The sequence below is a fragment of the Halomonas sp. JS92-SW72 genome (assembly GCF_003547075.1).
Taxonomy (GTDB): Bacteria; Pseudomonadota; Gammaproteobacteria; order Pseudomonadales; family Halomonadaceae; genus Halomonas; species Halomonas alkalicola.
In genome coordinates this window covers 3815113-3930455 of record NZ_CP032147.1, presented here as the reverse complement: position 1 = coordinate 3930455, position 115343 = coordinate 3815113, and the positions used below count along the sequence as shown (strand labels likewise).

General features: G+C 61.5%; 103 protein-coding genes, 1 rRNA gene and 8 pseudogenes (3 of these 112 cut by a window edge). 51 read left to right on the top strand and 61 right to left on the bottom strand.

Annotated elements, in window-relative coordinates:
- A protein-coding gene (gene chrA, locus D1793_RS18565) for a chromate efflux transporter (RefSeq protein WP_119023430.1) crosses the window boundary here: on the bottom strand, positions 1–599 show its 5' end (the start). Its footprint begins 775 nt before the window's first position; only the first 599 of its 1374 coding nucleotides appear in the window; its start codon is at positions 597–599; the stop codon falls past the left edge of the window.
- 82 nt (positions 600–681) lie between these two features.
- On the opposite strand from chrA, the gene D1793_RS18560 reads away from it, so the two are divergent.
- From D1793_RS18560 to D1793_RS18535, 6 genes are all read left to right on the top strand, one after another.
- Complete coding sequence (locus tag D1793_RS18560) at positions 682–1650, top strand: chromate resistance protein ChrB domain-containing protein (RefSeq protein ID WP_240407721.1); 969 nt, start codon at positions 682–684, stop codon at positions 1648–1650.
- A gap of 358 nt (positions 1651–2008) precedes the next feature.
- Positions 2009–3232 (top strand): alkane 1-monooxygenase, encoded by a 1224-nt coding sequence (locus D1793_RS18555; protein WP_119023429.1) that lies wholly within the window; start codon positions 2009–2011, stop codon positions 3230–3232.
- Positions 3233–3369: 137 nt separating this feature from the next.
- The gene (locus D1793_RS20130; protein ID WP_011783984.1) at positions 3370–3888 is read left to right on the top strand and encodes a rubredoxin; all 519 of its coding nucleotides are present in this window, start codon (positions 3370–3372) and stop codon (positions 3886–3888) included.
- Positions 3889–3939: 51 nt separating this feature from the next.
- Entirely contained in the window at positions 3940–5394 is a 1455-nt protein-coding gene (locus D1793_RS18545) for an aldehyde dehydrogenase family protein (protein WP_103970577.1), read from the top strand.
- A 27-nt stretch (positions 5395–5421) separates the two neighbouring features.
- Positions 5422–7020, top strand: a complete 1599-nt coding sequence (locus tag D1793_RS18540; RefSeq protein WP_103970576.1) for a choline dehydrogenase — start codon at positions 5422–5424, stop codon at positions 7018–7020.
- A 37-nt stretch (positions 7021–7057) separates the two neighbouring features.
- Positions 7058–8743 (top strand): long-chain-fatty-acid--CoA ligase, encoded by a 1686-nt coding sequence (locus D1793_RS18535; RefSeq protein ID WP_276111018.1) that lies wholly within the window; start codon positions 7058–7060, stop codon positions 8741–8743.
- A 265-nt stretch (positions 8744–9008) separates the two neighbouring features.
- Here D1793_RS18535 and D1793_RS18530 read toward each other — a convergent pair whose 3' ends face one another.
- The 6 genes and pseudogenes from D1793_RS18530 to D1793_RS19735 all read right to left on the bottom strand — a co-directional run bounded on the left by D1793_RS18530 (position 9009) and on the right by D1793_RS19735 (position 14116).
- Positions 9009–9461: a hypothetical protein gene (locus tag D1793_RS18530; RefSeq protein ID WP_119023427.1), complete on the bottom strand. Its 453-nt coding sequence runs from the start codon at positions 9459–9461 to the stop codon at positions 9009–9011.
- Entirely contained in the window at positions 9458–11035 is a 1578-nt protein-coding gene (locus tag D1793_RS18525) for an ATP-binding protein (RefSeq protein ID WP_205527578.1), read from the bottom strand. The genes D1793_RS18530 and D1793_RS18525 overlap by 4 nt, the downstream gene beginning before the upstream one ends.
- Before the next feature lie 479 nt (positions 11036–11514).
- Positions 11515–11706, bottom strand: a pseudogene (locus D1793_RS18515) (IS21 family transposase); the annotation flags it as partial.
- Between the two features lie 409 nt (positions 11707–12115).
- On the bottom strand, positions 12116–13387 hold the full coding sequence (locus D1793_RS18505; protein WP_119023424.1) for a type II toxin-antitoxin system HipA family toxin: 1272 nt from the start codon (positions 13385–13387) through the stop codon (positions 12116–12118).
- A complete protein-coding gene (locus D1793_RS18500) occupies positions 13384–13620 on the bottom strand; it encodes a helix-turn-helix domain-containing protein (protein ID WP_119023749.1) in 237 nt (78 codons plus the stop codon). Before D1793_RS18500 ends, D1793_RS18505 begins: the two co-directional genes overlap by 4 nt.
- A 220-nt stretch (positions 13621–13840) precedes the next feature.
- On the bottom strand, positions 13841–14116 hold the full coding sequence (locus D1793_RS19735; protein ID WP_205527577.1) for a hypothetical protein: 276 nt from the start codon (positions 14114–14116) through the stop codon (positions 13841–13843).
- A gap of 58 nt (positions 14117–14174) precedes the next feature.
- On the opposite strand from D1793_RS19735, the gene D1793_RS18490 reads away from it, so the two are divergent.
- Together D1793_RS18490 and D1793_RS18485 are read left to right on the top strand one after the other, a co-directional pair.
- Complete coding sequence (locus D1793_RS18490) at positions 14175–14414, top strand: helix-turn-helix domain-containing protein (protein ID WP_240407720.1); 240 nt, start codon at positions 14175–14177, stop codon at positions 14412–14414.
- Between the two features lie 2 nt (positions 14415–14416).
- Complete coding sequence (locus D1793_RS18485; RefSeq protein ID WP_119023422.1) at positions 14417–15721, top strand: type II toxin-antitoxin system HipA family toxin; 1305 nt, start codon at positions 14417–14419, stop codon at positions 15719–15721.
- A 635-nt stretch (positions 15722–16356) separates the two neighbouring features.
- On the opposite strand, the gene D1793_RS19595 is transcribed toward D1793_RS18485, so the two are convergent.
- The 3 genes from D1793_RS19595 to D1793_RS18470 form a co-directional block, all read right to left on the bottom strand.
- On the bottom strand, positions 16357–17259 hold the full coding sequence (locus tag D1793_RS19595) for a hypothetical protein (RefSeq protein ID WP_162900028.1): 903 nt from the start codon (positions 17257–17259) through the stop codon (positions 16357–16359).
- Positions 17260–17437: 178 nt separating this feature from the next.
- Positions 17438–20560, bottom strand: a complete 3123-nt coding sequence (locus D1793_RS18475) for a DEAD/DEAH box helicase (RefSeq protein ID WP_119023420.1) — start codon at positions 20558–20560, stop codon at positions 17438–17440.
- Positions 20550–21398 carry a Hachiman antiphage defense system protein HamA gene (locus D1793_RS18470; RefSeq protein WP_119023419.1) on the bottom strand — a complete coding sequence of 283 codons (849 nt, stop codon included), beginning with the start codon at positions 21396–21398 and terminating at the stop codon, positions 20550–20552. Before D1793_RS18470 ends, D1793_RS18475 begins: the two co-directional genes overlap by 11 nt.
- 310 nt (positions 21399–21708) lie before the next feature.
- Here D1793_RS18470 and umuD point away from each other — a divergent pair, with 310 nt between their 5' ends.
- Positions 21709–22149, top strand: a complete 441-nt coding sequence (gene umuD, locus D1793_RS18465; RefSeq protein ID WP_119023418.1) for a translesion error-prone DNA polymerase V autoproteolytic subunit — start codon at positions 21709–21711, stop codon at positions 22147–22149.
- 14 nt (positions 22150–22163) lie between these two features.
- A complete protein-coding gene (locus D1793_RS18460) occupies positions 22164–22664 on the top strand; it encodes a hypothetical protein (protein ID WP_119023417.1) in 501 nt (166 codons plus the stop codon).
- Positions 22665–22808: 144 nt separating this feature from the next.
- On the opposite strand, the gene D1793_RS18455 is transcribed toward D1793_RS18460, so the two are convergent.
- A complete protein-coding gene (locus tag D1793_RS18455) occupies positions 22809–23042 on the bottom strand; it encodes a S1C family serine protease (protein ID WP_086509375.1) in 234 nt (77 codons plus the stop codon).
- Positions 23043–23212: 170 nt separating this feature from the next.
- Here D1793_RS18455 and D1793_RS18450 point away from each other — a divergent pair.
- The 6 genes and pseudogenes from D1793_RS18450 (at position 23213) to D1793_RS18425 (ending at position 29633) form a co-directional block, all read left to right on the top strand.
- Positions 23213–24114: pseudogene (locus tag D1793_RS18450) on the top strand (cation diffusion facilitator family transporter).
- Between the two features lie 225 nt (positions 24115–24339).
- Positions 24340–24942, top strand: coding sequence for a TRAP transporter small permease (locus D1793_RS18445; RefSeq protein ID WP_119023416.1), 603 nt, complete (start codon positions 24340–24342; stop codon positions 24940–24942).
- The gene (locus D1793_RS18440) at positions 24939–26213 is read left to right on the top strand and encodes a TRAP transporter large permease (protein WP_119023415.1); all 1275 of its coding nucleotides are present in this window, start codon (positions 24939–24941) and stop codon (positions 26211–26213) included. Before D1793_RS18445 ends, D1793_RS18440 begins: the two co-directional genes overlap by 4 nt.
- 32 nt (positions 26214–26245) lie before the next feature.
- Positions 26246–27706 (top strand): aldehyde dehydrogenase family protein, encoded by a 1461-nt coding sequence (locus D1793_RS18435; RefSeq protein WP_119023414.1) that lies wholly within the window; start codon positions 26246–26248, stop codon positions 27704–27706.
- An 82-nt stretch (positions 27707–27788) separates the two neighbouring features.
- Complete coding sequence (locus tag D1793_RS18430; protein WP_119023413.1) at positions 27789–28682, top strand: NAD(P)-dependent oxidoreductase; 894 nt, start codon at positions 27789–27791, stop codon at positions 28680–28682.
- A gap of 39 nt (positions 28683–28721) precedes the next feature.
- Positions 28722–29633 carry a DMT family transporter gene (locus D1793_RS18425; RefSeq protein WP_119023412.1) on the top strand — a complete coding sequence of 304 codons (912 nt, stop codon included), beginning with the start codon at positions 28722–28724 and terminating at the stop codon, positions 29631–29633.
- 16 nt (positions 29634–29649) lie between these two features.
- On the opposite strand, the gene D1793_RS18420 is transcribed toward D1793_RS18425, so the two are convergent.
- The 7 genes and pseudogenes from D1793_RS18420 to D1793_RS18390 all read right to left on the bottom strand — a co-directional run bounded on the left by D1793_RS18420 (position 29650) and on the right by D1793_RS18390 (position 37251).
- Entirely contained in the window at positions 29650–30405 is a 756-nt protein-coding gene (locus D1793_RS18420) for an FCD domain-containing protein (protein ID WP_119023411.1), read from the bottom strand.
- A gap of 51 nt (positions 30406–30456) precedes the next feature.
- Positions 30457–31335: an NAD(P)-dependent oxidoreductase gene (locus D1793_RS18415; RefSeq protein ID WP_119023410.1), complete on the bottom strand. Its 879-nt coding sequence runs from the start codon at positions 31333–31335 to the stop codon at positions 30457–30459.
- 29 nt (positions 31336–31364) lie between these two features.
- Complete coding sequence (araD1, locus tag D1793_RS18410) at positions 31365–32351, bottom strand: AraD1 family protein (protein ID WP_119023409.1); 987 nt, start codon at positions 32349–32351, stop codon at positions 31365–31367.
- 140 nt (positions 32352–32491) lie between these two features.
- Positions 32492–33019 (bottom strand): annotated as a pseudogene (locus D1793_RS18405) (hypothetical protein); the annotation flags it as partial.
- Positions 33020–33048: 29 nt separating this feature from the next.
- Positions 33049–34551, bottom strand: a complete 1503-nt coding sequence (gene lnt, locus D1793_RS18400; RefSeq protein ID WP_086509369.1) for an apolipoprotein N-acyltransferase — start codon at positions 34549–34551, stop codon at positions 33049–33051.
- 4 nt (positions 34552–34555) lie between these two features.
- A complete protein-coding gene (lspA, locus tag D1793_RS18395; RefSeq protein WP_086509370.1) occupies positions 34556–35059 on the bottom strand; it encodes a signal peptidase II in 504 nt (167 codons plus the stop codon).
- Positions 35056–37251, bottom strand: coding sequence for a heavy metal translocating P-type ATPase (locus D1793_RS18390; RefSeq protein ID WP_086509371.1), 2196 nt, complete (start codon positions 37249–37251; stop codon positions 35056–35058). The genes lspA and D1793_RS18390 overlap by 4 nt, the downstream gene beginning before the upstream one ends.
- 85 nt (positions 37252–37336) lie before the next feature.
- Between D1793_RS18390 and D1793_RS18385 the strand changes: the two genes are divergently transcribed.
- Positions 37337–37795, top strand: a complete 459-nt coding sequence (locus D1793_RS18385; RefSeq protein ID WP_086509372.1) for a helix-turn-helix domain-containing protein — start codon at positions 37337–37339, stop codon at positions 37793–37795.
- A gap of 21 nt (positions 37796–37816) precedes the next feature.
- Here the strand turns inward: D1793_RS18385 and D1793_RS18380 are convergent, their stop codons facing one another.
- The 4 genes from D1793_RS18380 to D1793_RS18365 form a co-directional block, all read right to left on the bottom strand.
- Positions 37817–38599 carry a ZIP family metal transporter gene (locus D1793_RS18380; protein ID WP_086509373.1) on the bottom strand — a complete coding sequence of 261 codons (783 nt, stop codon included), beginning with the start codon at positions 38597–38599 and terminating at the stop codon, positions 37817–37819.
- Positions 38600–38706: 107 nt separating this feature from the next.
- Positions 38707–39966: a M23 family metallopeptidase gene (locus D1793_RS19730; RefSeq protein WP_200825301.1), complete on the bottom strand. Its 1260-nt coding sequence runs from the start codon at positions 39964–39966 to the stop codon at positions 38707–38709.
- Entirely contained in the window at positions 39963–40640 is a 678-nt protein-coding gene (locus D1793_RS18370) for a thioredoxin domain-containing protein (RefSeq protein WP_086509374.1), read from the bottom strand. The genes D1793_RS19730 and D1793_RS18370 overlap by 4 nt, the downstream gene beginning before the upstream one ends.
- 216 nt (positions 40641–40856) lie before the next feature.
- Entirely contained in the window at positions 40857–43031 is a 2175-nt protein-coding gene (locus D1793_RS18365; protein WP_119023408.1) for a malate synthase G, read from the bottom strand.
- A 235-nt stretch (positions 43032–43266) separates the two neighbouring features.
- Here D1793_RS18365 and D1793_RS18360 point away from each other — a divergent pair, with 235 nt between their 5' ends.
- On the top strand, positions 43267–44253 hold the full coding sequence (locus D1793_RS18360) for an alpha/beta hydrolase (protein WP_119023407.1): 987 nt from the start codon (positions 43267–43269) through the stop codon (positions 44251–44253).
- Complete coding sequence (locus D1793_RS18355; RefSeq protein ID WP_119023406.1) at positions 44250–44747, top strand: hypothetical protein; 498 nt, start codon at positions 44250–44252, stop codon at positions 44745–44747. Before D1793_RS18360 ends, D1793_RS18355 begins: the two co-directional genes overlap by 4 nt.
- 12 nt (positions 44748–44759) lie before the next feature.
- Here the strand turns inward: D1793_RS18355 and D1793_RS18350 are convergent, their stop codons facing one another.
- Both D1793_RS18350 and D1793_RS18345 read right to left on the bottom strand, forming a co-directional pair.
- Positions 44760–46262, bottom strand: coding sequence for a YifB family Mg chelatase-like AAA ATPase (locus D1793_RS18350; RefSeq protein ID WP_119023405.1), 1503 nt, complete (start codon positions 46260–46262; stop codon positions 44760–44762).
- Between the two features lie 66 nt (positions 46263–46328).
- Positions 46329–46655, bottom strand: a complete 327-nt coding sequence (locus D1793_RS18345) for an accessory factor UbiK family protein (protein ID WP_119023404.1) — start codon at positions 46653–46655, stop codon at positions 46329–46331.
- 279 nt (positions 46656–46934) lie between these two features.
- Between D1793_RS18345 and D1793_RS18340 the strand changes: the two genes are divergently transcribed.
- The 3 genes from D1793_RS18340 (at position 46935) to glnK (ending at position 49037) form a co-directional block, all read left to right on the top strand.
- Positions 46935–47273 carry a P-II family nitrogen regulator gene (locus tag D1793_RS18340; protein WP_119023403.1) on the top strand — a complete coding sequence of 113 codons (339 nt, stop codon included), beginning with the start codon at positions 46935–46937 and terminating at the stop codon, positions 47271–47273.
- A 27-nt stretch (positions 47274–47300) separates the two neighbouring features.
- A complete protein-coding gene (locus D1793_RS18335; protein WP_119023402.1) occupies positions 47301–48551 on the top strand; it encodes an ammonium transporter in 1251 nt (416 codons plus the stop codon).
- A gap of 147 nt (positions 48552–48698) precedes the next feature.
- Positions 48699–49037, top strand: coding sequence for a P-II family nitrogen regulator (gene glnK / locus D1793_RS18330; protein ID WP_023004277.1), 339 nt, complete (start codon positions 48699–48701; stop codon positions 49035–49037).
- A gap of 122 nt (positions 49038–49159) precedes the next feature.
- Here the strand turns inward: glnK and D1793_RS18325 are convergent, their stop codons facing one another.
- The 15 genes and pseudogenes from D1793_RS18325 to puuE form a co-directional block, all read right to left on the bottom strand.
- On the bottom strand, positions 49160–49834 hold the full coding sequence (locus tag D1793_RS18325) for a sugar transferase (protein WP_119023401.1): 675 nt from the start codon (positions 49832–49834) through the stop codon (positions 49160–49162).
- A 1-nt stretch (position 49835) separates the two neighbouring features.
- Positions 49836–51044 (bottom strand): ATP-grasp domain-containing protein, encoded by a 1209-nt coding sequence (locus tag D1793_RS18320; protein WP_119023400.1) that lies wholly within the window; start codon positions 51042–51044, stop codon positions 49836–49838.
- Between the two features lie 8 nt (positions 51045–51052).
- Entirely contained in the window at positions 51053–52234 is a 1182-nt protein-coding gene (locus D1793_RS18315; protein WP_119023748.1) for a glycosyltransferase family 4 protein, read from the bottom strand.
- A 54-nt stretch (positions 52235–52288) separates the two neighbouring features.
- On the bottom strand, positions 52289–53503 hold the full coding sequence (locus D1793_RS18310; protein WP_162900027.1) for a CDP-glycerol glycerophosphotransferase family protein: 1215 nt from the start codon (positions 53501–53503) through the stop codon (positions 52289–52291).
- Between the two features lie 80 nt (positions 53504–53583).
- Positions 53584–54600, bottom strand: coding sequence for a UDP-glucose 4-epimerase GalE (gene galE / locus D1793_RS18305; RefSeq protein ID WP_119023399.1), 1017 nt, complete (start codon positions 54598–54600; stop codon positions 53584–53586).
- 78 nt (positions 54601–54678) lie between these two features.
- Entirely contained in the window at positions 54679–55107 is a 429-nt protein-coding gene (locus D1793_RS19590; RefSeq protein ID WP_162900026.1) for a hypothetical protein, read from the bottom strand.
- A gap of 547 nt (positions 55108–55654) precedes the next feature.
- On the bottom strand, positions 55655–56116 hold the full coding sequence (tagD, locus tag D1793_RS18295; protein WP_119023397.1) for a glycerol-3-phosphate cytidylyltransferase: 462 nt from the start codon (positions 56114–56116) through the stop codon (positions 55655–55657).
- A 130-nt stretch (positions 56117–56246) separates the two neighbouring features.
- A complete protein-coding gene (locus tag D1793_RS19585) occupies positions 56247–57521 on the bottom strand; it encodes a hypothetical protein (RefSeq protein WP_162900025.1) in 1275 nt (424 codons plus the stop codon).
- A gap of 180 nt (positions 57522–57701) precedes the next feature.
- A complete protein-coding gene (locus D1793_RS18285) occupies positions 57702–59021 on the bottom strand; it encodes a glycerate kinase (RefSeq protein WP_119023395.1) in 1320 nt (439 codons plus the stop codon).
- A 222-nt stretch (positions 59022–59243) separates the two neighbouring features.
- Positions 59244–60149, bottom strand: a pseudogene (locus D1793_RS18280) (2-hydroxy-3-oxopropionate reductase); the annotation flags it as partial.
- A gap of 71 nt (positions 60150–60220) precedes the next feature.
- Positions 60221–61000 carry a hydroxypyruvate isomerase gene (hyi, locus tag D1793_RS18275; protein ID WP_119023393.1) on the bottom strand — a complete coding sequence of 260 codons (780 nt, stop codon included), beginning with the start codon at positions 60998–61000 and terminating at the stop codon, positions 60221–60223.
- A gap of 156 nt (positions 61001–61156) precedes the next feature.
- The gene (gcl, locus tag D1793_RS18270; protein WP_119023392.1) at positions 61157–62932 is read right to left on the bottom strand and encodes a glyoxylate carboligase; all 1776 of its coding nucleotides are present in this window, start codon (positions 62930–62932) and stop codon (positions 61157–61159) included.
- A 179-nt stretch (positions 62933–63111) separates the two neighbouring features.
- Complete coding sequence (locus D1793_RS18265; RefSeq protein ID WP_119023391.1) at positions 63112–63597, bottom strand: ureidoglycolate lyase; 486 nt, start codon at positions 63595–63597, stop codon at positions 63112–63114.
- Between the two features lie 184 nt (positions 63598–63781).
- Positions 63782–64615, bottom strand: a complete 834-nt coding sequence (locus tag D1793_RS18260) for a bifunctional allantoicase/(S)-ureidoglycine aminohydrolase (protein ID WP_119023390.1) — start codon at positions 64613–64615, stop codon at positions 63782–63784.
- A 194-nt stretch (positions 64616–64809) separates the two neighbouring features.
- Positions 64810–65748 (bottom strand): allantoinase PuuE, encoded by a 939-nt coding sequence (gene puuE / locus D1793_RS18255; protein WP_119023389.1) that lies wholly within the window; start codon positions 65746–65748, stop codon positions 64810–64812.
- A 424-nt stretch (positions 65749–66172) separates the two neighbouring features.
- Between puuE and D1793_RS18250 the strand changes: the two genes are divergently transcribed.
- Positions 66173–66919, top strand: a complete 747-nt coding sequence (locus D1793_RS18250) for an aspartate/glutamate racemase family protein (protein WP_119023388.1) — start codon at positions 66173–66175, stop codon at positions 66917–66919.
- A 139-nt stretch (positions 66920–67058) separates the two neighbouring features.
- Positions 67059–68435 carry an NCS1 family transporter gene (locus D1793_RS18245; RefSeq protein WP_119023387.1) on the top strand — a complete coding sequence of 459 codons (1377 nt, stop codon included), beginning with the start codon at positions 67059–67061 and terminating at the stop codon, positions 68433–68435.
- A 94-nt stretch (positions 68436–68529) separates the two neighbouring features.
- Here D1793_RS18245 and D1793_RS18240 read toward each other — a convergent pair.
- From D1793_RS18240 to D1793_RS18215, 6 genes and pseudogenes are all read right to left on the bottom strand, one after another.
- A pseudogene (locus D1793_RS18240) lies at positions 68530–69342 on the bottom strand (NAD(P)/FAD-dependent oxidoreductase); the annotation flags it as partial.
- A gap of 114 nt (positions 69343–69456) precedes the next feature.
- Entirely contained in the window at positions 69457–70473 is a 1017-nt protein-coding gene (locus tag D1793_RS18235) for an FAD-binding protein (RefSeq protein WP_119023386.1), read from the bottom strand.
- Between the two features lie 28 nt (positions 70474–70501).
- Positions 70502–71251: an electron transfer flavoprotein subunit beta/FixA family protein gene (locus tag D1793_RS18230; RefSeq protein WP_119023385.1), complete on the bottom strand. Its 750-nt coding sequence runs from the start codon at positions 71249–71251 to the stop codon at positions 70502–70504.
- A gap of 37 nt (positions 71252–71288) precedes the next feature.
- Positions 71289–72512 carry a CaiB/BaiF CoA-transferase family protein gene (locus D1793_RS18225; RefSeq protein ID WP_119023384.1) on the bottom strand — a complete coding sequence of 408 codons (1224 nt, stop codon included), beginning with the start codon at positions 72510–72512 and terminating at the stop codon, positions 71289–71291.
- A gap of 41 nt (positions 72513–72553) precedes the next feature.
- A complete protein-coding gene (locus D1793_RS18220) occupies positions 72554–74083 on the bottom strand; it encodes a 3-hydroxyacyl-CoA dehydrogenase (RefSeq protein WP_119023383.1) in 1530 nt (509 codons plus the stop codon).
- Positions 74083–74874 carry an enoyl-CoA hydratase gene (locus D1793_RS18215; RefSeq protein ID WP_119023382.1) on the bottom strand — a complete coding sequence of 264 codons (792 nt, stop codon included), beginning with the start codon at positions 74872–74874 and terminating at the stop codon, positions 74083–74085. The genes D1793_RS18220 and D1793_RS18215 overlap by 1 nt, the downstream gene beginning before the upstream one ends.
- A gap of 248 nt (positions 74875–75122) precedes the next feature.
- Here D1793_RS18215 and D1793_RS18210 point away from each other — a divergent pair, with 248 nt between their 5' ends.
- Positions 75123–75977 carry an IclR family transcriptional regulator gene (locus D1793_RS18210; protein ID WP_119023381.1) on the top strand — a complete coding sequence of 285 codons (855 nt, stop codon included), beginning with the start codon at positions 75123–75125 and terminating at the stop codon, positions 75975–75977.
- Positions 75978–76027: 50 nt separating this feature from the next.
- A complete protein-coding gene (locus D1793_RS18205; protein ID WP_119023380.1) occupies positions 76028–77182 on the top strand; it encodes an acyl-CoA dehydrogenase family protein in 1155 nt (384 codons plus the stop codon).
- 118 nt (positions 77183–77300) lie between these two features.
- Here the strand turns inward: D1793_RS18205 and D1793_RS18200 are convergent, their stop codons facing one another.
- Positions 77301–78194 (bottom strand): 3-hydroxyacyl-CoA dehydrogenase NAD-binding domain-containing protein, encoded by an 894-nt coding sequence (locus tag D1793_RS18200; protein ID WP_119023379.1) that lies wholly within the window; start codon positions 78192–78194, stop codon positions 77301–77303.
- 164 nt (positions 78195–78358) lie between these two features.
- On the opposite strand from D1793_RS18200, the gene D1793_RS18195 reads away from it, so the two are divergent.
- Positions 78359–79072, top strand: coding sequence for an SDR family oxidoreductase (locus D1793_RS18195; protein WP_119023378.1), 714 nt, complete (start codon positions 78359–78361; stop codon positions 79070–79072).
- A 171-nt stretch (positions 79073–79243) separates the two neighbouring features.
- Here D1793_RS18195 and D1793_RS18190 read toward each other — a convergent pair whose 3' ends face one another.
- Positions 79244–80032 carry a tripartite tricarboxylate transporter permease gene (locus D1793_RS18190; protein ID WP_240407719.1) on the bottom strand — a complete coding sequence of 263 codons (789 nt, stop codon included), beginning with the start codon at positions 80030–80032 and terminating at the stop codon, positions 79244–79246.
- A gap of 189 nt (positions 80033–80221) precedes the next feature.
- On the opposite strand from D1793_RS18190, the gene D1793_RS18185 reads away from it, so the two are divergent.
- Both D1793_RS18185 and D1793_RS18180 read left to right on the top strand, forming a co-directional pair.
- A complete protein-coding gene (locus tag D1793_RS18185) occupies positions 80222–81094 on the top strand; it encodes a TatD family hydrolase (protein WP_119023377.1) in 873 nt (290 codons plus the stop codon).
- 25 nt (positions 81095–81119) lie between these two features.
- A complete protein-coding gene (locus D1793_RS18180; protein WP_240407718.1) occupies positions 81120–81668 on the top strand; it encodes a hypothetical protein in 549 nt (182 codons plus the stop codon).
- Positions 81669–81675: 7 nt separating this feature from the next.
- Here D1793_RS18180 and D1793_RS18175 read toward each other — a convergent pair whose 3' ends face one another.
- Together D1793_RS18175 and D1793_RS18170 are read right to left on the bottom strand one after the other, a co-directional pair.
- Positions 81676–83868 carry a thiamine pyrophosphate-dependent enzyme gene (locus tag D1793_RS18175; protein ID WP_240407717.1) on the bottom strand — a complete coding sequence of 731 codons (2193 nt, stop codon included), beginning with the start codon at positions 83866–83868 and terminating at the stop codon, positions 81676–81678.
- A gap of 68 nt (positions 83869–83936) precedes the next feature.
- Positions 83937–84503, bottom strand: coding sequence for an elongation factor P hydroxylase (locus D1793_RS18170; RefSeq protein ID WP_119023376.1), 567 nt, complete (start codon positions 84501–84503; stop codon positions 83937–83939).
- Between the two features lie 129 nt (positions 84504–84632).
- On the opposite strand from D1793_RS18170, the gene D1793_RS18165 reads away from it, so the two are divergent.
- The 3 genes from D1793_RS18165 to D1793_RS18155 all read left to right on the top strand — a co-directional run bounded on the left by D1793_RS18165 (position 84633) and on the right by D1793_RS18155 (position 87972).
- A complete protein-coding gene (locus D1793_RS18165) occupies positions 84633–86084 on the top strand; it encodes an MATE family efflux transporter (protein WP_240407716.1) in 1452 nt (483 codons plus the stop codon).
- The gene (locus D1793_RS18160; RefSeq protein ID WP_119023374.1) at positions 86065–87114 is read left to right on the top strand and encodes a DUF3080 family protein; all 1050 of its coding nucleotides are present in this window, start codon (positions 86065–86067) and stop codon (positions 87112–87114) included. Before D1793_RS18165 ends, D1793_RS18160 begins: the two co-directional genes overlap by 20 nt.
- A 144-nt stretch (positions 87115–87258) precedes the next feature.
- Positions 87259–87972: a hypothetical protein gene (locus tag D1793_RS18155; protein ID WP_119023373.1), complete on the top strand. Its 714-nt coding sequence runs from the start codon at positions 87259–87261 to the stop codon at positions 87970–87972.
- A gap of 14 nt (positions 87973–87986) precedes the next feature.
- On the opposite strand, the gene tusA is transcribed toward D1793_RS18155, so the two are convergent.
- The gene (gene tusA / locus D1793_RS18150; RefSeq protein WP_110070447.1) at positions 87987–88250 is read right to left on the bottom strand and encodes a sulfurtransferase TusA; all 264 of its coding nucleotides are present in this window, start codon (positions 88248–88250) and stop codon (positions 87987–87989) included.
- 44 nt (positions 88251–88294) lie between these two features.
- Between tusA and D1793_RS18145 the strand changes: the two genes are divergently transcribed.
- Positions 88295–88585 (top strand): antibiotic biosynthesis monooxygenase, encoded by a 291-nt coding sequence (locus tag D1793_RS18145; RefSeq protein ID WP_110070446.1) that lies wholly within the window; start codon positions 88295–88297, stop codon positions 88583–88585.
- A 50-nt stretch (positions 88586–88635) separates the two neighbouring features.
- On the opposite strand, the gene rlmM is transcribed toward D1793_RS18145, so the two are convergent.
- The gene (gene rlmM, locus D1793_RS18140) at positions 88636–89706 is read right to left on the bottom strand and encodes a 23S rRNA (cytidine(2498)-2'-O)-methyltransferase RlmM (protein ID WP_119023372.1); all 1071 of its coding nucleotides are present in this window, start codon (positions 89704–89706) and stop codon (positions 88636–88638) included.
- Positions 89703–90134: a DUF2721 domain-containing protein gene (locus tag D1793_RS18135; protein WP_119023371.1), complete on the bottom strand. Its 432-nt coding sequence runs from the start codon at positions 90132–90134 to the stop codon at positions 89703–89705. The genes rlmM and D1793_RS18135 overlap by 4 nt, the downstream gene beginning before the upstream one ends.
- Positions 90135–90431: 297 nt before the next feature.
- Here D1793_RS18135 and gdhA point away from each other — a divergent pair, with 297 nt between their 5' ends.
- Positions 90432–91784 (top strand): NADP-specific glutamate dehydrogenase, encoded by a 1353-nt coding sequence (gene gdhA, locus D1793_RS18130; protein ID WP_110070443.1) that lies wholly within the window; start codon positions 90432–90434, stop codon positions 91782–91784.
- Between the two features lie 111 nt (positions 91785–91895).
- On the opposite strand, the gene D1793_RS19580 is transcribed toward gdhA, so the two are convergent.
- From D1793_RS19580 to D1793_RS19725, 4 genes are all read right to left on the bottom strand, one after another.
- Complete coding sequence (locus tag D1793_RS19580) at positions 91896–92057, bottom strand: hypothetical protein (RefSeq protein ID WP_162900024.1); 162 nt, start codon at positions 92055–92057, stop codon at positions 91896–91898.
- A 306-nt stretch (positions 92058–92363) separates the two neighbouring features.
- Positions 92364–92479, bottom strand: a 5S ribosomal RNA gene (gene rrf, locus D1793_RS18125).
- A gap of 206 nt (positions 92480–92685) precedes the next feature.
- Positions 92686–92904, bottom strand: a complete 219-nt coding sequence (locus D1793_RS20125) for a BPSL0761 family protein (RefSeq protein ID WP_346426397.1) — start codon at positions 92902–92904, stop codon at positions 92686–92688.
- Between the two features lie 77 nt (positions 92905–92981).
- Positions 92982–93713 (bottom strand): DUF4143 domain-containing protein, encoded by a 732-nt coding sequence (locus D1793_RS19725; protein WP_240407715.1) that lies wholly within the window; start codon positions 93711–93713, stop codon positions 92982–92984.
- Positions 93714–93918: 205 nt separating this feature from the next.
- On the opposite strand from D1793_RS19725, the gene D1793_RS19905 reads away from it, so the two are divergent.
- Positions 93919–94335 carry a hypothetical protein gene (locus tag D1793_RS19905; RefSeq protein ID WP_240407714.1) on the top strand — a complete coding sequence of 139 codons (417 nt, stop codon included), beginning with the start codon at positions 93919–93921 and terminating at the stop codon, positions 94333–94335.
- Positions 94336–94475: 140 nt separating this feature from the next.
- Here D1793_RS19905 and D1793_RS18110 read toward each other — a convergent pair.
- Both D1793_RS18110 and D1793_RS18105 read right to left on the bottom strand, forming a co-directional pair.
- Positions 94476–94775: pseudogene (locus tag D1793_RS18110) on the bottom strand (transposase domain-containing protein); the annotation flags it as partial.
- A gap of 33 nt (positions 94776–94808) precedes the next feature.
- Positions 94809–95033 (bottom strand): annotated as a pseudogene (locus tag D1793_RS18105) (DDE-type integrase/transposase/recombinase); the annotation flags it as partial.
- On the opposite strand from D1793_RS18105, the pseudogene D1793_RS18100 reads away from it, so the two are divergent.
- From D1793_RS18100 to D1793_RS18085, 4 genes and pseudogenes are all read left to right on the top strand, one after another.
- Positions 95019–95396, top strand: a pseudogene (locus tag D1793_RS18100) (transposase); the annotation flags it as partial. The pseudogenes D1793_RS18105 and D1793_RS18100 overlap by 15 nt on opposite strands.
- A 1501-nt stretch (positions 95397–96897) precedes the next feature.
- Entirely contained in the window at positions 96898–97716 is an 819-nt protein-coding gene (locus tag D1793_RS18095; protein ID WP_119023369.1) for a hypothetical protein, read from the top strand.
- A gap of 110 nt (positions 97717–97826) precedes the next feature.
- On the top strand, positions 97827–100184 hold the full coding sequence (locus D1793_RS18090; RefSeq protein ID WP_119023368.1) for a hypothetical protein: 2358 nt from the start codon (positions 97827–97829) through the stop codon (positions 100182–100184).
- Positions 100175–102517: a hypothetical protein gene (locus D1793_RS18085; protein ID WP_119023367.1), complete on the top strand. Its 2343-nt coding sequence runs from the start codon at positions 100175–100177 to the stop codon at positions 102515–102517. Before D1793_RS18090 ends, D1793_RS18085 begins: the two co-directional genes overlap by 10 nt.
- 224 nt (positions 102518–102741) lie before the next feature.
- Here the strand turns inward: D1793_RS18085 and D1793_RS19715 are convergent, their stop codons facing one another.
- The 3 genes from D1793_RS19715 to D1793_RS18070 form a co-directional block, all read right to left on the bottom strand.
- Positions 102742–102924, bottom strand: coding sequence for a hypothetical protein (locus D1793_RS19715; protein WP_205527573.1), 183 nt, complete (start codon positions 102922–102924; stop codon positions 102742–102744).
- A 578-nt stretch (positions 102925–103502) separates the two neighbouring features.
- Positions 103503–104909, bottom strand: a complete 1407-nt coding sequence (locus tag D1793_RS18075) for a hypothetical protein (RefSeq protein WP_240407851.1) — start codon at positions 104907–104909, stop codon at positions 103503–103505.
- A gap of 120 nt (positions 104910–105029) precedes the next feature.
- Entirely contained in the window at positions 105030–105467 is a 438-nt protein-coding gene (locus D1793_RS18070; RefSeq protein ID WP_276111016.1) for a tripartite tricarboxylate transporter permease, read from the bottom strand.
- Positions 105468–105588: 121 nt separating this feature from the next.
- Here D1793_RS18070 and D1793_RS18065 point away from each other — a divergent pair, with 121 nt between their 5' ends.
- Entirely contained in the window at positions 105589–106539 is a 951-nt protein-coding gene (locus D1793_RS18065; protein ID WP_205527572.1) for a phosphate/phosphite/phosphonate ABC transporter substrate-binding protein, read from the top strand.
- A gap of 82 nt (positions 106540–106621) precedes the next feature.
- Entirely contained in the window at positions 106622–107422 is an 801-nt protein-coding gene (locus D1793_RS18060) for a phosphonate ABC transporter ATP-binding protein (protein ID WP_011785750.1), read from the top strand.
- A complete protein-coding gene (phnE, locus tag D1793_RS18055) occupies positions 107415–108239 on the top strand; it encodes a phosphonate ABC transporter, permease protein PhnE (RefSeq protein ID WP_011785751.1) in 825 nt (274 codons plus the stop codon). Before D1793_RS18060 ends, phnE begins: the two co-directional genes overlap by 8 nt.
- 12 nt (positions 108240–108251) lie before the next feature.
- Positions 108252–109484: an alpha-D-ribose 1-methylphosphonate 5-triphosphate diphosphatase gene (locus D1793_RS18050; protein WP_011785752.1), complete on the top strand. Its 1233-nt coding sequence runs from the start codon at positions 108252–108254 to the stop codon at positions 109482–109484.
- A complete protein-coding gene (phnG, locus tag D1793_RS18045) occupies positions 109484–109978 on the top strand; it encodes a phosphonate C-P lyase system protein PhnG (RefSeq protein WP_011785753.1) in 495 nt (164 codons plus the stop codon). The genes D1793_RS18050 and phnG overlap by 1 nt, the downstream gene beginning before the upstream one ends.
- Complete coding sequence (gene phnH, locus D1793_RS18040; RefSeq protein WP_011785754.1) at positions 109971–110564, top strand: phosphonate C-P lyase system protein PhnH; 594 nt, start codon at positions 109971–109973, stop codon at positions 110562–110564. The genes phnG and phnH overlap by 8 nt, the downstream gene beginning before the upstream one ends.
- On the top strand, positions 110564–111688 hold the full coding sequence (locus tag D1793_RS18035; RefSeq protein WP_119023365.1) for a carbon-phosphorus lyase complex subunit PhnI: 1125 nt from the start codon (positions 110564–110566) through the stop codon (positions 111686–111688). The genes phnH and D1793_RS18035 overlap by 1 nt, the downstream gene beginning before the upstream one ends.
- The gene (locus tag D1793_RS18030; protein WP_011785756.1) at positions 111685–112593 is read left to right on the top strand and encodes an alpha-D-ribose 1-methylphosphonate 5-phosphate C-P-lyase PhnJ; all 909 of its coding nucleotides are present in this window, start codon (positions 111685–111687) and stop codon (positions 112591–112593) included. Before D1793_RS18035 ends, D1793_RS18030 begins: the two co-directional genes overlap by 4 nt.
- On the top strand, positions 112590–113420 hold the full coding sequence (locus D1793_RS18025; RefSeq protein ID WP_119023364.1) for an ATP-binding cassette domain-containing protein: 831 nt from the start codon (positions 112590–112592) through the stop codon (positions 113418–113420). Before D1793_RS18030 ends, D1793_RS18025 begins: the two co-directional genes overlap by 4 nt.
- Positions 113421–113433: 13 nt before the next feature.
- Positions 113434–114144 (top strand): phosphonate C-P lyase system protein PhnL, encoded by a 711-nt coding sequence (gene phnL / locus D1793_RS18020; RefSeq protein WP_119023363.1) that lies wholly within the window; start codon positions 113434–113436, stop codon positions 114142–114144.
- Positions 114138–115343, top strand: partial view of an MFS transporter gene (locus D1793_RS18015; RefSeq protein WP_119023362.1) — the 5' portion only. It continues 3 nt past the right edge of the window; 1206 of the gene's 1209 nt are visible here — the first part of the coding sequence; it begins with the start codon at positions 114138–114140; its stop codon lies beyond the right edge, outside the window. The genes phnL and D1793_RS18015 overlap by 7 nt, the downstream gene beginning before the upstream one ends.
- On the top strand, position 115343 holds a 1-nt sliver of the coding sequence (gene phnN, locus D1793_RS18010) for a phosphonate metabolism protein/1,5-bisphosphokinase (PRPP-forming) PhnN (protein ID WP_119023361.1). 569 nt of this gene lie beyond the right edge of the window; just 1 of its 570 coding nucleotides falls inside the window; only part of the start codon is in view: it crosses the right edge, with 1 base visible at position 115343; its stop codon lies beyond the right edge, outside the window. The genes D1793_RS18015 and phnN overlap by 4 nt, the downstream gene beginning before the upstream one ends.

Sequence of the window (115343 nt, the reverse complement as noted above, 5' to 3'; positions counted from 1 at the left end):
CCGCCGCTCTGCCCGTGACCGCCACCCGCCTCGAAGACCTTCATACCGCGCCGGCCGCCCCAGAAACCGATCAAGGCCGCCCCCAGGATGATCAGCGGGAAGGCGAGTTCGAGAAAGAAGATCGCCACGAAGGCCGCCGCCGCCAAGCCGATCATCACCCGATTGCGCAGCGCCCGCTTGCCGATCCGGACCACGGCGTTGAGCACCACCGCGAGCACCGCCGCCTTGAGGCCGAAGAAGAGCCCCTCTACCAGGCCTACATTGCCCAACGCGGCATAGAGGTAGCTCAGCGCCAGGATGGCGATGAAGCCGGGCAGTACGAAGAGACTGCCCGCCACCAGGCCACCCCGAGTGCGGTGCATCAGCCAGCCGATGTAGATGGCCAGCTGCTGGGCCTCCGGCCCGGGCAGCATCATGCAGTAGTTGAGGGCGTGCAGGAAACGCTTCTCGCCGATCCACTTCTTTTCTTCGACGAGGATGCGATGCATCACCGCTATCTGGCCGGCTGGGCCGCCGAAGCTCAGCATTGCCACTCGCAGCCAGACCATCACGGCCTCGCGAAAGGGAACCTGATGGGGCGTTTCATTGACAGGGGGCATGTACACTCTCACAAAGACGATGGCGCCATAGTTATGTAGAGCGTATAACACGCATGTTACGTGAACAACAAAGATGGATGACATGGTAGACGACGAAAGACGCTGGCTGATACTGGTCATGAGCCTGAGCGGGCGGGCCGGCAGCACGCGCATGCGGATCTGGCGAGCCTTGCGCAGCATGGGCGCGGCCGTCCTGCGTGACGGCGTCTATCTATTGCCGGCAAGCCCGGCACGACATCAGGCGCTGCAACACCAGGCCGATGCTATCCAGGCCTTGGAAGGGAAGACCCTGCTGCTCGAGGTAGGTGACACGAGCATGGAGACAAGGGAGGTGTTGCCATCCCTCTTCGACAGGGATTCGAACTATCAGGAGTTACTCGAGGCAGTCGCCCATTGGCAGCAGGAGTGCCCCAGCCTGGAGGAGCGTGAGGCGCAGCGCAGGCTTCTTCAGCTGCAGCGGCGCTTTCAAGCGATCGTCGAGATCGATTTCTTTCCAGGGGCAGCAAAAGAGCAAGCCGTCATGGCCCTGGCAGACGCCGAGGCGACCTACAACCGCAGCTTCGTCCCCGATGAGCCCAAGGCCACCCGGGGCGAGATTCCCCGTCTAGAGTGCAGCGAATTTCGCGGCCGACTATGGGCTACCCGTCGTCACCTCTGGGTGGATCGCGTGGCCTCGGCCTGGTTGATCCAGCGCTTCATCGACCCCGAGGCGCGTTTCCTGTGGATGGAAAGCCCCGAGCAGTGTCCGGCGGAGGCATTGGGGTTCGATTTCGACGGTGCCGCCTTCACCCACGTCGACGACAAGGTCACCTTCGAGGTATTGCTGGCGAGTTTCGGACTGGTGGCGGATGGTGCGCTGGTCAGACTCGGAGAACTGGTGCACTACTTGGACGTCGGAGGAGCGCCAGTGCCCGAGGCAGCTGGGCTGAAGCTGATGCTGAGCGGCGCCCGAGAGCGCTGCCCGGATGATGACGCCCTGCTTGCTCATATGAATGTTGTGTTGGACGACGTATATCTGGCCTTTAGCGGTGTAGCAGCCACCGCCCGGTGACCGTGGTGAACTCCGCCACCAGGCTCTCTCCTGCCCACGGCTCATTCGCGGCTGATCACAGAAAGCTCCCCTGAAGTTCCATCAGAAGAAGGTCAGGCCGACCTGGAACAGCCGCTCCACGTCGCGGATGCGGCGCTTGTCGATTCAATCAGCAGGATACGTCACCCTCTCGACTTCCCTCCATACACAAGACTTGAGCTTAACTCATGTCTAGTGCGAAAACTACCTATTCGAGTAGTTGCTCGATTTCCAGTTCTAGCAAATCCTGTAGGTGTGCACAACTAGCCCGTTCACCTGAGGAACTCGGTGTTCGCACATGTAGAAAAATGATGAATCTGATAACAATAAGGTGATCCTAATGTCAATTTCAGAAAATGTCTTAACAACAGAGTCTCTTCAGAAAGAGCCTGATGCCGAAAACTATGTGGACAGAAAACGCCACCTGTGGGTCCTTTCTGTGCTGTGGCCAGCGACGCCTCTTATTGGCCTTTATTTGGTATCCCAAACTGGATGGAGCATTTGGTACGGATTGGTGTTGATCCTTTGGTATGGCGCAGTTCCCTTGATTGATGCCATGTTTGGAGAGGATTTTTCCAACCCCCCCGAGTCGGCCGTGCCTCGGCTTGAACAGGATCGTTACTACCGGGTACTGACCTACTTGACGGTTCCTATTCACTATGCCGCCTTGGTTGTCAGTGCCTGGTGGGTATCCACGCAACCAATGAATGTTTTCGAGTTTCTGGCATTGGCCCTTTCCCTGGGAATCGTGAATGGTCTGGCCCTGAACACAGGCCACGAACTTGGCCATAAAAAAGAAACGTTTGACCGTTGGATGGCGAAGCTTGTCCTCGCCGTGGTCGGATATGGTCATTTCTTCATTGAGCACAATAAGGGGCATCACCGTGATGTGGCTACGCCGATGGACCCGGCGACATCCCGCATGGGTGAGTCCATTTACGCATTCTCACTGCGTGAAATTCCCGGTGCTTTCAAGCGGGCATGGGATTTAGAGGAACAGCGCCTCAGTCGTTGTGGAAAAAGTGTCTGGAGCCTGGAGAACGAAGTTCTTCAGCCTATGATTTTGACCGCTGTGCTTTATGCGGGATTGCTGGCGTTTTTTGGTCCCTTAATGCTGATCTTTTTGCCCATTCAAATGGCCTTTGGCTGGTGGCAGCTGACCAGCGCCAACTACATTGAGCATTACGGATTGCTGCGCGAGAAGATGTCGGATGGACGTTATGAGCGTCAACAACCGCACCACTCATGGAACTCAAACCATATTATGTCGAACCTGATTCTGTTTCATTTGCAACGACATTCCGACCATCACGCCCATCCTACAAGGTCCTATCAATCGCTTCGCGACTTCAAAGACCTGCCTTCCTTACCATCGGGATATCCCGGGATGTTCCTGGCCGCAATGTTTCCCTCATGGTTCCGCTCGATAATGGACCACCGGGTGCTGGATTGGGCTAAAGGAGATCTCGATAAGATTCAGATTCAACCCGGCAAGCGTGAATTCTATGAGCGTAAATTTGGTGGGACTGATTCTGAATCAGTCGATACCGCCGCGGCTAAATGATCGGCTAATCGGAACTTATATACCTCGTTTACTTTATTTACGTTGCAGAAAAAGAGCCTCTGACGTGCACCTGAAAGAGGGTGCGCGTCGGGCGCTACCAAAACAAAGACAATAATATCGTTTGAAAGGTGCTCTAAATGGCTAAATATCAATGCCCTGATTGTGGTTATGTATACGACGAAGTGGTTGGTGATCCGCACGAAGGCTTTCCTGCAGGAACGACCTGGGAAAAAATTCCTGAAGACTGGTCCTGTCCAGACTGTGCCGTCAGGGATAAGGTTGACTTCGTTGCGCTTCAAGAAGCGAACCCGGAACTTTCGGTGTCCGCAACCAATACAGCGGTCCGCCCTGCCAGCCAAGCTAAGACCGAGGGAGCATCGCAGAAAGCAACGGGCGCATCTACTCCTTCAGCTAAAAATAAAACAAAGCCCAAAGCGAAACCCAAGCCTAACTCTTCAAAATCGCCGAAAGACTCGACTCAAAAAGATACCTATCGGAAGTGGGTCTGCATCACTTGCGGCCATATCTACGATGAAGCTCTCGGAGATGAAGCCGAAGGCTTCCCTGCCGGCACTCGTTTTGAAGATATTCCAGACGATTGGTGCTGTCCGGACTGTGGTGCCACAAAAGAGGACTATGTCCTCTATGAAGACTAGTAATCCGATGGAAAATAACAACAGTCTCGTTCGGCAAGAGGTGATTTTATAATGCAGATTGCTAGTCTGGCGAAGGTTGGGCTGCCCAATGTGTCAACCAGCGATACGATTGATTCAACGTTCGCGGCCCTACAGCGGGCACAACTTGCGCGTCGAGGAAGTTTTACCTTGGAGGCTCGAATAGCGCAGCTCGACCAGCTGCGGGATTCAATTAAACGCTACGAATCAAACATCATTGCGGCTTGCGCGGCGGACTTTCGAAAACCCGCTCCAGAAGTCAAATTAACTGAACTCCTGCCGGTGCTTCAGGAAATTCGACACACTAAAAAACACTTGCGTAAATGGATGCGTCCGAAGCGAGTGGCTGCATCCGTTGGTGTTCTGGGCACGAAATCTTATGTTCGGCCAGAACCAAAGGGAGTGTGCCTGATTATTGCACCGTGGAATTATCCGCTCAATCTTGCGCTCGGACCTCTCGTCTCAGCGTTGGCTGCAGGGAACGGAGCCATCATTAAACCCTCGGAAATGACACCACATACCTCAAAGGTGATTGCCAACATTGTCGCCGAAACCTTCCCTCCCGATCTGGTTTCCGTGATTGAGGGTGATGCCAAGGTGGCACAGAAACTCTTGGCCTTACCCTTCGACCACATATTCTTCACTGGCAGCCCCGCGGTCGGCAAGCTGGTCATGGAGGCTGCCGCCAGGAACCTTACCTCGGTGACACTGGAGCTGGGGGGGAAATCCCCGACCATTGTAGGTCCAGATGCCAACATCAAAAAGGCTGCCAGATACATTGTCTGGGGGAAGTTTGCCAATAACGGCCAGACCTGCATCGCTCCGGACCATGTTTTTGTACACAGAAGTATCGCGAACCAATTCAATGACGCGCTTAAACAGCAAATCGGACGCACCTACGGAAAAACACCTGAAGCCCGGAAATTGACGGCTGACTATTGCCGGATTGTAAATGCCCGTCATTTTCAGCGCGTGTCAAACCTGATAGATGATGCCAAAAGCAAAGGCGCAAACGTCTTCGAAGGTGGTATTACAGATGCTGAAGAGAATTTTATTGCTCCGACGTTGATTTCAAATGTATCGAGCGACATGGATATTTCACGTGAGGAGTTATTCGGCCCGATCTTACCCGTTATTGAATTCGACGATATTGATCTGGTTATCAAGAAAATCAACGATAACCCTAAACCGCTTGCGCTTTACATATTCGACAAAAACGAGGCTTTTGCCACGGATATTATCGAGCGAACGAGCTCCGGCGCTGTAGGAGTCAACCTTACAGTGGTGCATTTTCTACATCCGGGCCTGCCGTTTGGTGGAGTTAATAATTCCGGGATAGGGGCGGCACACGGTGAATACGGTTTCCGCGCTTTTTCGCATGAAAAGGCGTTGATGGAGGATAAACATTCTCTTATGCATCTTCTTTTTCCACCCTATACAGCCTGGGTCCGGCGTCTTATAGAGGCTGCTGTTCGTATTCTGGGCTGAGTATAATCAAATAATAAGAGAGTTATTATGTACGATTACATTATTGTCGGTGCGGGATCGGCGGGCTGTGTATTGGCCAATCGGCTTACGGCGGACTCTTCAAAGCGAGTAGCGTTGCTAGAAGCGGGCCCAAAGGATAAAAATCCACTCATACATATGCCTATAGGTATAGCACTCCTTTCCAATAGTAAAAAGCTGAATTGGGCTCTTGAAACCGAACCTCAAGAACATCTGAAGGAGCGCCGCCTGTTTTGGCCTCGTGGGAAAACACTTGGCGGGTCCTCTTCTATCAACGCCATGGTCTATATCAGAGGTCACAAAGCCGATTATGACCACTGGGGTCAAGTTGCCGGGACAGACCTCTGGGGATGGGATCGCGCTTTAAAATTGTTTCGTCGACTGGAAGATAATAAACGTTTTGGCGCAGATTCTTACCATGGGGAGGGCGGTGAGCTCACCGTAAGTGAACTCAAATCAGTCAATCCGTTGAGTCGAGATTTTGTTCGAGCGGCACCTCATGTAGAGCTCCCGATAAACACGGACTTTAATGGAGAGACGCAAGAGGGATTGGGACTCTACCAGGTGACACAAAAAAATGGTCGCCGTTGGAGTTCAGCGCAGGCATTTCTGCGTGTCGCGGAGAACCGGCCTAATCTTGATGTGCTAACGGACGCGCGGGTAACCCGGGTGGTAATGGACGGTAAGCGGGCAGTCGGCGTGACACTGAACCAGGGGGGCGAATATCGCCAGCTCAGACTCAATAACGGCGGTGAAATCATATTGTCTGGTGGTGCGGTTCATTCACCACAACTACTTATGCTTTCGGGAATCGGTGATAGCGAAGAGCTCGGAAAACACGGGATCCCCCTTGTGCATCATCTTCCTGAAGTCGGCCAGAATCTGGTTGATCATTTGGATATTACGCTGATGCACGCGGCGAACTCACGTTTGCCTATTGGTGTTGCCCCCAGTTTCCTGTTTCGGGGGGTGGGTGCATTCTTCTCATATATCTTTGCGCGACGTGGATTTCTTACCAGTAATGTTGCCGAGTCCGGAGGCTTTGTTAAATCCGAACCCTCGCGCGAACGGCCCAATGTGCAATTCCACTTTTTGCCAACTTACCTGAAGGATCATGGGCGAAAAGTGATGGCCGGGTATGGGTACACCTTGCATATTTGCGATCTAATGCCCAGAAGCCGCGGTTTTATTGGGCTCAAAAGCCCTGACCCATTGGCCGACCCATTGATTCAGCCCAATTATCTCAGTAACCCCGAAGACATCAATACAATGATTTCGGCCGTTAAATTTGGACGGCGGATACTCGGGGCGCCGACGATGGCTTTACATAGTAAACGAGAAATTAAGCCCGGAAGCTCGGTGTCTTCGGACAGCCAGATTGCAGACTTTATCCGCGAAAATGCAGAGACAATCTACCATCCCGTAGGAACCTGTCGCATGGGCGCGGACCCGGATTCAGTCGTTGATCCGGAATTAAAAGTCAGAGGGATTGAAGGGCTAAGAGTTGTCGATGCCTCGATAATGCCCAGTTTGGTTGCCGGTAACACCAACGCACCCACCATGATGATTGCCGAAAATGCAGCCGACATCCTCTTGGGAAATGTTTAGGTTCAAACCCGGATTATGCCTTCTACATTGGACCTTAATGACGCCAGATACTCGCGTCAACCAACTACAAAAACGACAGGAGATAAACGTGCTTGGCCAAATGATGAACATGGAGCTCACCGTGAATTCCTTGATCGACCATGCTGCTCGCTACCATGGAGACGCTGAGATTGTGTCGATAGGAACGGATGGAAATCCCAGTCGATCTGACTGGGCAACTGTTTCGGAGCGGTCGCGACAACTTGCGTCAGCGCTTCGAACGGCAGGCTATGTCCAGGGGGATCGGTGCGCGACCATTTGTTGGAATAACGTGGGGCACCTGGAATGTTACTTTGGCATCTCTGGTGGCGGGATGGTGTGTCACACCATTAACCCGCGACTGTTTCCAGAACAACTCGTTTACGTTATCAACAATGCTCAAGACAAAGTCATATTCTTTGACAAAACGTTCCTTACCATTGTTTCAAATATCCGAGACCGACTGGAGACGGTTGAGAAATTTGTATTGATGTCCGAACCGGACGAAGAAATTGCAGCGCAATTTCCAGGCTTGTTGTTTTATGAAGAGTTTCTCCAGCGAGGAACGCCTAACGCGAATTGGCCTGAAATCGCCGAAAACCAGGCCTCAAGCCTCTGCTATACATCGGGCACCACCGGAAATCCCAAAGGGGTGCTCTATTCACACCGCTCCACCGTTCTGCACGCGCTGGTAGCTGCTCAACCCGACGCACTGAATTTATCGGCACGGGACGTGGTGATGCCGGTTGTTCCTATGTTTCACGTAAATGCGTGGGGGGTACCCTACATTACGGCGATGGTTGGAGCCAAACTGGTGTTGCCTGGTCCTGGCCTGGATGGGCAAAGTTTGGTCAAGCTGATCGATTCAGAAAGCGTAACGATTGCGCTGGGTGTGCCTACGATTTGGCAGGGACTTCTCTCGGCTTTGGACGAGCTTGGCTCCTCGGCACAGTCGCTTAAACGGACGGTGATAGGGGGTAGCGCTTGTCCGCCCTCAATGATGTCGGAGTTTCGTGGTAAGTATGGCGTAGAAGTTGTCCATGCATGGGGAATGACAGAAACATCACCGATCGGAACCGTCAACGCACTGCTGTCGAAACACAATACTCTTTCGGAGGAAGGAAGAAACAAAATCCGTGAAAGCCAGGGACGGCCTCCCTACGGGGTGCAGCTCAAAATTGTAGGAGAAGACGGTCATCAACTGCCCGAAGATGGCGTTGCTCAGGGAAATCTCCGCATCCGTGGTCATTGGGTGGTAGCCGATTACTTCGGTGTTGAACCAAATCAGACTCTTGAGGAAGACGGTTGGTTCGAGACAGGTGATGTTGCTTCGATCAATGATGATGGATTTATGACAATACGTGACCGCTCAAAAGATATTATTAAATCTGGTGGTGAATGGATATCTACAGTCGAATTGGAGGGAATCGCAATGGGCCATTCTGCCATCAATGAAGCTGCCGTGGTGGCGGCCTCCCATGATAAGTGGGATGAACGCCCAATCCTGTTGGCAGTAAAAATGCCCGACGCAAATATTACTGAGGAGGAACTTCTTACTCATTACCAGGGGAAAGTTGCCAAGTGGCAGATCCCGGATCGCGTGATTTTTGTGGAAGCATTGCCACGCAATGCCACTGGGAAAGTATTAAAAAACAAGCTGCGTTCTGAATATGGGAAAGTGTTAGTCAATCAACCGGCAAGCTAACTAGTATCAAATACTTGGCATTTGTATTACGCAAAATCATAGTTTTACTTAAAGCCAATTTGCATTAATACCTAAAAGGATAACAAAAAGATGAAACATAAAATAAATAGTAAAGTCTCGTGTAACTATTCAGCACCGGTTGGCTGAGTCGGGGCTTCTTGCTGCATGAAGGCTGGCACCTCCTGACCGATCAGTCAGACAGGACTGCCGCCTGACTTGCCGTACACAGGATTTGACAATAACTCGCTCATCCCGCATTGCTCGCTCACCACTCTTCTCGTCCCACATCTGGCATGGCCCGCCACTGCCGGAGTTCTTCAGAGTCGGCGGCATTTGGATCACACTGGGTCAGCAATTCATCCAGGGTATATGGGCGCTTCGAGACAGGCAGCGGTTTGTCTAGATGCGCCGCTTGCTCTGACACGGCCTTGCGCAGCCAAGCTATGACCTCTGCCTCTATCCGCTCGTTTTCTTCAGGGCTCGCCAAGACGACCTGATTACCCTGTCGCCGTAAAAAGAAGGCGGCAGGGATCGTGATGGCGTAGCCGCCACGTAGATAGGCCACGATATCGCCGCTGAGCTCCGGCAGATAAGCGCGGTCGCTTTGCAGGCACTCCAGAGCCTCGCGAAACGTTTCTACCGGCTCGGGGAAACGGTCGCGGAGATCGAAAACACGGTAGGCAAATATCATCCCAAGCGGATCGTGTGTCGTTGTCATGGCGGGCTCTCCGTCTCGGTATCAAACGCCACGATCTGCCGCTTCTCCCGGGAGAACTCCACCCCGATCAGGTGAATCGGCTTGCCGGTGGTGCGGTACTTGTCGGCATAACCGCGGGCCTGGATCTGTTCCAGCGCCTTGCCCTCGGGTAACTGCTCTACCACCTTGAATTCGAACAGGTAGAGGTGGCCGAAGGCTTCTACGGTCATGTCCACCCGACCGTGATGGCTGGCGTCTTCTACGGTGATGTCGAGTCCCAGTGCGGCGAAGTGGCTGTAAAAAACGCTGGCATAGTGGCCCTCGTACCTGGCGATCGGGTTGTTGCGGTACCAGTCGTGGGGCAGGCCAGCATAGAGGGCCTTGAGGTGGGCCTCTAGGCCTGCCAAGTCGTGTCGCTGAAGGATATCCAGTAGACTCAGTTGGTGGGTCTGGGCTTCGCTTTGGCTGATGCCAAGTACAGGCAGAAGTAGGTCGTTGAGACTGCTCTCGACCTCCCGGTTCGGGAAGCCCAGCGTGTAAAGCTTGAATCCCAGCATGGGCTCCAGAACGTCTTTGATGGTGATATATCCGGTCTGGAACAGCAATCCCTCGGTAGTGATGTCGTCGACGTCAAAGCGCCCAAGCAGCTGAGCCTTGGCCTGCAGTCTATCCAACTGAGGCGTGAAGACCCCTCGACGCTGGAGGATATCCACCAGAAACGTTGGCGTGGCGCTCTCGAACCAGTAAGGCCCGAATTCACGTTTCTGAAGCAGCAACAGCACGTCGAAGGGGTTGTAGACGGAGGTCATTTCCGGTCCACCCCAGCGATAGCCATTGTACCAGCGGCGGATCTCGTCTCGATCCAGCCCCGGTAACTCCGGAGCGAAGACCCTATCGATATCGTCGTCGGTATATCCGCAGATCGTGTTGAAAGGGGTGTCCAGGGTGATATCGTTAAGGTTGTTGAGCCCCGAAAACAGACTGACCTTGCTGAACTTGGAGACACCGGTGATCAGCACCAGGTGCAGGTGCGGGTCAGCGTCCTTGATGACGCTGTAGAGATTCTTCAGCCCCTCACGTAGCTCGCGCGCTTTTTCGGGCACCAGCAGGTTGTCGAGGATTGGCTTGTCATACTCATCGATCAGCAACACAACCGGTTGGCCCGTTGCCTGGTGCGCCAGCTCCAACAGGTCCGAGAACTCACCGGGAATATCTGTCTTGGGAGTGGTGGGCAGGTCAAGGTACTCGCGGCTCTTGCGCAGTTGGTGACGAATGCGCTCATCGAGTTCCTCGCGGGTCCGCATCACACCGCTGCCAAAGCTGAGGCGGATGACAGGATGGGTCTGCTGCCAGTCCCAGCGGTCATGAAGGTAGAGCCCCTTGAACAGTGCCTGTCGCCCCTCGAACAGACAGCGCAGGGTGTCGAGCAGCAGACTCTTGCCGAAGCGTCGCGGGCGGGAGAGGAAGTAGTACTTGTTCTGCTGGACCAGGCGCTCGATCACCGGGGTCTTGTCGACATAGTAGTAGCCCCCGTCGATGATCTCGGAGAAGGTCTGGATCCCTATGGGCAAGCGTTTCTTCCCGGTGACGGACAAGGCAACCTCCTGCGAGTCCTGCGAGCGAGAATGGTAAGTGGCGATGATGGGGAGCATAGCATGCGAGGCCGAGTGGTACGCCGATGCCTGGTGAGCGGGATCTACGCACCGGCCCCGGCGGGCCGATGAATGCCAGGTTCTCGTGGTCATGGAGGAAGGCGAAGTCCAGCAGGGTGTAGGTCTGGCGCTGGGTGATGGTGGTCTGGTGCCGATAGTCGAATCCCTCCAGCCGCTTGTCGCTGGGGAAGCCGGCATGTCGACGGTATAGGTCGATGCGCTTCGCGTTGCGGGTCTGGCGCTCGTGCTTGGCCAGCAGGTTGGCAAAGGCCAGCTAGGAGACCTCGTTGGCCTCGGCCTGGGCCAGCAGCTCGGAGAGGTCGCTGGCGATGGCGCTGTGGCGCAGGCTGCGGTAGCGCCCGGTAGTCGGCTCAACCTGCCCCATGGGTCACCTCCTGCTGGCCGTTGGAGCGGTCAAGTAGGGCGTGCCCGTAGAAGCGCTGGTTCACCTCTAGCTCGCGGAACTGCTCGCCGATCACCACCATCTTGGTCTGGTCGTAGACGCACTCCTTGGGCAGGCCGCCGACGTAGCGGCATACGTAGACCTCGTCGTGCAGTCGGATGAAGGTGACGGTATCGAGCGGTGACAGGCTGAGACCCACGTAGGTCAATTTGTGTTGTGAGCGCTGGATTTGAGCAATTCTTAGCAAAAATCCGCGTAAACCCTCGCCCACTCGGGCGGGGATACAAGCGGGCAGCGCGATAGCGCTGCTGGGTTTGCGGTATGGGGCCCGGTGGCATAAGCTGTATATACACCCAGTTTTGGCGCTTCTCTCGACAGATCGTTGACGATAACCAAGCGGTGATCGTCGAGACGCTGAACCTGGCTTGCCACACATAACACGACCGGGACATCAACGCGGCGCTGAACATCAAGCAGCAAGGCATCATCCAGTTGAAGGCGGAAGGGCTGTCCGTCTCTGCCCATGGAGGCTTGCGTAAGTCCGGCGCATCGCCGGCTGCTGCCTGAGAAGTGGGAAGCCTCGCCCGCCAGGGCGGGGAGCAGTCACTGCCTTTGGAGGGCTACCAGCGCTGCGCCTTGTTGCATTGCGACTGAATGTGCTGGCGTTGCTGCTGAAGCCTTACCCAGCCATGTTCGCTCAGCCCTGCATCGCTCAAGGCCTGCCGTAGTTCATCGGCCACCAGCAATTCCTGCAGCCTGGCGGCGAGCGAGAGTATCTCGCGACGCACGAAGGGATAACTGAAGCGACACTCCTTGGCGAAGGTTTGCCAGTCGCGGGGCAGCAGTTGCTGAGAATTGAACTGATCGCCGACCGAGAAAGCCAGGTCGCGGTGGTAGCCCAGCATCAGGGTACCTACCAGGTCGTAGGCGGGGGCGATGTGCCATTGACCTCGCTCGTTCTGTAGGAGCGATAGGTTCTTCGCATGACCATCGGTGTTGCCGACCAAGACATTGAAAATTTGCCAGCGCAGCAGGTGCTGGATCGAGGCGGCACTGGGGCGACAGGCTTGTCGGGCCGTGGCGATGCACCGCCCGAAATGCGGGCCGTCGGGCACTTGGTATTTCTCGATTCGCGAGAGCCCCATGGCCTGACAGAAGTCTTCCTGATGAATGCGGCGCAGCCCCTGGGTGCCGATACCGATTCTGTCGTAGCGTTCCACCAGCAGGTAGGCATGGCCTTCCGCCTGGCCCAGTGTCGTGGTGGGGCAGGCCAGTCCGGCGAGGCGTGCTAGCGTGTTGAGAAAAAGTTCGTTCAAGACGATCAGTTCGCGGCCTTCCAGGGCGAACTTGAGAATATGCGAGGAGGGGGTGCCTCCCCGCGGTAGTTTGAGTTCGCCGTTGTCGAGCACTACCGGAATTTTATCCTGCGCACCTGCCAATGAGAGGCGTGGGGGAGGGGCATTGCTTTCGGAGCCCATCAGCGAGTAGCGCTCGCGGTTGGCAGCCCATCGCGCGAGTTTGTCCAGCGCCAGCGGTGTCGTTTCCCATTGGGTGGCTGGCTGCTGCTCGGGCGGAAGAAGGGTGAGTGCGCCGGCGCAGTCGCCACCGATGGCTGCCAGTAGTGCGAAATCGTCGTCGGGGATGGCAAGCCGCTTGAGCAGCGCCATACGGGCTTGCTCTTCGGGTAGCAGGTTGCCGAACCAGCGATGGGCCGTTTGTTCTTCGGGTAGCCAGGTGCGCTTTTCCAGAGGCAGGCTGTTGGAAATGGCGTGGCCGGTGGCTTGCCATTCGCTGTCGTACTCGAAGCCGATTAGGCGCTCGCCGCTACCTCGCCACAGTGTGCCGACCAGGCGATGTTCACGCCAAACGTTCAGAGTATCGTGTCGGCTCATGTGGCGTCTGTCTCGGGCGGTTCGGCGGTCAGTTCTATTCCCAGGGCATCGAGCACCAGCAGCACTCGCACTAGGCTGCAGGTTTCCCGGCCGTTCTCCAATTCGCTGAGAAAACGTATGCTCAACCCGCACAGGCCTGCCAGCGTTTCGAGTGTTAGGTTCTGCTGCTTTCGCGTCTGTCGGATCAGTCGGCCAAGGGTGGCGGTATCGTGAATTGGGGTGCCGGGGCGCATGGAAAGCTCCAATAGTTTTCCCTTTAGGGAAAATTAAGAATCTTCGATGCTGGTGTCAATGAAATTATCCCTATTGGGAAAATTTCTTCTGGCTGGTCGAAGCAGGACGCTTTATATCCCGCCAGGGAAAAAAATGGCGCTAGGTGAGGATCGGCTACGTTACCGACAGGCATGCGAGGCGAGCCGGGCGGGATGGAGGGGTGCTTCAGGTTGCCGGCGGTTAGCCAAGGATGCCGAGCCCGGTGCTCAACTTGGCTTCGACGGCCTGGCCGATGGACAGCAGGCGCGCCTTTTGCCAGGGGCTGGACAGTACTTGCAGATAGAGGAGCATGCCGGCGGCATCGCGACCGACCGGCAGGGTAAGCTTTTCGTGTCGCCTGGGGGCAGTTTTTCGTGTCGCCTGATACAAGTAGAGGCGTCTGGCAGAGAGGGTGATGGTCAGGTAATGTCCTCGCAGTGTATCCTCTTGCGCGGATAATTTGCTATTATCCCCCATGAGGGATAATTCTTATTCATCCGATGTGGGGGGTAATGTGAAAATCACGTCACCTGACATGCTGGCTCACTCCCTGAAAAGTGCCCGGCGTCAGCTGCAGCTCACACAGCAACAAGCCGCGAAGCAGGTCGGTATCAAACAGGCGACGATATCCGCTTTCGAGAACCATCCTGAGAAGAGCCGAATAGAAACGCTTTTCAAGCTACTTGCCGTGCTGGAACTTGAACTGCATCTTACACCGCGTAACCAGGCAGAAGGAGCGGCGGACAAGAGTCAGAACTGGGATCAGGAGTGGTAGCCATGCCGAACCTGGTCGTTGCAATGAATGGTATTGAAGTGGGCGTTTTGACACTTGCCCGCTCAGGGGCGATGACGTTTCGCTATCTTCCGGAGTGGTTCAACAGAGCCGGCGCGCGCGCCATTTCTCTATCGATGCCGCTGACCCTGTCGGAATATCGTGGTGAGGTCGTCTACAACTTCTTCGATAATCTCTTGCCCGACTCTGAAGATATTCGGGCGAGGATGCAGGTGCGCTTCCAGCTTGCCACTCGGCATCCTTTCGATCTGCTGGCCAGCATCGGCCGAGACTGCATCGGGGCAATCCAGCTGTATCCCGAGAGCAGCATGCTGGAAAGTGTGCGGCAGGTAACCGCAGAGCCTGTGAGCGACCAGGATATCGAGGGGTTGCTGATAGGATACCGTGAAGCGCCGCTTGGAATGAGCCAGCAGAGCGAGTTCAGGATCTCGCTAGCGGGAGCCCAGGAAAAGACGGCGCTGCTCTGGTACGAGGGCAGGTGGCAGCGCCCCAGTGGCAGCACGCCAACCAGCCATATTCTCAAGCTGCCGATCGGCTTTCTGGAACACAGCAATATCGATCTTCGCCAGAGTGGCGAAAATGAGTGGCTTTGTCTTCAGATATTGGCGGCCTTCGGGCTGCCTGTCGCGAAGGCGGCGCTGGCCACATTCGGTACCCAGACGGTTCTGGTAGTCGAGAGGTTTGATCGGCGCTGGTCCGGGCGGGGTGACTGGCTGATGCGATTACCACAGGAGGACTTCTGCCAGGCTCTTGGGGTGGCACCGGCGTTGAAGTACGAAAGCGATGGCGGTCCCGGTATTGCTGATGCCATGCGTTTGCTGCTTGGTTCTCAGGAAGCGGGTAATGATCGCAAACGATTCTTCTATACTCAGATGCTGTTCTGGCTGCTCGCGGCTATCGATGGCCATGCCAAGAACTTCAGCCTGTTTCTCGAACCGGGCAGTGCCTATCGCATGACGCCCCTTTACGACGTGATTTCCGCCTATCCACTGATGGCCCATGGCAGCCTGCCTCGGGAGAGAGCCACGATGGCCATGGCACTGAAGGGCAAGAGCAGGCACTACCGCTGGGCGAGGATTGAGCCACGACACTTCTTCTCTTCGGCAGCGCAGGTCGGCTTTCCCCAGGAGCGCGTGCGTGAGCTGATGCAAGACATTGCTGCGCGCGCGGAGGGCATCGTAGAAGACCTGGCTGGTCGCTTGCCCCCGGAGTTTCCCTCATCGACCTGCGAACCGATCTTCACGGGCGTACTGGCGCAGGCAGAGAGGCTCGGAGCCAGCCTAGCCTAGCCATGCACCAACGCGTGACATGTTCATCCCGGCTTATTCATGAGGCCGACCCTCGTGCAACGACTCTGTCCGTGTCGAGTTGAGCGGCCACCGCACCACCAGTGACAGCGCTGCTCTGTTGCTGCGTGAAGCCCTCGACAGCAGCAGCGCGACCGCGGCGCTGGAAGACAACCTGGTCGACCGATGCAGTCATATTCCCCTTCCATGATCTCGGAGAAGATCTGTATTCCGATGGGCAGTCGTTTCTTACCAGCGATGGACCAGGCATCCTCCTGCGAGTCCGGCGAGCGAGAATGGTACGTGGCGATGAAGGGGAGCATGGCATGCGAGGCCGAGTGGTACGCCATCGAAGCGGAGACTCGGAAGGCCCTGCAGCAGGATGAGGACCCCAGTGTCCAGAATGACTGTCATGCCGTCTGATACCTTGTCCCTATCGGCCAACCAACCCTGCACTATCTGATGTCGCTTGTGGAAGACAGTCCCCGGCACAGGCGGAGAGGGTGGCAAGGCATTGGCTTCTTGTTTAATGGTACTATTCCCTCTAGCGCCTTGATGGCGCTCTTTTGAACTGGTCTAATTGGAGCGGACACCCCGGTAAGCCTCATACTGGAGACATTGGAGGTGTTACCGATCAGTCAGACAGGACTGCCGCCTGACTTGCCGTACACAGGATTTGACAATAACTCCCTGTTCGACTCAAGTGACTCTATAACATTCAGCGGGAGGCAGTTCTCGTATTCGCCTTTAGATGAGCGATAGTTTCCAATTTCACTTAAATACTCAGCATCAAAGAAAAATCCGTCTTCAAAAATTGCGGCGCAGTGACTTTCAAAATCTGGACTAATATCATTATATGTAACCACATATGGAGCTCGAAAGGCAATATTATCTAAAGAGCCAGCCTCCTTAACCAAACGCATTGAAAACCCATCTTCAGCAACATATAATTCTGCGTTTGTCAAAAGTATTGGGACGATAAAAAAAGGTCTAGCTGGGTCCGGCTGGGGACAGGAATTATTGTTAATCTCTTTTTCCAGCATGACTGGTAGAGCATAGTGGAGCTGATTTACCCCATGCTTTATTTGTGCGTCATGGGCAGATGGATTTACAGTATCTACCTCAACACCTTTAAAGCAGAAAACCACATCTTCACCACCATCAAATGAAACCATGCTATTCGGGCTCAATATATCTCTTGAAAAGCAATCAACAGCTCTGATAGTGTGCCCCATGGTAAATGGTGAAAAACTAGCGTCATTTGGGTCTGGCAAAAAAATCCAGGCAATACCATCTTTCCTATATTTGCACTCGACGAGCAGCCTAACTGTGCTTGTTATATCATTTTGGTCCTCAAAGGGAGTAAATGCCAGGGCTTCTATGTCAACAGAAAAGTCTTTTATGATATCTCCATCCAACCGAGAGTAACTAAAATCAGATGAAACACTAAAACCCTTTTCGACCAAGATTTTCATGGCTTCGTACTCAAGAGGAAAACTTGACGAAAGCAATTTATCTTTCCACTTGCCGCTGCTTTTCATTAATCACCACCAATATTAAATATGCGAATCATAAATTTTAAAAAACCGCCTCTCCAGCCGCCCTTCTCGCATGTCTGAATTCAGCCAGAAGCGGAAATTTAGGATGTGCTGATGTAATGCTTGAGCTCACTGGCTTTTACGGAGCAAAATGGAGTAAAAAATCCAGTGCAGCGATTTTTTAGACCAACAGTTCATCCATTCGCACCTGAAAATAGCTTGGGTATTTCTCCACCACCGCACTAGCTCCGTCCATGTCTTGTTTCAGCGCCTTCACAAGATCATTCTTTTGAGTCGCTTCTAGGTTTAAGGATGCGGCAAGGTCCTGAACGATGACACGGTCCGAAAAGCCAAGCTCATAAAGGGCAATGGTAGTTTCCGTGGGCAAGCCATATTTGAGGCGCTTTTGAAAAAGCTGAAGGCGAGTGACTAGCTCGCCAGTGCCATCTTGGTTGAGTGTTTCAATGAACTCACACACAGCACCTACAGCAAGCGCACCGTCATAAGCGAGCGTCCCTTCACAGACGTCCACGATATGATCGATCTTGAATTCCCTACGGCGGGTGCCCCAGATCATCTTGGCTTTTCGCTTACGTATAATTGCTAGGAGATCCCAGAAGGGCTTTCCATTGATCCATTCATGAGCGATTTCGTTGAGCACCTCCGGTTTATCAAACTTGGTAAACACACCACCATTGATATGCTGTGTAAGCAATGGCCAGACAATATCGAGCGCTTCTGTTTCATCAACAATCGAAAGCAGACTGTCAGCGTTGGACTTGACCCATCCCTCAATAGCTTGGGCATCCTGAATTCCGTAAAGCGTCCTGCCGTAGATTTTACGGCGATCTGGATCAGTAATTTTTACCGAGATGTTCTCAGCGAGAAGCTTAAATAACTCGCGGAGATACTCCTTTTTCTGATCATCAGCCAAGAAGAAAGCCAGCGTCCCTTCGGCCAGGTGGAACACATCGGCTTCTGAAAGACCATTCTCCGATTCATCCCAATGGGATAAAAGAAAGCTCTCCACGGCACATATGAGGCTGATTCTCCAAGCGACTTGCCTCTCGACACCACTTCTTGAGAATCTTTTATCTCCATGTCGTTCGGCTATCCCAGCAGCCAGGCTGGCAACTTCATCAGGGTCGTTGATGTAGGCCTTAGCGAAATCCAGAGCCTCCATAGTGATTGTGTATTTCTCGTCTTCACTCTTAATGGGGTCGAAGATCGATAGAAGATTGCTGATGCATGGCTCAGAGTTGCGAGGTTCGAGAAGTTCTTTCACCTGATCCCAGCGCCATTTATCGTTACGGGCCTTCCGCTTGTCATAGATCACCGGATCTGCAAACAGGATACTGCCTTCGGTATGCATACCGGCTCGACCCGCTCGGCCAATGAGATTGTGGAAATCTCGAACCTTGATGCGTTCCAAGCCTTGGTAGACACTGGTCACGATGAGGTATCGAATGGGAAGATTTACGCCCTGCGCTAAGGTGGATGTGCAAACGACGAATCGCACAAGGCCGTCACGCATTGCATGCTCCACCGCCAAACGGATACCATGCGGCGTATTTCCATGATGAGAAAAAATTCCGTATGCTGCGCTCTGAGACACCGGAGCGTCAGCGCCAAGATTCTCTACATGCAGATGTGTCAGCCTCTCAACTTCCTGTGCGTCTGAAAAATCTGACGGCAGGGACAAAGGTGCGCCTCGCTCTATAATATCGACGGCCTTTTCGCAGACGCCGGCCGCTGTCGACTTCCTTCCACAGAAAACAGCAATACTACCATTCGGCACCAATTTCAGACCGAGGTAAAGTGCGATAGCCTGCCCGTCAGTCTTTTCAGGAAACAAACGGTCCTTCCTTTCCCGCTTCTTCCTTCCGAGATTGAACCTTTCAATAACCCTTGGAACGAAGAACTCGTTTTGTTCGGCGTCTCGGCTGTCAACATACTCGATTCTTCCCAATTGATCGAGCCAGCTCGCGAACCCAACCGACCTAAAAGTCGGAATCAGAGTTGTGCCTTCGACGACATTAGGCTCACCGTTCAGCCATTCTCCGACAGCCTCGGCATTGCTGATAACAGCTGAAATCAGCACTTTCTGGGATCCATTGGGAATCATGGAGCGCAGCGATGTTAGGAGCAGCTCGTATGTGATGCCTCGGGTGCCGCTGTCGAACTGGTGGCCTTCATCAAAGACCAGCAGGCCAACATGGGCAGCTAGCTCCGGAGCGTGCCGGAGGACGTAGAGCAGCTTCTCTGGGGTTACGACCAGGATCTGCTGGTGCCCCAAGAGCTCGGCAATCTCGAAGTCGGTCTGCAGGGCATCGGATAACTCATCCACCTTGGTGTGTTCACTGTGGAATGCACCGACGAGGCTGTTCTTGATCTCATGACACAGCGCCCGGAACGGAGCGATGATGATGGCCAGAGACACGCGGCCTGCCAGAAACGCGCTCCGAAGGATAAGCTCCGTTGCCTTTGTTTTTCCGGCACTGGTAGGCATTTGTACGATAGCAGACCTTCCTTTCAGGATTTCTGCTCTGCCCAAAAGATGTTGTGCTGGCCATAGTTCTTTGATAAACGAACTCTTTTCAATCGCCAATCGCCACTTTTCCCTAGAGAGCCCGGAATATAATGGAAGGGCATTCCAGCAAGAGTTAATAATTTTTTTCCTAACCAAAGCTGCTGCAATATCGCCAAGCAAAAGCTGTCTAGGTGTACCAAAATCGTAAACAGCAACTCTGAGCTTTCTGAGCTGATCTAGGAGATCGTCTTCACCGGTGCCATTGCTGACAAACCGTACCAATGCTTTAAAAATAACGTCGATATAATCTCCGAGCTTTCCCTCCGCGCCACCAAAATCCGTAGATATCTCTCCTCGCAACATCCAAAAAATCAGATTTTCGAGACCCATAGCATCTAGATCTGGAAAATCCGCATCGGCATTCCAGGCCAGTACGGAGGCGCTTCCAGGCAAATCGCAAAGATAGTAAGACGACGCGCCAACAAGTAAGAGGTATGGGTCTAGCGTCTCGTTTAGCTTTGACTGTAAGTATGAGTCAAAGAAATGGGCAGAAAAAAGCAGATTGGATTTCAACTCCGAGAGAGATCCTGAATCTGTCTCCTTTCGATTGATAGCGGCGGCAAGGTCGCCCAAAAGACCGATCGATATAGTGAAGAGCTTGGCCGGATCTTGATTAATTTTGATGTGATGCTCCTCCGGGATGCCATACTCTAGCATCTTTGCCTTTGACCGGGTGATGCCTAGGAGGAGTTGGGATTTCTGTTCAGTCCTCATCCGCAGCCCTCCTGTAGAGCTCATGGACAAGATCCATCATGCCGGGCCCCTTGATAACTAATAGGACAAGGCTGTCACTGTTTGGATGGAGAAAGAACTCGCTGGACTTCGCTGACTTGGGTATCTTACTGCAGTCCGCAGAGGCCAATTCATCAGCGACGAAATATTCATCAGAGATGATAGCCGCAGCACCGAAGGTTTCCTTGTAGGGCATATCTACGGGGCTTTGAAATCTCTCGACTCTTTGGGCCTGTTCGATTTTCTTTTTTTCAAAAAGCTTTTGCTTGATAAAGTTAAGAGATTCATCTATTCGAATATGATCCTTGGCGGAATCGTTAATAGCATCCTGCAAACGATTGACCTTAGAGGCAGAGAACTTTGTTTTTGATTCAAAGACAAACAACACATCCTTTGAGGAGGGTTCACCTTCTTCTTTGTGAAAGCGGAATCCAATGACATCGCTACCCTTGGGCGATTCATCTCGAACAAACTTCGATGACCATCGTACCCTGGGCACCCAGTAACCGAGCAGCCATTGAAGGTAATCGGAAACCAGAATTTCCCCAAAGTCACCCGCTCGGATCCCTGGGCCAAGTTTGGATTTTTTGCATGGGAACTTTATATTGGTGAGGTAATCCGGGCGCGGACGTTTTCCACGGAGGAAATCAATCTCAGTATCCAGGCAATAGTGATTCCGGAAATGTTTCGCCCAAGCGGATAGCACGTCCTCGTCGTTATCATGACGGAAATCCCAGACTTCCACCTCCTTGCCGTCGGAAGTCGTCACTCGTTCGCCGGTGTCGACGAGCCATTTTATATGGTCTGAAGTCCAGGGCATTCCAGTTCCTGATGTTACGTAAGGGGCTAACAGATATTATTCCGCACGGTCTGATACCGGATGAACGAGCATGCTGCCTTTGACTCCATGGCCGCTATGGGTCGTGAGATGACATACAACCGGAGCCAGTCGAGGGGTCCTGCATTGACGAGTATGAGCTTCCATTTCGCACTCCCTTGCTATACCTAATCCTCAGTCAGGTTAGCAGCATCATGCTGCGCCTGCTCGCGACCTTCGTGGTACATGGTCTTGGCAGGCCGTGCCGCCTCGATGATACTGTATAAATATCAGGTATCGAGAGGAGCCCGCCATGCCACATGCCAAGCTCATCCCCGCGGATCCGGCGCCGCCGGCACAGCCCCTGCCCTTCCCTCTGCCCCTCACGCGGGCCGGGCTGTCGGGCTTTCCGAGCCCAGCCCAGGACTACGAAGGGCGCACCCTGGACCTCAACGAACGGCTGGTGAAGCGCCCATCCTCGACCTTCTTCATGACAGTCACCGGCGACAGCATGGAGGCGCTGGGCATCGCAGAGGGCGACCTGCTGGTGGTCGATAGCGCCATCGAGCCGCGCCCCGGGCACATTCTGGTCGCCACGGTGGAAGGGGAGCTGGTGGTGAAACGCTACGAGCTGATCGGCAACCGCCCCTACTTCACCTCGGCGAACCCCGCCTACCGCCCCATCCCCGCTGCGGACCTGGAGTGCCAGGCCTGGGGCGTGGTGCGCGCGGTGGTTCACGAGTACACCGTCTAGCCGGGGCTGGGCCCATGATCGGATTGATCGACTGCAACAACTTCTACGTCAGCTGCGAGCGGGCCTTCCAGCCGCGGCTGGAGGGCGTGCCCGTGGGCGTGCTCTCCAACAACGATGGCTGCGTGATTGCCCGCTCCAACGAGCTCAAGGCGTTGGATGTGGCCATGGGCACACCTGCCTTCGAGCTGCAGCCACTGCTCCGCCAGCGGCGCATCGTGCTGCTGTCGTCGAACTATGAGCTCTATGGGGATATGTCCTCCCGGGTGCAGCAGGTGTTGGAGGAGTTCTCTGCCGGCGTGGAGCCCTACTCCATCGACGAGATGTTCGTGCGGTTCGACGGCTTTGCCCCTGAGCAGATGCACCGTCACGCCCAGGAGCTGTTCACCAAAGTACGGCGCTTCACGCATATCCCGGTCAGCGTGGGGATTGCTCCAACGCGTACACTGGCCTTATCCGTAGAAAAGCAAACCTGGCTGGAAGCTCGATCAAGTCTGTTTCCTGACTTGTGCAAGTAGTGATATTCAATAGAGTATCCTGTCCTGGCCGTTCACCCGGCACAGCAGGACAACTGCGTCACGTCCTTGGGGAAAGTCTGAGCGCAGAGATTGAGCCACTCCACCATGGTCAGGTAGGGAAACAGTGATCTTGCTCAGTCGCGGTCAGTCACCATTGAACTCACGGAAGACCTCCGGTATCTCCTGCCCCCCAAACTGCCGAGAGGACGTCATGGACATCTCGACTTCCCGGGAGGTCGAGATGTTGACGACGGCCGGCGCGGCCTTGTCGACCAGCTCCGTGAAGTCTGGCAGTCGTGGCTCGGCGAGGGCTGGCGTCACCATCAATAGTAAAGCTAGGCTCATCAGCCAGGCGTGCGAGTGCGGCTTGGGTATCAAAATGGGCTCCTTCCGGGGCATGGAACATGGTAACCGTGTTTGGTACGGCGCCCACTACGCAAAGTTCCATACGCCTAGCCCCGGCTCGGTCTTCATTAGAATTCGGGCTTGAATCTTGAGTTGCTATAGGTTTTATACTGCTGGGTCATCAGGTGACACTAGGATGACGCATGGGACATCATCACGATCATCCCCATCTTGACCCCACCTCTGGTGACCGTCGGATGAGCATCGCCATCTGGGCCAACGGGATATTGACTGTTGCTCAGATCGTTGGGGGTATCCTGGCGGGAAGCCTCGCGCTGATCGCGGATGCGCTGCATAACTTTCCGACATGGCTGCCCTTATCATTGCATTTGCTGCCCGCAAGATCGCGAGACGGCCGCCAGACTCTCAGATGACGTTCGGCTATGGGCGAATCGAGATTGTCGCAGCGCTGATCAACTACACGACCCTCATTCTCGTTGGGTTTTATCTAATTTATGAAGGCGTGATGCGCATGATCGACCCGCCAGAGATTCAGGGCTGGATAGTCGTCATCATCGGCATTGTCGCTCTTCTTGTCGATGCGCTAACGGCCTTGCTCACCTGGTCGATGCAAAAACATAGCGTCAACATTCGGGCTCTCTTCCTGCACAACCTGTCTGATGCGTTTGCGTCCATCGCTGTGATCATTGGCGGCTCGCTGATTCTGCTATACGACATGCGCTGGGTAGACCCCGCGATTACGATCAGTATTGCACTCTATATTCTCTATCTTGCCTTTACGGAGATAGGTGGCCCCATCCGGACACTGATGCTGAGCTCGCCACCCGATGTCGATGGTCAATCAGTCATTGATGCCCTGCGTAGCGTCGAAGGGGTTGAGGATGTGCATCATGTTCACCTATGGCAAATGCAGGAGAATACCGCCGCACTTGACTGCCACGTGGTGACGACGGAAGAAGGCTGGCAGCAGCTCGAGGCGATCAAGGCGGATATCAAAGCACGCTTTGACATTGGCCACTCCAGCTTGGAATTCGAGCATATTGATCATGCGCATCAGGGAGCCAATCTTTATGGGCATGGATAACACGCCACTATTCGCCGACTTGGGCACCCATCAGCGGTTGAGATCCACTCAGCAGTCCTCTCGTCGTGCTTTTCGCTTAACTGTAGGGTCCCGGATGATCAAATCGCCTATAGGAGTTATCCTTTGCTAGCCGCCAGGGACCGTATCCGCAACAGCGACTGCTGAGCCGCCTGCCCATGGGCCGGTCATGCGTGACCGGCCCCGACCGACTTGGGGACTCACACTATGGTGTCCTGGTTTCTCCGCTTCGAGTACTGGTTGACCCGGCTGGCGATGGCGATGGCGATACTGATGCTGATCGTCTCGGTGTCGCTGGGCTTCTACCAGGTGCTGACCCGCTTCATCTTCAATGCCCCCTCGACCTGGTCGGAGGTGCTATCCCGCGCGACCATGATCTGGTGCGTGTTCCTGGGCGCCGCGGCGACCTTTCGCGGTGGCTACATGATGGCGGTGGAGGTGATCTACAAGCTGGTGCCGCGGCGCCTGATGCTGGGGCTCGAGCTGGTCATTGGCACCTGCTGCCTGCTGGTACTCGGCGTGCTCTTCTATCAGGGAATCCTGATGACCGATCGCGTCAGCCGCCAGACCCTCTCGGCCCTGGAGGTGTCGATCTCCTGGGCCTATGCGGCGATTCCCGCAGGTAGCGCGGTGGCCATCGTGGCTGTGGTGGGCCGCCTGCTGGCGCAGATCACGGGCCGCGAGGGGCTGGGGCCCCAGCATGACGAGGCCGCCGAACAGGAGGCGCTGACCGGTACCGATCACGCCATTTCGCCGCTGGGGGCTGCCCCCGATGTGCACCATCACACCCAGGGAGGGCCTCGCTCATGAACCTTGCTATCGGTCTCTCGCTGGTCATCCTGTTCGCAGTCGGCGTTCCGATTGCCGTTTCCATTCTGCTCGCCTCGATCATCGGTATCGAATACTTCTCGAGGTTGCCACTGCTGATGGTGCCGCAGCAGATGTTCGTTGGTCTCGACCACTTCCCGTTGATGGCCATTCCGTTCTTCATCCTGGCCGGCAACCTCATGGCAGGGGGCGGTATCTCCAGCCGTCTGGTCGACCTGGCCAAGTCCATCGTCGGTGGTGTGCAGGGCGGCCTGGCCATGTCCTGCGTCTTGACCTGCATGATGTTTGCCGCGGTGTCTGGCTCCAGTGTGGCTACCACCTTCGCTATCGGTGCCATCCTGATTCCGGCCATGGTGCGGCACGGCTACCCGAAACCGCTTGCCGCCTCCATCCAGGCCTCGTCGGCGGAGCTGGGAGTGCTGATTCCGCCGTCGATCCCGTTGATCCTGTTTGGCGTCAGCACCAATACCTCCATCGGCCAGCTGTTCATCGCCGGTATCGGCCCGGGCCTGCTGATCGGTGGTGCACTGCTGGTGTTCCTCTACGTCTTCTGCAAGCTGCGGGGTTATGGCTTGCAGGATCGAGAGGACCGCAGCGAGTTCCTCGTCGCCTTCCGCCGTGCCTGGGCCGCCCTGCTGATGCCGGTGGTGGTGATCGGCGGGATCTACGGAGGTGTCTTCACCCCCACCGAGGCCGCGGCGGTGGCGGTGTTCTATGCCCTGGTGGTAGGCGGATTGGTTTATCGCGAGCTGACGCTGGCCGACCTGGGCCCCATCCTTCGTCAAAGCGTGCTTTCCACCGCGGCGGTCATGCTGATCATCGCTGCCGCGGCACTCTTCAGCTTCCTGATCAGCCGGTCGGGGCTACCTCGCGAGGTGGCCGGCTGGGTGACCGCAGTGTTCGACAGCCCCTGGACCTTCCTGCTGGCGGTCAACATCTTGCTGCTGGCGGTGGGAATGTTCATCGAAACAGGGGCGGCGATTCTGGTATTGGCGCCGATCCTGACGCCGATCGCGATACAGTTCGGGATCCATCCGGTGCACTTCGGGTTGGTCATGGTGGTCAATCTGGCGCTGGGAATGATCACCCCGCCGCTGGGGGTAAACCTGTTTGCTGCCTGTGCGGTGGCAAAGATCTCGATCGATCAGATGTTGCCCCACCTGGTGCGTTTCGTGTTGGTGGTGCTCACCTGCCTGATGGCGATCACCTACATGCCCTGGATCTCGATGGGGCTGGTCAACTTGCTCTATTGATTTGCCTGACGACAACGACAAGGAGAGCGATGATGCCACTACGACTCGAAATGCCCCCTCGAAGCGCCCTGATTGGTGGCGTCTGGGTCGATACCCGGGATTACTTGGAGGTAGAGTCCCCTGCCCGTGGCGAGGTCATCACCCGTATCGCCCGCAGCGGCCCGGATGAGGTCGATGCGGCCGTCTCTGTTGCCGACCGTGCTTTCTCAGGGCGGTTGGGCGACTGGTCGTCATGGAGCGCGCGGCGGCGTAGCGAGTGGCTGCTGGCTTTTGCGATGGTCATCGAAGCCGATCACGACCGCCTGGCCGCGTTGGAGTGCGCTGACACCGGTAAGCCGATGACTCAGGCCCGCGGTGATATTGCTGCCTGTGCCCGCTACTTTCGCTTCTATGGTGGGGCAGCGGATAAGCTGCATGGCGAGACTATCCCCTTCGAGAATGATTTCGCAGTTATGACATTGCGCGAGCCGTATGGCGTCTGCGCCCAGATCATTCCGTGGAACTATCCGGCGCAGATCTTCGGCCGCTGCGTGGCGGCAGCACTGGCAGCCGGCAACACCATAGTGCTCAAGCCCGCCGAGGATGCCTGCCTGAGCGTGCTTCGTCTCGCCGAGCTGGCCGTCGAGAACGGCTTGCCGCCTGGTGCTCTGAATGTGGTGCCGGGGTTGGGCAGCGAGGCGGGCGCGGCGCTGGCAGCCCATCCCGGCATCCAGCACCTCTCGTTCACCGGTTCGCCCGAGACCGGTACTCGGGTGGCTCAAGCGGCGGCGGAGCATCATGTGCCGGTGACCATGGAGCTTGGTGGCAAGTCGCCCCAGTTACTGTTCGCCGATGCCGACATGGAGGCCGCGCTTGAGGCGGTGGTACGCGGCATCATCCAGAATGCCGGCCAGACCTGCTCTGCCGGCAGCCGCCTGCTGGTACAGCAGTCGTGCGCCGAGGCGGTGCTGGCACGGCTCGCCGAGCGTTTCTCGGCGTTGCGCTGCGATGCCGGCGAGGCGGATGCGGATTGCGGCCCCCTGATCAATGCCCGCCAGCGTGACAAGCTCGAGGCACGACTTGAGCGGGCCATGGCCGACGGCATCCGGGTGGTGGCCCGGGGCCGACTGGCCGAGGGGGCGCCGGCGGCGGGACACTTCGTGGTGCCGCAGGTGCTGGCAGACATTCCCGCCGGCCATGATGTGCTGCGAGAAGAGCTGTTTGGTCCGGTGCTGGCGGTACAGTGCTTCGCCGACGAAGCAGAGGCGCTGGAGTTGGCCAATGCCACCGACTTCGGCCTGTGTGCCGGGGTCTGGACCCGGGATGGCGGTCGACAGCTGCGCCTGGCCAAGGGTATTCGCAGCGGCCAGGTGTTCGTCAACAATTATGGCGCCGCCGGTGGCATCGAGCTGCCCTTCGGGGGGATCGGTCGCTCGGGCCATGGCCGCGAGAAGGGGTTCGAGGGTCTGAGAAGCTATACCCGCATCAAGACGGTGGCGATCCGCCACGGGTGAACTTGATATACCGTTATCAAGATGCCTGCCCATTGGCTGGCATCCTCGCGTACCGTCTTCAACCTGATAGTGGAGTCATGCAATGAGTCACCCCCTTAGTGTCGGCATGGTCGGCGTGGGCCTGATGGGTCACGGGATCGCCCGCAACATCCTGAAGGCCGGTCACCGGCTCTGTTTCCTCGACCACCCCGGCAACCAGCCGGTGGAGGACCTGCTGGCCGGCGGCGCCAAGGCCCGGGCCTCGGGGCGTGAGGTAGCCGAGGCCGCCGAGGTGATCATCCTCTGTGTCACTGGTTCTCCCCAGGTCGAGGCGGTGCTGTTCGAGCCTGGCGGCGTGCTGGAGGGGCTGCGCGAGGGAAGCGTGGTGGTCGACTGTTCCACGGCACTGCCGAGCTCCACCGAGCGTGTCTGCGCACGGGTGCAGGCGGCGGGAGGACGGTTCATGGACGCGGCCATGACGCGAACCCCCAAGGAGGCGGCAGAAGGGCGATTGAACCTGATCGTGGGCGCCCCGGAGGCCCTCTTCTCCGAGCTCCATCCGCTGCTGGAGAGCTTCGCCGAGAATATCACCCATGCCGGGCCCGTGGGTGCCGGGCATACCCTCAAGCTCGTCCACAACTTCGTATCACTGGGGTTCTCTGCGGTACTGGCAGAGGCGACGGTGGCCTCGCGCAAGGCGGGTATCGACGATGCGGCCTTCCTCGAGGTGCTGGGCAAGGGCGGCGGTGGGGGTGTGATCCTCGAGCGACTGCGGCCCTATATTGAGGCCGGCGATGCCTCTGGCTTCCGCTTCAGCGTGGCCAATGCCAGCAAGGATATCGGCTACTACCATGCCATGACCGACGAACTTGGCGTAGTTCGTGGTGTGGCTGTTGCGGTGCGCGACCTCTATAGCAAGATCGATGACCAGGGATTGGCGGTGCCGGAAGTCATACGGGTACTGGGGGAGGAGAAGGATGCTGATGAGGTCTGCTGAGGGCGATGCTGGAGGCTCGCTGCGGGTCGGGAGGATGACCTGAACGCCTTTCAGTCACTTTCCCACCGGCAGCAGGGGCTGCTGCTTACCGGGGCCGGGGCGCTGATCATGGCGCCAGACGCCCTGCTGATCAAGCTGGCGGCCCTGCCCGATGCCGAGATACTGATGTGGCGCGGCTATCTGTCGGCGTTCGGCTTCCTGCTGATCGTGCTTGCTCGCCATGGCCGCGGCACCCTGGCCGCCTATCGCCGCTGCGGCGGCATCGGTATCGCCGTGGCGCTGCTGTTCAGCCTTACCACCTGCGGTTTCGTGCTCGGCAACCAGTACACCAGGGCAGGCAACGTGCTCCTGATCCTGGCCACCTCGCCTCTGATCGCCGCGGCCCTCTCCTGGTTGATCCTCAGGGAGCGCCTGCCCCGGCGTACCTGGGTCGCGATCTGGATCTGCCTGGGTGGCATTGCCCTGATCGTCATCGACGATATCGATGCCGGTTCCTGGGTGGGCAATGCCTTTGCCCTGCTGGCGGCCACGACCCTGGCGCTCAACTTCACCCTGTGCCGCACCCGGCCGGGAGTGGACATGAGTCCGATGCTCACCTTCAACGGGCTGATCGTAGGCAGCGGCGCCGCCCTGGCGTTGATGCTGGGCGGTGGGGTTTCGCTGCCGGCGCCGAGTCAGCTGGCGGTGGTGGGGGTGCTCTGCCTGGTTATCGTGCCGTGTGGGGTGACCCTGCTGCAGCGTGGACCTCTCTACCTTCCCGCCGCCGAAGTAGGGCTGCTACTGCTGCTCGAGGTGGTGGCGGGGACCTTTCTGGCCTGGTGGATCATTGCCGAGCAGCCGACGCCCCTGGCCATGGTCGGGGGCTGTGTGGTGCTGGTGACGCTGGTTGCCAAGGGGCTTTACGAGCGGCGGATTGAGCGCCGTGTTGTGCCGGCGATGGAGGCCGATTAGCCGCTGCTTTAAGTCTTCACCCCATCGCCAGCTGCTTGCCCAGTGTGCTCTCTCCGGCTTCTATGCCCAGCGCCTTGGCGGTACCGTCGAGGATCGCCTGGGCGGCGTGGAAGGCCTCGTGGGGCTGGCGGGCCCGGATGTGCTCCATCAGTACCCGATGCCGTTCCAGGCTTTCTTCGGGCTCTTCGGTGCTGACGTTGGACATCGAGATCAGCAGGTAAATGGAAGGGCGCAGGATATGCGAGAGCTGCGACCAGACGATATTGTGGGTCGCCTTGAAGATGGCGGCGTGGAAGGCGACGTCGTGGTCGCTGTGTAGGCGCCGTTCTTCCTCGCTGTCACCATGCTGGAGGTGACGCTTCATGCCTTCCAGGGCCTCCTCCAGGGCGACCAGGTCTCGGGCCGTGGCGCGACGGGCCGCGGTCATCGCCACATAGGGCTCCACGTCCAGGCGAAAGGAGAGGATCTCTCTCTGGATCATGGGGTTGGGCGCCGCGTAGCGGGTCATCCACTCGGTGACGGTGGGATCCAGAATTCGCCAGTCGGCAAACTCCCGGACCTTGGAACCGTGGCCGGAGATCCGTTCGATGATGCCGGCATCCACCAGCTGTCGCAGGTCGCTGCGTACCGCCGAGCGGTTGAGACTGAACTGCTCGCAGAGGTCGAGTTCCCGGGGTACGAAGTCCCCCGGCCGATAGTGCCCGGAGAAGATGGCTTCGGCCAGGTGCTCGCTGATGCTGGGACGGGGAGCGTGCTTGGCAGTTGCTTTCACGTGTGGCTCTCGAGAGGAATCCGGGCAAGCTGCCACGGACGGGAGGGTGGGTCAACCGGGCAGGGGGTTGCGGCGCCGGAGCTCGAGAATCAGCGCGCTGTGATCCAGTTCGCCGTCGCCGTTGGTGACCATGTCCTCGAACAGCTGGTTGACCAGTGTCGCCACGGGCAGCTCCAGGTCGAGCGAATCGGCCATCGACAGCGCAGTGCGGGTGTCCTTGAGTTGCCACTTGGCAGGACCGCCAGGGGCGAAGTCCTGCTCGATCATCCGTTGCCCATGGGCGCGTAGGATCGTCGAGTCGGCAAAGCCGCCCAGCAGAGCCTCACGTACTCGAGCCGGATCGGCACCGCCGCGCTCGGCCAGCAGCATGGCTTCGGAGACGGTGGCGATGGTGCTGGCCACTACCAGCTGGTTGACCAGCTTGGCGAGTTGCCCGCTTCCTGTCGGGCCGATTCGCACCGGGCGCCCGAGGGGTTCAAGGAAGGGCAAGGCCCGCTCGAAGGTTGCCTCGTCACCCCCGGCCATGATGGCCAACGTTCCGTCGATGGCCCCTCGTTCGCCACCTGACACCGGGGCGTCCAGGTAGTGGATATGACGCTCGCTGGCGACACGGGCCTGGTGGCGGGCAGTCTCCACCGGAATGGAACTCATCACGATCAGCAGGCTGTCCGGCGGCATGGCGTCGAGCACGCCCCGCTCGCCGAGAATCAGCTCATCACAGACCGGCCCCGAGCTCAGCATCACGATAACGACCTCGGCGCCAGTGGCCGCCGCCGCCGGGCTCTGCGCCGACACGGCGCCCAGGGCCGCCGCCTTGGCGGCGGTGCGGTTCCACACGCGGACATCATGTCCCGCGTCGATCAGGCGCCGCGCCATGGGCCCTCCCATGATGCCGGTGCCGATGAAGCCGATGGTCCGGGGTGTGTGCATGTTGTCTCCAGATATCATGTGCTGAGGAGTCAGAGTGCCTTGACCCGGGTGTCCGGCACTGACGTCTCGAAGCGCAGCGGGTTGCGCAGTGAGCGGCCGAAGGCGGACAGGCAGATCTCGAAACGGTCGCCGTCTCGGGTGTGAATATTGTCGGCGAAGCTAAGCGTGGCCGTACCGAAGAAATGCACATGCACGTCACCCGGACGGCGGAAGTTGGGGTACTTGAAGTGGTGGTGCTCCAGATTGGCGAGACTGTGCGCCATGTTGGCCTCGCCGGTGAGAAAGGGTTTCTCCCATAGTGTCGCGCCATCTCGCACGATCCGGCTCACCCCCTCCAGATGCTCGGGGAGTTCGCCGACCAGCAGTTCCGGGCCGAAACTGCAGGCGCGCAGCTTGGAGTGGGCCAGCCAGAGGTAGTTGAAGCGCTCGGTGACATGATCAGAGAACTCGTTGCCGATGGCGTGACCGACCCGCCAGGGGGTGCCGTCATCGGCAATTACATAGAGCCCGGCCAGTTCCGGTTCCTCGCCGGCATCCGCCGCGAAGGCGGGCACCGGAATGTCAGCCTCCGGAGCTGCCACGCTGCTGCCGTCGCCCTTGTAGAACCACTCCGGCTGGGCGCCTTCCTGGTCTCTTTCTGGCTTGCCGCCCTCAAGCCCCAGTCGGAACATGCGCATGGAGTCGGTGAGCTGGCTCTCCTCGACCTGGGTCTGGGCGTGCATGGCATCTCGGGTATCGGCGCTGCCCAGATGGGTGAGGCCGGTGCCGGTCACCAGGCAATGGGCCGGGTCCGGGTGGGTGAGGGGTGGCATCAAGCGTCGCTCGTCGACCAGAGCCTGGTAGTCGAGGCGGATGTCGGTGAGTGACGACTCGACGACGGCTGCCAGCGGCTGACCGGTGGCAATGGCGCGTCGGGCAAGCTGGTAGGTACTGTCCTCGAGCAGTCTGACTTGCTCGTCATTCTCGACCAGGGCGGCACGCACCTGGCCTTGATAGTCACACTGGATCAGTCGCATGTCGGGTCTCATTCGATGCAGGGGCCGGTCACGCATGACCGGCCCATGGGCAGGCGGCTCAGCAGTCGCTGTTGCGGATACGGCGATCAGTCAGACAGGACTGCCGCCTGACTTGCCGTACACAGGATTTGACAATAACTCCAGGCGGGGTTCTTGATATTCATGGTGGTCTTGGTCACCCCGAGGGGGGTATCGAAGCCCTCGCGACCGATGCCGATAGGATAGGTCTCGACACGTGGTGTCTCGTCGTCATCCACCTCGGGATAGTAATATAGGCGCAGCTCGGCGATGTTGATGACGATGCCAGTGCGCTCTCCGGCGGGCAGGATGAAGCGCCCGGGTATGGTCACCTCGGTACCCTCGCCGGGAATCCAGATGCTCACGTCCGGGTTGGCGCGCACGATCTCCCTGTACCCCAGGTTGTGTCGCCTGGCGATATCGAGCAGGGTATCTTCTCGATCCTCCACCGTTATGCGGTAGGTGTCGCCGATCACATTGCCTTCCTCAGGCAATGGATAGTGGCCGCGGGGCCACTCGTTCTCCTCCTGGGCCTGAGCAACGCCGATGAGCGCGAGCCAGCCTGCCAGCACTCCCACCAGTGTGCGTGTTCGGAGTTGCCACAACGAAGCTTCCCCCGCCGTACCTGAGTGAGGTTTCGACAACGCCATCATCCTCTCCCTTTTCGGCTGGACCCTTATCATCCAGACCGATGTGTGTTGAATCGCCATCCAAGCAGCACCAGTAAGGCGGCCAACAGCCAGGTCGGCCAGCTACCGGTTCGGGTGAACGGCGTGTTTCCCACCATGGGCATCACCTCGCCGCGAAGGCTCGTCGCCTGGAACTGTGGTGCGCGGGCCGTGACGCGGCCCTGAGGATCGACGATGGCGGTCACGCCGTTGCTGGTGGCGCGGATCAGGTACCGGCCGTTCTCCAGGGCGCGAAGGCGGGCCATCTGCAGATGCTGCAGGGGGCCGATGGAACGGCCGAACCAGGTGTCGTTGGAGACCGTCAGCAGTAGCTCAGCATCGCGCGCCTGCTCGGCGACCCGGTCGGCATAGATGATCTCGTAGCAGATGGCGTTGCCGATGGTGGTCCCGGCGGCGTGGATCGGCCCCTGAGCCTCGGGCCCGGGCGTCATGGTTGGCATGGGCAGGTCGAAGAAGGCAATGGTACCGGCGAGCAGACGATCAAGCGGCAAGTATTCGCCGAAGGGCACCAGGCGCGCCTTACGATACTGGCCCTCGGCGTTCCCCAGGCCGATCACGCTGTTGTAGTAGTCGCCTCCGTCGCGCTGCAGAATGCCGGTGAGCAGGGCGGTGTCGGGCGCGAGATTGGACTGCACCCGCTCGAGGATCGGTCGCGCCTCTTGCTCGAACATCGGCAGGGCCGCCTCGGGCCAGACAACCAGGTCGAGGTCGCCGGACTGGGCAAGGGTCAACACCGTGTAGATACTGGCCGCCTCGCGCTGGCCCTCGGGCGTCCATTTGATCGCCTGATCCAGGTTGCCCTGCAGCAAGGCGACCCGCAGCGGCTCGCCGGCCGGGGAGGTCCACTGGGCCGGCAGGGCCAGGGGAGTCAACCAAAGAGCGGCGATGGGCACTATGGCCCACCAGCGTCGGCGCAGAAACTCCACGCCCAGGGTGCCGGTCAGCGCAGTGATCAGCGATAGCAGGTAGACCCCACCGACCGGAGCCCAGGCCGCCAATGGCGAGTCTACCTGGGAGGTGCCCAGCAGCAGCCAGGGAAACCCGGTAAACAGCCAGGTGCGCAGCCATTCGCTCAGCACCCAGACGCCGGCGAAGCTGAGGAAGGCCAGCCGCCGGCCCGTTATGCGACGATAGAACCAGAAGGGCACGGCAAAGAACAGCGCCAGGCCGGCCACGAACAGACCGGTGAGGAAGAGCGCTAGGGGCGCCCCGGTATAGCCATAGTCGTGGATCGCGACGAAGACCCAGGAGGTCCCCGAGCCGAACAGGCCTACCCCATAGCACCAGCCGCGAAGGGCGGCCTGAGAGGGTGTCAGAGCATGGATGCCGACATAGACGAGGGCCACCGCTATCGGGCCCAGCCACCACAGCGCGAAGGGCGCGGCGCTCAGGGTGGTCAGCCCTCCGGCGACCAGGGCCAGCAAACAGCCGAGAGCCGGCGTGACCCGTCCGGCAAGCGTCTTGTGCGGGACTGACAGGTTGTCTGCAACCATGCCGTCACTCAGACAATCTGGAGGAGGGACGCTCACGCAAGGTCGTAATGGCGAAGGCCACTACGCCCAGGAACAGAGCGATATCCGCCAGGTTGAAGGCGGGCCAATGCCATTCACGCCAGTAAACGTCCAGGTAGTCCACCACATACCCTCGTGCCAGGCGGTCGATGCCATTACCCAACGCGCCACCCAGCATCAAGCTGTACCCCAGCGCCTCCAGACGGGGCCTGGGCCGGCACAACAGGATGGTCAGAACGATAGCCACCATCCCCGTCAGGCCCAGGAAAAGATAGCGCTGCCAGCCACCCGCATCGGCGAGGAAGCTGAAGGCTGCCCCCGTGTTCCACCAGTGACCCCAGTTGAAGAATGGGGTCAGCGGGACGGTCTGGCCATACGGCATCAGCGCCTGCACCAGCCACTTGATGACTTGGTCGGCCAGGCCGACCAGGCCCGCCAGGGCCAACCAGTACGGGCCCTGACGCGCCATCGCTATCCGTTTCGTTCTCATGACGTGGCTTCCTGGTAGCGCGGGCTTGCCGAGCCACTCGTGGCGGTGACGGGCGAGAAGCGATAGCCCAGCAGCCGCATGGCGTTCAGGGTCACCAACACGGTGGCGCCGGTATCCGCCATCACCGCGATCCACATGCCGGTAATGCCCAATGCCGTGGTCACCAGGAAGATGGCCTTCAGACCCAGCGCCAGGGCGACGTTGGTCTTGACGTTGCGCAGCGTGGCCCGAGACAGGTCAATCAGCTCGGCGATGCCGGTGACGCGGTTCTTGAGCAGGGCCGCATCCGCCGTTTCCAGTGCCACGTCGGTGCCGCCCCCCATGGCGATGCCGACATCGGCTGCTGCCAGCGCCGGGGCATCGTTGATCCCGTCACCCACCTTCCCTACAGGCCCCCGGCCGGCGGCCTGCCACGCCTGCACGCGCCGGGCCTTGTCCTCGGGCATCAGCTCGCCATACGCCTCGATGCCGAGAGAGCCACCGATGGCAGCGGCGGTACGTGCATTGTCACCGCTGAGCATCACCGCCTGCACGCCCAGGCGTGACAGCGCCGTCAGCCCCTCCTGGGCGTCCTCACGCGGCTCATCGCGTACTGCGATCAGCCCCAGCGGACGCTCGCTCTCGACCAGCAGGGCGAGACTCTTGCCGGCGTGTTCCAACTCGGCGATCCGGGCGCTCAGATCGTCATCGAGTGCAGCCTGCTCTGTCAGTTGCCGGGGGGAGACCAAGCTCAGCTCACGCCCCTCGACCTGACCAGCGACGCCACGTCCCGAAAGGGCTCGGTTGCCGTTCGTCTGGGGGATGGAAAGGCCCAGCTGCTGTGCATGCGAGAAGATGGCGGTGGCGATGGGATGACTGGAGTCACGTTCCAGCGCGGCGGCCAGCCTCAGGATCTCCTGCGCGCCCTGGCCGGTGGCCCAATCCTCCACGTCGGTGACCTTGGGGGTACCGGCGGTGAGGGTGCCGGTCTTGTCCAGCGCCACCGTTCGGAGCTTACCCAGCTGTTCGAGCACCGCGCCGCCCTTGATCAGCAGCCCACGGCGGGCGCCCGCCGAGAGGCCGGCAGCGATCGCCGCGGGGGTCGAGATCACCAGGGCACAAGGACAGGCGATCAACAGCAGGGCCAGGGCGCGATAGACCGATTCCGACCAGGCCATGGTCGAGACCAGCGGCGGCACCACCGCCATCAGCAGGGCGAGCCCCACCACCGCCGGCATGTAGTAGAAAGCGAAGCGATCGATGAAGCGGGCCACCGGTGCCTTGGCGGCCTGGGCCTCCTCCACCAGGCGGATGACCCGGGCGATGGTGTTGTCCTCGGCACCGCGGGTTACCTCCACTTCCAGGGCGGCATCGAGGTTGACCGTGCCGGCGAAGATGTCGTCACCCGGGGCACGCGAGCGGGGCACGGACTCCCCATTGATCGGTGACTCATCCACATCGGACTCGCCGGTCAGGATACGCCCATCGCAGGGGACGCGGTCGCCCGGTCGCACCAGGACTCGCTGCCCGGGCGTAAGCGTGGCGGCCGAGACCTCCCGGATTTCCCCATCCTCCATCAGCCTCGCCGTGGACGGGGTGAGGTCCGCGAGGGCCGAAATGCTGCGTCGCGCCCTTGAGGCGGCCACCCCCTCCAGCAATTCGCCCACGGCGAACAGGAAGACCACCACCGCCGCCTCGGCGGCGGCATCGATGGCCAGGGCGCCCAGGGCGGCGATGCTCATCAGCATCTCGATGGTGAAGGGGTTGCGCATCTTCAGCGCGCCCCAGGCACTCTGTGCGATGGGCACCAGCCCCACCAGGGTGGCGGCGACGAAGGGCCAGTTGCCCAGGGCCGGCCAGGTCAGGCGGAGAACGAAGGCCAGAGTCAGCAGGCCCCCGGTGACGATTACCAGGCGTCCCTTGGCGGTCTGCCACCAAGAGGCTGGGGAGGCATCCGACTTACCTCCCTCATCCTCGCCGGCAAGGCGGTAACCGAGCTCGTTAAGGGTCCGCTCGATCGCCTCATGAGAGGACCTCGTGCTCTGCTGAGGGTGAATCGTCACCGATCCGGTGACCGAGCTGGCCGACACCTCCTCGATGCCCTCCAGGCGGCCCAGCGCAGCTTCGACCTTGCGCTCGCACCCACCACAGTCCATGCCTTCCACCCGTAGCGTCGAGGCTGTGGCCGTGGCTATGGGTGCTGAATTCTTCATGGTGACACTCCTGGCGATGCGTTATCCTTTGCAGTATAAACCTTATAGCAACTATAGATTCAAGCCATACGGGAGGAACATCAGGATGCCGGAGATTAGCCCTGCCATCGGCATCGGCGAGCTGGCACGGCGCGCCGGCTGCAAGCCTGAAACGGTGCGCTACTATGAGCGCATCGGGTTGGTGGGCGATGCGTCGCGCACCGTGGGTGGGCAGCGACGCTACGGCGAGGAGGCTGTCAGGCGGTTGACCTTCATTCGCCATGCCCGGGACTTCGGCTTCTCGGTGGATGCGGTGCGTGAACTGCTGGCCATGTCAGACCAACCCGACATGCCGTGTCAGGAGGTCGACGCCATTGCCAAGCACCACCTGGAGGAGATCGAGGCGCGGCTGCAGCGGCTCTCCGCTCTGCGTGACGAGCTCAGACGGATGGTGAGCCAGTGTGCCGGGGGGAAGGTCGAAAGCTGCCGGATCATTGAAGTGTTGGGCGATCATCAGCTTTGTATCAGCGACCAGGCCCACGGAGGCGCTCACGATCTGGGGTAGGCGCCTGGACGGGTCGGCATGCTAGCCCAGCGAGACATCCAGGAACAGCATGAGTACCAATCCCACCGAGAGCCCCAGCGTCGCCTTGTTCTGGTGGCCGCTTCGGTGGGTCTCGGGAATGATCTCATGGCTGATGACATAGAGCATGGCGCCGGCGGCGAAGGCCAGCCCCCAGGGGAGCAGCACTTGCGACATGCTGACGACTCCCGCTCCCAGCAGGCCACCCAACGGCTCGACCAGCCCGGTGAGGGAGGCAATGGTCCAGGATCGCCAGCGTGAATACCCCTCACCCAGCAATGCCACTGCCACCGCCAGGCCTTCCGGCGCATTCTGCAGGCCGATACCGATAGCAAGGGGAAGTCCCCCTTCGCTTCCCCCTGCTCCGAAGGCCACACCCACCGCCAGACCCTCTGGCAGGTTGTGGATCGTGATGGCGAAGATGAATAACCAGATTCGGCGCAGCGATGCAGCCTCCGGCCCTTCACGCCCCTGTTCGAAATGTTCGTGGGGGAGTCGCTCATTCAGCAGGGCGACCAGTCCGATCCCCATCAGTATCGACGCGCAGGCAATGGCGGCAGGCAAGACGCTACCGCCATAGCGCAGTCCAGAGGCTTCCAGGGAGGGAATGATCAGTGAAAAGAAGGACGCCGCCAGCATGACACCGGCGGCGAATCCGAGTGCCAGGTCGCGAACGGCACGATCGGGCGCCTTGCTGATCAGGACAGGTAGCGCTCCGATGGCGGTCATCGAACCGGCGGCAAGACTACCCAGGAACCCCAGTGTGACCGGAGAGACACCTTCCATAGACCCTTCCCTTCTGGAGGATTGGTACTGCAGGGAATGTTGTGTCACACGACAATAGCCATTACATGGCCACCGATGCGTGTCATACAACAAGCCTGCCTGTCGGCCTATCGATTATCCAAGGCGACCAGACCGGACGTACCGATGGCTTTTTGCAGACGACCACGAGCCTCGAAGAGCACGCTTCGATAATCCTGGGGTGCCGGTGACTCCCCCAGAATGATGCGCTGCCCCTCCTCCAGAGGATCGACAGGTCGGTCACCCACTCTCACTTCGTAGTGCAGGTTGGGACCCGTGGTGAGTCCGGAGGCCCCGACTTCCCCCAGCGTGTCGCCGGCATTGATGACGTCCCCGACCGACAGACCGGAGGCGAAGCGGCTGAGATGCGTATAGCGGCTGAGGGTGCCCATCTCGTGCTCTACCTCCACGACACGACCATAACCTCCACGGCGACCGATGAAGGAGACCCGCCCCGGCGCCGTCGCCATGACCGGGGTGCCGCGAGGCGCGGCAAGGTCGACGCCGTCATGACGACGTACCCCCCCGTATACGGGATGGCGTCGATTGCCGAAGGCGGACGTCAGGCGTGCGCCGACCACCGGGAACCGCTTCGTCTCCACAAGGCTACCGTCCTTGTAGAGCATCACGGTGGCTCTCTGGTCCGCTGGCCATACCATCTCCAGTCGTGCCGACTGGTCAGCCAACCCCATATAGGTCAGACGGGGAGGCCCAACTCGCGTGCCATCCTCTCGGCGATCCTCTTCCCACAGTAACTGCAGGCGCTCCGCGCCCGAAATATCTCGGGCTGTGTCCATGAGTCCGCCTAACAGCACCTCGAGGTCCACGGCGAAACGCGTGGGTATCCCCTCTGCCGCCAAGGCGGCATAGAGTGACGTTTCGACGTCCACTTCACGGCCCAGAGTCAGGGTGTCGAGACGAGGCGGGACAATCCGCGTCGACGGCCGCTCCCCAAGCGTGACGACGTATTGAATACCCGAATCACGCTCGATGGTCACCGACACCGGCTGTCCGGTCGTCAGAGAGGTGAAAGTGAGACGGTCTCCAGGCCGCAAGCGTCTCGGGTCGAACCTCTCCGCCAGCGATTTCGACGCTTGGGTGCGCGTGTCGGAATCCGCGCCAAGCTGCTGCAGCAATGCATTCAGGGTATCCCCTGGTGCCACGGTTAGCTCTTGGGCGACGCGCTCGGGCGGCTGAACAGCCGAGGGTGATGATCCCTCCTGCGGGATAGCTTGTGCCCTGGCCGATGTCGGCTCGCTCGGTGATAGCGAGGCATTGTCTTGCCAATGGGCTTCGGCCAGCAGAGGGCCCAGCCCCATCAACCCTACCAGCATCCAGCGTCGCGTCATGACGCATCGTCCTCGCCAGAGGCCTCGGTCACCTCACGATTGACGGCGTCGACCAGCTCCTGCATGCCGAAGGGGTCCACCAGCTCGCCATTGACGAAAAAGGTCGGCGTCTGGCGGATCTGATTGGCCTTGACGTCAGCCTTGTCCTGGTCGAAGACCGCTTGTACCTCGGGTGAATCAAGTTGTTCCTCTGCTGCAGCTCTATCTAGACCGGCCTGGCTGGCGATATCCAGAATAGCAGCTTCATCGAAGCTGCCATGAGCCGCCCACTGGCTCTGGCGGGCCAGCAACGCCTCCAGCACCGGCTGGAAGACGTCCTGGTGCCTGGCGACTTCCAGCACGCGAATGGCGGTTTCGGACACTTCTCCGTGGAAGGGCGTGTAGCGCACCACCAGCCGCACCTGGTCGGGGTACTCTTCCAGGATGCGCTTGGTCAGCGGGTAGAAGGCACGGCAGGCCTCACAGGCCGGGTCGAAGAACTCCACGATGGTCACCGGTGCTTCTTCCGGCCCCAGAATAGGCGAGTGTGAGCGCACCAGAGAGTTTTCGACCTGAGCTCCATCCTGGTTGGCCGCCTCGGCGCCCATGCCCAACAGCGAGGGTCTCGATACGATCACGATGATGGCGATCAGCATCAACGCACCGGCCAGGATAAAAGTCGCTTTTTTGTACATTTACTTCTCCAATTCAAATGGTTAAGTGTCGGGTCCCGTGTGATTGATTACCCGCTTGGTAAATAACTCTGGTCGCTTGGCCTGCAGTACAGGACTCAGGCCTTGGGCGCCGGCTGAATGAAACGTCCAACTATTGGGGGTCAGTTCATACCCGGGGCGCTTCTGGATCACGGCAGGCCGCGTCGGCCTGGGCGATGCCTTCTTGCTTCGGCTGGGTTACTTCGCCTTGTGCACGGCGCGCCAGTGGTGCAGGAGCGGCTCGGTGTAGCCGGAGGGCTGCACGCGGCCCTTGAAGATCAGGTCGCTGGCGGCCTGGAAGGCGCTGGAGCCCGCGTAGTCGGCGCTCATCGGCGTGTAGGCAGGGTCGTTCGCGTTCTGCTCGTCCACCACCTTGGCCATGCGCTCCAGGGTCGCCTGGACCCGGGCGGCGTCGACCACGCCGTGGTGCAGCCAGTTGGCGATGTGCTGGCTGGAGATCCGCAGGGTGGCGCGGTCCTCCATCAGGCCCACATCGTGGATGTCCGGCACCTTGGAGCAGCCCACGCCGTGCTCGACCCAGCGCACCACATAGCCGAGGATGCCCTGGCAGTTGTTGTCCAGCTCCTGCTGGATCTCCTCGTCGGACCAGTTGGCCTCGGCGGCCACCGGCACGCTGAGCAGCTCATCGAGGTAGTCCGGCTCGCCCTGGGCCTCCAGCTCGCGCTGGATGGCGGTGACGTCCACCTGATGGTAGTGCAGGGCGTGCAGGGTGGCGGCGGTGGGCGACGGCACCCAGGCGGTGTTGGCGCCGGCCTTGGGGTGGCCGATCTTCTGCTCCAGCATGGCGGCCATCAGGTCCGGCATGGCCCACATGCCCTTGCCGATCTGGGCGCGGCCGCGCAGGCCGCAGGCCAGGCCGACCTGGACGTTGTTCTTCTCGTAGGCCTGGATCCAGGCGGCGCCCTTCATGTCGCCCTTGCGGATCATCGGGCCCGCTTCCATGGCGGTGTGCATCTCGTCGCCGGTGCGGTCGAGGAAGCCGGTGTTGATGAAGACCACGCGGGAGGCGGCCTCGGCGATACACGCCTTGAGGTTCACCGTGGTGCGGCGCTCCTCGTCCATGATGCCCATCTTGAGGGTGTCGCGGGACATGCCCAGCAGGTCCTCGACGCGGCCGAACAGCTCGTTGGAGAAGGCAACCTCCTTCGGGCCGTGCATCTTGGGCTTGACGATGTACATGGAGCCTTCGCGGGAGTTGCGCGGCTCACCCTCGCCCTTCTTGAGGTCGTGCAGGGCGATCAGGCCGGTCACGATGCCGTCGAGGATGCCCTCGGGCAGCTCGTTGCCCTCGGCGTCGAGCACCGCCGGGTTGGTCATCAGGTGGCCGACGTTGCGCACGAACATCAGCGAGCGGCCGGGCAGGGTCAGGCTGCCGCCGTCGGGGGTGGTGAAGGTGCGGTCGGCGTGCAGGCGGCGGGTGATGGTCTTGCCGCCCTTCTCCACCTGCTCCTCCAGGTCGCCCTTCATCAGGCCCAGCCAGTTGGCATAGACGCCCACCTTGTCCTCGGCGTCCACCGCGGCCACGGAGTCCTCGCAGTCCATGATGGTGGTCAGCGCCGCCTCGACGACCACGTCCTTGACCCCGGCCGGGTCGGTCTTGCCGATCGGGTGGCTCGGGTCGATCTGGATCTCCAGGTGCATGCCGTGATTGACCAGCAGCACCGACTCGGGGGTCGCCGCCTCGCCGGTGTAGCCCACCAACTTGCCAGGCTCCTTGAGGCCGGTCTCGCGGCCGCCCTCCAGGGTGATCACCAGGTGGCCATCACGCAGTGCGTACTTGACGGCGTCGCGGTGGGAGCCGGTGGCCAGCGGCGCGGCGCGGTCCAGAACGCCGCGGGCATAGGCGATCACCTTCTCGCCGCGCTTGGGGTTGAAGCTCGTGCCCTTCTCGGCGCCGTCCTCCTCGGAGATGGCGTCGGTGCCGTAGAGGGCGTCATAGAGGCTGCCCCAGCGCGCGTTGGCGGCATTCAGCGCATAGCGGGCGTTGCTCACCGGCACCACCAGCTGCGGGCCGGCCTGGACGGCGATCTCGCGATCCACGTTGGCGGTGGTCACCGCGACCTTGGCGGGGGCCTCGGCCAGGTAGCCGATCTCCTTGAGGAAGGCGCGATAGGCGGCCATGTCACCCACCGGGCCGGGGTTCTCGCGGTGCCAGGCGTCGAGCTGCTCCTGCAGGCGATCGCGTTCGGCGAGCAGTTCGCGGTTCTTCGGGGTCAGATCATGGAAGAGGGCATCGACGCCGGCCCAGAACGCCTCGGCATCGACGCCGGTGCCCGGGAGCGCCTGCTCGCTGATGAAGCGGTCCAGCTCGGCGGCCACCTGAAGGCGATGGCGAGTGACACGTTGGGTCATGTTGGATCTCCTCGTGCTTGGCAGCCGGCGGGTCGCGTGCCAGTCTGCCGGGACAGGGGTGGAGTGACTGCTGTGCCCGTGATTTTGTGGAAAATACTTCCATGTGTAAACCCGCAAAGCGCCGGGATCGCGCTCAGCTAGACCAAAAGATAAGGCAGGCCCGCACAGCTTGCCCGCTTTCCATGGTGTCGGTCCAAGCCCCGGGCCGGCATGGTCGTGCGCCGCGGAGGATTCGATGAGCGACTTCACCCCACTGCAGGCGCTGGGCCCGGTTCGGCTGGTCACCCCCGCCGAGCCGGTCCCCGGCGACGATCACCTGGAGCGCTACCTCGGCCACTACGGCCTGGCCCCACTGCTGGCCGAGCACGTGGGGCTCTACGTGGGCTATGTGGACGCCCGGAACTTCCGGCTCTGGACCCAGGTGTGGAGCCCCGACGACCCGGTCGGCACCGCCTTCGTGGTGCATGGCTACTTCGACCACCTGGGGCTCTACCGCCACCTGCTGGAGCGCCTGCTGGAACGCCGCTGGCGCGTGGTCCTGTGGGACCTGCCTGGCCACGGGCTCTCCAGCGGGCCGCGGGCCTCCATCGATGACTTCGACGACTACGGGGGCTGCCTCCACGCCCTGCAGCAGCACCTGGAGGCGGAGGGGCTCGCCCCGCGCCCCTGGATCGGCGTGGGACAGAGCACCGGCGCGGCGATACTGGCCACCGACGCCCTGACCCGCGGCGACGACGGCCACTGGGCCGGCCTGGCCCTGCTGGCCCCGCTGGTACGCCCCTGGGGCTGGAACCAGTCCAGCTGGCTGCACCTGCTGGTGGGTCCCTTCGTGCGCTCCATCCCGCGCAGGTTCCGCGCCAACTCCACCGACACCGACTTCGCCGCCTTCCTGCGCGAGGGCGACCCGCTGCAGGCCGATCGCGTCGCCATCGGCTGGGTCAGCGCCATGCGCCGCTGGATGCCGCGGCTGCTCGCCCTGCCCCCCACGCCGGTGAAGACCCTGATCCTGCAGGGGGAGCAGGACCTCACGGTGGACTGGGAGTGGAACCTCGCCGTGCTGGAGCGCAAGTTCCCCAATGCCGAGATTCACCGCCACCCCGAGGCGCGCCACCACCTGGTCAACGAGGCCGAGCCGATCCGCCAGGCGCTCTTCGACACCCTGGACCGCTTCATCGACGACCTGGCGCCCGCCGCCGCCCACCGCGAGACCGACCGCCCATGACTGCCCACCGCCGCCTCCTGATCGCCCCCCTGCTCCTCGCCCCCCTGCTGCTGGCCGGCTGCGCCGCCGCTCCCGATCGCCCCGAGACCCTGCGTCAGGCGCTGCTCAACCTCGGCGAACGCGCCGCCGGCCGGGTGATGGAGGCCTCCGCCCTGCCCAAGCCCCCCGCCGACCAGGTGCTGCTGCTGGCCACCCCGGAGGTGAACGGGGAGCTCAGCATCGGCCAGGAGCGCTTCCGCGAGAGCCTCACCCGGGCGCTGCTGGCGGTGAGCGACGGCCCCCAGGTGCTCGACTGGAGCGACAGCATGGGAGAAGGGAGTGGGGAGAACCAGTGGCGCCTGGAGAGCCGGCTGATGGCCGACGGGCCGCGCCTGCGGCTCTCGGACCGGGAGCTTTTGCCCTACCGCCTGACCCTGGTGCTGCGCCGCCCCGGCGGCGACTCGGTGATGTGGGAGGAGAGCCTGCAGGGCGCCCTGGACGCCACGGCGCTGTAGGGGGCGAGCCCCCTACCCCTTGAGCAGCCGATCCAGCTGCCGATAGCCGATCGCCTCGATCAGCTGCTCCCGGGCCGGTTTCGGCTCGCCGGCCAGGTCGGCCAGGGTCAGCGCCACCCGCAGCACCCGATGGTAGGCCCGCGCCGATAGCCTGAGCCGCTCCAGCACCTGCGCCAGCCAGGCACGGTCGGCGCTGGCGAGGTCGCAGGCCGCCTCCAGCTCCCGCCCCGCCAGGTGGGCATTGAGCGCCCCCCGCGCCAGCTGCCGCTCCCGGGCGGCCACCACCCGCCGGCGGACGATCGCCGATGACTCCCCCGCCGTGGCCGCCGTGAGCTGCTCCGGCGGCAGCGCCGGCACCTCCACCTGAAGATCGATGCGATCGAGCAGCGGTCCGGAGAGCCGCGCCTGGTAGCGCTGGATCTGGGCCGCGGTGCAGTGGCAGGTCTGGCGGGGATCCCCCAGGTGACCGCAGGGACAGGGATTCATGGCCGCCACCAGTTGGAAGCGAGCCGGAAAGCGGCGCTGGTGGCTGGCCCGGGCGATATGGATCTGGCCCGACTCCATGGGCTCACGCATCACCTCCAGCACGTGGCGCGAGAACTCCGGCAGTTCGTCGAGGAACAGCACCCCGTGGTGGGCCAGCGAGATCTCCCCGGGTCGCGGCTTCGAGCCACCGCCTACCAGAGCCACGGCGCTGGCGGTATGGTGCGGCGCCCGAAAGGGGCGGCGACCCCACTCGGCGGCCAGCGGCAGGCCGCTCACCGAGCGCACCGCCGCCACCTCCAGCGCCTCCTCCTCGGTCAGCGGCGGCAGGATGCCCGGCAGGCGGCTGGCCAGCATGGTCTTGCCGGTGCCGGGCGGGCCGGCGAAGAGCAGGTTGTGGGACCCCGCGGCGGCCACCTCCAGGGCGCGGCGCGCCTGGTACTGGCCGCGCACCTCGGCGAGGTCGGGCAGCGATGTCGCCGCCTCCGGCGGGCGTGTCAGCCGGTGCGGCGCGATGGGGGCCTGGCCCAGCAGGTGGGCGACCACGTCCAGCAGGTGGTCGGCGGGCAGCACCTCGAGGTCGCCGGCGAGCGCCGCCTCCTCGGCGTTGGCCCGGGGCACGATCAGCCGCCGCCTGGCACGGCGGGTGGCCAGGGCCAGGGGCAGCACACCGGTGATCGGCCGCAGGCCACCGTCCAGGGCCAGCTCACCGACGCTCTCGATGTCCGCCAGGGCCTCCGGGGGCAGCTGCCCCGAGGCCAACAGCAGCCCCAGGGCGATGGGCAGGTCGAAGCGACCGCCCTCCTTGGGCAGGTCGGCGGGCGCCAGGTTGAGGGTGATGCGGCGCAGGGGGTAGTCGAAGCCGGCGTTGACCAGGGCGCTGCGCACCCGCTCGCGGCTCTCCTTCACCGCCGCCTCGGGCAGCCCCACCAGGGTCATCCCCGGCAGGCCGTTGGCCAGATGCACCTCCACCTGCACCTCGGGGGCCTCGAGGCCGAGGCCCGCACGGGTATGGACGATCGCCAGCGTCATGGGCGTTCCCTCGCCAGGAATCCTGCCCTCAGGCTAGCCCAGGAGACGCCAGAGCGCCCGGCAGGCTCAGCGGCCGGTTTCGCCACCGCCGGCATCCGCCTCGGGAGCCTCGGGGGCCGCCGCCGGCGGCGCCGGCACCTCGGCGGTGCGCGCCTCGAGCAGCGTCTCCAGCGCCGCCACCTGCTGCTCCAGCGCCTCGACGCGGGCGCGGGTGCGCTGCAGCACATCCATCAGGATGTCGAAGTCCTCCCGGGAGACCAGCTCCAGGCGGTCGAAGGCGCCGCGCACCACCTGCTGAATCCCCTTCTGCACCTCCTCCGGCGCCTGGGACGCGCCCTGCAGGCGCTCGCCGATCTGCTGGGCCAGTCGGCTGATACGGTCATGGCTCACCATGGGTCTCTCCTGAACGTGTGGAATGCCGGCTACAGGATACGCATGGCCCGCCGCGAACGCATGCCCTGCCGATGCGCCAGGATGGCGCGCCTGCACCACGACCCGGCACCAGCACGGTGCAACCGCCCTGCCCCCCTTCCCCGGGAGATCGGCCACGCGGCCACAAACCCCACCCAACCGGCTGTTTTTACATGCATTTGTCATGCATTGGCACGTTTGGCGCAGTGGCAGGGCATGCGGCCGCCGTGCCCATACCCAACGCAACCGGGGAGACAAGGGATGAAACTCATCACCGCCATCATCAAGCCATTCAAGCTGGACGACGTCCGCGAGGCGCTGGCCGACAACGGCGTCCAGGGCATCACCGTCACCGAGGTCAAGGGCTTCGGCCGCCAGAAGGGACACACCGAGCTCTATCGCGGCGCCGAGTACGTCGTCGACTTCCTGCCCAAGGTCAAGGTCGAGGTCGCCGTGGACGACAGCCGCCTGGAGACCGTCCTGGATGCCATCTGCGGCGCCGCCAACAGCGGCAAGATCGGCGACGGCAAGGTCTTCGTGACCCCGCTCGAGGATGTCATCCGCATCCGCACCGGTGAACGCGGTGCCGACGCCGTCTGATCGTTTCCTGCCTCTGGAGAGACTGCCATGAGTGAACTGACAGAGCTGAGCTATGCGCTCGATACCTTCTACTTCCTGATCTGCGGCGTGCTGGTGATGTGGATGGCCGCCGGCTTCTCGATGCTCGAGGCCGGCCTGGTCCGTTCCAAGAACACCGCCGAGATCCTCACCAAGAACATCGCGCTGTTCGCCATCGCCTGCACCATGTACCTGCTGGTGGGCTACTACATCATGTACTCGAGCCCCGAGGGCGGCATCCTGCCCAACCTGGGCTTCCTGCTGGGCGGCGAGAACAGCGTCGATGCGGTGCTGGCCGGCGGCGATGACGCCCCCTACTACTCCATGCGCGCCGACTACTTCTTCCAGGTGGTATTCGTGGCCACCGCCATGTCCATCGTTTCCGGTGCCGTGGCCGAGCGCATGAAGCTGTGGGCCTTCCTGGCCTTCGCCGTGGTGATGACCGCCGTGATCTACCCGGTTTCCGGCTTCTGGACCTGGGGCGGCGGCTGGCTCGACGCCGCCGGCTTCTCCGACTTCGCCGGCTCCGGCATCGTGCACATGGCAGGCGCCGCCGCGGCTCTCGCCGGCGTGCTGATCCTCGGCCCCCGCAAGGGCAAGTACGGCAAGGACGGCAGCATCTACGCCATCCCCGGTGCCAACCTGCCGCTGGCGACCCTGGGTACCTTCATCCTGTGGATGGGCTGGTTCGGCTTCAACGGCGGCTCCGAGCTCAAGGTCTCCGATGTGGACTCCGCCAACAACGTCGCCCAGGTGCTGGTCAACACCAACGCCGCGGCCGCCGGTGGCGTGATCGCCGCCCTGATCCTGGCCAAGCTGTGGTTCCGCAAGGCGGACCTGACCATGACCCTCAACGGCGCCCTGGCCGGCCTGGTCGCCATCACCGCCGAGCCGCTGGCCCCCTCCGCGCTGGGCGCGGCGCTGATTGGTGCCGTGGGCGGCGCCATCGTGGTGGTCTCCATCGTGGCCATGGACAAGCTGAAGATCGACGATCCGGTGGGTGCCATCTCCGTCCACGGCGTGGTGGGCATCTGGGGCCTGCTGGTGGTGCCGCTCTCCAACAGCGACGCCACCTTCGGCGCCCAGCTGCTCGGCATCGTCGGCATCTTCGCCTGGGTCTTCGTCGCCAGCCTGATCGTCTGGGTGGTGCTCAAGGCGGTGATGGGCATCCGCGTCAGCGAGGAAGAGGAGTACGAGGGCGTCGACCTGGCCGAGTGCGGCCTGGAGGCCTACCCCGAGTTCAGCGTCGCCAAGAAGTGATGGCCATGCTCACCGAGTGAAACGGCATGCTCCACCTGGCCCCTTCGGGGGCCTTTTTTCATCCCGCCCGCCGCGGTGTATGCTAGAGGGCGATCAGGCGCAAGCGGGTGGCTCGGCCACCGCACCGAACAGACGAGGAGTCCGACCATGAAACTGGTGACCGCCATCATCAAGCCCTTCAAGCTCGACGACGTGAGGGAATCCCTCTCCGAGATCGGCGTCCAGGGGATCACCGTGACCGAGGTGAAGGGGTTCGGTCGCCAGAAGGGTCACACCGAGCTCTATCGCGGCGCCGAATACGTGGTGGACTTCCTGCCCAAGGTGAAGCTGGAGGTGGCCGTGGACGACGAGATGGCCGAGAAGGTGATCGACGCCATCACCAGCGTGGCCAACACCGGCAAGATCGGCGACGGCAAGATCTTCGTCACCCCGCTGGAGCAGGTGATCCGCATCCGCACCGGCGAAACGGGCAAGGACGCGGTCTAACGCTGCCAAGCCAGCCTGAGTTCAAGGGCGATACACACAAAACCCCCGATGCCTTGAACTGCACCCCGAAAGTTGGACATCCAATCCAACCTTCGGGGTGTTTTTATGAGCAATCGGACCGATCAGTCAGACAGGACTGCCGCCTGACTTGCCGTACACAGGATTTGACAATAACTCACCAAGTCCCGGGTAAAGGACCAGTGCAGTACATAGTCGCGGTTGAGTCTGACCTTGTCGGGGAAGACCACCTCGCGGTTGAAGCGCTCGGGGTCGGCCACCCCGGCCAGCAGGGTCTCCTCGTCGCGGTACTTCAGGGTGGCGGGGCCGGTGATGCCCGGCCTGACGGAGAGGATCACCCGCCCCTCCTCCCCCAGGGCATCGGCGAAGCCCGGCACGTCGGGGCGCGGCCCCACGAAGCTCATCTGCCCGGCCAGGACGTTGAATAGCTGCGGCAGCTCATCGAGCTTGGAACGGCGCAGCCAACCGCCCAGCCGGGTGATGCGGGGGTCCCCCAGGGTAGTCACCGTCGTCCCCGGCAGCGGACGCATGGTGCGGATCTTGACGACCAGGAACGGTCGCCCCCCCCGCCCGATACGCTGCTGCAGGAAGAAGCCGGAAGCACCGGTATCCAGGCGGGCCGCCCAGGCCGTGAGCAGGATCACCGGCAGCAGCGGCACCAGCAGGGCCATCGCCAGCGCGAGGTCAAAGAGCCGCTTCACCAGGCGCTGGGTGAGGCTTGGCCCGACGCCGTGCCAGGCGAACAGGGGATCATGGTGGCGGTGGTCGAGGAGGGCCATATCAGCGCACCATTCCCGCTTCCAGCGGGTTCATGCTGTGGGTCCGAAGCCCCTTGGCCAGGTAGTAGAGCCCCTCGCCGACCAGCACCAGGGGGTCATCCCACTTGGCGTCGTCGAAGCTGTCGGCAGAGACGCCATCGGCCAGGCGCAGGGCCGCGCCAAGCCGGCCGCGCCGCGCCATGTCGAAGCGGCGGATGATGTCGCCCAGCAGCCAGCGCGCCACCACTCCCTGCCGGGCGGGGCGGAAGTGGGCCCGGGCGACGGCCGGGCCGCGGGTCTGGGCCAGGTAGAGCAGCCAGGGGAAGTTCACCCCGGCGCTGAGCGAGAGGTCGATGGAGCCCCACAGCCGAGGGTTGACCTCGATGAAGGCATGGCGTCCGGTCGCCGGGTCGTGCTTGAACTCGAGCATGGCCAGCCCGTGCCACTTGAGCCCCGCGAGCAGGCGATGGGCATCCGCCTCCATGGTCGGATGGGCGGCGCTCACCCGCAGGGTACTGGTGCCGCCGGTGGCGACTTTCTCCTGCAGCCGGCGGTGGGTGAAGGAGGCGATACGCTCGCCCTGCCAGTAGAGGCAGGAAACGCCCCAGCCATCGCCGGCCACCCGCTCCTGGACGATGGGCGTCCGAGCCGGGTCGAGCTCGAACGATGCCATCATCTCGGCCAGCGTCAGCGCGAGGGCCTCGCCGCCCCGCGAGAAACGCACCCCCTTGGAACTGTTGCCGCGACGCGCCCGCGCCACGTACTCCCGGGACGGGAGGGTGACACGGCCGGCCTCCGCCGGGGTCGCGTAGTCGACGATGGCGGCCACTGGCACGCCCTGCTCCCGCGCCAGCCGGCTCATGCGGTCCTTGTCGTTGACCAGCGCCAGGGTGGCCGCATCCACCATGGGCAGCACCAGCCCCGGCGGCAGCCGGCCGGCCTCGCGGGCCTGCACCAGGAGCTCTCCCTCCTCGTGCCCCGGCAGGAGCAGGCCGATGCCATGACGCTTGCAGAGGCCGGCCACATCGGTGACGAACCCGTCGGGGTCGCTATAGGGCGAGGCATAGCGCCCCCGCGCGTGGGCCAGTCGCGAGGCCTGGCACATGCCGATCCGCGAGGTATCGGAGACCACGACCCTGACGCCATGGCGCGCCAGCCCCCGCAGTGCCGAATAGCTGCTTCGGCACCAGCCCTGAGTCAGCAGTACGGTGGTTTCGGCTTCGTTTTGCATGACACCCCCTATGGACAAGGAGACGTTGTAATGCCCTGGCTTCCCGGGGCGTGCTCGATCTCTTGCAACTCCAGGTAATTCATCAATCGCCGATTGATCTCATCGGCATCAAATGCTTTCTCTGCCAGCTCCCGGGAGCGACAGCCCATGCTCACGATCAGGTCAGGCTGGGCAATGAATCGCTCCATCGCCTCTGCCACCGCCGCGGCGTCATGCGGCGGCACGATGAAGCCGTTCTCGCCATCACGAATTGTCTCGCGGCAGCCCGGAACATCCGTCGTGATGACGGGCCGCCCGACGGCCATCGCCTCCTGGGTACTGCGCGGCACTCCCTCCCGGTAGGAGGGCAGCACGAACACACTGCTGCTCTCCAGCCAGTCCACCACATTGGTGACCACTCCCGGGTAGATGATCACCCCGTTTCCTACCAGACGATTCATGTAGTCCAGGTCCACAGATCCCGGATTGCCGGGATCCTGCTTGCCCAGAATCACGAACTCGGCGTCCGGGTGACGCGACTTGACCATCTCGGCAGCCGCCAGGTATTCGCTGATGCCTTTTTCCTGCAGGAGCCTGCCGACAAATATGAAGCGGTTCCTGTCAGACGCCGGCCTCGAGTAGAGATACTCGTCCAGATCCAGGCCAATACCGCCAAGCACCATGACGTCCTTGACGGGAATTCGATACTTGTCGACCAGGTCTTTCCTGTCGTCAGGGTTGAGAACCACAAGTCCGTTGAGAAGGGGAAGGGAAAGACGAAACAAGGCAACCTGCGCCGCTCGGACTAGCGTTTTTTTCCAGCCATCACCCCCCGGGTGAGCGGTGAAGAAATAACCCAGGCCTTCCAGCATGCCGTACCGTCTCTCCACTCCTGCCAGCCGGGAAGTCAACGCCCCCCAGATGACAGGCTTGGAGAAGTAGCAGAACACGACATCCGGATTCAAGGACCTCAAGCGCCGATACAGATGCCAGGCATTCTTCAGATCCAGAAGAGGGTTCATTCCCCTTCTGGCGAGCAGGTAGCGCTCCGCCTCCACATTCAGCTCTTCCTTGGCTCGCCGCTTGATCTCGGGGGTCAGGTCCGCGGTCATTATTCTGACGTCATGACCCGCTTCCACCAGAGATTTCAAGAGGAGTTTCCTGAAGCCGAAGATGGAAGATGAATTGGTACCAATGAGAACGACCTTCATGCTCAACCCCTTCACAAGTGAATCGTGAGGCCACGCGTATGCCGGAGGCCCATGTCAGCCCCGGCTAAGACTCACTGCCTGACGCAGATAGTGGTCGCGTAGGTAGTTGACGACCCTCTCGCACTCCCTGCCGTCATTCATGGCGGCATGGCGAGCCGTGAAGCGAGCGAGGCGCTCGGCATGGCGACCCTCGGCAATTTCCCGCCAGGCGGCAGGCACCTGGGACCAGTCGCGGATCACCGGCCCCGGGGCGTCCTCGAGATAGTCGCCATAGACCCCGACATCGCGATAGAGATACTCCTCCAGGTCAGGGGCCATCAGGATGATCGGACGCTTGAAGCAGGCGAAGTCGAACATGAGGCTCGAGTAGTCGGTGATCAGCAGATCGACGACCGGCATCAGCTCATTGACGTCGGGAAAACGGCTCGCCGAGGCATCCACGATCCGTGACGAGCGCCGCGCCAGGTCCTCGACTCCCGTCATCCTCAGGGCGACATGGCCACGCACCAGCAGAAGCAGCCGCTCTTGCTCAAGCCAGGGCAGGAGCGCCTCGAGCCGGTTGCCCTGGGCCACGTCCAGCCCGCCCCGGCCCTGCTGCCTGAGGGTAGGGGCATAGAGCACGATCCCCTTGTAATCGCGTGGCTCGATCCCCTCGCGCCGCAGCAGCGAGGCGGCATCGGCGTGGAAGGCGGCCCAGCGCGGGTAGCCGAGCACCGGGACACGCTCGGTGGGAAGCCCATAGGCCGACGCCATTCGCTGGCGGCCCACACCCGAGGCCACCAGGACCCGCTCCGGTCCCCGCTTGCCTGGCAGAAGATGGCGCAGATAGCGGTCGAACAGCGGCGTCAGCGGCCCAAGCCGGCTGGTCCGGGCATCCCTGCCGATCCGTTTCAGGGGGGTGCCGTGCGTCAGGTTGATCAGGGCTCCCCCGACGGAGGCGTGCGCGTTGATATCCTCCGCGCTGTGGGTGACCAGGAAGAGGCGCGCCCGCAGGGAAAACCGTATGCCTGCCAGCGAATAGGCCAGCGCGGCCTCGCCGCCCTCCTCCCGTACCTGCTTCACTATGTCAGGATCATGGCTGAGCCAGACCGCACGGATGTCGGGCTCATGGTCACGCACGTGACGATAGAGATAGCGCGGGTTGTCAGCGTACTGGCGACCGAGCCAGGCACCGAACACCCAGAGCCTGTCATCGCGGGGAGACACCCAGCCGAACAGGCAGAGCGGCAGCCAGGCCATCTGCTGTACCAGACGCACAAGGTAGTTCATGGTGTTGGGCTCTCGAGATGATGGCCTGGCAACGCCGGCCAGGCGCAGGGGGCGGGCTGTCAAGCGACAGCTGACTCTGGTCAGGCGGCATAGCCTCCCGGGTTGTTCACCTGCCATCGCCAGGCATCCGCCACCATCGCGTCCAGGTCTCGCCTGGCACGCCAGCCCAGTTCACGCTGGGCCTTGCTGGCATCTGCCCAGACCTGCGCCAGATCCCCGGCCCGGCGCGGCGCGACCCGAAAGGGAATCGAACAGCCGGCGGCTCTCTCGAAGGCCTGGATCATGTCCAGGACCGAATACCCCCTGCCGGTCCCGAGATTCCACACCGACACACCGGGACGGTTGGCGATGGCCTGCATGGCTGCCAGGTGCCCCTCGACCAGGTCCATCACGTGGATATAGTCCCTGACTCCTGTGCCATCCGCGGTGGGGTAGTCATTGCCGAAGACCGACAGGGCCTCGAGCCTCCCGACTGCAACCTGCGAGATGAAGGGCACCAGGTTGTTGGGTACGCCCCGGGGGTCCTCGCCGATACATCCGCTGGCGTGGGCGCCGACGGGATTGAAGTAGCGAAGCAGCGCGATCGACCACCGCGTGTCGGCCGTCGCGAGATCCCGAAGCATCTCTTCCACCATCAGCTTGGAGCGACCATAGGGGTTGGTCGGGACACCGGTGGGCAGGCCTTCGTGGTAGGGGACACTGTCCTGTTCTCCATAGACGGTCGCCGAGGAACTGAAAATCAGTCGGCGGACCCCAGCGCTCTCCATGGCCAGGCAGAGGGTCACCGCGCCCCCCACGTTGTTGTCGTAGTAGCGGATGGGCTGCTCGATGCTCTCCCCGACCGCCTTGAGGCCGGCGAAGTGCAGCACATCGCTGATCGGATACTCCCGGAACACGCGATCCAGCAGAGTGCGGTCGCGCACATCCCCCTCGATGAACACGACATCGCGACCGGCCAGGTTCTCGACCCGCGCGATAGAGACAGCCGAACCATTGCTCAGGTTGTCCAGCACCACGACCTCCTGGCGCTGCTCGAGCAGCGCCAGCACCATGTGCGAGCCAATGTAACCGGCTCCCCCCGTCACAAGAATCGACATGAGGAGACTCCCATCGGGTGAGGAAAGAAATGAAGTGGTGAAGCAGTGATGAAGCGAGAAGCCGGGGCGACAGGCGGCTCAGGCTCCCTTGCCGCCGGCCCTCATGAGGGTCGGAAACCCATGGGGCTGGCGCCCCTCGAACACACGGTCGAAGACATCGAGCGCGTCGGGGAGTGCAATGATGCCCTGCCGAACCAGCGGCCAGTTCTCGGCCTCGGACCGATAGATCACCGATGGGCCGCGGCTGTGGGAGACATTGATCAGCGCCGGCACACTCTCCTGCCCCATGACGGAGAGGACCGAGGCCCGGTGCTGGCCGTTGGCGACCAGGAACCTGACCTCACCACCCCTGACCATGCAGTCGACCACCACATGCTGACGCTTGTACGAAAGCGAAGCCGGGGCATGCTGGCGATAGCCCTGAGCGGCAATCTGCCGATGCAGGGAGAGAAGATGCTGGATCCTCTGCTGACCGAACCAGTCGGGCTTGGGGCCCACCTGCCTCACGGCAGTCTCGCTTACCCCGGTCTTGGCGCGCAGTGGCCGCCGCCGCGGCCCGGAGGCTGACGCGAACCAGCGCAGTGCCTCGAACTGTGTCTCAGCTCCCCATGGCATGAAGTCGCTGAGCGGAGGGCTGGCGTTCAACAAGGGATGAGCAGACGCAACATCTAGCCCCAAGGATTGCGCCAATGTCGTCGGCGTCCACGAGCGCCAGTAGTGAGCCAGGCAGCTCTCCTGGTAGGAGCGACATTCACCCCGCAGGGACTGCAGCAGGCTCTGTACATAAGGGTGCAACGACTCCCTGCCATAGGCGAGGCCCGTAGGACCGAACCACCGGCAGTGGGCAAGCGGGCACGCCACGATACAGGGGCGGTTGGCATACTGGGCAAGAACCTCCGGTATGGTGATGTCCACATCCCGCAGGTCGCGACTTCGGTAGACCCCGAAGCCTGCACGAGCCAGTACCTTGATAGGTAACCGGCGGGCAGCGGCAAGCCATTCTCCCGTGTTTGGCATAGGACTCACCAAGCGAGCAAAGAAAGAGGGATCACGACTATCCAAAGTCCTTGCGTAACTGTTCTATAACATCGAAAGCACGGAGGATGTCCTCTCGAGAAACGTTGCAGAAACGACTCAGTGAGCGTTTCAGCTCGGTAGTAGAGACGCCTTCGGTTCTCGGCAGGTAGACGACCTCGCAATAGGCTGAAAGAAAATCAAACTCCCCAGCCCAATCGTCCCCCATGGCAAAGGTGTTCACCTGATAGCGTTGTACATCAACGACCTTCTGATCCCAGGAGGATTCAGGTATCACTTCATCGACATACCGGATGTTACGTACGATCTCGGCACGCTGCTCAAAGGGTATAAGGGTGCGCTTGCCTTTCCCGGCATTGAACTCGTCAGTTGATACCGCAACGACAAGCCGGTCGCCCAGCTCGGAAAGGCGACGGAGCAGGTTGAGATGTCCGATATGAAACATATCGAACGTGCCATAGGTAATCACTGTCCTGGTCATTTTTTATTCTCCGATAAAAATTGGCCATCAGGCCTAAAGGGGAGTGAAACGGGAGGCAAGCCATTACCTGATGAATTACGACACCAGCAAGATTACGAAGGGTGAAGAAAATATGGCCACATTAGAGAGATCAACGAAAATGAAACTTCCTCATTGGCAAGGAGAGAGCCTTTCTTCGAGCGTTGTTCACGGAAAAGTACAGAAAGGTAACCCCTCTGACGAGATGAAGGACTACTTTAGGATAATCATTCACGCAGAAATAAAGCGGGAGTCCAGTATATCGAAACCACCGCCTTCGATATAGCGAACGATTGTTCTTCCACTGGGGTAAATCACCCTTGAAATCATCAGGCGCAGAATACCAAGCAAAATTCCCATCCAGCTCCTTCGACGCCCCATCCACCTTTTGAAGGAACTCAAAATCAATTACTTTAAGACCACTGGAAGAATCGAAGAGAACATTCTTAGGACTAAAGTCAACACACTCATAGCCACGCTCTCTGTAATAAATAATGACATTCTTCATTCTTTCTATTGCCCAGATCGGAAGATAAGGATTGCCATGGAAAAGAGGACGGATGCGTGAAATATTGTCAATAGAGCCATCATAAAACTCCATTACAATATAATTATCACCTACTTCAAGCATGCGCGAAACTTCACTCAGTCCGGCACCGACCTGGCGAGCCACTACCTCCCTCTCAAGGTAATGCTCCCTGCCTTCCTTGAAGGTCTTGCAGATGGCTTTTCTTCCATGATATTCAATTAATTCCACCTTGGCCCGGCGGGCATGGTTACTTAAATCACACACGACGAAAAATGGCGTCATGAACTTTGAGAATTTTCTGGCCGCCTCGCCTTCGACAAATGGAATGGATTCTGAATTAATAATATTGAGATAGCAGAGTGCCTGGTGAGCATTATCTGACGAGTGGATGATATTGCACTTTTTATGCGATGGCACGCTACTATTGTATCTATCGCGTATTCTTATCTTCGCGATCGAAATTCGCTCATTGTCCAGCCCGGGATGCTCCTTGGCAGTTTCAGGGCTGACTCGAAGAGGCCGTGCATCATAGACAACAAAATAGTATACTGGGAAGCCGCCGCTCTTAGGCCAGGGTCCCTTCCCCCAGTTCCCTCCCCTGATGCCGGAGACCGTCTCACTGACCCTATCGTCAGGTATCCGGCCTTCCAGCACATTATCGAAGCCTTGATCAAAGAGCATCTGCCTGATGGAATCGAGATGCTCCACACCTTCCTCCCTGACAAGAAATACAGACAGCCCGCTGAGATAGTCTTGAACATCAACTGCCTCAGAGTGCAGAACATCATTAACCCACTCATTTTTAGAAGAGATCTTCTCCAAGGTGTCATGGGCCGGCTTCCAGCCTGCCCCACTCAATATCCTGTCCAACCCTTCGAGAGTAGGTGTCGGGTCCCGTGTGATTGATTACCCGCTTGGTAAATAACTCTGGTCGCTTGGCCTGCCACAGCACGCCCTCGCGGTCGCTGGCCGGGCCCAGGGTGGCAACGATCTTGGTGCGGCGGATGGGGTCATGGATGGGGGCGTGGGGGGGAAGCGTCATGGTGTCCTCGGCAAGACCAGAATGGCACGGAAATCGTTGACATTGGTGCGCGTCGGCCCGGTCACGATCAGCCGGTCGAGCGCGTTGAAGAAAGTATACGCGTCATTGCGTGACAGGTAATCGCGCGCCTCGAGACCGAGCGCCTCGGCCCGCTGCCAGTCGTCGGGCCCGAACAGGGCACCGGCGTTGTCCTCGGAGCCGTCGATGCCGTCGGTGTCGATGGCCAGGGCGTGAATGCCCTCGGCCCCGCGCAGGGCCTCGAGGAGCCCGAGGAGATACTCGACGTTGCGCCCGCCGCGGCCGTGGCCCGTGACGGTGACGCTGGTCTCGCCGCCGGAGAGCAGCAGCAGCGGCCTGTCCCGCGGCACGTCGCGCAGGGAGAGCGCCAGGCGCGCCTGGGCGCGGCCCAGTTCGCGGGCCTCGCCCTCCAGGTCATCGCCGAGCAGGCGCACCTCGACCCCGGCCGCCTCGGCGGCGGCGCGGGCGGCCTCGAGGGCGTCCGCGGCGCGCGCCAGCACCCGGGTCTCGTCACGGGCGAAGCCGGGGTCGTCGGCGGACGGGGCATCGCAGGTCTGTCCCAGGCGGTCACGGACGCTTGCCGGCACCCGGATCGCATGGCGCTCGAGAATCGCCAGGGCCTCGGCCGGCGTGGAGCCATCGGGCAGGGTCGGGCCGGAGGCGACCAGGGAGGGCGCGTCGCCCGGCACGTCGGAGATCAGCCAGGTGACGACCCGGGCCGGATGGGCGGCCACCGCGAGCCGGCCGCCCTTGATGGCGGAGAGGTGGCGGCGCACGGTATTGATCTCGCGGATCGGCGCCCCGCAGCGCAGCAGCGCCCGGTTGATCGCCTGCTTCTCGGCCAGGCTGACGCCCAGGGCCGGCTGGCTCATCAGCGCCGAGCCGCCGCCGGAGATCAGCGCGATGACGAGGTCCTCCTCGCCGAGCTCGCCCACCGCCTCGAGCATGCGCCGGGCGGCCCGCTCGCCCAGGTCGTCAGGCATGGGGTGGGAGGCCTCGAGCACCTCAATGCGCTCGCAGGCAGTGCCATGGCCGTATCGGGTCACCACCAGACCCGAGAGCGGGGCCTCGGGATAGCGAGCCCGCCAGGCGCGCTCCAGGGCGGCGGCCATGGCGGCGGCGGCCTTGCCGGCGCCCACCACCAGAGTGCGCCCGGCGGGCGGCTCGGGCAGCTGCCCTTCGAGCAGGGCATCGGGATGCACCGCCGCCACGGCGGTGTCGGCCAGCTCGCGCAGCCAGGCGAGGGGATCGGCCTCGCAGGCCAGCAGCAGTGTCTCCGGGGATGAGATCGCGGTCATGGGCGCTCCTCGCGGCGGGCCGGCGTCGACGGGGCCACCGCCGGCGGAAGAATACGGGAAGGAATTCGGGGGTCAAAAAGGCCCGGCGGCGGGCGGGGCTGCCCCGCCGCCGGGCAAGGCCGCCTCTCGGCGGCCGCGAGGCAGACGACGACCCGACGCCTGCCTCAGGGAGCAGTCACCTCCCTGTCGCCGCCGGCCCGTCAGCCGGGCCGGCGAACCGACTCATGCCTGGCCGATCTCATGGTTGGCCAGAGTCTCCAGCGCGCGCAGGATGCCGGCGTGATCCCAGTCGGCGCCGCCCTGGGCGGCGCAGGCCTGGAACAGCTGCTGCGCGTTGGCGGTGCCGGGCAGCGCCAGGTCGAGGCTGCGCGCCCCTTCGAGTGCCAGGTTGAGGTCCTTCTGGTGCAGCCGGATGCGGAAGCCCGGGTCGAAGGTGCGCTCGATCATGCGCGCGCCGTGGACGTCGAGGATCTTCGACTGGGCGAGGCCGCCGAGCAGCGACTCGCGCACCTTGGCCACATCGGCACCGGCCTTGGAAGCGAACAGCAGCCCCTCGGCCACCGCCTCGATGGTCAGGGCCACCACGATCTGATTGGCCACCTTGCAGGTCTGGCCGGCGCCGTGACCGCCGATATGGGTGATGGTCTTGCCCATCACCTCCAGGATCGGGCGGGCGCGCTCGAAGCCCTCGTCGGTAGCGCCCACCATGATGGTCAGGGCCGCATTGATGGCCCCACCCTCGCCACCGGAGACCGGAGCGTCGACGTACTCGCCGCCCGCCTCATGGATGCGCCTGGCGAAGCCCTGGGTCGCGATGGGGGCGATGGAGCTCATGTCGATCACCAGGGTGCCGGGCTTGAGCCCCTCGATGACGCCGCCCTCGCCGAACAGCACCTCCTCGACGTCCGGGGTATCCGGCACCATGGTGATGATCACCTCGGCCTCGGCGGCCACCGCCGCGGGGCTATCGAGCTCGCGCAGGCCCTTATCGGCCAGGGTGGAGTCCAGCGTGCCGCGCCTGACGCTCACGACCTCGTGTCCGGCGTCCAGCAGGTGGCCCGCCATGGGGCGGCCCATGATGCCGAGGCCAATAAATCCGATCTTGCTCATCGTCACTCTCCTCTTGTCGTTGTCATCCTGGCTAGAAGGCTACTTACCGCGCGAGGCTGTTCCGGCGCCTCTCGCTATGAACGGGGAACTCAGCTCCGTACCGCGTCCAGCCAGCCCAGCCCTTCCTCGGTGCGGCCGGCCGGCTTGTACTCGGCGCTGATCCAGCCGTCGTAGCCCAGCCGGTCCAGATGGGCGAACAGGAAGGGGTAGTGGATCTCGCCGGTACCGGGTTCGTGGCGGCCGGGGTTGTCGGCGATCTGCACGTGGGCGATGCGCGCGAGGTGCTTCTCCATGGTCGGCGCCAGGTCCCCTTCCATGATCTGCATGTGGTAGATGTCGTACTGCAGCTTGAGGTTGTGGCTGCCCGCCTCGTCGAAGATGGCGAGCGCCTGCTCGGTGCGGTTGAGGAAGAAGCCGGGGATGTCGCGGGTGTTGATCGGCTCGGCGATCAGCAGGATGCCGGCGGCCGCGAGCTTCTCGGCGGCGAAGCGCAGGTTCCCCACCAGGGTGGCGCGGGCCTCCTCGTCGCTGACGCCTTCCGGCTGGATGCCGGCCAGGCAGTTGACCTGGGTATTGCCGAGCACCCGGGCGTAGGCGATGGCCCGCTCGACGCCCTCGCGGAACTCCTCGACGCGATCCGGATGACAGGCGATGCCACGCTCCCCGGCGGCCCAGTCGCCGGCCGGCAGGTTGAAGAGCACCTGGGTCAGGCCGTTGACGTCCAGGCGCTGCTTGATCTCCTCGGCCGGGTAGTCATAGGGGAAGAGATACTCCACCCCCTGGAAGCCGGCCCGGGCGGCGGCCGCAAAACGGTCGAGAAACTCCACCTCGGTGAACAGCATGCTGAGGTTGGCGGCAAACTTGGGCATGGGAAACTCCTTGGGTCGCTATAGTTGTCCGGGCTTGTCTGGCGACAGGCCTGCTCGGAGGCGCTGTGAACCCCTCCCTGGGCGCTACCGACGCCATCCCTGGCGTAGGACCTCCTCTCTGGCCTGCCCCCAGCGCCCTTTGATGAGGCGAAAGATTCAAACGAGGGCGGCGATGGAGGTGGGCGCATCCTCGACGTTCTCGGCCAGGGCCTCGAACTCGTTGATGCCGTCCAGGTCGGTGCCCATGGCGATGTTGGTCACCCGTTCCAGGATCACCTCCACCACCACCGGCACGCGGTGCTCGGCGATCAGGCGGCGGGCCTCTTCCAGCGCCGGGGCGATCTCCTCGGGCCGGGTGACGCGCAGCGCCTTGCAGCCCAGCCCCTCCACCACCGAGACATGGTCCACCCCGTAGCCGTTGATCTCCGGGCAGTTGATGTTCTCGAAGGAGAGCTGCACGCAGTAGTCCATGTCGAAGCCGCGCTGGGCCTGGCGAATCAACCCCAGGTAGGAGTTGTTCACCAGCACGTGGATCCAGGGCAGGTTGAACTGGGCGCCGGCGGCCAGCTCCTCGATCATGAACTGGAAATCATAGTCGCCGGAGAGGGCGACCACCTCGGCCTCCGGGTCGGCGCGCCGCACTCCCAGGGCCGCCGGGATGGTCCAGCCCAGCGGTCCCGCCTGGCCGCAGTTGATCCAGTGGCGCGGCTGGTAGACGTGCAGGAACTGGGCCCCGGCGATCTGCGACAGCCCGATGGTGCTGACGTAGCGGGTGTTGCGGCCGAAGACGCGGTTCATCTCCTCGTAGACCCGCTGGGGCTTGACCGGCACGTTGTCGAAGTGGGTCTTGCGCAGCAGGGTGCGCTTGCGCTCCTGGCACTCCTCCGCCCAGCGGCCACGGCGCTTGAGCCGGCCGGCCGCGTCGAGCTCGCGGGCCACCTCGATGAAGAGTTCGAGCGCCGCCCGGGCGTCGGAGACGATGCCGTAGTCCGGCCCGAAGATGCGCCCGATCTGGGTCGGCTCGATGTCCACGTGCACGAAGGTGCGGCCCCTGGTGTAGGTCTCGACGCTTCCGGTGTGGCGATTGGCCCAGCGGTTGCCGATGCCCATCACGAAGTCCGCGGCAAGCAGGGTGGCGTTGCCGTAGCGGTGGGAGGTCTGCAGCCCCACCATGCCGGCCATCAGCGGATGGTCGTCGGGGATGGCGCCCCAGCCCATCAGGGTCGGGATCACCGGCACCCCGGTGAGTTCGGCGAACTCGAGCAGCAGATCGCTGGCGTCGGCGTTGAAGATGCCGCCGCCGGCCACAATCAGCGGGCGCTCGGCCGCCTGCAGCATCGCGATGGCCTTCTCGGCCTGGGCCCGGGTGGCCCGGGGCTTGAAGGCGGGCAGCGGCTCGTAGGTGTCGGGGTCGAACTCGATCTCGCTCATCTGCACGTCGATGGGCAGATCGATCAGCACCGGGCCCGGGCGGCTGGAGCGCATCAGGTGGAAGGCCTGCTGGAAGACGCGCGGCACCTGGGCCGGCTCCAGCACGGTGACCGCCCACTTGGTGACGGGACCGGCGATCGCCTGGATATCCACCGCCTGGAAGTCCTCCTTGTGCATCCGGGCACGGGGCGCCTGGCCGGTGATGCAGAGGATCGGGATGGAGTCGGCGCTGGCCGAATAGAGCCCGGTGATCATGTCGGTGCCGGCGGGGCCGGAGGTGCCGATGCACACCCCGATGTTGCCGGCCTTCGTCCGGGTATAGCCCTCGGCCATGTGGGAGGCGCCCTCGACGTGGCGGGCGAGGATATGGTCGATGCCCCCCACCTGGCGCAGGGCAGCGTAGAAGGGGTTGATGGCGGCGCCGGGCACCCCGAAGGCGACCTCGATGCCTTCCTTCCTGAGAACGTGAACGGCGGCTTCTGCAGCGGTCATGCGAGCCATGACGGGATCCTCCAGTGAGGGATTTTGTTTTTGGAAAATCATTTTGTATACCGAGATTAGGCCGCCACCCCACCCCCGTCAAGAATAAATGGAAAATATTTTCAAAATATTGATAGGCATGAAAATACCCAAGCGGCGTCAACCACTTGGGCATGAAAATCAGGCCAGATACGTGGCGCTCAGAGGGTGATGCGCAGCGCCAGCGGATGCTCGTCGCAGTTGTTCCCCTCGCCGCCGCGATCGACGACGAGAAACTCCCCTTCCCGCTCCAGCACCGACTGGATGGCGTGCCAGGTGCCGGCGCGGTAGTTGACCCCCTGGCGGCCGTCGGTGACGAAGGCGCGCACCTCGGCGGGATCGATGGTCTCGCCCGGCGGCGCCACGACCACCACAAACCTTTCTTCATGGAGCGGCATGAAGGCCTGGCTGCCCAGGGGATGGCGCTCCAGGAAGTCGAGTTCCAGGGGGAGCGTCACCGGCTGGCTGACGAAGAGGCTGATCAGCGTCCGCGCGCCCTCCCCCAGGGTCTCGACCGTCGCCAGGTCGTGGTGGCGCCGGGTGCGCCCGGCGTTGATGGGAAACCACTCCGACGCCCGGGCGTCGATCACCTCGCCGAAGGGGGCGAAGGCCTCGGCGGTCAGCGGTTCGGCTTTCAGTTCCAGCATGTTCTTGTATCTCCGACGTTGGATGCGAGAGGCGCCGGGGACAGGCCTGGAGGGGGTCCTATGCCAGGGATGGCATCGGTAGCGCCCAGGGAGGGGTTCACAGCGCCCCCGAACAGGCCTGTCGCCGGATCAGCCTCGAGCCCCGCCAACGCAGCTCGCGAGTCTCGGGCAGACGCCTGAATGCTCAGCGGCCACCCAGGCGCAGCTTGGGATGGCGGTTGACGTCCTTGTAGAGCAGGTAGCGGAAGGGCCCCGGGCCGCCGGCGTAGCAGGCCTGGGGGCAGAAGGCGCGCAGCCACATGAAGTCGCCCGCCTCCACCTCGACCCAGTCCTGGTTGAGGTGGTAGACCGCCTTGCCCTCCAGCACGTAGAGGCCGTGCTCCATGACGTGGGTCTCGTCGAAGGGGATCACCGCGCCGGGCTGGAAGGTGACGATATTGACGTGCATGTCGTGGCGCACGTCGTTCGGGTCGACGAAGCGGGTGGTGGCCCAGCGCCCCTCGGTGCCCGGCATGGGGTTGGGGTCGAGGTCGTTCTCGTTGGTGACGAAGGCCTCGGGCACCTCGATGCCCTCGACCCGTTCATAGGCCTTGCGCACCCAGTGGAAGCGCACCGGCGCCTCGGCTTCGTTCCTGACCTGCCAGTCGCTGTCCGGCGGGATGAAGGCGTAGCCGCCCGGCCCCATGGCGTGGCGCTCGCCGGCGAGTGTCAGGGTCATCTCGCCCTCCACCACGAAGAGCACCCCCTCGGCCTCGGGGTCGAGCTCGGGGCGCTCGCTGCCGCCGCCGGGGGCGACCTCCATGATGTACTGGGAGAAGGTCTCGGCGAAACCGGAGAGCGGGCGCGCCAGCACCCACAGCCGGGTGTCCTCCCAGAACGGCAGGTTGCTGGTGACGATATCGCCGAAGACGCCCTTGGGGATCACCGCATAGGCCTCGGTGAACACCGCCCGGTCGGAGAGCAGCTGGGTCTGGGGCGGATGGCCGCCGGTGGGAGCGTAGTAGGTACGTGGTTTCATGGGGTGTCCTGAATAAGTCTACGGCCGAAAACCGTGCCCATGGCCGAGATCGCTCGAGGCTGTTCCGGCGACAGGTCTACGAGGGGTTCACAGCTCCCCCTCTACGACCTGTCCCCGGCGCCTCTCGCTTCGGGCAGCGGCAGTTGAAAAGACGTTAGCCGGATCAGCCTCAAGCAGTTCAGCGCAGAATGGGCTCAGCGCGTCGGTGCCGGATGATGCTCCATCCAGTGGCGGGCGATATCCACCCGGCGCGCCACCCAGACCCGGTCGTGGGCCTCGATATGGTCGAGGAAGCGCTGCAGGGCGCGGAAGCGGCCCGGGCGCCCCAGCAGGCGGCAGTGCATGCCGATGGAGAGCATCTTGGGCGACTCCTCCCCCTCTGCATAGAGCACGTCGAAGGCGTCGCGCAGGTAGGTGAAGAAGTGGTCGGCGGTATTGAAGCCCTGGGGCGCGGCGAAGCGCATGTCGTTGCTGTCCAGGGTGTAGGGCACGATCAGGTGGTCGTGCTCGACGCCCTGGCTGTCGCGCTCGCGGGTCCAGAACGGCAGGTCGTCGCCATAGTAGTCGCTGTCGTAGAGGAAGCCCCCCTCGTCCAGCACCAGCCGGCGGGTGTTGGGGCTGTCGCGGCCGGTGTACCAGCCCTGGGGCTGCTCGCCATAGAGGCGCTGGAAGATCGCCATGGCCTGCTTCAGGTGCTCGCGCTCCTGCGCCTCCGGCATCTCCTGGTAGTGGATCCAGCGGTAGCCGTGACAGGCGACCTCGTGGCCCAGCTCCTTGAAGGCGTGGGCCACTTCCGGGTGGCGCTCGAGCGCCATGGCCACCCCGAAGACGGTGAGCGGCAGGCCGCGGCGCTCGAACTCGCGCAGGATGCGCCATACCCCCGCCCGGGAGCCGTACTCGTAGATCGACTCCATGCTCAGGTGGCGATCCGGGTAGGCCGCCGCCCCGATGATCTCGGAGAGGAACTGCTCGGAGCCGGCATCGCCATGCAGCACGCAGTTCTCGCCCCCCTCCTCGTAGTTGAGCACGAACTGCACGGCGATCCTCGCCCGGCCGGGCCAGTTGGCATGGGGCGGGTTGCGGCCGTAGCCGATCAGGTCGCGGGGGTAGTCCGAAGCGCGGGGTGCGGTCATGGCAGGGCTTCCTGGTTGTTATAGAGAGAGTTGTTATCGAGCGTTGTTATCGAGAGTCGTTGGCGAGCGTTGGCGGCGTACCGTCGAGGCGCCTGGCTGCCGGTCGTGGTGCCGGGCACGCCCCATCAGCGCGATTTATGTATACAAAGACAAGATAGGGTGTCATCAAGCTTAGTGCAACCATCCACCCACACTCAATATTGTATACATAAAATACATATAATTGTGCTCAATCCAAGCGCAAAACGCAGTGGCTCGACCAAAGTCTCACTCCCCTGATTCGAGCGACAAAAGCAAAAATTCAGAAGTAACCCTTTAAAAACAGTCGGTTGTTCAGGCGCGCCCTTCGGGGCGGCGGCATTTGCCAAATACACAAAATCAATCTATTTTGTGTACAAAGACATCGGCGAGACCAGGAGACCCCATGCAGATCCGCGTCATCAACCCCAACACCACCGCCGCCATGACGGACACCATCGGTGAGGCGGCCCGCCGGATCGCCGCGCCCGGCACCCGCATCACCGCGACCCAGCCGCTGGACGGCCCGGTCTCCATCGAGAGCCACTTCGACGAGGCGATCAGCGCGGTGGGGGTCCTCGACCAGGTGCTCGCCGGCGAGCGCGAGGGCGCCGACGCCTACGTGATCGCCTGCTTCGGCGACCCGGGCCTGCTCGCCGCCCGCGAGCTGACCCGAGCACCGGTGATCGGCATCGCCGAGGCGGCCTTCCATATGGCCACCCTGATCAGCACCCGCTTCTCCATCGTCACCACCCTGGGGCGCACCGGCATCATCGCCGAGCACCTGCTGGAGCAGTACGGCTTTCGCCACCACTGCCGCCGGGTGCGTGCCGCCGAGATCCCGGTGCTGGACCTCGAGCAGAACGCCGATGCAGCGCTTGTCCGCATCATCGAGGAGTGCCGCCGCGCCCGCGACGAGGATGGCGTCGGCGCCATCGTGCTCGGCTGCGGCGGCATGGCCGACCTCACCGACACCATCAGCCGCGAGGTGGGCCTGCCGGTGGTCGAGGGCGTCACCGCCGCCGTGAAGCTGGCCGAGGCGCTGGTCGGCCTGGGGCTCGGCACCAGCAAGCACGGCGACCTGGCCTACCCGCGACCCAAGCCGATGCTCGGCCAGTTCGAGCGCTTCGCCCACCTGGCCCCGGCCCGCTGACCGGCCGCCCGCACCACCGGATAGTTCGCAGCACCCACGACAACAACAACCCGCTCCCCGGAGCACGCCACGCCGCAAGCCATCCCGGCATCTGGCCGGAAACTTCTAACATCAAGCAGCGACTTGCGAGGTTCTCGACATGACCACTCCCACTTCACCGGCCACCGCCCAGGCGGCCTCCACGGCCCCAGAGGCCACCCGCCAGCAGACCAAGGCCCCGGGCCAGGAGTCGCTGGCCCCCCAGCAGACCCGCATCATGGGGCGCACCTCCTACTTCCTGGCCTGGTTCGGCGGCTGCGTCTCCATCGGCACCTTCGCCATGGGCTCCAGCGTGGTGGGCACCCTCAACCTGATCCAGGCCACCCTGGCGATCGCCATCGGCTGCTTCGTGATCGGTATCGCGCTGGCCATCAATGGCGCCGCCGGCTACAAGTACGGCATTCCCTTCATGGTTCAGGCCCGTAGTGCGTTCGGCTTCGCCGGCACGCGCATTCCTGGCCTGGTGCGCGCGGTGCCGGCGGTGGTGTGGTATGGCTTCCAGAGCTGGATCGGCGCCGGCGCGCTGAACATGGTGTCGGCCACCCTGTTCGGCTTCGACAACCTGATCTTCTACTTCATCGCCTTCCAGTTCCTGCAGATCGGACTCTCGGTGATGGGCTTCCAGGGCATCAAGTGGCTGGAGAACATCGGCAGCGTCTTCATCCTCGCCTCGCTGATGTACATGTTCTACGCCACGGTGCAGCGCTACGGCGACGAGCTCTCCGCCAGCCTGCTGACCATGGAAGGCTCCTGGGGCCTGCCGTTCTGGGGCGCCACCATGCTCTTCCTGGGCATCTACAGCACCATGATGCTCAACGTCAGTGACTACGCCCGGGAGCACAAGAAGGGCACGCCGCAGAGCCTTCTCACCACCATCTACGCCATGTCGATCCTGCCCTGCACCCTGTTCATGGGCCTGATCGGCTACATGGTTTCCGAGGCCACCGGCACCGCCGACCCCATCCAGGTGTTCGCCAACGCCGTGGACAACACCCCGCTGCTGATGACCACCCTGCTGTTCATCGCCTTCGCCCAGGTGACCACCAACGTGCTCAACAACGTGGTGCCGCCCACCTACGTGCTGATGGACGTCTTCAAGCTGAAGTTCACCACCTCCACGGTGATCGTCGGCCTGCTGGCCTTCGCCACCTTCCCCTGGAAGCTGGTGCAGCCCGACTCCGCCGCCGGCCTGCAGCTCTTCGTGCAGACCTACTCCGCCTTCCTCGGCCCGATCTTCGCCATCCTGGTGGTGGACTACTACATCATCCGTCGCCGCACCCTGGACCTCGGCAAGCTCTATGACGAGACCGGTCCCTACCGGGGCGTCAACCTGGCCGCGCTGATCGCCACCGCCGTGGGCATCGCCGCCGCTCTCACCTTCTCCGCGGTCTCCTGGTACGCCAGCCTGATCCCCGCCGGCGTCACCTACTACCTGCTGATGCAGCACTGGGCCCCCTGCCAGCGCTTCCGCCAGTAACCCCTCCATCGCCCCCAACGACAGCGCCCCGGACTTGAACTGACCCCCAATAGTTGGACGTTTCATTCAGCCGGCGCCCAAGGCCTGAGTCCTGTACTATCAGGCCCACCACCACCTGCTGGTTCTCGGCGTGGTAGAGGAACCAGCCGCCGTGGGTGGACGTGTCGAGCGGCCAGCCGGAGCCGTGGAGGATCAAGCCGGGCTCGTGCTGCTCGGCGGGGATGTCCCACAGCTCCTTCAGGCCGATGCCGTAGTGCTGGGGGTCGCGGCCGGCGTCGAGGTCATATTCCCGGATCAGCCGCTTGCCGATATGGCCGCGGGCGCCCTCGGCAAACAGGGTGTACTTGGCACGCAGCTCCATGCCGGGCATGTAGCTGTCCTTGGGCGCGCCGTCGGCGCCCACGCCCATGTCGCCGATCAGGATGCCCTTGACCACCCCCTCCTCGACGATCGCCTCCTGGGCGGCGAAGCCCGGGAAGATCTCGACCCCCAGGCCCTCGGCCTGCTCGGCCAGCCAGCGGCAGAGGTTGCCGGCGCTGATCACGTAGCGCGGCATGTCGCCACCGGTGTTATGCATGGACTTCGGCACCAGGGCGTTGGGCAGCTTCTGGGCCTTCTCGGCATCTTTGAGCAGGTAGAGCTCGTCGCGGATCGCCGGCGTGGTCAGCGGGGCGCCGCGCTCCTCCCAGTCGGGGAAGAGTTCGGCTAGGGCGCGGGGCTCGAAGACGGCGCCGGAGAGGATATGGGCGCCCACCTCGGAGCCCTTCTCCACCACGCACACGGTCAGCTCCTGCTCGGCGGCATTGGCCTGCTGCATCAGCCGGCACGCCGCGGTCAGCCCCGAGGGGCCGGCGCCGACGATGACCACGTCGAAATCCATCGAATCGCGCTCGGTTACCGATGTCATGAAAAGTCTCACTGTCAAAGAAAAAGGCCGGAGGGTCAGAGGCGACTCCCTTCCACCGGCAAGCCGAGAGAGCTTTTGGCCTCAGCGTCATGATGATCAAGGGTTGCTGGAGGGTTAGAGACGCCCCTCAAGCTCTGGCAGTGCCTGGAAGAGGTCGGCCACCAAGCCATAGTCGGCCACCTGGAAGATCGGCGCCTCCTCGTCCTTGTTGATGGCCACGATCACCTTGGAGTCCTTCATCCCGGCCAGGTGCTGGATGGCGCCCGAGATACCCACGGCGATGTAGAGCTCGGGGGCGACGATCTTGCCGGTCTGGCCCACCTGCATGTCGTTGGGCACGAAGCCGGCGTCCACCGCGGCGCGCGAGGCACCGATGGCTGCGGGGGCGACGATCTTGCCGGTCTGGCCCACCTGCATGTCGTTGGGCACGAAGCCGGCGTCCACCGCGGCGCGCGAGGCACCGATGGCTGCGCCCAGCTTGTCGGCGATGCCGTCGAGCAGCGTGAAGTTCTCGCCGTTGCCCATGCCGCGGCCGCCGGAGATCACCACGCGGGCGGCACCCAGCTCGGGGCGGTCGGACTTGGCCAGCTCCTCCTTGACGAAGGTGGACTGGGCGTTGTCGGCCACGAAGTCCACCGCCTCGATGGCGGCGCCGCCGCCCTCGCCTACCGCGTCGAAGCCGGTGGTGCGCACAGTGATCACCTTGAGGGCGTCCTCGCTCTGCACGGTGGCGATGGCGTTGCCGGCGTAGATCGGGCGCTTGAAGGTGTCCGGAGACGCCACCGCGATGATCTCGGAGATCTGCGCCACGTCGCGCAGTGCCGCCACCCGGGGCAGCACGTTCTTGCCGGTGGTGGAGGCGGCCGCCAGCAGGTGCGTGTAGTCGCCGGCCAGCGCGTTGAGCAGCGCCGCGGTGGGCTCGGCCAGCAGGTGGGCGTAGGCGGCGTGGTCGGCCACGCGCACGCGGGAGACGCCGTCCAGCCTGGCCGCGGCCTCGGCGATGGCGGCCACATTCTCGCCTGCCACCAGCACGTCGATATCGCCACCGATGGCCTGGGCGGCCGCGACCACGTGGGCAGTAGCGCCGGCCAGGGCGCCGTCGTGATGTTCCGCAAGTACCAGAATGCTCATGAGATCAGCTCCTTTCAAAGCACTGTTATCAAAGCACCTTGGCTTCGTTCTTGAGTTTGTCGACCAGCTCGTCCACGGAGCTCACCTTGACGCCACCCTGGCGCTCGGCCGGCGGCTCGACCTTGAGCAGCTTGACCCTGGAGGCCACCTCGACGCCGAGATCCGCCGGGGTCTTGACGTCCAGCGGCTTCTTCTTGGCCTTCATGATGTCCGGCAGCTTGGCGTAGCGCGGCTCGTTCAGGCGCAGGTCGGTGGTGACGATGGCGGGCAGGGTCAGCTCGACGGTCTGCAGGCCGCCGTCGACCTCGCGGGTCACCTGGAGCTTCTCCCCCTCGACCTTCACCTCGGAGGCGAAGGTGCCCTGGGGCAGGCCGGTGAGGGCCGCCAGCATCTGGCCGGTCTGGTTGTTGTCGGTGTCGATGGCCTGCTTGCCGAGGATCACCAGGCCCGGCTGCTCCTCTTCCACCAGCCTGGCCAGCGCCTTGGCGGCGCCCAGCGACTCGACGCGCTTGTCGGTCTCGACGTGAATGGCACGATCGGCGCCCAGCGCCAGGGCGGTGCGCAGCTGTTCCTGGGCAGCCTTGGGGCCGATGGTCACGGCGACCACCTCGGTGGCGACGCCCTTTTCCTTCAGGCGCACCGCCTCTTCCACGGCGATCTCGCAGAAGGGGTTCATGGCCATCTTGACGTTGGTGAGGTCGACGTCGGAGTGATCCGGTTTGACCCGAATCTTCACGTTGTAGTCGATGACGCGTTTGACAGCGACGAGGACTTTCATCAGCACTCCTCAGTAATGCTCAAGACTCTTGGAAAAATTAACCCACCACACCGTCGCATTTGAGTTGCGACAATTGCTCTGGGGAGAGATCCAGGTATTCGGCCAGTACATCGTCAGTATCCTGCCCAAGAAGTGGCGCAGGCCTCTTGTACTCCACCGGAGTATCAGACATATGAATCGGGCTGCCGACCATCTTGAAATCAGGATTCATGGAGTGTGGTATGTTAACCAACATACCACGGGCATCCACTTGAGGTTCAGCAAGCGCACCGGCAATATCATTAATGATTCCAACCGGAACCTTAGCCTTGCTAATCTTTTCTACCCACACTTCAGCGGCATCAAGTTTGAAATGATCCGAAAGAATCTGGGTGATGGCATCCCGGTTTCTGATGCGATTTTCGTTTTTCGAAAACCGAGGATCAATGGACAGCTCTGGCAATCCAATAGCGTCACATAAAGCCGAAAACTGTGAATCATTGCCACAGGCGATGATAAAGTCCTTGTCGCTCGCATTAAAGGAGTTATAAGGAACAATATTGGCATGCGCATTACCATACCGCCCAGGCGATACACCGGTGCTGAGATAGCTCTGACTCTGGTTCCCCAGTGCGGCCAACTGCACATCCAGCAACGCCATATCGCAATACTGGCCACGGCCAGTCTTCTCGCGTGCCAGCAGCGCGGCCTGAATGGCAATGACCGAGTACAGCCCCGTCATCACGTCGGTAACCGCCACGCCCACCTTTTGCGGACCACCACCAGGGACGCCGTCTCGCTCCCCGGTGATGCTCATCAACCCTCCCATGCCCTGGATGATGAAATCATAGCCGGGCTCCTGCGCGCGAGGCCCCGTCTGTCCGAACCCTGTAATGGAGCAATACACCAGCCTGGGGTTGAGCTTGGAAATTGATTCATAATCAAGCCCGTACTTCTTCAATGATCCTGCCTTGAAGTTTTCGATGAGCACATCGCTCTCTGCGGCCAACGCACGGATGACTTCTTGGCCTTTCTTGGTAGCGATATCGACCGCAACGGAACGCTTGTTGCGATTGGTCGATTGATAGTATGAGGCTTCCTGCGTCTCGTTCCCTTGAGCATCCTTCATATAGGGAGGGCCCCAGGCTCGAGTATCATCTCCCCTGCCAACACGTTCTACCTTGACGACATCCGCCCCAAGATCAGCCAGTACCTGGCTGCACCAGGGGCCCGCCAGTACCCGACTCAAGTCAAGCACCCTAATTCCCGTTAGTGCACCCATGGCACCCTCCCCTTTTCCACCAACATGATGAGTTTCCAATATCATCGACCGCTTGGTGCCACGTGCAACAGTGAAATCCCAAGCGTGGCGCGACGGCGCAACCAAAGGCTTGGCCGATAACGTGGATCCCCCGTCAACGCGTAGATACGTTCCAATATCCCAAGCAGCCGCTTCGAACCCAGCGCATCCCCCCATGCCAACGGGCCATGGGGGTAGTTGAGCCCCAGCCTGACGGCATTATCGATATCGGTAGGTGTAGCGATTTCACGCTGAGCGATTTCGCAGGCCAAATTGACCACTGCCCCAAGCACACGCTGCGAGACAAATCCAGCACTGTCACGAATGACCGTCACTCCGCTACCATCCGATGCCAGCAACGCATGAGCCGCGTCACGCATCTCCGGTCGAGTGACTGGCGTCATCATCAGAGTACGATGACGCTCAAGCCCCAGGAGGACATCGAGGCAGAGTGTGCGTTCAGGATCGACGCCGAAGTGCTGACTGGCACTCACGGCATCATCACCCAAGGGGAGCAACAAGCAGAGCGCCTGTTCAGAGGGTGAGTCTGTGGGCTCCACTCGCCCGCCGAGTGACTCCAGCAGCGTCGCGACGTCTGCACGCAGATCGGCATCCTCACACCCCACCCAGACCGGTGGTAGCTCGCTAACACCCGGTACCGGCTGTGGCGTCAGTGCTTCAATTTTCCTGCCTGCCTCATAGCGGTAGAAGCCAATCCCTGTCTTGCGCCCCAGTCGCTTACCTTTCAGCATCTGCCGTGAGATAGAGGAAGGTCGATAACGCGGATCGTGATAGAACTGTTCGAAGATCGACTCCATCGCAGGATGCGAGACATCCAAGCCGGTCAGATCAAAAAGCTCGAGCGGCCCCATCCGGAACCCGGCCTGCTCGCGAAGGATCCGGTCGATGTCCTCTGGTGGCGCTACCCGCTCCTCAAGAATCTTCAACCCTTCGGTGCTGTAAGCGCGTCCTGCATGGTTGACGATGAAACCAGGGGTATCCTGGGCACGCACGCCGGTGTGCCCGAGCCGGCCTGCCAAATTCAGCAGGGTGTCGATCACGGTCTCGTCGGTATCAATCCCCCCGATCACCTCGATGACCTTCATCAGCGGCACGGGGTTGAAGAAGTGGAAACCGGCAAGCCGTTCGGGACAGGCCAGATCCGCGGCAATAGCCGTGACCGAAAGCGACGAGGTATTGGTCGCCAGAATGCAATCGCGGGCCACGATTGCCTCCAGCTCGGAGAACAGGGCCTGCTTGATGCCAAGGTCCTCGACGATTGCCTCGATGACCAGGTCGCAATCCGCCAGGTCCGTTATCGAGTCGACGACGAAAAGGTGGGCCAAGGCATCTTCAGCAGACTCACGAGAGAGCTTGCCTTTGCTCACCAGTTTGTCGAATGTCGCCTGCAGACCATCACGTGCAGCGCTGGCAGCCCCGTCACGCTTGTCGAACAGCGCGACCTCGAGCCCGGCCTGAGCTGCTATCTGAGCGATCCCTGCGCCCATCACGCCAGTGCCGACGATCCCCAGCCGATTCACTTGTCCTGCCATCATGACTCCCCCCGATAGACCGGTTTGCGCTTCTCGATGAAGGCGGCAGCCCCTTCCTTCTGATCCTTTGTGTCAAACAGCATCTGGAAGGCCTTCCGCTCGAGGACTAGCGCACTCTCAAGCGGCAGGTCGGCACCGGCGAGTACGGTCTCCTTGATCTGCTCCACGGCTAAGGCCGGCAGATGTGCAATTTCCTGAGCCAATGCCTTGGCACGCTCGAGCGTCTGCTCATCGGGGACGACCTCGCTGACTAACCCCATACGCAGTGCATCGGGCGCCGGTACCATGCAGCCGGTCATCAGCATGCGCATCGCCTGGAACTTACCCACCGCCCGTACCAGGCGTTGGGTCCCTCCAGCGCCGGGCATCAGGCCAAGTTTGACTTCAGGTTGCCCGAACCGGGCGGACTCGCCGGCCACGATGATGTCGCAGTGCATGGCAAGCTCACAGCCGCCGCCCAGAGCGAACCCGTTGACCGCAGCAATGACCGGCTTGGGGCAGTGCGCAATGGGCTCCCAGAACCGCTCGTTGTGGCGCAAATGCATCTCGGTGGGCGACGCCGTGGCAAACTCCTTGACGTCAGCACCGGCCACAAACACCTGCTCCCCTCCCGTCAGCACGATAGCCCTCACGTCATCACGCCGGGCCAGGGATGAGAACAGCTCGGCGAGCTGACGCCTAACGGCGCCGTTGAGGGCATTCTTGGCGGATGGTCGATCGATGCGAACCACCGCCACCCCTTCGTCGAGCGAGGCAAGAGATACCTCGGCGGGCTGCTGCTTGTCGTTCATGCACCACCTCACAGTAAAATGATCGCTATGCGGACATTTATTTTGCTATACTCGTTAACCTACACAGTTTGGCGGAAAGCTGTCAACGACATCGCTGCGCGCGCCTGACGCCTCCTTGTGGTTTTCGGGGAGGACTGGAGAAACAGCGCGCATGTAGGCCCGATGAAGATAACAGCCCCAGAAATGTCCGCCAAGCGATCTTTTAGATTGCACAGTTGACATTACAGAAGCGGTGCGGGCAAACTTTCATGACTGCTATCCGCCACGGGAGCGAGGACTCAGTGAAGAAAAAAGACAGCCAGAGCGACTTTCAGATCGTGGTGGACCCTATCCATGCGATGGAAGAGCAGGAGAAGGATCGACAGTTCGTGACATCGCTGGCACGGGGGCTGGAGCTTCTGCGCTGCTTCACACCGCGGGATAGCATGCTCAGCAACCTCGATCTGGCCAGAAAGACGGGGCTGCCACGCCCCACCGTGAGCCGGCTGACCCATACCCTCGCCAGGCTTGGCTATCTCCGCCCTCTGCCGCGCGGGAAGTACCAACTGGACGTAGGCGTGATGTCCTTTGGCTACTCCATGATCTCCAACCTCCCGATTCGCTCCGTTGCCCAGCCTTTGATGGTGAACCTCGCCGATGAAGTCGGCGCCACCGTGGCGATGTCGGCACGCGACCGTTTGGACATGGTCTACCTGGACGTTGTCCAGAGCGCGCTGCGCTCCACCATTCGCCGCCAGATCGGAACACGCCTCCCGATTCACCAAAGCTCCGCCGGTCGCGCCTGCCTGGCCGCTATGCCTCAAGAAGAAGCCGAGGTGATCATGGAGCATATTCAGCAAAGCCATCCTGACGAATGGCCGGATATTCGCAGAGCACTGGATGGCGCCTTCAAAGAGTACGCAGAATATGGCTATTGCCTGTCGATGGGCGACTGGCAGAAAAAAGTCAATGCGGTTGCGGTTCCTCTGAACCACCCGCAGTTAGGCGTACTGGCGTTCAACTGCGGAGGCCCCGAATTTCAGGTTTCTCGTGAGAAGCTTGAGGACTTTATTGGACCCCGGCTGGTACAGATGGTGAATGATATCATCACCCAAATCTCGTAACTCGCGAGATAAAACTGACCAGCAAGCCACCATATCAGCGAGGTGAGATTATGATTCGCGACCAGGAAACAATGCAGATTCTTCTCGATTCTATCCGAAGCTTTGTCAACGAAGAGCTTATTCCACGAGAGGAAGAAGTTGCCGAAACCGACCAGATTCCTGACGACATCGTATCGCAAATGCGCGATATGGGAATGTTTGGACTCACCATTCCCGAGGAGTTTGGCGGCCTCGGAGTCACAATGGAAGAAGAAGTCAACATTGCCTTTGAGCTTGGCAGAACCTCTCCTGCTTTCCGCTCCTTCATCGGGACCAACAACGGTATCGGCTCAATTGGCATTCTTCTCGACGGCACAGATGAGCAGAAATCCCGCTACCTGCCACGCCTGGCCAGCGGTGAGATTCTCAGCTCTTTCTGCCTGACTGAACCGGATTCAGGGTCCGATGCGGCGTCATTAAGGACGACTGCTGTAAAGGATGGGAATGAATACATCATCAATGGCACAAAGCGCTACATTACCAACGCGCCGCATGCCGGTATCTTCACCGTCATGGCGCGCACCAACCCGGAAATCAAAGGCGCCAAAGGTATCAGCGCCTTCATTGTAGATGCCAATACATCGGGTATCACGATTGGCAAGTGCGATAAGAAGATGGGCCAGAAGGGTGCTCACACTGCAGATGTCATCTTTGACAATGTCCGGGTACCGGAAAGCGCTCTGATTGGCGAGCAGGAAGGTGTCGGCTTCAAAACTGCAATGAAAGTGCTGGATAAGGGGCGCCTGCACATTGCCGCCATCGCAGTGGGCGCCGCCGAGCGTGTTCTGGAGGATTCCCTTCGCTTCGCCATGGAGCGCAAGCAATTCGGCAAGCCCATCGCTGAATTCCAGCTGATCCAGGGAATGCTGGCGGACTCCAAGGCAGAAATCTATGCCGCCAAGTGCATGGTACTGGATGCGGCACGCAAGCGAGATGAAGGCCAGAATGTAAGTACCGAGGCCTCCTGTGCCAAAATGTTCGCCACTGAAATGTGCAGCCGCGTAGCAGATCGTGGCGTACAGATTCATGGCGGAGCCGGCTATATCAGCGAATACGCCGTTGAGCGGTTCTATCGCGATGTACGCCTTTTCCGACTCTATGAAGGCACCACCCAAATCCAACAGGTGATTATCTCTCGCAACATGATTCGAGAAGCCCAGAGTTAAGCTGTATCCTATTTCATCCACCTCCTCACTAAGCCCCCTTGCCTAACATCGCCCCAATTTTCAGGCAAGGGGGTGTTTCTTTCGCATCAGCAATAAATAACGGTCATTCCTGACGGCCTTAGCCCTCTTTCATCATTGACAGGAGGCGTACAAGCAACTCTCTCTCCTGACGATCGTAGTTCTCCCCACTTCCAGCAGGCCACTCATAGAAGCCGTTACCACTTTTACGGCCGAGATATCCCTTCTCCACCAACGCCTCAAGCAGAGGAGATGGTTTGGTGCGATTATCCAAGCTCGGATATAGGTAGCTTGAGATATTGAGATGTGTGTCTAGTCCATTTAGATCCCGCTGGCGTAGCGGTCCGTTGATAGCAAGACGAATACCAATTGAGTAGCGTACGATATCATCTAATGTCTCAGCGTCCACAACGCCTTGCTCCAAAATCGAGAGACACTCACGCATTAATGCATGTTGAATACGATTCGCCACGAAACCCGGCACGCTTTGCTTCAGCACGGCAGGACGCTTTCCGAGCCCGCGGAGCAAATCAACTGCGTGATCGACGAAGGTATCAGAAGTAAATCGCCCTGGGATCACCTCGACAGTCGGTATGAGATCCGCAGGATTAAAGAAATGAGCTCCCACGAACCGTTCCGGGCGAGTCAGAACATCAGACAGTTCATCGATAGAAAGTCCTGATGTATTGGTTAGGATCAGTGTCGCGTCACCAACATGAGCCTCCACATCCTTCAGCACTCGCTGCTTAAGCGCAAGGTCTTCAGTGACGCTCTCGAGAACGACATCACACTCCCCCACCTGCAACCAATCGCTGACAAAGTGAGCCTGTACCTTGCTAGCAGGATCAGACTCCAGGGCCTGGCGACAACGATCCAACACATTGGGGTTGATATCCAGCACCGTCACCGTCATGCCGTTACCAAGCATTAGCTTGGCAAGGTTCATCCCCATGGTGCCAGCCCCGACCACCAGCCCATTTTTAAATGACTGCATACATGACTCCTATACGATTTTCGCACTGACCATGGTGGCACAAGTGGCCTAGTGCCCAACAGACAAAAGAGGGATACAAAGTATATACGAAAGCGACATCATTTGGCGTATAATTTCAAGACTCACACTTCAAGTCAATTTGCCAACGCCATAAGGATTTCTCTATGTATCAACCCTGTGCTGTCGTCACCGGTGGTGCGCGAAACATCGGTCAAGCCATTGCCTTACGTTTACAGCAAGATGGCTATCGCGTCTTCGTGCTAGACATCGAGTCACCCGAGGCAGAGTCTCTGAAAGCAGATGCTCATCAAGTCGACCTCAGTGACGTCAATGCGACCCGACAGATACTCCAGTCGATTGCCGATGCCCATGCGGTGACATGTCTCGTCAACAATGTTGGCATAGTGCGCCCTGCCCTGCTCGACGACACACGTGTCGAAGATTTTGACCCACTGATGCATCTCAATGTGCGTTCCGCGCTGGTGTGCACCCAATCTCTGCTGCCCAGCATGCGCCGCCATGGTCAAGGCCGCATCGTCATGAATGCCAGCCGTGTGGTATTGGGCAAGGAGGCTCGCACTCTATACAGCGCGACCAAAGGAGCCTTGCAATCCATGGCGCGCACATGGGCGCTGGAACTGGCCAGCGACGGAATCACAGTCAACTGTGTGGCTCCGGGCCCCATCGCCACAACAGCATTCTGGGAGAACAACCCTCCCGATTCCGAGCGTGCACGCCGCATTATCGAGAACATCCCAGTGCAGCGAATGGGTCAACCCGATGATGTCGCTCAGGCCGTCAGCTTCTTCTGCGACTCTCGCAGCAGCTTCATTACCGGGCAAACCATGTTTGTATGCGGAGGCGTTACTGTGGGTTAACCTCCACGCCTATTTATCTTACCCGGAAAAAAATGGCGGCCGTCAACCAAGACGCCGCCATGTAGATATCGCTATCTCAGCCGGTCTATCCAGCTCATGCCGGCTCGACTGCCTTACGCTCCGGTCGAGCCCATCGACCGGAGCGATATCACGGGCACTATGCCCTTGGCATCATGGACTGGACTCGTCCACGCTGCGTTTCGGTTCTTTCCGTGCCGTAATGAACCGATAGATGGCCAGTGAAATGGAGCCGACCGTTAGGGCAATAAAGAACCAAGTGATCGGACCACGCACAAAGATCGACAGGTCATTGGAACCAATCAGCAGTGAGCGCCGCAGGTTATCTTCGAACATCGGACCCAGGATAAAGCCAATCAAGAAAGGGGCTGCTGGTATCCCGGTACGATTGAACACATAGCCGAGCAGTCCAAAGGCCAGCATCAACCACACATCGAAGGTATCATTATTGACCGCATATGCCCCATACACACAGAACATCAGCACAATCGGAAAAAGAATCGCCTTGGGAATATCAGCAATCAGCGAAAAGTAGCGTATTGCTGCGTTACCAACGAACAGCAAGATCACTGAACTCAGCATGATCCCCAGGAATAGCGCATAGATCAGAGGAAGGTTTTCTTGGAACAGAATCGGGCCCGGCGTCAAGCCATGGACCATGAAGGCACCCAGGATAATGGCAGTGATCACGTCACCGGGAATACCCAGCGACAGCAGCGGAATCATGGTGGCACCAGCCACGCCGTTGTTCCCCGCCTCTGAGGCGGCAACACCTTCCACCTCTCCCTTTCCAAATTTATCACGATTGGGTGAACGCCGCTTGGCATCACTGTAAGAGATGAACGCTGCCGCGGTAGCCCCTGTCCCAGGAATAGCACCAATCACCACGCCGATCAGGCTACCACGAACAATGCTCTTGATGCTTCGCTTAAACTCAGCCATTGTCACCCCGACGCCAGTCGCTACTCAACCTTGTATCCGCCGTCATATGGCTGGCCTAATTGTTAACGCTCCCTAGTGTAGCGCAACTCCGGCCCGACGTGGCCGTGCCGCCATGGTGAGCGCTCGCGATCCCGAGTACACTGCGCCGCGCCCCGACATCCCGGACATCACCACCACAGGAGCCGACCCTTGGTTGACCCGACCGCCCCCTTCGATGACTTCCTGCCGGAGGCCCTGCGCCTGCGCGCGGCGGCGCCGCTGGTGGACATCGGCGCCAACCTGACCCACGAGAGCTTCGCCCGCGACCTCCCGGCGGTGCTCGGCCGCGCCAGGGCGGCCAACGTCACCACCCTGACCCTCACCGGCACCGACCGCGAGCATGCCGAGCAGGCGGTGGCGATGGCCCGCCGGTGCAGCGAACCGGGCCTGGCCCTGTATGCCACCGCCGGGGTGCACCCCCACGATGCCAGCCGCTGGGATGCCGGCCTCGCCGCTGCCATGGCCGACCTCCACCGCCAGCCCGAGGTGGTGGCGGTGGGCGAGTGCGGGCTCGACTTCAACCGCAACTTCTCCACGCCCGCCGAGCAGGAGCGCGCCTTCGAGGCCCAGCTGGGCCTGGCGGTGGAGTGTGGCAAGCCGCTGTTCCTGCACGAGCGCGACGCGGGCCGACGCATGCGCGAGATGCTCCACGCCTTCCGCGACGAGATCGGCGACGCCGTGGTGCACTGCTTCACCGCGGACCGCGACACCCTCTTCGGCTACCTGGACCTCGATCTGCACATCGGCCTGACCGGCTGGCTGTGTGACGAGCGCCGCGGCCATCACCTGCGCGAGCTGGTCGGCGAGATTCCCCTGAATCGCCTGATGGTGGAAACCGACTGCCCCTACCTGCTGCCGCGCAATTTACCTGCCAAACTCAAGGGCAGACGCCATGAGCCGGCGCTGCTGCCGTGGATCGTGCGCGAGATCGCCCACTGGCGCGGCATCGATGAGGAAGCACTGGCCAGGGCCACCAGCGACACCGCCCGCGCCTTCTTCCGCCTGCCGGCCGCCCGGCCCTGACCCCGACACACCAGGAGACCTGAACATGCCCGACCTGCCCGGCTTTATCGCCGTGGAGACCGGCGAGGATGGCGGCCTGCCACTGGCCATCGCCTGGACGCTGCCCGACGGGCGCGTCAAGCACACCCTGATACAGCCCGAGGACGACTGGCTCGACGCCGAGATGATCTCGCTGGGGGAGTATAGCCTCGAGGAGCTCAACAGCATGGGCGTGAGCCCGCTGGATGTGATCCGCGAGCTGGAGAACGACCACTTCAGCGACACCCTCTACACCGCCGGGGTCAGCGACGACGAGGCCGCCCTGTCGCGGCTGTTCGACACCTATGGCCTCGACCCCTTCGTGGAGCTGGCGCCCGCCGAGAGCCTCTACAACGGCATTCCCCCCGGCGAATGGTCCCGGGCCCGCGGCGAGATGTTCGGCGAGCTGGGCCTGGAGCCGCTGCGCCCGGAGCACGAAGTGGAAGTGATGCTGCACCTCCACCAGCGCATGAGCGGCGCCGACCTCGATGGCACCATCGACAACGACTTCGACTTCGACATCGACGACAGCCAGGCCGGCGACGACGAGGCCTGAGCCGGCGTCAGGCCCCGGCCAGCAGCTTCCGGGCGCGCTCGATGATCCTCGCCCGGGAGGGCAGTGTCACGGTGGCCGCCGGCCCCAGCGGGATGAAGCTGTCCTCCGCGGTCAGCCGCGCCAGACGCTCGCTCGCCATGCCCCGCTCCACCAGGCCGGTGATCAGCTCCTCGCTGGGCGAGCCCGAGCGGCGGCACTCGTCGACGACCAGCACCCGCCGGCAGCCGGCGACCGCCCGGTGCACGGCGTCGTGGTCGATGGGGGTCAACCAGCGCAGGTCAACGATGCGCAGCCGCTGACCCGCCGGGTCGATCTCCGCGGCCGCCTGGCGGGCCAGGTAGACGCCGTTGCCATAGGTGATGATGGCCAGGTCGACGCCCTCGCCCCACTGGCCGAGTTCACCCACCGGCAGGCAGTGCGTCGGCCCCGGATCGGGGAAGCACCAGCCATCGTCTCCCTCCTCCAGCAGGTCGCGCGTATGGTAGAGCGCGATCGGCTCGATGATGACCACCACCCGCTGCGCCTCGTCGGCCAGACGCACCGCCTCCTGCAGCAGCCCCACGGCGTCGGCGGCATTCGACGGGCAGGCCACCAGCAGGCCCGGGATATCGCGCAGCACGGCGATGGCGTTGTCGTTGTGAAAGTGCCCGCCGAAGCCCTTCTGGTAGCCGAGCCCGGCGATGCGCACCACCAGGGGATTGGTGAACTGGCCATTCGAGAAGAAGCTCAGCGTTGCCGCCTCCCCGCGCAGCTGGTCCTCGGCGTTGTGCAGGTAGGCCAGGAACTGGATCTCCAGCAGCGGCACCAGGCCGTTGTGGGCCAGGCCGATGCCGAGCCCCAGGATGCTCTGCTCGTCGAGCAGGGTATCGATCACGCGATGTGGGCCGAAGCGGGCCTGCAGCCGCTGGGTCACCCCGTAGACGCCCCCCTTGCGGCCGATATCCTCGCCGGCCATCACCAGGTGGGGGTAGCTGGCCATCAGCCGCTGCAGGGCCTGGTTGAGCAGCTTCGCCATGGTGCCCGGGAGGGGCGCCGACTCGACCTCGACCGGGTCCGCAAGCCGTCGCCCGGGACGCGAGGGTGGCACGATGCTGGCCATCACCTCGGCGGCCGAGACCAGCTTCGGGCGGCGAATCGCCTCCTCGGCGAACCGTGCCACCTCCTCGCCGATGCGCCGGTAGCGGCTGGCGATCTCGTCCCGGGAGAGCACCCCGTGACGACGCAGCAGGCCGGCGCCGTAGAGCAGCGGGTCGCGGGCCTCGTCGGCGGCGATGCGTGACGGCGAGAGGTAGGCCTGCTGGGCATCGGAGCCGGCGTGACCGAACAGCCGCACGCAGCGCATATGCAGAAACACCGGCTGCTTGCGGTGGCGCGCGATGTGCGCGGCCTCCCGGGCGGTGCGCCAGGTGTCGATCAGGTCTAGACCATCGCAGGCCAGGTAGTGGAAGCCGGGACGGGTGCCCATGCTCGCCTCGATCCAGCCGGAGGGCGTGGGCGTGGAGATGCCGATGCCGTTGTCCTCGCAGACCATCACCAGCGGCAGCGGGGCGCCCTGATAGGCCGCCCAGCCGGCGGCATTGAGCGCCCCCTGGGCGGTGGAATGGTTGAAGGAGGCGTCGCCGAAACTGCACAGCACCAGGCTGTCGGCCGGCCACTCGCCGCCGCCGCCCAGGCGACGCCACAGCCCCAGGCTGTGGGCCGCGCCCACCGCCTTGGGCAGATGGGAGGCGATGGTGCTGGTCTGGGGCGGCACGTTGAGCCCCCGGGAGCCCAGCACCTTGTGGCGCCCCCCGGAGATCGGGTCGTCCCGCGATGCCGCAAAGCTGAGCAGCAGGTCCCGAAGCGGCGCCTGGCCGGGCCGCTGGCGGCTGCGCTCGATCAGGAAGGCGGCGTCACGATAGTGCAGGAAGGCGGGGTCGGTGGGTCGCAGGGCCCGGGCAATCGCCGCATTCCCCTCATGGCCGGCGCTGCCGATGGTATAGAAGCCTTCGCCTCGGGCCTGCAGGCGACGGGCCTGGAGGTCCAGATGGCGACTCATCAGCTGGGACTCGAACAGCTCGACCAGCGCCTCGGGGGTCAGGGCCGCCTCGTCGAGGTCCCCGCCATGCCCGGTCGCGGGCCAGCGGTCCTGGTCGAGGGCGTCGAGAAAGCGCTGCTCCTGGGGCAGCGGGTCGGGAGAAGGCAAGGAAGGTGTGGCCACGGCGGACTCCGGCTGCCAGGGGGAACGCCTTCAGCCTAGCCGACTTCGCCCGCCACGGACGGCCGCTGTCACACCACCACTTCCCCCTCGGGCGCCAGGAGGCGACCTCCCGCGGCGATGGCGGTCGCAAGGCCTACGCCCTCCCGGTAGTAGCCCTGCAGGGCGCAGCGGAAGGCCGCGGCGCGGCGCGGCAGTCCCTCCCGCTCGTAGCGTTCGGCCCTGGCCTCGACCCGCGCGCGGAAGGCCTCGCGATCCACCTCGACGTCGCCGCCCAGGTTGTCGACGCTGATATGGAAGCGCAGACCACAGGCCCGCGAGAAGAGCAGCTCCAGCGCCTGGGGCGCTACCTCCACCGCCTCGAAATCGCGCTGTTCCCGGGCATCGCGGCCGTCCGGCAGGTACCAGTAGCCGTAGTCTTCCCGCTGCCGGCGCGCCTCGCCGGCGATGCACCAGTGGCTGATCTCGTGCAGGGCGCTGGCATAGAAGCCCCGGGCAAAGATCACCCGGTGGAAGGGCGTGTCGGCATCGGCGGGCAGGTAGAGCGGCTCATCGCCACCGCGAACCAGGCGGGTACGGAAGGTCTCCTGGAACAGGCCATCGAACAGGGCGATGACATCCTCGAGTCGGTGAGTCACGCAGGCTCCACGGGCATGGGGGGACCGCCATTATAGGCGGCTGGCGCCGCGGGCCAAAACCCCTGGGCATTGCTATAGTGAGCGGTTTCCCCGCCCGGCCTGACCCCTGATCGCATGGAGCGCCCGACCTTGTTCACCCCCCTCGCCCGCCTGCTCACTATCGGCCGCCGGGAAACGCGCCCGCTGCTGGCCCTGGCGCTGCCGATCTGCGGCGCCCAGCTGGCCCAGGCCGGCATGAGCGTGGCCGATGTGATGATGACCGGCCGGCTGAGCGCCACCGACCTGGCCGCCGTCTCGGTGGGCTCGAGCCTGTGGCTGCCGCTGATGCTGTTCATGACCGGCACCCTGATGGGGCTGACGCCCATCGTGGCGCAGCTGCTGGGGGGGCGGCGCCTCACCGAGATTCGTCCCAATGTGCATCAGGCCCTGTGGGTGGCGCTGGTGCTGGGCATCGCGGCGGCAGCGCTGCTGTGGTTCGCCGTCCAGCCGATCTTCGTGCTGATGGCGGTGCCCGAGGAGGTGGCCAGCCGCTCGGCGGCCTATCTGGCGGCCGTGGCCTTCGGCATGCCCGGGGCGGCGCTGTTCCAGGCGCTGCGCGCCTTCTCCGACGGCATGAACCATACCCGCCCCTCGCTGTGGATCAGCCTGATCGGCCTGGCCGTCAACATCCCCAGCAACTATGTGCTGATCCACGGTGGCGACGGCCTCACCGCCCTGTTCGGCGACGGGCTGCCGGCCTGGGTTCAGGCGCTCCCGGCACTGGGCGCCCTGGGCTGCGGCATCGCCACGGCGCTGTCGCTGTGGACCATGTGCCTCGCCATGGCCCTCTATACCCGTCGCGCCTCGGCCTATCGGGAGGTCTCGCTGTGGCACTCGCCCACCCCGCCGCGTCTGAAGATGATCGGTGAACTGCTCCATGTGGGCGTGCCCATCGGCGTGGCGATCTTCGTCGAGGTGACCCTGTTCACCGTGATCGCGCTGCTCATCGCCAGCCTCGGCGAGATCACCGTGGCGGCCCACCAGGTAGCGCTCAACTACACCTCGATCCTCTTCATGCTGCCGCTCTCGCTGAGCATGGCGCTGACGGTACGGGTCGGCAATACCCTGGGGCAGGGGCGGCCGGCCCTTGCCCGCCAGGTGGCCACCTTCGGTATAGCCGCCAGCGTGATGGTCGCGCTGCTCAACAGCGCCCTGCTGTGGTTCACCGCACAACCGGTCATCGCCCTCTATACCCACGACGCGGCCGTGCAACGACTGGCCCTTTCGCTGGTCCTACTGGCCATGATCTTCCAGCTTTCGGACTCCCTGCAGGTGAACCTGGCCGGCGCCCTGCGCGGCTACCGGGACACCCGCATCATCATGCTGATCACCCTGGCCTCCTACTGGCTGGTCGGGCTGGCCGGGGGCCACTGGCTGGGCACCCGCGGCCTGCTCGGGGTGATCGAGCCGATGGGCGTGCACGGCTACTGGATCGGCCTGATCGGCGGCCTCACCGTGGCGGCCCTGCTGCTCGGCGAGCGCCTCAGGCGGATCAGCGCGGCAGCGGCGGAGGGCAGCTACGATGCGCTGGGCGTTCGTTAACGGCGGCCCTGCCCGGCTGCTGGTCGCGGGGCTGGGTGGCCTGCTGGCCGCCTGCAGCGGCGGCGGCGACAGCAACGACCGGCTCGTCGACTATCAGCGCGAGCTGGCTCGGCGCCTCGACCTGGCGCCCCCCACCCCGGCCGCCCCCGACAATATCGGCGCCTTTCCCGGCCCGCGTGAGCGGCTGGTGGTGATCCCCGAGACGCGGGAGGGGCTGCTCAACATCTTTGCGCTGCGCGAATGCCATATCACCACCCTCGTCGCGGAGCGCAACAGCACCCTCGGGCGGGTGGCGCCGGCAAGCCAGGTGTGGCGCTACGAATTGACGCTGTGGCAGCGCCTGAGCGACTGCCTGGAGAGCGAGGTCCCCGAGCGGCTGGCCGATGCGGATCGCGAACTGCTCGAGCGCCTGACCAGGACCAAGACGGAGCAGCTGCCCCGGGCGGCCTGGAATGGGCTGTTCGGCTCCGAGGAGTGGGCCGGCAGCTTCTCGCGGGTGAGCGCGCCGCTGCCGGCGGACGCCCTGGCGCCCCCGGAGGCGCAGCTGGCAGCGCTTGCCTATCTGCAGGCGCTGACCGACCTGCCAGCGCAGACCGATAGCGCAGCGAACGACGTCCCCCCACCCGACCCGGAGGCCCTGGAGGGACATCTGCGCGCCCTCAACGAGCGGCCCTACACCGCCGAACTGCTTCGCACCCTGGTGCTCGCCACGCAGCGCCTGGAGGAGGCCTCGGCGCTGGCCGAGCGTGCCCTGGCGCGCCATGACGGCTGCCTCACGCCGGCCCTGGAGGAGGCCGAGCACGACGAGTGGCTAGCGCAGTGGCTGGAGGCGCTCAGCGGCGCTGCACAGGCCTGGCTGGCCGGGCTCGAGCCCCTCTTCGGCTCGCTGGACTCCCCTCCCGACGCGGTCAGCGCCTACCACCGGGAATGGCTCTCTCGGGAGTCTGCAGCGGCCCCCCTGCCCGCCTTCGAAGCCGCCCGCGATCACCATCAGGCCCTGCGCAGCACCCTGGCAGAGCGCTGCCGGTGAGGCAGCGGATGTGCGACAGGGCTTAACCTCCCCCACCGTCTGTGCTATTGGTGGAAGCCAGAGTGACGCAGTGCGCTTCCGAGCGGCCGTGGAGCCTGGCTCCCCGCGCCGATGCCGTGATCACGCAGCATCTGGAGAGACGTCATGGGAATCCCGCTGTCACACCGCCCCGCCCGGGTCATCGACCTGGAAACGATGCGCCAGCGCCTGCAAGCCAGGCGGCGGCTGATTCGCCTGGCGCCTGAGCTTGACGGCCTCGAGATGGTCTATCGCCTGGCCTCGAGCTCCGACACCCTCTACGGCATGCCGCTGCTGGCCTGGGGCCTGCGCGAGGATGGAGAGGTGGTCGGCATGGTGCCCTGGATGGAGGCTCTGACCCCTTGCCATCGCCTGGATGATCCGGAGCACGGCAGCTTCGTCGGCTATCGTGACCCCGAGACCGAGGAGCTGTTCGAGCAGGCGCCCGAGCACAAGGTGTTCGAGCTCGAGCACGCGGCCGCCTACTTCGACTACGAGGAGACCGAGCAGGTCACCCTCATCCAGCAGATCCCCGAGACCCAGGGCACCCACGCCCTGTGCATGGACGAAGGCGATGCTCCCTGGCAGCTCAAGCAGGTGTTCGGCTGGCGGCTCTACAGCGACGGTGGCGTCGAGGCGCTGCTGGCCGATGAGCGCCTGGTGGAGTCAACCCCGATCCTGCCCGGCGATCCCTGCCTCTACCCCGGCCATAGCCGCCACCGCGTGGTCTACTTCTTCCAGCGCCAGATCGCCAACCGCATTCGTCGCGAGGATCCTGCCACGCTCGAGGCACTGGCGCTGATGGTGATGCCGGAGCCCGGCGACACGCCGCCGGGCTGAGCCGCGGGACAGAATTAGCCCAAGCGGATAAAGTAGCGGTAGCTGCCCTCGAGCTCCTCCTGGCGAATCAGCTCATGGCCCAGAAACTGGCAGAACTTCGGCACATCCCGCGTAGTGGCGGGATCGCTGGCAATGACCTTGAGCACCTCGCCGGAGCGCATGTCACGCACCTTGTTGTGCATCAGCATGATCGGTTCGGGGCAGTAGAGCCCGGTGGTGTCGAGCTCGACCTGAAAGTCGGGCGCCGCCTCGGGCTGGACGTCACGGGAATCAACCATCGATGGCCTCGTCGTTGGGAATAACTCTGTTGGGAGCAAGCTAGATGATCAAGATCATTATCGAACGCCGGATCATGCCGGGGCTCGAGGAGGAGTACGAGGAAGCCGCCCGGGAAGCGATGCGGGAATCCCTCGGCGCGCGCGGCTTCGTGGGCGGCGAGAGCCTCGTCGAACTCGGCCACAGCGAGCGGCGCCTGATGATCACCAAGTGGCGCGACCTGCGCGCCTGGAAGGAATGGTACACCAGCGAGGAGCGCTCCCGGGTGATGCAGCGCCTGCTGCCGCTGCTGACCGAAGAGGAGCGCATCCGCATCTACGAGCCGACCACCCACTGACGCTGGCGGCCAGGGTCGCCCCGGCTGTCGCTCAACGGGCAGCCGGGGGGCTAGTCACGCAGCCGCACGTGCACCGTCACCTCTTCCCGGTCATGGTAGAGGTGACGACAGCTCACCTCCGCGGCAACCCCTGCACTGGCCAGCGCCTGCTCCAGCCGCCCCAGGCAGGCCACCACCTCGGGCCAGCGACGCTTCATCGGCAGCTTGAGATTGAACACCGCCTCGCGGCACCAGCGCCGCACCAGCCAGCGCTCCATCATGGCCTCGACCCGGGCCGGCTTGTCGACGATATCGCATACAAGCCAGTCGAGCCGGTAGGGCGGCTCCCACACGAACCCGTCCTCGCGCAGGTGCTCCACCTGACCGGTCGCCATCAGGGCCTTGTCCATGGGACCGTTGTCGATGGCATAGACATGCATGCCGCGATGAACGAGCTGCCAGGTCCAGCCGCCGGGCGCCGCCCCCAGGTCGGCGGCCTGCATCCCCTCGGCCAGGCGCTCGTCCCACTCTGCGCGCGGCACGAATTCATGCCAGGCCTCCTCGAGCTTGAGCGTGGAGCGACTCGGGGCCGACCTGGGAAAGCGCAGGCGACGGATGCCCCCTGGCTCCTCGCTGCGATTGCCGGGAAAGCTCATGCCCAGCTGGACGCGATCACCGGCGCTCCACAGCAGGTGCAGCCGTCGCCCCCCGGCCTTGCGACGCAGCGCCCCGCGCTTCTTAAGCAGCGACTCCAGCGGCCGCGACAGTGCCTTGGCCAGTCCGACCAGTGCCTTGCCATCGTTGGTATCCGGCGTCTCATGCCAGATGCTCTCGAAGCTCCAGCCGGTCTCGACCACCTGCTCGGTGATCGGCGAGAGGCGATCCTCCCTGTCCAGCGCCAGCGGCGGCAGCGCCACAAGGCTCTGGCGAGCAAACACCAGCGTGGTGAGCGGCAGGGCACGATGCAGCCCATTGGCCGGCTCTCCATTCGCCACGCAGAAACGAACGAAGCCCCCGCCCACCCCCTGCACGGCCTCACCTGCCCAGCCCGCCGCGGCGACCTTGTCGACCAGCTCCTCGGCCAGGTCGCGCTCGAACCCGGGACGGCAGTAGAGCAGCAGCTCGGATGGCACCCTGCTCATGCGTCACCTCCCCGGCGCCCGGTGCGGGGATTTCCCGCGCCCAGCAGATCCTCGATGTCCTGAAGCTGCACGTTTAGGGCATTGGTGGAGATCTGGATTTCCCAGAGCGAGTAGATCAGCGATACCGACAGCGTCACCAGGCTGACCCCGAACAGCACCATGCCGGTGAGCTGGAGAGACAGGAAGAGGGCGAACATTGACAGGGTGCAGAGCAGAAAACTGAGCACCCCGGCCAGCTGCATGCGCTTGGTCAGGGAGATCCGCCGGCGCAGCAGCAGGATCTGCCGCGTGTTGGTCTCCTGGTGCTGGTTGCGCTCCTCGTCGGCCAGCTTGCGGATCAGCTGGGCAAGCACCAGGAAGCGGTTGGTGTAGGCCAGCAGCAGCAGCGAGATGGCCGGAAACAGCAGCGCCGGCGTGGTCAGGGTCAAGGGGAGGCACTCCACAGCGAATGATGGCCCCATGATACCAGCGGGGCGGCCAGCGGCACGAGATACCGCTAGCGTTTAATCACCATTTTTGAAAAGATTCTAATGTATTTATTTGGTGCGAAAGAAAGCGGCAGTTTCAAGCTAATTCGGCTCATATCAATGTCTAGCCAACGCATAGCCTATACAGTTGCTGCATAATGGTGCATTGCTTTATATTGTGAATCCCGTGGAAACCACTTCCAGGCTGTCTGCCCGATTGGCGGACACGAAGTCACCTTGCAACACAGGAACACGCCGATGCCCTACGTTCACGACACCCTCGAACGCCTTCGCAAGAGCAGCCCCGCGCAGACGGAGTTCTATCAGGCCGCCGAAGAGGTTCTGGAGTGCCTTCGCCCGCTGTTTCAGCGCAGTCCGCACTACCTGGACCACAGCATCATCGAGCGCATCGTCGAACCCGAGCGCCAGATCATGTTCCGCGTCTGCTGGACCGATGATGATGGCAAGGTACAGGTCAACAAGGGCTACCGCGTGCAGTTCAACTCCGCACTGGGCCCCTACAAGGGCGGGCTGCGCTTCCATCCCAGCGTGACCTCGGGAACCATCAAGTTCCTGGGCTTCGAGCAGATCTTCAAGAATGCCCTGACCGGCCTCGCCATCGGCGGCGGCAAGGGCGGCTCCGACTTCAACCCCAAGGGCAAGTCGGATGGCGAGATCATGCGCTTCTGCCAGTCCTTCATGAACGAGCTCTACCGCCACATCGGCCCGACCACCGACGTGCCGGCCGGTGACATCGGCGTGGGCGCCCGCGAGATCGGCTACCTGTACGGCCAGTACAAGCGCCTCACCGGCCGCTACGAAGGCGTGCTCACCGGCAAGGGGCTGAACTGGGGCGGCTCCATCGGCCGCAAGGAAGCCACCGGCTACGGTGCGGTCTACTTTGCCCAAAACATGCTCGAGGCCCGCGGCGAGAGCATCGAAGGCAAGACCTGCCTGGTCTCCGGCGCCGGCAACGTCGCCATCTACACCATCGAGAAGCTCTACGAGCTGGGCGCCAAGCCGGTCACCTGCTCCGACTCCCGCGGCACCGTCCATGACGCCCGCGGCATCGACCTGGAGCTGCTCAAGGAGCTCAAGGAAGTCAGGCGCGCTTCCCTGGAGGAGTACCTGGCCACGCACCCCGAGGCGGAGTACATCCCGGCCAACCGCTATCCCGAGGATGGCCATGCCGTCTGGCGCTTCAAGGCCGACGCCGCCTTCCCCAGCGCCACCCAGAACGAGCTGACCATCGCCGATGCCCGCGCCCTGCTGGATAACGGCGTCACGTGCATCAGCGAGGGCGCCAACATGCCCTCCACCGCCGAGGCCGTAGACCTCTTCCTCGAGGCCAAGATCGCCTACGGGCCGGGCAAGGCGGCCAATGCCGGCGGCGTGGCCACCAGCCAGCTCGAGATGGCCCAGAACAGCAGCATGGAGCAGTGGCCGCTGGAAAAGGTGGACGCCAAGCTCAAGGAGATCATGGCCAACATCCACAAGCAGTGTGCCGACACCGCCCAGGAGTTCGGCGAGCCGACCAACCTGGTGCTGGGCGCCAATATCGCCGGCTTCCGCAAGGTCGCCGACGCCATGATCGATCAGGGCGTGGTGTAAGCCTTATCCCGCCAGTCGACAGAAAGAAAAAAGCCCGGGCTGTGAAGCCCGGGCTTTTTTCATGATTCTCCTTCCCCCCTGTGAGAGATGCACAGGAGGGAGAGGCACCGATCAGACGTACGGAAGGTACTCACGGCCGGCCTGGGCCCGGCACTGAGCCTCGGCCATCTTCATCATTGCACGCCACACGCCGCGCAGCAGGGGCATGATGACGGGACGTTGGTCGCTGGCCAGATCCCAGATGGTCGGATAGATCGCCTTGGCATTGCTCATGGGAAAGGACCTCAGGACATGTTCACATTGTCGAGCATTATATCTTAGTCTTTATACCAAAGTCTAATCCTCTACCCTCTTCCCTCAATGGCGAGCCCCCGGCTCGATACGCTGCCGCCATGCGAAAAACCCCGATCATCTTACGATGATCGGGGCTTTTCTCTATAAGTACCTGAGGATGACCGGGCCGGCCACCCGGCGGTCGGCGTCCCGATACTCTCCATGGGGAGATCCCTGGCTCGCCACGCTGCCGCCATGCGAAAAACCCCGACCATCTCGTGATGATCGGGGCTTTTCTATATAAGTGCCTGACGATGACCTACTCTCACATGGGGAGACCCCACACTACCATCGGCGCTGAGCGGTTTCACTGCTGAGTTCGGCATGGGATCAGGTGGTTCACGCACGCTATGGTCGTCAGGCGAAAAGGGGGTGAATCATGCTGACGTCGAGACGTCTCTTGCGTATCCGCTGTCATCTGTCATCGACAGACCACTTGGGTGTTATATGGTCAAGCCTCACGGGCAATTAGTATATCAGCAGGATACGTCACCCTCTCGACTTCCCTCCATACACAAGACTTGAGCTTAACTCGGGATGAGCTGACGCAGCCGAACGCCTGAGCTTGCTACTCTTCAATAAAGGAGCTGAAGGTCGGTTCAAAGAGGGTCCCCTCTGTCAACCGCTCTTCTACACGACCAGCCAGAAGCATTTCTGAGCGAGACGGATAGTGACGAAGCAAATGCTTCGCTTGCCGGCGAACAGAGTCGGGGAGAGAGACGTCTTGGGAGATCTCTTGCAAGAACTCCCGAGTATGAATCACAGCTCGTGTCCTCTCGGATGGCATAGTCATAAATATCTCCCCCTCAAGCTAAATCCACATGAAGTAACGAAGAGCCAATCAACATTCATGAGGAAAAAATATCAAGATTTCCCGCTGCCCATCTGCGGTTCCGGGGCCTGGTCGGCCAAGATTTGCATCGCGGTCTCGCTGGAGATGGTCTTGCCTGGCTCCTCCCCCCATAGCATGCCGATCGGCACCGCGAAGCAACCTGGCACCTGCAGCCTGAGGCAGTGACGGCCGGTATAGATCAGCATACCCCCACGGAAGCTTTTACCGGCCTGGTCAGCAAGCCGGGCTAGGCCGGCGGCATCCTTGGCCTGGACGCTGGCGGCGCGCTTGACCTCCACCCCCCAAAGCTCCTGACCTCGCTCGATGACCAGATCAACCTCCACCTGATCCTTGTCTCGGTAGTGGGAAAAGCGTAGCTCAGGTTCGACCCAGGAAGCCTGAGCGATCAACTGCTCGACCACATGGCTTTCCAACAGGGAGCCGAAGCGTTCCGCCTCAGTGAGCCACTGCTCGGGACTCAGGCGCCCCAGTGCTGCGGTAAGGCCGGTATCGACCAGGTGAAGCTTGGGGCTCTTGATCAGCCGTTTGGCATGATTGCGATGCCAGGCAGGGAGCTGCTGAATCAGGAAAAGGCGTTCCAGGATGCCAAGGTACTTGGTGATGGTGGCGCGCTCCATCCCCAGTTCCTTACTCAGATTACTGACATTGAGCAGACTAGCCTTGCGATAGGCTAACAACTCTATCAGTCGAAGCATCCCGTCTTCGTCCTGAATGGCCGCGATATCGCGCACGTCGCGCTGCACGATGGCATTGAGGTATTGGCGATACCATTGACGAGCCCGACGAGGCGACCGACGGTTGGGCTCGGTATAACCGCCCTGACATAGCACCTCTGCCGCAGGAGAGAGAGGCACGGTATCCGTGCACCATCCTAGGCCTCAGCGTTCCCTCCACCAGCATGCTGAGAAGAGCCGAGTCACTGACTCGCTTCTCCTGCTCGGTCAATGGATGCAGGTAGATGACTTCCATGCGGCCAGCCAGGGAGTCCTGTGCCTTGGGCAACAAAAGGAGGTTCGCAGAGCCTGTCAGCAGGAAGCGGCCTGGTTGGCGATCACGGTCTACCACTGTCTTGATCGCCAACAACAGCTCCGGTGCCCGCTGCACCTCGTCAAGAATCACGCGTTCAGGCAGGCTCTCGACAAATCCGAGCGGATCCTGTTGCGCCGCTTCGAGCAGCGTGGAGTCATCAAGGTTCAGATAACTACGCTCGGGGTCGATGCGCTGGGCGAGCGTCGTCTTGCCCACCTGCCGTGGCCCCAGCAGGCAAACCACTGGCGTGTCGGCGAGAGATTCGAGTACTCGGTCGCGAATTTGCCGAGGGAGATAAGGAAATACCATGTCGCGGCTCATTCATCGTCCATTTGAGTAACAATGTATCGTCCAATTGATGCCTTGTCTATCGTCCAATTGCTCATTGCACCATCGACCAGATACTATCTTCGCCCTCGAAAAATTGACGCAAACATTGAAAAGCATAGCCCTCGGACATAGCCGCCGTCGCATGATCAGGCGGGCTGTTGCCAGTGATGGGGCAGGAGCTCGTGGAACTGGCTGACCGTCTGGGTCGGCAGCCGTTCCGGCACGCCCTTCAGGTAGCCGTAGGGCTCATGGCCATTCAGCTTGGCGCTCTGGATCAGGCTCATGATGTTGGCGGCGCGCTGGCCACTGCGTAGTGATCCAGCGAATAGCCAGTTGGAACGTCCGAGCGCCTTGGGGCGAATCAGGTTCTCCACCCGATGACTGTCGATCGGCAACCCGCTGTCGTCGAGGTAGCGCGTGTGCGCCGTCCAACGTTTCAGGCTGTAGCCCCAAACCGGACAACCTTCGCTGACGTTGACACCGTCCATGCTGATGGTGACGCCGTGAGCCTCCAGGACGCCGGTGAAGGCCTGGCTGGTGAACTGGCACCCCTGTTCGGTATTGAAGATCTCGGGCGTTCCGTGACGTGCCAGTGCCTCCTCTAGCGCATCGACACAGAAGTCCGTGTCCAGCGTATTGGAGACCCGCCACGACAGGACGCGGCGGCTGTGCCAGTCCATCACCGCTACCAGGTACATGAAACCCGCGATCGCAGCGGTGATGGGGTTGCCTTCAGCAGCGCGCTGCTGCCGCCCTACCTGAAGCGGGCCCGGAACATCGAAGAGCTGATCCCCTGGCTCTACCGGAAGGGGGTCTCCACCGGTGACTACCAGGAGGCCCTGGCTGCCCTGCTGAGCGACCAGGCCAAGGGACTTTCGGCCAACACTGTGTCACGGCTCAAGAAGCAGTGGGAGGCCGAGCATGCCGAGTGGCAAAAGCGGGGCCTATCAGAGCAGCGCTACGTCTACTGGTGGGCAGACGGCGTCTACAGCAACGTGCGTATGGATGACCGCCTGTGCCTGCTGGTGATCATCCGTGCCACCGAACAGGGCCGCAAGGAGTTGGTCGTGAATAACGTCAAGTTTCAGGATGGTGAACCCTTGACCGATCAGTCAGACAGGGCTGCCGCCTGACCGGCCATACACAGGAATTGACAATAACTCGATAGCCCTGCATGGTCACCTCCTAGGGCTTGACATCGCCAATGCCACCTGTTTACTCTAAAGCTGTGGAGTAGGTAAATCCGTAGTGTTGATCGGTAGCTGGCCGATTCATAAAAACAGCATTCGACTCGCGCTTTTCGGCTCATCCTGGGCCGGGAAGTTGCCCACCAGACCGTCAACATCCTTCATGCGCTTTGTGCAATTTTATGCTTCTTTGCACAACAGCCCTTTTTGCGATGCGATCGTGTCGAATGCACTCTGACATTCGCCACGGACTTCCGACGGTATTCTGATTCTTAGCTCGCGCAGCTCTGCTCACGCTATTCGCTCCTCTCAACTTGAGACGAGCGAATAGCGTAGGCTGTCTGCGTTCACGCTTTTCCCATTGTCGAGCCATCGCTCGCACAGGGTGAGCGTCTCGAGCGAACTAGCCCACCGCTCCGCGTGGTGTGGACTGACGAAAAGGCCGCTTTCCGGCAGCCAGTGATTTTGCCCCTTATCGCAACACTCCCCTGTAATCAGTGGGTTAGCTAATTCGCTTTCGCCAATATACGGCCCCTCTCCGCCAAGTGGCGGGGCCATTGACGAAACGGCCAATACCGCCATCTGGCGGACTCGGCCCGCCAATTGGCGGGCCCAGGTCTTCCGCCAAATGGCTGCCAATGGCCATTCGCCACGCCACTTCATCGCGTTTCTTGTGATCACGTCATCGCGCTTCTTGTGATGACGTCGGATCGGACAGGCCCTTGGACCGCTGCTCGCTGTCTCTGGCTGCCTCACCCTGCGCCAGGCAACCGGTTCAGGGTCGGCATCGCCGCGCCGATTGCGCCATGACGCTGCCCCCTTGCCGACGGCAGAGCGGCACCGCGCCACTGACCCATGACCAGCCCCTCCCCTGGCGCTTGCCACTCGCCGGCAGCGGACCACGGGATCACGGGGCGCGTCATCACGTCTGCCAGCGCCACCCATGAGCCACGACGGCATGGACCCCAGGTCCCGCTGCCATGCCATGCACTCATCCACCGTCACCTCGTGACCGTGTGTCCCTCCCCTGCGCTTGCTGCCCTGGCTCACCTGACGGCGTGAGCCAGCCAGCAGGCCCGTTGCATGGCCAGGCGCTGGCGTCCTGTCCGGGGAATGTTCCGTGAAAAAAATCTGTCACGCCGTCACAACACCCGACTCGATGACCCCTGTGTACAGGGACACCAACATCACCAGGACACCCACATGACCACTGCCCACCCTCGCACCCACCGCCTGCTAGACGCTAGGTATACGCCGGACCCTGCCAAGGCCACCCTGCCCCGCGGCGCACTGAGCGCCCGCCACGTGTCGGGAAAGCGCCTTCGCCACCTGTCCCGAGGCCGTGCCCCTTATATCGGGTAGGCACATGGTGGAGAACGACATGCAAGTCACGAAAAGCCCGATCTATCAAAGCGCCTGGTGCATGCAGGTCGACATGAGGGCCATTGAGATGACCGACTGTGCGGACATCCGCGCCCTGGCCTCAACCTATGGGGCCACGGCAGTGTCCCTCGACACAGCGCCATACTTCCTGGATGGGGGTGGCACGGAGTTGGAGCTGATCAACCCTTCTCCTGTATTGCGTGAGCTCCAGCAATACGGCCCACCCGGCGTGCGCAGCATCATCGGCTATACCATCGACCGTTCGGCACTGAAACCCGGCGAGGAAGCCTTCTGGTCATTCTATCTACGCAAAATCGTGCCCGCATGTATCGGCAGCAACGAAAAGGGCGAGCAAAAACGTCTGAGGCAGGCATGTCTCAAGGCACTGTATGCCAATGAGCCGCTTCTGGAATTTATTACCCATGTCGTGCTGCCTGGCGAAGACATGACCAAACCCAGCGCCATTGTAAAACTGTTCAATGACACCTTTTCCAGTCGAACCATTGAACGCGAGCTCACAGACTTCAGAAAGGAAGGCAGGCTGCCGATAACCAGCGAGATATCTGATAGAAAGCCGCCGGTCATGTCAAAGGACAACCCTGAGGAAAAGGCGCATATCCTCAAGGAGAAAAGCGGCACCACTCACCAGGCTGTCAACGAGGCTGCCAACGACAGTCATCCCGTGATGCGGACCAGGGTTTCATCTGACGTCGCTTTCAATGAACCTGACGATGACGACGACATCGCGACTCCCCGGCATCAACACCATATCGCCGCGCTGATGCATAAGAACCTGGGCATTCGCATGAAACCATAGCCCACATCATGCCGTGGTGAATGCGCCAGATAGCGAAGAAACGCAAAGCATCACAACGCCATGCCCTGGGGAGACCCAGGGCCTCCTTCATCGGTGGCTGGAGAGCCTGAGTGAACAAATCGCCGCAACCCCCTGAGTGGATCATCGAGCGTTATCAGCAGTGTTTCCATGCCCATGGGATGGCGCCACCACTGCTGACCCTGGCCATGAGCATCATCAGTGAGATGCTCCCCCCGCCCACGCGTCCCGATCTACAGCAGGCCGCTGAGCTATATGCCAGGGACCATGGGGTGTCGATACCGGAAGCGTTGACCGACACGTTCGCCAATCTGGCGTCACTCGCCGAGACACCCTGGACCACATCGGGGACTCAGTATCCGCTCTGGTACGCCCTCAGCCAGCCACGCTTCCTCAATCGCCAGCAAGCGGGCGCGCTCACCGCCAGACAGCTGCTCCAGGAATGGTTCACCCCCGTGGTGCGTGGCGTCGTTCCCGGCATCTATGCGACTCAGGTCCGGCACGTACGCGATATCCTGGTGCTGGTGTTGGACGATGCCGAGCTGCATGGCATCCCCCTGTACCGCTATGACGACGTCATCCGCATCATGGGTCACCCCGTGATGCAGACACAGCGGCGTGAAGCGAGTCGTCAATACCAAACCGTCGTTGAGTTGTACGAGGAACGCCGCCGGCCCGGCGTGCGTGTCGGTAACGACCTCTCCGGTTACCCGCGGTCGGGCCGCCTCGCGCAGCGCCCCAGACAACTCAACCCCTACCAGGTGTCACGCCGTGAACAGATTGCCGATGCACCGCTCGCCCCACAGTGCCGGGTCACGGAGACGCCCGGCATGGAGCGGGCCTCGGGCGGGGAGCCGCTCGGCTCGGAACTGAGCGAACGCGGCTACCGGTACGCGCGCCACACGGCATCGCATCGGGATACGGCCGATACCCCGGATCTGGACATCCCGGTGCTCGAGCGCGCCACCCCCTCGCAGCTGACCCCCGCCGACGACCGCCGCGCGGCGCGCCAGGCGGTGCAGATGGCTGCCACCCAAACATTGGCCACTCAGGAGGACGTCCATCGACTGACGCCGTGGCAAATCCAACAGGTCCTTAGCCTCCCTCTGCCTCCCGCCGAGTGGGTCCTGATTCGGCTGTTACTGGTCACGGGGATGCCCGTCAGTCGCCTGATCACGCTGCAGCGCTCGCCTCATGACAGCGAGTCCACCGCTGACGCGCCAGCCGACCCGCCGCAATGGCATCCGGCGTCGGCCACCTGGCGCTATCGGCTCCGGGATGGACCCAGCCCGGCACCGGATGGCAGCACCGCTCACCTGTGGGTGACACTGCGTCTGCCCGAGGACCTAAATGACGCCCTGCTCAGCATCGCCTCAGAGACGCCGCTGGCCGGCAGCACCTCACGCCTCAATCGCCACCTGAGGCGCGCCTTTGGTGATACCCCTGGCATCACCCCCACGGCAGAGCGACTTGCGGCAACATCGGCGCTTCTCATGCGTCCCCTGGCCCCCGACAACCACGCGGTGCTGACGCTGAAAGGCCAGTACGGCATGCTCGATGCAGCACCCGCCGCCTACCGCCAGCTGGATGGCACCTCACTGCAACAGCTGTTCGACGCCGGCATGAGCCGCTGCGGCATCCGGACGCTCTCATCACCGCCCGCGCCCGCCAGCGCCCAGCCTGTCGGCTCCTGTCGCGCCCTGACCGCCTCGGCCTGGCAGTCATGGACGACCCGCTTGCAAGAGGCCATCGCGCAGGCCCGTGAGCCACTGGACATATGGCTACCGCCAACTCCCCTGCCCATCGCGTCAGTGGTGGCATATGTCCAGCTGGTCACCGCGTATACCTATCTCGGATGGCTGTTGGCGACGGGCGCAAGACCCGCTTCGGCCAATACACACACCATCATCACCGGCACCCGCGCCTGGATCCGTGACAAGGGATCCCGCCGGGGCACGGAGAGCCGCGTCATTCCCCTTCACGCCAGCATCATGCAACAACTGCAGTCACACCGCGCGCTGGTAGAGCAGACGCTCGCGTTGATGACGCGACACGAGTACCCGATTGAGGATCAGCGGCGCCCCGACCAACAGGGGCCTACCTGGTTCTCTCTGACGCAGCACCGACGGCCGCACTGTCAGCTGCGCGCGATTCGCCATGCCGACCTCCGGCAGGTGTTGTCCCGACTGATCGACGAGGCCCCCCGGATGGATGCGCTGCTGCCTGCCGATAACGCGACACGGCATAGCACAACGACCGCCCTGTATCGCACCATCCCGGAGGCGGAACTGGATGCACTGGTCGGCCATGCCCGGATAGGTCGTGATCGGACGCACCCCCGCGCCAACGCCCCGCTGCATCAGAACAAGGCATGCCAAGACCCTATCGGTGCATGGCTGAAAGCCACCGGGTACCGAGTACTGGATGTGGAGACACCCCCATGGCAGTGACGCTATCGACCCCCTTACTGATGGGGCAGCTGGTTTCCCTCGGCGCGACGGTATGCCGGGCGCCGAGGCGTGACGAGACCGAGAGGCTGCTCGACATGATCATGCCGTACCAAGCCAACGGCTGCCTGGCCCTCAAGAGCGGCGATGTCGACGCACTGGTCTCGGCCTACCGTGACACTCGCAAGGCCGCGGGACAGTCCTACCGACTGGCAGATTGCCGGCGCCGCGTGACCGATGTCCTCGAGGCGCTGAATGGGCTGCCCCACTGTCACAATGTCCTGCCCACCACGCCCCAGCCGCTACATCGCCCGACGGCGATGCCCCAGCGGGGCGAGCAATTACAGGACATCGAGGAAGCCAAGGCGCTCCGCTCAGGTATCGTGACGTGGTGTCGTGAGAGCGAGCATCCCGATGGGTGGCTATTGACGTTGGCCCTGTCACTGGGCGCGCGGCTGGGCATGGGAGAGCGCGTCATCGTCTCAACGCTGGCCATGCTCCGTCATGACATGGTGGCACAGGACACCTGGCTGTCGATCCCGACCCAACCGATCGAGTTGCCGCAGGTCGGGCGGTATGCCCTGCGGGTACCGCACGACGTTTGGCAGGCACTGCGCGCCATCCGGCGTCGGGCACGCTCACAAGCCCCTGACACGCTGCTGCTGTTCTCGGAGCAGGAGGCCCTGAAACCCTTGGCCAAGCGTGAGGCGGCACTGCGCCAACGCCTGAACAAGGCCTTTGAGGCCTACCAAAAGGCCGCCCGACGCGACGTGGCACTGCTCACCCCGCGTCACTGCCAGACCTGGTATGCCCTGGCAAGAGCGGCCCGTTATCTCCCCGTGTTCGCCAAGGTGCCTCCCCTATGGGCCACCCTGCTGACTCGCTACCCCCTGCCCACCAGCACCACGCGAACGCTGCTGGGAACCTCTCGAAGGCAGGACGAGCCGGACACGCTCAATGCCACCCGAGTCAAGATGCCTGTCGTCGTGCAAGCACCGGAGGCCTTGACACGAGAAGCCGGTAGCTGGGAGCGACAGGAAGCGTCGTTACCCGAGGATTGGTCACGTCAGTTAAAGAACATCATCAATCAGTGCCTCAATGCGGTGCTCTCCGAGGTCGGCACGCCCTACTCCAAAGCATCCCACCGCCGGGAGGTCGAGCGTATTATCGTTCGCTACCAGCGCCACGTCACCCGGCTGACCAGCACCGACACCAGTTATGTCCACCTTCTCCTCGACTGGGCCTATGACCTGCTCTGTTGTCAGAAAAGCGTCAAGTGGAAGACGGTAAGGACATACCTGTCACGACTTAGCCACATGAGCATTCTCGACAACCCCGACATCCTGGATTTGCAGGAGTGGGATGATGACACCATAGAGGACATTCAGCTTACCTTGCTCCACGAAAATCGCCTGGAGGCCAGCACCCGCGCTGACACCCTGATGCTGCTCCGCCGATTCTTCGCCTTTTGTACCGAGCTGGGGCTACTTGAGGGGTTGCATTTACCGCAGGCGAATATAGACGTTCCGATGAGCACCCTGCGCACGGAGATCATCTCGCCGCGTGATGCCGAGTTGCTCTGGAAGCAGTTGACCTACGCCGGTGTCACCGGCTCCACTCAGCAGATGTATGCACTGATCATGGCACTTGGCTGCTATGGTGGACTTCGCATATCCGAGGTCGCAAGCCTGACCCTTCAGGATATACAGATCGAGCCCTGGGTTACGTTTTCCGACGACTTCATGAGTGAAGCGACGCCTGACATCGCGCCAATGGAGGGCACAACGGCCTGTTGGATCATCGTGAAAGGTGGAAAAACGCCTGCTGCCAGACGCCGGATTCCTCTTCACGTACTGGCATGCCGCGACGTCATTCCCATCCTGAACGACTGGATACAAGAGCGCCGTCGTCAGTGCCCCAAGGTGCCGCTCGACAATATCGCTCTGTTCGGGCCCAGAGGACAACCGGATGCCTACCGCAAGGAGGCGATTGGTCAAGCCATCCTACCCATCCTCAAGGACGGGTTAGGAAAGCGAATCGATTTCCACAGCCTGCGTCATGCAGCAGTGAGCTGGGTGTTGCTGAGGCTACATGCCGCCCAGCACCATGACTTCGCTGATCGCCTAGCCTATCGTTTTGATGAGTTATTTCAGCTCGAACGCTGTCAGGAGATCCTGGATCACTTCTGCTCAGCTGAGGGCAAAGAGACCCTCCAGCGGGGGAACCTTTACGAAGTCGTCGCCAAGTGGATCGGTCACCGACACTCGGGCACAACACTTTTGCATTATGCCCACACGCTGTCGATCATCCACTCAGATATATTGACGCGGCCCTGATACTCATGCTCTGGAAGCTGAATCGGCAACAACTCAGCGTCCGGAGCGATGATTCCATCCTTCAACGAGTCTTGATATTGCGTCGAGCATATAGAATCGGGTGAAAACCGGTAATCCTGGATTATCGCGTCCATTCAGTCCACGGCTTGATGTAGAACGTCATGAGTCGCGGACTTATCAGCGAGTGAGGGAAAGGGAGGTGGTCGGTCAGCCAATCACAGGGATCAATGCGTACCCTCTTCTCGCAGCATGTACACATCTGCCATAGTCAGGCACGTCGCCTCCGCAATCTGCAGGTCGCTCAGCACACCTAATTTGATTAGGTTGCGAGCAGTTGTACGATTAGCTTCCTGACGGCCTTCCAAGCGTTCTTTCTTGACAAGATTTTCCAAATTCTCTGCCAGCATCGCTTTATCCTCCACGAAGCTGTCGAGCTGTTCCAGATTGACCTCGGACCCGAGCCGAGATGCATCATGCTTCGTGAGGTGGTCGGAAAGCTCGGTAGGGTGTGGTATCTCGTATCGCCCAAGCACATTTCGAGTGTTGGCACAGGAACTGGAGTTTTAACGGTCGAAAAAAAACATTAATTCCTCTATTATGACTCAGGATGTTTTTTTCTCTTATGGCGCCTCACCACTTCGCAATACCCAACAAGGATCGTACACAACATAATAATGATAACAGGCGACATACCGACAAGAAATATCCAAAGTTCACTCATGACCTCAACCCTCGCGACCCATACATGAATCACTATAGTAATAATATTAAATTACACAACCTTTTTTATTGCAAGCCACACCATGGACAGTGACAGGTGCCCACGCAACAAAAGATGGGTACCTATTCATGACATCCCCAAGCATCGAATGTCAGAGCCGTCGTCGCCATCGCCACGCCCCTTCGCTCTAGCCCAATATCGTTGCAACTTATAGTGAACAAGCCTTAATCGCCACTACAAAGAACATCTCAATTTCACGTGACTTTAGCTAGCCAGACGGAATAACACGGCAGCCGCCAACAAAGAGGCCGCGACAAAAATACCGTTCCAGCGCAGACCAATCTGCAACGCCGTCTTGCCAGTGAATCTTGACATTATCATCATCGCCGCGGTAAACGGAGACGACACCATTGTTAATGACCAGCCCGTCAGCATGGCCGCGGCAAGCAGTGGCAACGACACACCTTCGAGTTCTACTTGGGCAATCATACTGGTCAAAAATGTGACACTGATGATTGGATTAACCCCAACTTGAGCAAGCATAAAGATCAGCAGCAACACCAGTATCGGCAACCAGCTTGCGAAAGACGCCAGAAATGATGCCACTCCTTCCAACTGAGCAGGATCAAGCAGTGACACACTGAGAAAACCAAGGTAGGCGCCAGAGCCTAACGCCACAACCTCATTACCTATACCACCGAGCACATTAGGCAACCTGCGGGCAAGCAAGACAGTGGCCGGCCCTACACCGGCACTTCCGAGACCACGGCACTGCCAAGCCAGCCACACCCATGCTCCCAGCGGTACTCCGATCAATACAGCCTGAGGCAACCGCACAGAAAGTAGTACGGAAAGCAAAAACACCAACATCACCAGAGCCAGCAACAGCAAGCTGAATGCCGCCAGAGGCATCAGCGACGGGCGCTCAAGAGCAGTTTTAACGGCTCTTGGACGCGGACCTGCAAGCTGGTCGCAGCCCCATCCCAGCAAAAACAATACGGTGGCAGATGCTAGCACATAGGGAAACAGTTCTCCCCAAGTTAGCGACTCCAGGTTGCCCAACACCACTGCGACACCGATACCTAACGGTGAGACCAGCGGCGCCAGGGTGAAGCCTCGCAAGGTTGCTAACAACATGCGACGACGACGCACTTCCTGCACCCACACCCTCCCCTGAGCAGCGCCGAGGGTATTGGCCTTGTCAATCATCGACATGAACAGATTCAATACGCCAAAATTCAGCACGATGCCAAACAATGTGGAACCCAACGAGAGCATCGGATAACGCCAGGTCGGCGGCTGCATCAACAGACTCTGACCACAGCGATGAATTAGCTTTGAGCGATAGGCAGGGAGGCGCAATAAGGCCAGTACGGTCATAAACGCCGCGAGGAAAACGAATCCAGCTGCCGCCTCATGCAGCACTGCCCAAGGAGCAGGGAGCCACCAAATGGCGAAAAGAGACATTAGGATGCAGGCAAGAACCAAGAGGCGCGCCATCGAACTGAATCGAGGCCATCCCAACAAAAGAAACAATACCAACAGCAACTGAGCCAAGCTTGCGATAATTAATGCGCCACTCAACATATGCGCAATTTCCAGGACAACAATACCTGCAAGCAGGTGACTAGTCCATTTGCTTGCAACCAGATTCCTTACAAAAACACTCACCGTCAATTAGCCTCCCTGGCAACAGGAGAGCCGGCCTCAAATGGTGACCGGCTCGATTCCCTTACGCTCCGGCCGAGCTCACCGACCGGAGCGATATCACGGGGCACTGTGCCCTTGATCTTATGTACTGGATTCATCCACGCTGCGTTTCGGTTCTTTCCGTGCCGTAATGAAGCGATAGATGGCCAGTGAAATGGAGCCAACCGTTAGGGCAATAAAGAACCAAGTGATCGGACCGCGCACAAAGATCGACAGGTCATTGGAGCCAATCAGCAGTGAGCGCCGCAGGTTATCTTCGAACATCGGACCCAGGATAAAGCCAATCAAGAAAGGGGCTGCTGGTATCCCGGTACGATTGAACACATAGCCGAGCAGTCCAAAGGCCAGCATCAACCACACATCGAAGGTATCATTATTGACCGCATATGCCCCATACACACAGAACATCAGCACGATCGGAAAAAGAATCGCCTTGGGAATATCAGCAATCAGCGAAAAGTAGCGAATTGCTGCGTTACCAACGAACAGCAAGATCACTGAACTCAGCATGATCCCCAGGAATAGCGCATGACCGATCAGTCAGACAGGACTGCCGCCTGACTTGCCGTACACAGGATTTGACAATAACTCTTAACAAGAATGTCATTAGCTGTTCATGCATTCTTCGCCTGAATGTCACATGACATCGTTAACTTTAGGCCTTCAAAATTCCCAGTTCTGGAGGCACAACCTGATGTTTAAAAGTTTAAAGCTACTCGCAAGCTCTGTTCTGCTATCACTCTCGTTTGTCATTCCTGCTGCTAACGCCGAAACCGTCCGTTTGGCAGTCACCGACCTAGTCGGATTGGAAGAACTACAGCGCGAATTCGGCGCCTTTCGTGACAAACTCTCTGAAGTCACCGGCTATGACATTGAATTTACCCCAGTTACCAATCGGACGGCGGCGGTAGAAGCGCTTCGCTTCAAGCAGGTCGATTTTGTTCTCACTGGCCCCGCTGAATATGTCGTCATGCAGAAACGTGCGGATGCGAAAGTAGTTGTGGGCTTCTCGCGTCCTGACTACTTCTCGGTTATTGTCACCATGGCGGACTCAGGCATTACTAATGTCAGGGATCTTGTTGGGAAACGTGTTGCCATGGGCAGTGTCGGGTCTACCTCCCGTCACCTTGGCCCCATTCAGGCCCTGGCCGATGCTGGTATTTCTCCCATGGAAGATCTGGAACTTGTGCACACCAAGGTTCCGGTGCTTTGGGAATCGCTTAAGCGCGGAGATGTCGCTGCGGTTGGCATGAACCATACAGAGTTCCGCCGCCTTCGTACCCAAGAAATGGAAAATGGCGGTCACCAGCCTGGCGCTTTCCGGGTAATTGCCCGCGGCCCGGACCTTCCCAATGATCTGCTGATGGCTGGCAGTCACGTTAGCGACGAGATGATCAGCCGCCTGCGTGACGGTTTCGTGAACCATTCTGATGAGCTGATTAATTCCATCGTGAACGGCGGCGGCACTGACGTGGACAAATACACCGGCATGCGCTTTATCAGCAACATCAAGGACAGCGACTACAACTACGTACGGTCCATGTACGCCACCATTGGCTACCCGGAATACTCTGATTTTGTTGGCGACTGATCGCCCCTAACCCGAACTCGCGGGGTCGTCAGCCGGCACCGCTGTTTTTGTTTCAGATATTTCGATTCAAAGGACACCTGTTATGAATCCCGTCGCCCAACCCTTGGTGCAATCCCAATTTATTGCACCCTCCATGGTATCCGACTCCCTCCAGGTTGAAGGTCTGTCGAAGCACTTCAAGGGTACCGACAAAGCGGTGTTTCGTGATGTGAGTTTCAGCATCAATGAAGGCCAGTCGGTTGCCCTGATCGGTGCCAACGGGGCTGGTAAAAGCACATTGCTCCGCTGTTGTGTCCGGCTGATTGAACCGGATAGCGGAAAGGTCAGCCTGTCTGGTGAGGATTTGTCCGGCAAATCGGGCCGGGCCCTGAAAAAAGCCCGTAACCGGGTCGGTTTTGTGTTCCAGAAGCACTGCCTGGTGCCACGGCTGTCCGCCCTGACCAACGTGTTGCATGGCAATCTTGCCCATTGTTCCGGGCCCCGCAACTGGGCACAGAGCCTGGCTCGCCAGGAAGACCGGCAAAGGGCCATGGACTGCCTGGAACAGGTAGGGCTGGCGGACTTTGCTTACCAGCGTTGCGACCAGCTTTCCGGTGGCCAGTCACAACGGGTGGCCATTGCGCGGGCGTTGATGCAGGAACCCAGCATTCTGTTCGCCGATGAACCCACTGCTAGCCTGGATCCGCAATCCGGCGAGCTGGTGATGGAGTTGTTTGCCCGTTTGTCGCGGTCACGCAATTTGACGGTGTTTTTCGTTTCCCACCACGTTGAGCATGCCCTGCACTATGCCGATCGCATTCTGGGACTGCGCTCATCGGAACTGCAGCTGGACAGCCCCAGCCACTCAGAGAGCACCGCCAGCCTGAGAGAATTCTATGCCTGAGCCAAGTCAGATTCATCCTGCATCACCCGTGTTAAGGGGGCGTTTTCAAAGGCCATCCTGGCTGAGCAGTGGCCTTTTTGCGCTGTTTCTCGGGTTCTTTCTTTGGTCGCTGGCCGGTGCTGGTATGTCCCTGCAGAGCCTCATACAGGGCCTGCCGAATATGGGAACCATTGTCGGGGAAATGTTCCCGCCGGCCACAGACCGGGCCCAGCCCATCTTCGAGGCAATACTGGTTACCTTTCAGATGGCCCTGGTGGGCACCGTCATTGGCGTGATTCTGAGTGTGCCCATGGCGCTGCTGGCGGCGCGGAATACCTCACCTCACCCGCTGGTGCGTTATGTCACCCGCTCAATCATCAGCTTCGTACGCACGGTGCCGGATCTGGCATGGGCTCTGTTTTTTGTGGTGTCAGTTGGCCTTGGCCCGTTTGCCGGCACACTGACCATCATCGTAGACACCATCGGCTTCTGCGGCCGGTTCTTTGCCGAGGCTTTCGAAGAAGTTGATCCCGGCCCGTCGGAGGCACTGGATTCCATCGGTTCCAGGCCTCTGGACCGTATCGCGGTGGTACAAATACCTGGCGCCCTGCCCAGCATGATCAACACCGGGCTGTTTTCTCTTGAAAAAGCCGCTCGTTCATCGGTTGTGCTCGGGCTGGTGGGTGCTGGCGGCATTGGCGCTGAACTTGCCGTTTCCATGGAAATGTTCCGCTATGATCAGGCCGCTTTCATCATTTTCTCAATCTTTATTCTGGTTTATCTGGTCGAGCATTTTTCCTCTCGCATGCGCGAACGGCTGCTGACCCAAATTCGATAGGACGTAAACAGTATGAACAATTCCACACAGACAGGCCCGGACTCTCGCAACACTCTGGTGATCAGCAATGTGCACCTGCTTTTATCTGACGGCTGGAAAAATGACACCTGCCTGCAGGTGACTGATGGCGTTATTACCGCCCTTGGGCAAGACGTTGTGCAGGGTAACAGCCAGGTTATTGATGCCGGCGGCGGCTATTTGCTGCCCGGGATTATTGACCTGCATGGTGATGCTTTCGAGCGCCATATCACGCCCAGGGCCGGCACCTTGTTTCCGCTTGAGCTGGCACTGGCCGCCAACGATGCCAGCCTGGTTGCCAATGGCATCACCACTTTCTATTACAGCATCACTGACGGGTTCGAACCCGGCCCCCGCAGCCGGGAAACCGTGCGCAAATTGTTGCTGGCGCTGGAAGAATTGATGCCCAGGTTCAGCTGCCAGGCCAAAGTGCACATCCGCCATGAAAAAGTGAATACCGAAGGCCACGACGAATTAACCGATTGGCTCCGCAATGGGCGCGTTCACATGCTGTCGCTGAACGACCATCTGCCGGAACTTGATAATGAACGCGCCGTAAAACGGTATCTTGCCGGCCTGCAGCGCCGGGTGACCATGGACGACGATGCCACCCAGGAATTTCTCAGCAGCCTGCAGGGCCGCCGGGAACTGGGCGAGGAACAGACCCGCGCGCTCGCCAGCCTGGCGCTGGCATCCGGTGTCAGCCTTTCGTCCCACGACGATCACGGCCTGGAAGACGTTGCCCGCAACGTCCAGCTGGGTACTGCGATTGCAGAGTTCCCGATGGACGCACAAACCGCCCTGGAAAGCCGCAAGTCCGGCATTTCAGTATTGATGGGCGCACCCAATCTGGTTCGGGGCGGCTCCCATGTTGGCGCGATCAGCGTGCGGGATGCCATTGCCGAGGGCCTGGTAGACATCCTGTGCAGTGATTATCACTATCCCAGCCTGTTTACCGCGCCGTTTGTAACAGCCCGGCACAACCTGCTGCCGCTGGCGGATGCCTGGAAAATGGTCAGTGAAAACCCGGCCCGGGCTGCCGGTATGGGTGACCGGAAAGGCCAAATCGCATCGGGTTATGACGCCGACCTGTTGTTGCTCAGTGAACTGGATGGTTCGCCGCTGTCGTTGCAGGCAACGTTTGTAGGGGGAACCCCGGTTTATCAGCGCGAGGGCCAGTGGCAAAAGCAGCCGCAAGCCGTCGAGGCTGGTGGGGTAGCGGTGTGATGGCAGGGCCAGAAACAGCGGGGCAGCCGATCCCGGCGCCTCGCCACCAATGGCCGCGGTGCCTGCTTGCAGTGGATGCCCGGGAAGTCAGGACGGCCGCAGAGCAGTTCGAACAGGCCTTCCGGATTGAAGACGTGCAACTGCCACAGTCCGGGCTGGGTCTGATGAAAATCCGCGACGGCGCACTGGGCGAACTGTATTTCCCGGGTGAAATACCCCTGGCCACGGCGAGGGTTCGAATGCTTGCCGCAGACCAAACCTGGTATGAAGGTGCCGCCCAGTTAATGGACGACCGCGCCAGCCTTGCCAGGGCCATTGCGGTGCTGGACGGGGTGCTGGCCAATCAACTGCCGGGGCACGAGACCCTCATACCGTTGTTGCAAAAGGGCCAGAATCGTCTCGCAGCACAGGCCAAAGAGCGTAAGGCGTTGCTGGAAACCACCCGGGTGAATTTCTCGTCGCTGGGCCATTACGAGGAGGACGACCATGCCTGAACCATCTGCTGCGGCACAGTCGCAAACGCAACCGGCGGGGCCGGATCTCCTGCGGTTCTGGCACCCAGGCACGCAACAGGCGCTGTTCCGGAATTTGTTGAAAGCCTTCAGCTACCCCGGTGAATCAGTCTGGCTGGCGGACACAGACAGTGCGGTGGCCATACTGGCGACGCTGGTAGACGCGGAAACCACGCTTGCAGACCCTCATCAGCTGTTGAGTGACCTCACCAGAACCCGCCTTAATGCACACCTGACTGACCCGGAACGGGCCGGTTATGTGATTGTCCGGGGTGACCTTGAGCCTGATTTTGCGCCACAGCTGGGCAGCCTGGAATCGCCGGAGACCGGTGCCACTGTGGTGGTGGTTGTGAATTCCCTGGTGGACGGTCCTTGCTGGCAGCTTTCAGGCCCCGGTATCAGGCAATCCCGGCGCATCAGGATTGGCGGCCTGGATGGGTCCTGGCTCAACGCACGAAACAACTGGTGCAGCGGCTTTCCCCTGGGCGTTGATCTGATTCTCACGGATCAACAGCATTGCCTGGCGCTGCCCCGCACCACACTGATTGAAGATACGGGGGCGAACTGATGGGTTATGTTGCGATTAAAGGCGGTGGAAAAGCCATTGCCGGCGCCCACACTGCCGTAGAAAGCCTGCGCACAGCCGAGGGTGAGGGTGGTTCTTCCCTGCCGTTGGCTTCCATTGAACATCAACTGCGCCTGCTCACATCCCGGGTGGTCTCCGAAGGTGGTCTTTACCACCCGCGGCTTGCAGCCCTGGCCATCAAGCAGATGCAGGGTGACACCCTTGAGGCGGCTTTTGCACTGCGGGCCTACCGCTCCACCAGGCCCCGGCTGATGGAAACCCCTACCCAGTCCACCTCCGGAATGCGGCTGATCCGGCGCATATCCAGTGCCTTCAAGGATATTCCCGGTGGGCAGATGTTGGGGCCAACCATGGACTATGCCTTGCGGCTGCTCAGGCTGGATCTTGCCGATGAGTCGCCGGAAACCTTTCGTCAAGTTTCGCGTCGGTTCATCAAGGATGCGCCCCACAGCGACCTTCCCGACAGTTTCCCGAAAGTGGTTGACGCGCTGCGGGAAGAGGGCCTGTTGCCCCCGCAACCGGAAAGGCCGGATAGCCCTTTCGATATCACCCGGGAGCCACTGGTTTTCCCGGTTCCGCGATCGGCGGCGCTGGCCACCATGGCACGGGCGGAAACCGGATCCTTGCTGGCGCTGGCCTATTCCAACGTGCGCGGGTACGGCAATGTGCACCCCACCATCGCAGAACTGCGGGTAGGTTACGTACCGGTGATGCTGCCGCATCCGATAACCAGCGAGCCCACTGAAGCCGGGGAAGTCCTGATGACAGAGTGCGAAGTGGTGGCGACCCAGGAGGGCGCTGAATCCGGTGCGCCGCCGTTGTTTTCGCTGGGCTATGGCGCCTGTTTCGGCCACAACGAAGTAAAAGCCATTGCCATGGCCATTCTCGACCGGGCGTTACAGAAGGGTATGCAGGACGGCGCTGACTGCCCCTCGGAAGACCCTGAATTTGTGCTGTTGCATGTAGATGGGGTGGATTCGATGGGCTTTGCCAACCACTACAAAATGCCTCATTACGTGACATTCCAGTCGGAAGTGGACCGCCTGCGAACCACCCAGGAAAAAGATCCGGCGCACACAAAAGCAGCACAGGGAGCGGAATCATGAACCCGGGTTACGAGCTGCCTGTTGATAATGTGAACTACAACTTTGCCTTCCTGGATGAATTCGCCAAGCGTGAAATCCGCCGAAACATTCTGAAAGCCATTTCGATTCCCGGCTACCAGACACCCTATGCCTCGCGGGAAATGCCCATGGGGCGGGGGTTTGGCACCGGTGGCCTGCAACTGACCCTGTCATTGCTCGGCGCCGGTGACACCCTGAAAGTGATTGACCAGGGCGCCGATGATTCCGTGAACGCCGTTAACCTGAGGCAGTTTGTAGAACTGACCTGCCCGGGTGCCAACACCACCGAACGGGCGGCCGAGGCAAATATCATCCAGTCCCGTCACCGGATACCGGAAGATAAGCTGACCGCCGACCAGATACTGGTGCTGCAGGTGCCAACACCGGACCCACTGACCATTGTGGAGCCGTCCGAGGCGCGCCGGAAAATCATGCACGGCGAGGGTGACTATGCGCCACTTCTGACCAGGCTGTACGAAGACATTGTCCAGTTTGACGAAATTGCCATATCCAACCGCTACCCAACCCGCCTGAATGGCCACTATGTGATTGATTCCAGCCCTATTCCCCGTTTCGATGTGCCGAAAATGCACCAGTCTGCCGCGCTTATCCTTCTAGGTGCCGGGCGGGAACGCAAAATTTATGCGGTACCACCGTTTACCGATGCGGTTCCGCTGGCCTTTGAAGACGTTGCCTTCCGCACCGAGGCCTTCCTGGACTCGAAGGGCGAGCGGCGCCAGTGTGATCGTTGCACCAGCGTGACCTCCTATCTGGATGAAATTATCCACCCTGACGGGTCGCGCCACTGGCAGTGCTCCGATACCGGCTACTGTAATGATCGGTGTGCCCAGCTGCAGAATGCAGAGTGCGAAGAGGCCAGACCATGAAAAAAATACTGGAAGTACGGGGGCTGAGCAGAACTCATGGCCCGGGTTGCCCGCTATGTTTCGAAAACACCGGTGCCGAGGCGGAAACCAATGTATGTGCCAGCTGTGGATCGGTGGTGGCCGCCCAGGATGTTAGCCTCGACCTTCATCAGGGTGAAATCCTGGGTATTGTGGGCGAATCCGGCAGCGGCAAGTCCACGGTGGTCAAAACCCTGTTTTTCGACGCCGAACCCAGTGCCGGTGAAGCCCGTTTTTTTGATGGCGACCAGCAGCTGGATCTGTTTTCCCTGAACGCTGCCCGTCAGCGCTGGCTGCGCAACCACCGGTTCGGCATGGTGTACCAGAACCCCAACCTTGGCCTTAATTTCAACGTGTCCGCCGGCGGTAATATTGCTGAACGCTTGCTGATGAGTGACGTGGCGAACTACGCCAGCATCCGCCAGCGCGCCCGGGATCTGCTGACGCGCACCGAGGTGCTGGGCGAGCGGATGGATGAATCCCCCCGCCGGTTTTCCGGCGGTATGCAACAGCGTGTTCAGATCGCCAAAGCCCTGGCAACCCGCCCGCCGTTGCTGTTGCTGGATGAAGTGACGACCGGGCTGGACCTGTCCGTGCAGGCCCGCATTCTGGACCTGATTCTGGAAATCCAGCATGAGCTGAATACCGCGATGATTGTGGTCACCCACGACCTGGGTGTTATACGGCTGCTGGCAGGACGAACCCTGGTGATGAAGTACGGACAGGTGATCGAAAGCGGCCTGACCGATCAGGTACTGGAAGACCCCCAGCACGCCTACACCCAACGGTTAGTGGCGTCTGCCCTTTAAGGAACGTCTTTTTATGAAGCCTCTTCTTGATATTGATGGCCTCAGCAAACATTTCCAGCTGCACGAACAGCAGAAGCTGATTCCATCCTGCAGCGCCGTCAAAGTGACGGTTTATCCGGGCCAGCTGACGGCACTGACAGGGCCGACCGGTTCAGGCAAGTCCTCCGTCCTCAAATGCATTTTCCGCACTTACCTGCCAAGCTCCGGGCGCATTCTGTATCGGGATCAGGAGGACAAAGTCACCGACCTGGCGCAGGCGTCCGAATACCGGATATTGCAGTTACGGCGCCGGGACATAGGCTTCGTGACCCAGTTTCTGCATTGCCTGCCCCGCAAAAGCGCGCTCGACATCACCATAGAGCCATTGCTGGCAAGGGGCGTCAGCCACCAGGAGGCCCAGAGGCGCGGGCGTGACCTGCTGGCACAGCTGCAGGTGCCAGAGCGCTTGTGGGGACTGCCGCCAGCGACCTTTTCCGGCGGGGAAAAGCAGCGAATCAATCTGGCGCGGGGGTTGGTTGCCCGGCCAAGATTGCTGCTACTGGATGAACCAACGTCCAGTCTGGATCCCGGCACGACACAGAGCGTGGCTGAGCTGATTGAGACAATCAAGCAGGAAGGCGTTGGCATACTGGCGATATTCCATCACCCGGAGCTGGTTCAGCGCCTGGCAGACCAGACTATCAGGCTACAGGCACCTGCGCCGGTGATGCCGGAACCATGCTGACCGGGCTTCAGCGGGCGGCGTTTCCGCTGGCCATTGCGCAAACACTGACCTGGGCTTCGCTTTATTACAGCTTCCCGGCGCTGCTGCCGACCTGGCAGGCGGCGCTGGGCTGGTCAAAATCGGAATTGTCCGGGGCGTTTACGCTGGCGCTGGTGGTTTCCGCCATAGCGGCACCCCTGGCCGGTTCCCTGATTGATCGCGGCTATGGCCGCGCCGTTCTGGCAGGGGGCATGGTGCTGGGTGCCTTGCTGCTGGTGGCCTTACCGGCAGTCAGCGAGGTCTGGCACTTCTACCTGATCTGGGCGGGAATCGGCCTGGCTATGTCGGCGAGCCTTTATGAGGCCTGTTTCACGGTGATCACACGGGTCATTGGCAGCCAGGCACGGCAGGTGATTACCGTGGTGACGCTGCTTGGCGGCTTTGCCGGTACCCTGGCGTTTCCTGCCGCGCACCTGATGGCAGAAGCCTTTGGCTGGCAGGCCGCGGTCAGAATATTCGCGGCAGTGGTGCTGTTTGTCAGTGTACCTTTTGCCATTTTCGGCCTGGGTTGCCTTCGCCCCTTTACCGAAACGCTGGAGCCCGTAAAGCCGGGAACCTCAGGGAAAATCATGGCACAACCCACCTTCTGGATGCTTGGCACGGCCTTCTGTGCCATCGGGCTGGCCCATGGTGCCATTCTGACCCACCTGTTATTCATTCTTCAGGAGAGCGGTTTGTCGGTATGGCTTGCAGTGGTTGTGGTGTCGATGATTGGCCCCATGCAGGTGGTGGGCCGGGTGTTCATGATGCTAACCGCGGGACGGGTCAGTACCTTCGGCGTTGCGATTGCCTGCTACACGCTGATGATCATCGCGACGGCCGCCCTGCTGGCAACCCGGCTCAATATCTGGATGGCTTTCGTGTTCGTAGCTTTCCACGGCGCCGGATACGGTGTGGCCAGCATTGTACGGCCGGTGATGACGGCGGAATTACTGGGGCGGCAGAGCTTTGGTGCAGTTTTCGGGATGCTGGCCATTCCTTTCATGATGGGGTTTGCGCTGGGGCCCATCGCAGCGGCGCTGGTTTCCGAACTTGCCGGATACAACACGGTTATTGTTGGCGCCGGCGTTATTCTGGCCGTTGGGTTGATGGCCATTATTGCGGCCCGGCGCATGGCACCCACCAATACCGATTTTCATGGGGTAAGGAGGGCTGAGGTA

Coding starts and splice junctions, on each gene's coding strand:
- D1793_RS18560 (WP_240407721.1), top strand. CDS start 682: ATGGTAGACGACGAAAGACGCTGGCTGATACTGGTCATGAGCCTGAGC.
- D1793_RS18555 (WP_119023429.1), top strand. CDS start 2,009: ATGTCAATTTCAGAAAATGTCTTAACAACAGAGTCTCTTCAGAAAGAG.
- D1793_RS20130 (WP_011783984.1), top strand. CDS start 3,370: ATGGCTAAATATCAATGCCCTGATTGTGGTTATGTATACGACGAAGTG.
- D1793_RS18545 (WP_103970577.1), top strand. CDS start 3,940: ATGCAGATTGCTAGTCTGGCGAAGGTTGGGCTGCCCAATGTGTCAACC.
- D1793_RS18540 (WP_103970576.1), top strand. CDS start 5,422: ATGTACGATTACATTATTGTCGGTGCGGGATCGGCGGGCTGTGTATTG.
- D1793_RS18535 (WP_276111018.1), top strand. CDS start 7,058: ATGACGCCAGATACTCGCGTCAACCAACTACAAAAACGACAGGAGATA.
- D1793_RS18530 (WP_119023427.1), bottom strand. CDS start 9,461: ATGACAACGACACACGATCCGCTTGGGATGATATTTGCCTACCGTGTT.
- D1793_RS18505 (WP_119023424.1), bottom strand. CDS start 13,387: ATGAGCCGACACGATACTCTGAACGTTTGGCGTGAACATCGCCTGGTC.
- D1793_RS18500 (WP_119023749.1), bottom strand. CDS start 13,620: ATGCGCCCCGGCACCCCAATTCACGATACCGCCACCCTTGGCCGACTG.
- D1793_RS19735 (WP_205527577.1), bottom strand. CDS start 14,116: ATGGGGGATAATAGCAAATTATCCGCGCAAGAGGATACACTGCGAGGA.
- D1793_RS18490 (WP_240407720.1), top strand. CDS start 14,175: ATGCTGGCTCACTCCCTGAAAAGTGCCCGGCGTCAGCTGCAGCTCACA.
- D1793_RS18485 (WP_119023422.1), top strand. CDS start 14,417: ATGCCGAACCTGGTCGTTGCAATGAATGGTATTGAAGTGGGCGTTTTG.
- D1793_RS19595 (WP_162900028.1), bottom strand. CDS start 17,259: ATGAAAAGCAGCGGCAAGTGGAAAGATAAATTGCTTTCGTCAAGTTTT.
- D1793_RS18475 (WP_119023420.1), bottom strand. CDS start 20,560: ATGAGGACTGAACAGAAATCCCAACTCCTCCTAGGCATCACCCGGTCA.
- D1793_RS18470 (WP_119023419.1), bottom strand. CDS start 21,398: ATGCCCTGGACTTCAGACCATATAAAATGGCTCGTCGACACCGGCGAA.
- umuD (WP_119023418.1), top strand. CDS start 21,709: ATGCCACATGCCAAGCTCATCCCCGCGGATCCGGCGCCGCCGGCACAG.
- D1793_RS18460 (WP_119023417.1), top strand. CDS start 22,164: ATGATCGGATTGATCGACTGCAACAACTTCTACGTCAGCTGCGAGCGG.
- D1793_RS18445 (WP_119023416.1), top strand. CDS start 24,340: ATGGTGTCCTGGTTTCTCCGCTTCGAGTACTGGTTGACCCGGCTGGCG.
- D1793_RS18440 (WP_119023415.1), top strand. CDS start 24,939: ATGAACCTTGCTATCGGTCTCTCGCTGGTCATCCTGTTCGCAGTCGGC.
- D1793_RS18435 (WP_119023414.1), top strand. CDS start 26,246: ATGCCACTACGACTCGAAATGCCCCCTCGAAGCGCCCTGATTGGTGGC.
- D1793_RS18430 (WP_119023413.1), top strand. CDS start 27,789: ATGAGTCACCCCCTTAGTGTCGGCATGGTCGGCGTGGGCCTGATGGGT.
- D1793_RS18415 (WP_119023410.1), bottom strand. CDS start 31,335: ATGCACACACCCCGGACCATCGGCTTCATCGGCACCGGCATCATGGGA.
- araD1 (WP_119023409.1), bottom strand. CDS start 32,351: ATGCGACTGATCCAGTGTGACTATCAAGGCCAGGTGCGTGCCGCCCTG.
- lnt (WP_086509369.1), bottom strand. CDS start 34,551: ATGGTTGCAGACAACCTGTCAGTCCCGCACAAGACGCTTGCCGGACGG.
- lspA (WP_086509370.1), bottom strand. CDS start 35,059: ATGAGAACGAAACGGATAGCGATGGCGCGTCAGGGCCCGTACTGGTTG.
- D1793_RS18390 (WP_086509371.1), bottom strand. CDS start 37,251: ATGAAGAATTCAGCACCCATAGCCACGGCCACAGCCTCGACGCTACGG.
- D1793_RS18385 (WP_086509372.1), top strand. CDS start 37,337: ATGCCGGAGATTAGCCCTGCCATCGGCATCGGCGAGCTGGCACGGCGC.
- D1793_RS18380 (WP_086509373.1), bottom strand. CDS start 38,599: ATGGAAGGTGTCTCTCCGGTCACACTGGGGTTCCTGGGTAGTCTTGCC.
- D1793_RS19730 (WP_200825301.1), bottom strand. CDS start 39,966: ATGACGCGACGCTGGATGCTGGTAGGGTTGATGGGGCTGGGCCCTCTG.
- D1793_RS18370 (WP_086509374.1), bottom strand. CDS start 40,640: ATGTACAAAAAAGCGACTTTTATCCTGGCCGGTGCGTTGATGCTGATC.
- D1793_RS18365 (WP_119023408.1), bottom strand. CDS start 43,031: ATGACCCAACGTGTCACTCGCCATCGCCTTCAGGTGGCCGCCGAGCTG.
- D1793_RS18360 (WP_119023407.1), top strand. CDS start 43,267: ATGAGCGACTTCACCCCACTGCAGGCGCTGGGCCCGGTTCGGCTGGTC.
- D1793_RS18355 (WP_119023406.1), top strand. CDS start 44,250: ATGACTGCCCACCGCCGCCTCCTGATCGCCCCCCTGCTCCTCGCCCCC.
- D1793_RS18350 (WP_119023405.1), bottom strand. CDS start 46,262: ATGACGCTGGCGATCGTCCATACCCGTGCGGGCCTCGGCCTCGAGGCC.
- D1793_RS18345 (WP_119023404.1), bottom strand. CDS start 46,655: ATGGTGAGCCATGACCGTATCAGCCGACTGGCCCAGCAGATCGGCGAG.
- D1793_RS18340 (WP_119023403.1), top strand. CDS start 46,935: ATGAAACTCATCACCGCCATCATCAAGCCATTCAAGCTGGACGACGTC.
- D1793_RS18335 (WP_119023402.1), top strand. CDS start 47,301: ATGAGTGAACTGACAGAGCTGAGCTATGCGCTCGATACCTTCTACTTC.
- glnK (WP_023004277.1), top strand. CDS start 48,699: ATGAAACTGGTGACCGCCATCATCAAGCCCTTCAAGCTCGACGACGTG.
- D1793_RS18325 (WP_119023401.1), bottom strand. CDS start 49,834: ATGGCCCTCCTCGACCACCGCCACCATGATCCCCTGTTCGCCTGGCAC.
- D1793_RS18320 (WP_119023400.1), bottom strand. CDS start 51,044: ATGCAAAACGAAGCCGAAACCACCGTACTGCTGACTCAGGGCTGGTGC.
- D1793_RS18315 (WP_119023748.1), bottom strand. CDS start 52,234: ATGAAGGTCGTTCTCATTGGTACCAATTCATCTTCCATCTTCGGCTTC.
- D1793_RS18310 (WP_162900027.1), bottom strand. CDS start 53,503: ATGAACTACCTTGTGCGTCTGGTACAGCAGATGGCCTGGCTGCCGCTC.
- galE (WP_119023399.1), bottom strand. CDS start 54,600: ATGTCGATTCTTGTGACGGGGGGAGCCGGTTACATTGGCTCGCACATG.
- tagD (WP_119023397.1), bottom strand. CDS start 56,116: ATGACCAGGACAGTGATTACCTATGGCACGTTCGATATGTTTCATATC.
- D1793_RS18285 (WP_119023395.1), bottom strand. CDS start 59,021: ATGACCGCGATCTCATCCCCGGAGACACTGCTGCTGGCCTGCGAGGCC.
- hyi (WP_119023393.1), bottom strand. CDS start 61,000: ATGCCCAAGTTTGCCGCCAACCTCAGCATGCTGTTCACCGAGGTGGAG.
- gcl (WP_119023392.1), bottom strand. CDS start 62,932: ATGGCTCGCATGACCGCTGCAGAAGCCGCCGTTCACGTTCTCAGGAAG.
- D1793_RS18265 (WP_119023391.1), bottom strand. CDS start 63,597: ATGCTGGAACTGAAAGCCGAACCGCTGACCGCCGAGGCCTTCGCCCCC.
- D1793_RS18260 (WP_119023390.1), bottom strand. CDS start 64,615: ATGAAACCACGTACCTACTACGCTCCCACCGGCGGCCATCCGCCCCAG.
- puuE (WP_119023389.1), bottom strand. CDS start 65,748: ATGACCGCACCCCGCGCTTCGGACTACCCCCGCGACCTGATCGGCTAC.
- D1793_RS18250 (WP_119023388.1), top strand. CDS start 66,173: ATGCAGATCCGCGTCATCAACCCCAACACCACCGCCGCCATGACGGAC.
- D1793_RS18245 (WP_119023387.1), top strand. CDS start 67,059: ATGACCACTCCCACTTCACCGGCCACCGCCCAGGCGGCCTCCACGGCC.
- D1793_RS18235 (WP_119023386.1), bottom strand. CDS start 70,473: ATGAGCATTCTGGTACTTGCGGAACATCACGACGGCGCCCTGGCCGGC.
- D1793_RS18230 (WP_119023385.1), bottom strand. CDS start 71,251: ATGAAAGTCCTCGTCGCTGTCAAACGCGTCATCGACTACAACGTGAAG.
- D1793_RS18225 (WP_119023384.1), bottom strand. CDS start 72,512: ATGGGTGCACTAACGGGAATTAGGGTGCTTGACTTGAGTCGGGTACTG.
- D1793_RS18220 (WP_119023383.1), bottom strand. CDS start 74,083: ATGGCAGGACAAGTGAATCGGCTGGGGATCGTCGGCACTGGCGTGATG.
- D1793_RS18215 (WP_119023382.1), bottom strand. CDS start 74,874: ATGAACGACAAGCAGCAGCCCGCCGAGGTATCTCTTGCCTCGCTCGAC.
- D1793_RS18210 (WP_119023381.1), top strand. CDS start 75,123: ATGACTGCTATCCGCCACGGGAGCGAGGACTCAGTGAAGAAAAAAGAC.
- D1793_RS18205 (WP_119023380.1), top strand. CDS start 76,028: ATGATTCGCGACCAGGAAACAATGCAGATTCTTCTCGATTCTATCCGA.
- D1793_RS18200 (WP_119023379.1), bottom strand. CDS start 78,194: ATGCAGTCATTTAAAAATGGGCTGGTGGTCGGGGCTGGCACCATGGGG.
- D1793_RS18195 (WP_119023378.1), top strand. CDS start 78,359: ATGTATCAACCCTGTGCTGTCGTCACCGGTGGTGCGCGAAACATCGGT.
- D1793_RS18190 (WP_240407719.1), bottom strand. CDS start 80,032: ATGGCTGAGTTTAAGCGAAGCATCAAGAGCATTGTTCGTGGTAGCCTG.
- D1793_RS18180 (WP_240407718.1), top strand. CDS start 81,120: ATGCCCGACCTGCCCGGCTTTATCGCCGTGGAGACCGGCGAGGATGGC.
- D1793_RS18160 (WP_119023374.1), top strand. CDS start 86,065: ATGCGCTGGGCGTTCGTTAACGGCGGCCCTGCCCGGCTGCTGGTCGCG.
- D1793_RS18155 (WP_119023373.1), top strand. CDS start 87,259: ATGGGAATCCCGCTGTCACACCGCCCCGCCCGGGTCATCGACCTGGAA.
- tusA (WP_110070447.1), bottom strand. CDS start 88,250: ATGGTTGATTCCCGTGACGTCCAGCCCGAGGCGGCGCCCGACTTTCAG.
- D1793_RS18145 (WP_110070446.1), top strand. CDS start 88,295: ATGATCAAGATCATTATCGAACGCCGGATCATGCCGGGGCTCGAGGAG.
- rlmM (WP_119023372.1), bottom strand. CDS start 89,706: ATGAGCAGGGTGCCATCCGAGCTGCTGCTCTACTGCCGTCCCGGGTTC.
- gdhA (WP_110070443.1), top strand. CDS start 90,432: ATGCCCTACGTTCACGACACCCTCGAACGCCTTCGCAAGAGCAGCCCC.
- D1793_RS19580 (WP_162900024.1), bottom strand. CDS start 92,057: ATGAGCAATGCCAAGGCGATCTATCCGACCATCTGGGATCTGGCCAGC.
- D1793_RS20125 (WP_346426397.1), bottom strand. CDS start 92,904: ATGCCATCCGAGAGGACACGAGCTGTGATTCATACTCGGGAGTTCTTG.
- D1793_RS19905 (WP_240407714.1), top strand. CDS start 93,919: ATGCAGGTAGATGACTTCCATGCGGCCAGCCAGGGAGTCCTGTGCCTT.
- D1793_RS18095 (WP_119023369.1), top strand. CDS start 96,898: ATGCAAGTCACGAAAAGCCCGATCTATCAAAGCGCCTGGTGCATGCAG.
- D1793_RS18085 (WP_119023367.1), top strand. CDS start 100,175: ATGGCAGTGACGCTATCGACCCCCTTACTGATGGGGCAGCTGGTTTCC.
- D1793_RS19715 (WP_205527573.1), bottom strand. CDS start 102,924: ATGCTGGCAGAGAATTTGGAAAATCTTGTCAAGAAAGAACGCTTGGAA.
- D1793_RS18065 (WP_205527572.1), top strand. CDS start 105,589: ATGACATCGTTAACTTTAGGCCTTCAAAATTCCCAGTTCTGGAGGCAC.
- D1793_RS18060 (WP_011785750.1), top strand. CDS start 106,622: ATGAATCCCGTCGCCCAACCCTTGGTGCAATCCCAATTTATTGCACCC.
- phnE (WP_011785751.1), top strand. CDS start 107,415: ATGCCTGAGCCAAGTCAGATTCATCCTGCATCACCCGTGTTAAGGGGG.
- D1793_RS18050 (WP_011785752.1), top strand. CDS start 108,252: ATGAACAATTCCACACAGACAGGCCCGGACTCTCGCAACACTCTGGTG.
- phnG (WP_011785753.1), top strand. CDS start 109,484: ATGGCAGGGCCAGAAACAGCGGGGCAGCCGATCCCGGCGCCTCGCCAC.
- phnH (WP_011785754.1), top strand. CDS start 109,971: ATGCCTGAACCATCTGCTGCGGCACAGTCGCAAACGCAACCGGCGGGG.
- D1793_RS18035 (WP_119023365.1), top strand. CDS start 110,564: ATGGGTTATGTTGCGATTAAAGGCGGTGGAAAAGCCATTGCCGGCGCC.
- D1793_RS18030 (WP_011785756.1), top strand. CDS start 111,685: ATGAACCCGGGTTACGAGCTGCCTGTTGATAATGTGAACTACAACTTT.
- D1793_RS18025 (WP_119023364.1), top strand. CDS start 112,590: ATGAAAAAAATACTGGAAGTACGGGGGCTGAGCAGAACTCATGGCCCG.
- phnL (WP_119023363.1), top strand. CDS start 113,434: ATGAAGCCTCTTCTTGATATTGATGGCCTCAGCAAACATTTCCAGCTG.